The sequence below is a fragment of the Aeromonas salmonicida genome (assembly GCF_028355655.1).
In the GTDB taxonomy this organism is placed as follows: Bacteria; Pseudomonadota; Gammaproteobacteria; order Enterobacterales; family Aeromonadaceae; genus Aeromonas; species Aeromonas salmonicida.
On the sequence record NZ_CP110645.1, the window covers coordinates 2,718,255 to 2,833,597 of the forward strand.

Below are 115,343 nucleotides of genomic sequence, written 5' to 3' on the forward strand. Positions count from 1 at the left end.
TGCCACGATCGACCACGGCGCCCAGATAGAGCTCCTTGGCGATATCGGTGCAGGATTCCACCAGGATCTTGGTCACCGGCTGACCGTTGGCGTCAGTCTGATAGGTCACCAGATTCTTGCCGAGCCAGTTCTGGGCAAAGGCGCGGATCTCGTCCTTGCTCTTGGCCAGCTTGACGCCGCCCGCTTTACCGCGGCCACCAGCGTGGACCTGGCACTTGACGACCCAGGTGGTGCCGCCAATTTTATCGGCCGCTTCGGCCGCTTCCTGCGGGGTTGCACAGGCATAACCTTCGGAGACCGGCAGGCCATACTCGGCAAACAGCTTTTTTGCCTGATATTCATGCAGATTCATAGATGCTCTATCCGTGTTGTAGGTATTTCCGTCCGGGGCTCGTGTTTCTCAATCCCCTGTGAATGGGGGCCTGGGCGGCCCCTCGTTATCTTTCTAATTCGCTCAGAATTTTGCTGATTGCCTAGACATCCAGCAACAGACGGGTCGGGTCTTCCAGCAGCTCCTTGATGGAGACCAGGAAGCCCACCGACTCACGACCGTCGACGATGCGGTGATCATAAGAGAGGGCCAGGTACATCATCGGCAGGATCTCGACCTTGCCGTCCACCGCCATGGGTCTGTCCTGGATCTTGTGCATACCCAGGATGGCGCTCTGGGGCGGGTTGATGATGGGGGTGGACATCAGGGAGCCAAACACACCACCGTTGGTGATGGTGAAGTTGCCGCCAGTCAGTTCATCCACGGTCAGCTTGCCGTCACGGCCCTTGCCAGCCAAGTCTTTGATGGCCTTCTCGATGTCGGCCAGGCTCATGTTGTCGCAATCGCGCAGCACAGGGGTCACCAACCCGCGGGGGGTAGAAACGGCGATGCTGACGTCGAAATAGTTGTGGTAAACGATGTCGTCACCGTCCAGCCCGGCGTTCACTTCCGGGTAGCGTTTCAGGGACTCCACCACAGCCTTGACGTAGAAGGACATGAAGCCGAGCTTGATGCCGTGCTTCTTCTCGAAGATCTCGCCGTACTGCTTGCGCAGCTTCATGATGGGCGCCATGTTGATCTCGTTGAAAGTGGTCAGCATGGCAGTGGTGTTTTTGGCTTCCAGCAGACGCTCGGCAATGCGCTTGCGCAGACGAGTCATGGGCACGCGCTTCTCGGTGCGACCCACCAGTGGCGCTACAGCTGCCACAGGCGCAGCAGCGACCGGCGCGGCGGCAGGTTTGTTGCCACCCTTGATGAAGGCTTCCACGTCTTCCTTGGTGACGCGACCGCCCTTGCCGGTGCCGGTCAGTTTGGCAACGTCGATGGCGTGCTCGGCCACCAGACGGCGAACGGAGGGGCTCAAGCCATCTGCGCCGTCGTCGGCAACCGCTTCCACCGGCTTCTCTTTGGTCTCTTCACCGGCCACGGGAGCCGGCTTGAGCATGGCGATCAGCTGGCGGGACAACACGGTCGCCCCTTCCGCTTGCAGGATGTCACCCAGAATACCGGCTTCCGGCGCGGGGACTTCCAGCACGACTTTATCGGTTTCGATGTCAACCAGTACTTCGTCACGGGCAACCAGATCACCCGGTTTCTTGTGCCAGGTGGCGATGGTGGCGTCCGCCACTGATTCCGGCAGGTCCGGTACCTTGATCTCGATAGTCATGTAATCAGTTCCTTGTTACTTCTTGTTCAGGGCTTAGGCCAGAGTAAGGGCGTCTTCCACCAGAGCTTTCTGCTGCTTGGTATGGACCGACATATAACCGACGGCGGGTGAGGCCGAGGCCGGGCGACCGGCATAACGCAGACGGGCACCGCTTGGCAGCACGCCATCGTAGTGATGACGGGTGCAGTACCAGGCGCCCTGGTTCTGCGGCTCTTCCTGACACCAGACGAAATCGGTGACATGGGCGTAATCGGCCAGAATGGCGCGCACTTCCGCTTCAGGGAAGGGATAGAGCTGTTCGATACGCACCAGCGCCACGTCCTGCTGTTCGGCCTTGCGACGGGCATCGAGCAGGTCGTAGTAAACCTTGCCTGAGCAGAACACCACGCGCTTGACCCCTTTCGGATCCAGGGCATCGATCTCGCCGATGGCATTCTGGAAGGTGCCTTCGGCCAGCTCTTCGAGCTTGCTCACCGCCAGCGGATGGCGCAACAGGGATTTGGGCGACATCACGATCAGCGGACGGCGCATGGGGCGCACTACCTGACGACGCAGCATGTGGAATACCTGAGCCGGGTTGGACGGTACGCACACCTGCATGTTGTGCTCTGCGCACATCTGCAGATAACGTTCCAGCCGCGCGGAGGAGTGCTCAGGCCCCTGCCCCTCGTAACCGTGGGGCAGCAGCATGGTCAGACCGCACATACGGCCCCACTTCTGCTCACCGGAGGAGAGGAACTGGTCGATCACCACCTGGGCTCCGTTGGCAAAGTCGCCAAACTGGGCTTCCCAGATGGTGAGACCGGCCGGCTCGGCGCTGGCATAACCGTATTCAAAGGCCAGTACCGCCTCTTCGGACAAGACGGAGTCGAAGACTTCGAATGGACCCTGTTCATCGTGGATATTGCACAGCGGCGTGTAGGTGCTGGCGTCGTTCTGATTGTGCAGCACGGCGTGGCGGTGGAAGAAAGTACCACGGCCGGAATCCTGACCCGTGATGCGGATGCGGGAACCCTTGTCCACCAGGGTGGCGTAAGCCAGGGTCTCGGCAAAACCCCAATCCAGCAGCTTCTCGCCCGCAGCCATCAGACGGCGGTCTTCGTAAATCTTCTCGACCTGACGCTGCAGCGTGTGGGCAGCCGGATACTGGCTGATGCGCTCACCCAGTGACTTGAGGTGGTCCATCGCCACAGTGCTGTCATAGTGCATGGCCCAGTCGTGACCCAGATACGGGGTCCAGTCGACGGAATGCAGCTCCATCGGACGCCACTCCTTGACCACGCGCTCCCCCTTGTCCAGGGCATCGCGATAGTCGTTGACCTGGGTGGTGGCCAGCTCCTGGCTGATGCTGCCTTCGGCTACCAGCTGATCGGCGTAGATCTTGCGCGGAGTCGGGTGCTGCTTGATCTTCTGGTACATCAAGGGCTGGGTCGCGCTCGGCTCGTCCGCCTCGTTGTGACCGTGACGACGGTAGCAGACCAGCTCGATCACCACGTCGCGCTTGAAGGTATTGCGGTAATCCAGCGCAATCTGGGTCACCAGCACAACGGCTTCCGGATCATCCCCGTTGACGTGCAGCACGGGGGCCTGCACCGCCTTGGCGATGTCGGTGCAATATTCGGTGGAGCGCACGTCACGCATGTTGGAGGTGGTGAAACCCACCTGGTTGTTGATGACGATGCGCACAGTCCCGCCCACGCCATAGGCACGGGTCTGGGACATGTTGAAGGTCTCGGCAACCACACCCTGACCGGCGATGGCCGAATCACCGTGAATGGTGATGGGCAGGACGCTGGAGCCATCCTTGTCGCCACGTCTGTCCATCCGCGCACGGACGGAACCGATGACAACCGGGTTGACGATCTCGAGGTGAGACGGGTTGAAGGCGAGCGCCAGGTGAACGTTGCCGCCCGGGGTGGCGAAATCGGAGGAGAAGCCCATGTGGTACTTCACATCCCCTGTGCCCCAGGACTCGCCATGCTTGCCGGCGAACTCGTCGAACAGCTCTTGTGCCCGCTTGCCAAGCACGTTGATCAGCACGTTCAGGCGGCCACGGTGGGCCATGCCGATGACGGCCTCTTTGCAACCTTGCTCACCGGCGCGACGGATCAACTCCTTGAGCATGGGCACCATGGCATCGCCCCCTTCCAGGGAGAAACGCTTGGCACCAGGGAACTTGGCACCCAGGTATTTTTCCAGCCCTTCGGCAGCGGTCAGACTCTCGAGAAAACGGGTCTTCTCTTCGAGGCTGTAGTTGCCCTTGGCCTCGATGGATTCGAGTCTGTCCTGCAGCCAGCGCTTCTCCTCGGTAGAGGTGAGGTGCATGTAATCGGCACCTATGCTGCTGCAGTAGGTTTTCTTGAGCGAGGCGTAGAGATCGGAGAGCACCATGGTCTCGCGACCGATGGCATAGGAGCCGACATTGAAGGTGGCCTCCATGTCTGCGCCCTGCAGATTGTGGAAAGCAGGATCCAGTTCGGCAACGGTTTCACGGGTCCAGAGACCAAGGGGATCCAGATTGGCATTCTGGTGACCGCGGAAACGGAAGGCGTTGATCAGTTGCAGCACGCGCACCTGTTTCGCATCCACTTGCGGATCGGAGACGGGGGCACTGTAACGGGAGGGATCCTTGGCCAGACGACGGAAATAATCGCGGACTCGGGAGTGAGGTTGTTCAACCGCGTGGCCATTGACCTGGGGCAGCTCGCTAAACAGGCTGCGCCACTCTTCGGCTACGGATTCAGGGTCTTCCAGGAAGGATTCGTACAAATCCTCAATATAGCTTGCATTCGCACCAGCCAGGTGAGATGACTCCAACCAGGCCTTCATCACGCCGTTATGCATTTCTATCCCTTGTACATCTTGTTCACTGCAGCGCAGCTTGTAGGGTTTAAATAGCCATCCAGCCATGGGGTCGGATGGCTATCCAGAGGTCGGGCCTGGCGCGTGACGCCCGGGCCCTGATACTAAACAGCCCGATTGAGCAGCATCGACTTGATCTGACCGATGGCTTTGGTCGGGTTCAAGCCCTTGGGACAGACGTTCACGCAGTTCATGATGCCGTGGCAACGGAACACGCTGAAGGCGTCATCCAGGTTACCCAGTCGTTCGGTGGCGGCGGTGTCGCGGCTGTCAGCCAACCAGCGGTAGGCTGCGAGCAGACCGGCCGGGCCGATGAACTTGTCCGGGTTCCACCAGAAGGAGGGGCAAGAGGTGGAGCAGCAAGCACAGAGAATACACTCGTACAGGCCATCCAGCTTGGCGCGCTCTTCGGGGGATTGCAGGTGCTCACGCACGGGCGGCAACTTGTCATCGTTGATGAGGAAGGGTTTGACCTTCTCCCACTGGGTGTAGAACTGGGTCATGTCGATCACCAGATCGCGGATCACCGGCAGGCCAGGCAAGGGGCGGATAACGACGTTATTGCCCTTCTTCAGCAGATCGGAGAGCGGGGTGATGCAGGCAAGACCATTCTTGCCATTCATGTTGAGACCGTCTGATCCACAGACTCCTTCGCGGCATGAGCGGCGGAAGGCGAGAGTGGGATCCAGCTCTTTCAACTGGATCAGTGCATCGAGCACCATCATGTCGGAACCTTCAGGAATATCAAGACGATATTCCTTCATATAGGGGACGTTATCAACATCCGGATTGTATCTGTAGACAGAGAATGTGACGTTCATGTTGTTTGGCTCCGCAATCGTTAAGTCCGCACCTTGGAGAAGAGAGATGGGAATGCCTCCCACCTCTTCACAGACCGGCGAATGTAGCGATACGCCGATAATGTGCCCTTCATGGTGCTTGTCTCCACCATCGGTCAGTAAGTCCGCACCTTGGGTGGGAATGCCTCGCGTGTTTTCGGAGACATGTTGACAGCGCGACGGGTCATGGACTCGGTGTCCGGATGATAGAGGCTGTGGCACAGCCAACCCTCATCGTCGCGATCCGGGAAATCGAAGCGGCTGTGAGCACCACGACTCTCGGTACGGAAGTTGGCCGCCACCGCGGTGGCGAACGCCGTCTCCATCAGGTTGTCCAGCTCCAGGCACTCGATGCGCTGGGTGTTGAACTCCTTGGATGTGTCATCCAGACGGGCATTCTTCAGACGCTCGCGGATAAGCTTGAGCTCGGCCAGCCCTTCGGCCATGGCGTCACCTTCACGGAATACGGAGAAGTTGTTCTGCATGCAGGTCTGCAGGTCCTTGCGGATCTGGACCGGGTCTTCCCCATCGCGGGTGTTTTCCCAGCGATTGAAGCGGGCCATGGCCGCGTCGATGTCAGACTCGCTGGCATCGCGACCGTGGTCCATCTCGCCCAGGGTATTGACCAGGTGCATGCCGGCCGCGCGGCCAAACACCACCAGATCCAGCAGCGAGTTGCCGCCGAGGCGGTTGGCACCGTGCACGGAGACGCAGGCTATCTCCCCTACCGCAAACAAACCGACCACAGGAACGTCATTGCCGTCTTTATCCTGGGCCAGACACTGGCCGTTCACGTTGGTCGGCACGCCGCCCATCATGTAGTGGCAGGTCGGGATAATCGGGATGGGCTCTTTGACCGGATCCACGTGGGCGAAGGTGCGAGAGAGCTCGCAGATCCCTGGCAGACGGGATTCCAGCACCTCTTTGCCGAGGTGATCCAGCTTGAGCTTGATGTGCGGGCCCCAGGGACCATCGCAACCACGGCCTTCGCGGATTTCGATCATGATGGAACGAGCCACCACGTCGCGACCGGCCAGGTCCTTGGCGTTCGGCGCGTAACGCTCCATAAAGCGCTCGCCATCCTTGTTCAGCAGATAGCCACCTTCACCGCGACACCCTTCGGTCACCAGTACCCCTGCCCCGGCAATGCCGGTCGGGTGGAACTGCCAGAACTCCATGTCCTGTACGCCGACGCCAGCGCGCAGCGCCATGCCGACACCGTCACCGGTGTTGATGTGGGCATTGGTGGTGGACTGGTAGATACGACCGGCACCGCCGGTGGCAAGCACTGTGGCCTTGGCCTTGAAGTAGACGACTTCGCCGCTCTCCATGTCGATGGCGGTACAGCCAACGATGTGACCATCCTGGTTTTTCACCAGATCCAGCGCATACCACTCGGAGAAGACAGTGGTCTTGCTCTTGACGTTCTGTTGATAGAGGGTGTGCAGCAGGGCGTGACCGGTACGGTCAGCTGCCGCCGCGGTACGGGCTGCCTGCTCGCCACCAAAATTCTTGGACTGGCCACCAAACGGACGCTGGTAAACGGAGCCGTTGTCGAAACGGGAGAAGGGCAAGCCCATGTTCTCCAGCTCATAGATGGCCTCGGGGCCTGTCTTGCACATGTATTCGATCGCTTCCTGGTCACCGATGTAATCGGAGCCTTTGACGGTGTCATACATGTGCCATTGCCAGTTGTCATCGTGGGCATTGCCCAGCGCAACCGTGATCCCGCCCTGGGCGGAAACAGTATGAGAACGGGTCGGGAAGACCTTGGACAACAGAGCGCAGCTCTTGCCGGATTGGGCAATCTGCAGCGCGGCGCGCATACCGGCACCACCGGCACCAATCACGACCGCATCAAATTCACGAGTTGGAATAGTCACCTTACACACCCCACAGCACGACGAAACCAGTCATCAGATAGATAAACAGCACCACGACCAGCGCAAATTGCAGTGCGCCACGCAGTCCCACCGGCTTGATATAGTCAGTCAGCACCTGCCACAGACCAATCCAGGCGTGGATCAGTACGCACAGCAGGGTCAACAGGGTGAATACCTTGGTGAAAGTTTTGGCGAACAAGCCGGTCCATACCTCGTAGCTGATGTCATTGAAGGCGACAAAACCAACCAGATAGAGGACGTAAGCCGTCATGATGAGGGCGGTGGCGCGGATCAGGATGTAATCATGAACACCGCTGCGCCCGAATGTTGCAGAATTGGTTACCATACCAGTACCCCCGCCAATACCGCCAAAATCGCGGTGATCACGAAGGCCACACGGGCACTCTGATTACCGGATTCCAGCTCTTCCCAATAGCCCATGTCCATGACCAGATGACGCAGACCGCCCACAATGTGGTAAGCCAGCGCAGTCAGGATCCCCCACAACACGAATTTGACCAGGAAGTTGTCCATGATGGACACCACTGTTTCAAATCCTTCGGGAGAGGCGAGTGAAGTACCAAGCATCCACAGCAAGATAGAGAGCGCCACAAAGGTGATCACCCCTGAGACACGATGCAAGATGGAAGCGATGGCGGTGACAGGAAAGCTGATCGTCTGTAGGTCGAGGTTTACAGGTCTCTGTTTATTTTTCACGGCTTTGCCCACTCAGCTCCATTGAGCACGTTAGTTATTGTTTTTACACGCTTATGAGGGCACGGAGTGGCATTTGTTAGGTTTTTGTTACCAAAACAACTCGGGAAAGCCAAAAATAACATTTTCAATATCACATCCGGCTTTGCGAAAGCGTTTCAAACACCGACAGCCATCACCCACGAGGCGCAGTATATCGGCGGGCTTAACCAATGACAATCAATTAGCTACAAAGAAAACTCAAAACCGTAAACCAGATCTCACAACTCATTTAACAAATCATTAATGATCATCCAGCAAAATTGACAACGACCCTGAACTCTGTTTCAAATAAGGCGCTCCAGCCGCCCTGGTACGGGTCAGAACCTTTGCCAGCGTCATCAAACTCGTAATAAAGTAGAGCTGGAACCAATTATAAAAGAGCAAAGGAGACGTGCTATGGCTGATAAGATAGCCACCCTACATCTGCCCGGTAAAGACCCGGTAGAACTACCGATCCTGTCAGGGACTGTCGGACCCGACGTGATTGACGTCAGAAAATTGGGCGCGCAAGGGTACTTCACCTTTGACCCCGGATTTATGGCAACCGGTGCTTGTAAATCATCCATTACCTATATCGACGGAGATCAGGGTGTCTTGCTGCACCGTGGTTACCCCATCGCCCAGTTGGCCACCCAGGCCAGCTACCTCGAAGTCTGCTATATCCTGCTGTACGGCGAGGCGCCCACCAAGGCACAGTACACGGAATTCGATCGTCTGGTCACCCGCCATACCATGGTGCACGAACAGATCGCCTTCTTCTTCCGCGGCTTCCGTCGTGACTCCCACCCCATGGCCATCATGTGCGGCGTGGTCAGTGCGCTGTCTGCCTTCTATCACGATGCGCTCGACATCAACAATGAAGAGCATCGCGAGATCTGTGCCTTCCGTCTGCTCTCCAAGATGCCGACCCTGGCCGCCATGTGCTACAAGTACTCCATCGGTCAGCCGTTCATGCAGCCGCGTAACGCCCTCTCCTATGCTGGCAACTTCCTGCACATGATGTTTGGTGTACCGACCGAAGAGTACAAGGTCAATCCCATCGTCGAACGCGCCATGGACCGCATCTTTACCCTGCATGCGGATCACGAGCAAAACGCCTCCACCTCCACAGTGCGTCTGGCCGGCTCCTCCGGTGCCAACCCGTTTGCCTGTATTGCCGCCGGGATCGCCTCCCTGTGGGGGCCGGCCCACGGTGGTGCCAACGAAGCTTGCCTCAAGATGCTCGAAGAGATCGGCTCTGTGGAACGCATTCCCGAGTACATCGCCAAGGCCAAGGACAAGAACGATCCCTTCCGTCTGATGGGTTTCGGTCACCGTGTCTACAAGAACCACGATCCCCGTGCCCAGGTGATGCGTCAGACCTGTCACGAAGTGCTGGAAGAGCTGCAGATCAAGGATCCGCTGCTGGAAGTGGCCATGGAGCTGGAACGCATTGCGCTGTCCGACCCCTACTTCATCGAGAAGAAGCTCTACCCGAACGTGGACTTCTACTCCGGCATCATCATGAAGGCCATCGGCATCCCCATGTCCATGTTCACCGTGATCTTCGCCATCTCCCGTACCATAGGCTGGATTGCCCACTGGAACGAAATGCACTCGGATCCTGATCAGAAAATCGGTCGTCCGCGTCAGCTCTATACAGGGCAACCACTGCGGGAATTCACTCCTATCGATCAGCGCTGATGCCCTGAATCGACATGGTTTGTTACCAAGGCGGTCATTGACCGCCTTTTTATTTGCCGCTCTAATGCCCCTTTTCGATCAAAAGGAGTCCATCATGAGACCACTCTTCCTCAGTGCCGCCCTGCTGCTCACCGCCTGCCAGAACGCCCCCGCCCCGTCACAAGGGGAAACGCTCTACATCAACAGCCAGCTGATTGACTGCGTCGGTGTCGGCCCCATGCAGTGCATGCAGGTTCGCAACGATGAACAGCAAGCCTGGAGCCTCTTCTACCAACAGATTGAAGGATTTCAGTTTGAACCCGGCTACCGGTACCGCTTGACCGTCAGCAAGCAGGCTGCCCGCTAAAGGCTTGCCATCAAAGGCATCGTTTGGAAATGATTGTTCAGTTCCTGGCCGCATTCTGATAGGCTGGCAAACGCACACATTAATTAATCAGCGTACCCAGGCAGCGATGCCCTCTCACTATGATCACGATCCGTACCACCAGGGCCAACGACTGGCCCACTATCATGGCCATTCAGGACGAGTGCTATCAGCAGCTGGATCCTGAGCCCCTCGAGGTCATGAGCAACAAGGCCGACCTGGCTCCCGACTGCTGCTGGGTGGCCGAATATCAGGGCAAGGTGCTGGGTTACCTGCTCTGCCATCCCTGGCAAGCCCACCAGCCACCGTCCCTGTCGGTACGGATGCAGACCCTGGCGGGAAACGACGAGTTCTATCTGCACGATCTGGCCGTCTCAAAGCAGGCGCGCGGCAAGGGCGTTGGCCAGCTGCTGCTGGAGACCGCCCTTACCTTTGCCTGTGAGGAAGGTTATGAACATGTGGGTCTGGTAGCGGTACAGGGCGCGGCTCGCTTCTGGCACAAACAGGGCTTTGTCCCTGCCGCTACACCCAAACCACTGAACGAATATGGTGAAGGCGCCGTTTACATGCGGCGGCCCCTGCCCGATCCTGCTTGAGGGTCACCCCGCAGCCAATAAAAAAGGCGCCTTTCGGCGCCTTTTTTCACATCATCAATTCATCAAGCCTTGAACTTGCTGAATACCAGTGATGCGTTGGTACCGCCAAAGCCGAAGCTGTTGGACATGACGGTATTGAGATCGGCCGCTTCGTACTCGCGTACTATGGGCAGACCTTCGGCCTTCTCGTCCAGAGTCTCGATGTTGATGCTGGGGGCGATAAAGCCATGTTCCATCATCAGCAGGGAGTAGACAGCCTCGTGCACGCCGGCAGCGCCCAGCGCATGGCCAGTCATCGCCTTGGTGGCGGAGATCTTGGGGCCCTGGGTGCCAAACAGGGTCTGGATGGCTTCCAGCTCCTTGGTATCACCGACCGGGGTAGAGGTGCCGTGGGTGTTGATGTAATCCACCTTGCCAACACCCTGCATCGCCATCTTCATGCAACGCACGGCGCCTTCACCGCTCGGAGCAACCATGTCGTAGCCATCGGAGGTGGCACCGTAACCGGTCAGCTCGGCATAGATGTGAGCACCACGGGCCAGGGCGTGTTCCAGCTCCTCGACCACCAGAATGCCGCCGCCACCGGAGATGACGAAACCATCGCGGTCGGCGTCATAGGTACGGGATGCTTTTTCCGGGGTGTCGTTGTACTTGGTGGACAGGGCGCCCATGGCGTCGAACTGTATGGTGGAAGACCAATCCAGCTCTTCACCGCCGCCGGCGAAGACCACATCCTGCTTGCCCAGCTGGATCAGTTCCATGGCGTGACCGATGCAGTGCGCAGAGGTAGCACAGGCGGAACTGATGGAGTAGTTCACACCCTTGATCTTGAACGGAGTGGCCAGACAAGCGGAGGTGGTGGAAGACATGGTACGCGGCACCATGTAGGGACCCACCCGCTTGACGCCTTTTTCACGGGCGATATCGCAGGACTCAGAGGTGTTCTTGCCGGAGGCACCACCGGAACCGACCACCAGGCCGGTACGCTCGTTGGAGACCTGATCTTCCTGCAGACCGGCATCATCAATGGCCTGTTGCATGGAGAGATAGGCATAGGCCGCAGCGTCACCCATGAAACGCATGACTTTACGGTCGATCAGTTCAGACGGCTCGAGTTTGATGTTACCCCAGACACGGCTGCGCAGGTTGTGCTGCTCGAACTGCTCGGAATAGGTGATGCCGGATTTACCTGCTTTCAGGGAGGCCAGCACTTCTTCCTTGTTGTTGCCGATACTGGAGATGACGCCGATACCGGTGATCACTGCTCTTCTCATTAATTCATCTCGTCTGGAAAAACTGGCGCCAAGTCTACCCGCTTTCGGCTGCCAAACTGGTCTGCTTTCACGTAGAATGCCCACGTTCTTATGACGCGAGCAGAGGGAAACGTGAGTCAAACATCCTTACATCATGCCCGATTGGACTGGAATGAAGCGGGAACTCCAGTCTCCAGTGACTTCGGGGATGTGTACTTTTCCAATGATAACGGTCTAAGTGAAACCCGCTACGTCTTTTTGCAGCAAAATGGGTTGCCAGCGCGATTTTCGCACCACAATAGTGACAGTTTCGTGATAGGTGAAACAGGTTTCGGCACAGGCCTTAACTTTCTGGCGACAATGAAAGCCTTCCTGGAACAGGCACCCCAAACCGGCAACGGCGCCCGTCTGCACTTCATCAGTTTCGAAAAATTCCCCCTCACCCGTGACGATCTTCGCAAGGCACTGGCCGCCTGGCCCGAGCTTGCCCCCTTCAGCCAGGCACTCATAGCACAGTGGCCACTCCCCGTCCCTGGCTGCCATCGTCTGCACTTTGCGGGCGGCCGTATTCGACTCGATCTCTGGCTGGGGGACATCAAGGAGATGCTGCCGCAAGTACCTCATGGTGAACAGGGGCTGGTGGATACCTGGTATCTGGATGGATTCGCACCGGCAAAAAATCCCGAGATGTGGACGCAAGACTTGTTCGACGGCCTGGCCCGCCTTGCTCGTCCCGGTGCAACCCTCTCCACCTTTACCAGCGCCGGCTTCGTACGTCGTGGCCTGATTGCCGCCGGCTTTGCCATGAAGAAGGTCAAGGGCCATGGCAGCAAGTGGGCAATGCTGGCTGGCGAGCGGGTAGACAAGAAACCACAGCGCACCATTCTCCCCTGGTATGCCAGACCGGCGGGGCGAGACGGCGAGGTAGTGATCATCGGCGGCGGCATCGCCTCGGCCATGACGGCGCTCTCTCTGGTAGAGCGGGGCCGCAAGGTCACTCTGCTTTGCGAGGACAATGAACTGGCGACCGGAGCCTCCGGCAATCGACAGGGGGCACTCTATCCCCTGCTCAACGGCGAGCACGATGCCTTGTCACGCTTTTATTCACTGGCCTTCGGCTATGCACGCCAACGGCTGCTGACCCTGGCCGAGCGCCATCCCATCGCCTTTGATTTATGCGGTGTAGTGCAGCTTGGCTATGACGACAAATCCACCGCCAAGCTGGCAAAGATGCAACTGGGCCCCTTCCCGCCCGCGTTGATGCGCCCGCTGACGACCGTTGAAGCCGAACACGAATGTGGTCTGCCCTCGGGTCATGCCGGGGTCAGCTATCCGTTGGGGGGCTGGCTCTGTCCGGCCGACCTCACCCGCGCAGCAATAAAGGAGGCGCAGGCAAGCGGTCTGCTGCAAGTGGAGTACGATTGCCCAGTCACGGCTGTTCATGAGCAAGTGGATGGCTGGCTGGTTGCAAGTCGTGAGGCTCGTCAATGGCAGGCCCCCAATCTGGTAGTGGCTGCCGGTCATCAGTTGCCAGCCCTGCTCCCCTTTGCCGAGCTGCCGCTCTATCCGGTGCGCGGTCAGGTGAGCCATGTGCCGACCACCGCAACCCTGAGCCAGCTCAAGACGGTGCTCTGTTACGATGGCTATCTCACGCCAGCCCATGATGCAGAACACTGCATCGGCGCCAGCTATGGCCGCAACCAGAGCACACAGGCATTCAGCGCAGAAGAACAAGCTCAGAACCAGGCACGGCTGCAAGCCTGCCTGCCGGACCAGGCCTGGCCAGCAGAGGTGGATGTAAGCAGCAATGAGGCCAGGGTCGGCGTGCGCTGCGCCAGCCGGGATCACCTGCCGGTAGCAGGGCCTGTAGTCAGGTTGGCAGGGTTGGCGGATCACTACGCCCGGCTTCAGCGTGATCAACAAAACCCGGCGCCGCTGCCGCTTCATCCGGGCCTCTACGTGCTGGGGGCACTCGGTTCGCGGGGCCTGTGCTCGGCGCCTCTGTGCGGCGAACTGCTCGCCAGCGAGATCTGCGGCGCTCCCTTGCCACTGGCCACCGACCTGCTGGAAGCGCTTCATCCTGCCCGCTACTGGATACGCAAACTGCTCAAGGGCAAGCCCCTCAATTAACCCATTGGTGCAGCTGACGGCTTGAATACAATAAAAACGGGCTCCCCGATGGGAGCCCGTTTTATCGCTTGTCATGCATGTCGATGTGCTAGATGCCTTTGGGCCAGACCAGCCCAAGTTTGCGGCCATGATCGGTCTGCTGCTGCAACAGAGTGAAGCGCTCACGGGAGCTGGCAAGCACCTCCTGCCCCTGCTGCCAGGCCTGATATTGCAAGGCGGCGCAATCGCGCGCCACCGGCAGTTGTACCAGCTTGATGCCAAGCAGGCTGACGCTCTCCAGCAGTATGTCCTTGTGGCGGCTCTCGTAGTCGAACATGGCGCCCACCAGCGCGTCCCACTTTTGCCGCTCGGCGGCGGAAGCTCTGGCCTTGTCCATCCAGTTCGGCACCATCACCTTGATGCGGGTCATGACCCTGACCTGTTCCAGCTCGCAGCGGCTCACCCCGGGGCGGGTCTGCAGTTGCCAGGAAAGTTGGTAACTGGCCATGCCGATATGGCCTCTGGCCTGGGCAGGCCCCTGTTTTGCTATCTGCCGGGCCACACTGGCGACATCCTGCCCAAAAACCCGATAAAACTGGAAATCCACCTTGATATCCGGCTCCACCTTGATGCCGGCATAATGCGACGTTTCGGCCCCGACCGTAGCAGCATGGAGCAAGAGTGCCACCATGAAAACTTTGCTGACCATGCCCATTTATGCTGCCTTGACCTCGTTGATGACTGAAGTGTTATTTTAATTAATAATCAACGTATTAATAGACGAAACAAGAGATTAACCGCGTTCCCGTCGGCAGTCATCTACTCCCGTCACAAAGACTATGTGCCAGCCAGACAAGTCGCAACCCCGCGTCCCCATTGATTTGCAAGCGAGATCACAAGTGATGACCAACATCATGGTGAGTTACCCCTTATTAGATAATAATCGCCGAGTTTTCTGTTGATGCTTTCCGCAATTGACCAGATTAACCGCCAAGTTAACCCATGAAATGCATCCACCTTCATTTCGTACTCAGGAACTCACTCTATGATGGAACTCCTTATTGGTACCCTGGTCACCCTGACCGTGGGGCGCTACATCTTCAAGGGCTACTCGGCCACCGGGGTGCTGCTCAGCGGCGGTTTGCTGCTGCTGACCATTACCGCCCTGATGGGCAAGACGGTGCTGCCCGCCAGCGTCACCTCCACCGGCCATGTCGCCACCGATATCTTCGAATATGTGCGCTTCCTGCTGGTGGATCGTGGCGGCGGCCTGGGCATGCTGATCATGGTGCTGTGCGGTTTTGCCGGCTACATGAGCCACATCGGCGCCAACACCATTTTGGTGAAGCTGGCCAGCAAGCCGCTCGGCATCATCAAATCCCCCTACATACTGCTGGTGGCCGCCTATCTGGTCGCCTGTGCCATGTCGCTGGCGGTGAGCTCTGCCACCGGTCTGGGCGTACTATTGATGGCCACCCTGTTCCCGCTGATGGTCAACATGGGGATCTCCCGTGGCGCCGCAGCCGCTGTGTGTGCTTCTCCTGCCGCCATCATTCTGGCGCCCACCTCGGGTGACGTCGTGATGGCCGCCCAGGCCGCCAACATGGAGCTGCTCGACTTTGCCTTCAAGCTGACCCTGCCCATCTCGCTGGTGGCCATCGCCGCCATGGCGGTCGCCCACTTCTTCTGGCAGCGTTATCTGGACCAGAAATCGGGCGAGCACAACGAGCCTGTCGCACCGAGCGATCTCATCACGGATGCTCCCGGCTTCTACGCCATACTGCCGTTTACCCCCATCATCGGCGTGCTGCTGTTTGACGGCAAAGTGGGCCCCAAACTCGACATAGTGACCATCATCGTCATCTGTCTGGTGCTGACGGCCTTGCTGGAGCTGGTGCGCAAACGCAATGGCAAGGATCTGCTCGAGGGTCTGCAGGTATGCTGGCGCAGCATGGCTGACGCCTTCGCCGGCGTGGTCATGCTGCTGGTGGGTGCCGGTGTGTTTGCCCAGGGTCTGATGGGACTGGGCTTCATCGCGAACCTCCTGGATCTGGCCCAGAGCTTTGGCACCGGCGGTATCGTCATCATGCTGGTACTGGTGGTCATCACCACCCTGGCCGCCTTTACCACAGGATCCGGCAATGCTCCCTTCTACGCCTTCGTGGAGCTGATCCCGCACCTGGCCACCAGCCTCGGCGTCAATCCCGCCTATCTGGTCATCCCCATGCTGCAAGCCTCCAACCTGGGTCGCACCATCTCGCCTGTCTCCGGCGTGGTGGTTGCCTGTGCGGGCATGGGCAACCTCTCCCCGTTCGAGGTGGTCAAACGCACCTCGGTACCGGTCGCCGTCGGCCTGGTGGTGGTGATCCTCGCCACCCAGATCATGGTTCCCGCCTGAGATCTGCGTTGGACCAACGGGATTCCCTGAGCAGGCTCCCGCTTGGTCCTTCTCTTCCCTTACTAGCCCGGCGTCCTGCCGGGCTAGTATCTTCCCCCGTGGTTGGAGTAGACTCGGTGCTCTTTTTCTCTAAGGAGGACCGAGATGAGTATTACGGTTCAACTTGCCCATTTCAGTGACTGCCACTCCCATTTCGATGGCGCCCCCATGCGCTTCTTCCCTGTTGGCGAGTCAGAATGGCGCACCCCGTGTGGCGGCTATGCCCGCATTCTTACCAGACTCACCGCCCTGCGCCAGCAGGCTGATGCGGCGGGCCAGACCTGCCTGTTCCTGCACGGTGGCGATACCTTTCAGGGGTCACTCTATTTCAACCGCTTCAAGGGACGGGCCAATGCCGACTTGCTGAGCCTGTTGCGACCCGATGCCATGGTGATCGGCAATCACGAGTTCGATCTGGGCAACGGTCCTCTGGTGGAATTTTTGCGCCAGCTCGATTTTCCCGTGCTGGCCGCCAACCTCGACAGCAGCCAGGAGCCGGCCGATACCCCGCTGCGCCTGCAGGGCCTGCCCATGCTTCATGATGCCAGCCGTCCCTGGCACAAACGCATCATAGACGGCGTCCCCTTTGCACTGCTTGGCATCACGCTGCCGCAGATGGCCGCCATCGCCAATCCGGATCCCCATACCCGCTTCCATGGAATCGATGACACCCTGACCGCTGCGATCGGCGAGATCAAGGCTGCGGGCATCCACCACATTATTTTGCTTAGCCACCTGGGACTGGAGCAAGACAAGCGCCTTGCTGCCCGCTTTCCGGAACTGAGCCTCATCATTGGCGGCCACACCCACAGTCAACTGGGGGCTCTCGCGCCCTTGGGGCTCGAGAGCGATGGCAGTTATCCGTTGATGGTGAACGACGTAGCTATCCTCCATGCCGCCCACAGCGCGCTCTGCCTAGGGGTATGCGAGCTGGAGTTTGATGCCCGCGGACGTGTGAGTCGCAGTCAAGGCCAACTGGAATGGTTGCCCTGGCAACCCTGGCCGTTTGCCTCAGAGCCCCCTGCCGGGCTGTACTTCTGCGAGCCGGCCCCCGAGCTCGAGCAGCATCTGGCCAAACGCTACCGGCCCGAGCTCGAGACCATGACCCAGCGCATCGTGACCCATCTCGCCAGGCCGCTCCATCATCAGCGCCTGCCCGATGCCAATCTGCCCGCCGGCAGCCAGGTTGCCCCCCTGGTGGCCCACGCCATGCTGATCGGTGCCCGCGAACAGGTTGGTCAGGTAGATTTCGCCCTGCACAACGCAGGAGGGGTGCGCTGCTCCCTGGAGCCGGGCCCCTTGAGCGAAGCAGACATTGCAGGTCGCCTGCTCCCGTTTGCCATCCCCCTCACCCTCTACCGGGTGCATGGCCATGAGCTGGCTGAGGCGCTGGAAGGCGCCATCGACAACGCCACCAACAACGGCGTGACGGGCAATGGTAACGGCAGCTTCCCCTACACAGCCGGGATGCGCTTCTGTTATCAGGCTGATCGTCCCAAGGGGGCCAGGATCACCCGTCTGGAGTGGGAAAGCGCGCCAGGCTGCTGGCAGCCAGTCGAGGCAGACGCCATCTATCGGGGAGTATCCAGTGCCTATACCGCCTCCGGCAAAGAGGGCTACACGGCGTTGGCTCGCACCCTGACCCAGCACAATCAGGAGCTCGGCATTACGCTGGCGGATGCCTTCATCCGCTGGGCCCGTTATCTGCCCGAGCTCGCAACCCTGCCGGAGCTGGTGGAGTATCACGGCCCTCACGCCATGCCGTGAGTCAGCGGGTAAGGGACTCACGTTACCGCTTCTCCTTCCTGTGGCAGAAAAAGTGCCGCTTTCTTGCCGGGAAGCGGCACTTTTGCAAATTATTTCAAGCACATTACCCTCGCCCATTGCATAGCGCAGTCAGGCTCGGCAAGATAGGCCCGCTTTCGAGACTTCCCAGCAGGAACAGGTCACCCATGAATCATGCCATCCGTTTTACCGCTCCTCGTGTCAATCCGGGCCTAAGGCCGCTAGTCATCCTGCTCACCGGTCTGCTGGCATTGCTGTTTTGTCTGCGCAATCCGCTGTTTCATGGCATGGCCCCCGGTTTCGATGCCTCGTTGTTTGCGGTGATGGGCAAGATGTGGAGCGAGGGGGGCGTGCTCTACCGGGACATGATCGACATCAAGGGCCCCATGATCTTCGCCCTCGATGCGCTCGGTTATCATATGGGCGGTTTCTTCGGGATCTGGCTGCTGGAATGGGCGCTCTGCTGGCTCGGTCTGCTGGCCAGCTGGCAGGCATTCGCTCAGCTTGGCCTCTCCCTGCGCGCCCGCCTCGGCACCATGCTGGCAGTGCTGGCGCTCTACAGCACTCGCTATTACTACGGCAACATGACAGAGGACTGGACATTCCACCTGGCCCTCATCGCCCAGTGGGCCTTCATCACCATGCTGCTGGACAAACGCTTCAGCTGGGGCCCAGCCCTGGTGGCGGCGCTGACCTTTGCCATCGTGGCCTGGATGCGCACCAACAACGGTGCCTTCTGGGGCGCCTGGTATCTGGTACTGTTCTGCCATTGGTGCCTGCGCGAACAGTGGCGCTGCGCCCTCGCCCTGCTCTTTTCCAGCCTGCTGGGTCTAACCCTGATTGGCGGCCCCCTGTTCGCCTACTTCCAGCACCACAGCCTGCTGGCCGAATTCAAGTATTACGCTTTCGACATCTTCTTCGAGGGCAGCTACGGCACAGGCTTCTCGCCGGATGTGGGCAGCGTCGGCCTGCTGCGCACCGGCCTCATCATGCTGCTGCCCGCCTTCATCGTCCTGATGATGGGCCGGCGTCAGGAGTGGTATCTGCCCGCCCTGTGCGCCACCCTGTTTGGCGTGATCTTTACCCTGATTGCCAACTCTGTCTCCGGCCATGTGTTTGATCACTACGACGTTCTCTATCTGCCGCTGGCCCTGCTGCCGCTCGCCTGTCTGCTGGATCGCAGCGAACAGCAGGCCGATGGTCTCGGTCTGCTCTGCATCTCGCTGGTGGTGCTGACTGCCAGCTGGCTGCTGGCCCAGCAGCTCGGTTATGGCTGGAGCACCAAGGAGTGGTCGCTGGAACGAGTACGGGAAGTGCTCGGCAACAGCCTGCTGTGGGCCTTGCCCGTGCTGATCTTGGTGCCCCTGTGGCGCGCCTGGGATGTGCGCAGTGCCACCCCCTGGCTCGCCTCGCTGGCCATGCTGGCCCTTTTGCTCAACAACGCCTGGGAGGGCAGCCTGAAGGGCAAGCCGTTCAACCCGCCAGCCCAGGTGCGGGTCGACCGGATCAAGGCCGAAACCGGCCCGACCGACAAGATCTGGGTCGATGGCATTCAGCCGCAATACTATCTGTGGACCGATCGCCAACCAGCGTCGGCCTACCTCTTCTTTGCCAACGTCAATCCTCCCTACGATGTGCGTGAGCGGGTGCTGGCCGACATCAAGCGCCAGAGCCCCAAGTTCATCATCGCCAAACCGGAGCGGATTGCAGACGAGCTGAAAAAACCGACCACTCCATCCAGTCTCGCCTTCTATCAATATCTGGTGAGCCAGTATGAAGAGGTGGATCCGGGTCTCTATCGCAGGCGCTGATCCCGCTCCATCGCCGAAAAGGGCCGTCATTGCATGCAGTGACGGCCCTTTTGTTTGGGCGCACGACCCGTTTCGGGCAAGCGCAAGCTCTATCCAAGCCGACGCGGGATGACTACAATGACGCTCTTTTTTGATGTGACGAGTGACAAACCATGGTGGAACTGACCTATCTCGGGGGCTATCCAGACCCGCTCAAGGCCCAGGTACAACAGCTGATCGCGGCAGGCAAGCTTGGGGATATGCTGGAAAAACGCTACCCGGACAGTCACCTGATCCAGAGTGACAAGGCATTGCTGGGTTACACCATGGAGTTGAAAAATCGCTACCTCAAAAGCTCGGCGCCCCTTTCCAAGGTGATCTTCGACGGCAAGATCAACGTGATCAAGGATGCCCTCGGTCTGCACACCTACGTCAGCCGGGTGCAGGGCAACAAACTCAAGGCCAAGAACGAGATCCGCATCGCCGCCCTGTTCAAGGAGGCCCCTCCTGCCTTTTTGAAGATGATAGTGGTACACGAGCTGGCCCACCTGAAAGAGAAGGATCACAACAAGGCCTTCTACCAGCTCTGTCAGCACATGGAGCCGGACTATCATCAACTGGAGTTTGATCTCAGGCTCTGGCTTACCTGGCGTGACCTTGAGCGTGCCGCTCGCTGATCGATAGCCGTTTCAAGGAGGAAACATGATCCCATTTCGCCGCCCCCCGTTGCCGCGCCCCCGTTCCGTCATGTTCAAGGGATGGCTGACGGGAGTGTGGATCATGATGGCGCAGCTACTGGCGCAGCCCCTCACTGCCGCCGAGCGCTGGCAGAGCGATGCGTATCTCATCGACAGTTTTTTTGAAGTCGCCATGAAACGGGAGTATGGCGAGGAGCAGAACGTGCGATTTGCCCGCTGGCAACAGCCCATCCGCCTCAAGCTCATCAACGAGTTTGGCGACAAACCGCTGCAAACCGAAGTGGTCAAGATCCAGAGCCAGCATCTGGCTGGCATCATAGGCCACCCTATCATCTTGGTGAACGACAAACCCAACATCACGCTCATCATGACCGAACGTGCCCGGATGGCGAACTGGGCCAAACGGACCATGGGCCAGGGTGCGGCCATCACGACGGCGCTCAAGGAAGGGCTCTGTATGGCCAACTTTGCCATCAATGCCCGTTACGAGATAGCACGCGCCACCATCATCATTCCCGTGGATTACAGCCGCGCCAAGGGACGTTTTCTCGACTGTGTGGTGGAAGAGCTCACCCAGGTGATGGGGCTGCCCAATGACTCTGACAAGGTGTTCCCATCCATCTTCAATGACAACAGCATCGACAGCTTCCCCACCGGACTCGACTATGTGCTGCTCAAGCTCGCCTATCACCCTGCCCTGCACGCTGGCATGACGGCCGCCGAGGTGCGCGCCGCCCTGCCTGTCGCCATCAAGGCACTTCGCGCCAATGGCGAGATAACCCAGGCCGACCAGAAAGTGCAGGTCAACAGCCTCAAACGGTGGGCCGGATTGTAAGCGCATCTGTCTTCAGCAGAGGCTAAACAGTGCGAGGCGTAACATAGCCAGATACAGAAAACGCAGCCCAGGGCTGCGTTTCATTTGATCCGATAATCCGGTTTCAGGCCTGGCCAGCCTTATTTACGCTCACGCGGTAGCCATCGGGCTTCAGGAGGCGGCGCTTTCCGGCATCCAGCTGTCGGCGTTCTCCCACACCTCCTGCACCATGGCCTCCGCCAGCTCCTTGTCTTCCTTGCTGGCACGGCTGACTGTCATCGCCATGGCGCCGCCCGGTGCGACCCGCACATGCAGGTCGGGGAACTTCTCGCCCAACTGCTTGAGCAGCTCCTGACGCAGCGCCTCCATGGTAGTGGTGGGGATCTGATGTTTCTTGTCGATGATGATTTCCAGACGCATAGGATAAGTCTCCATGATTTATAACTGTATTTTTATACAGTAAAAATCAAAAGTAAAGGAGGGATTATCTGCTTCCCCAAGCAGGCCTTCAATCAAAGTTGCAGTGACGTCGCAGATAACCGGTTTTCCTGCTCCCGGGCGGCTCATACCCACCCGTTTTATGCTCCATGCCCCCTTCATCTACCCTGATAGCGCCCTAAAAAATAGTTGATATTCATTCTCAACAGGAGCATGATTTAATTGTTATAAGATAACATACCAATTCATAGAGCGAGTATCATGCGCCCCAACATTCACCCCGAATACCGTCAGGTCCTGTTTCACGATCTGACCGCCAATACCTATTTTCTGGTGGGTTCCACCCTCAAGACAGACCGCACCAAGCAGTGGGAGGATGGCAATACCTATCCCTATGTGACGCTGGATGTCTCCAGTGCCTCTCACCCCTTCTATACCGGCAAGCAGAAGCAGATCGGCAAGGAGGGCCAGGTCGCCCGCTTTGGTCAACGTTTCGGCCAATTCTTCAACAAAGGAAAAGACAAGTCATGAAAGTGCTCTCCTCCCTCAAATCAGCCAAGTCACGCCACCCGGATTGCCAGATTGTCCGTCGCCGCGGCAAGCTGTTCGTGATCTGCAAGAGCAATCCCAGATTTAAAGCCCGCCAGCGCTGAGCACGTCAATCCCTTCACTGACCCTCCGGTCGAAGGGCAATAGAGAAGACACCGGCTTGAGGCCGGCGTCTTCTTCACCATGGGTTTAACGCAGATCAGAGCAGGTGAACGGAGGCGGTGTTGGTGGTGCCGCTCGGTACCAGAGCACCGGAGACCATGACGACCACGTCACCCTTCAGACCCATGCCGCTTTCCAGCGCAGCTTCTTTGCCGATGCGATAGAAATCGTCGGTAGAGGCGATGCTGTCAACCACATGAGTCACCACACCCTTGGTCAGAACCAGTTGGGCTGCAGTTTTCTTGTTGGTGGTGATGGTCAGGATCCAGGCTTGCGGGAAGTACTTGCGAATGGCCTTGGCAGATTTGCCGCCTTCGGTGGCAACCACGATCAGCGGGGCGCCCAGCTTCTCGGAGGTCTCGACCGCGCCTTTACAAACGGCTTCGGTGATGCGCAGCTTGTTGCTGTCGTTGGCAGCAGACAGGTTGGACGGCATAACGGCATCGGTACGCTCGCAGATGGTGGCCATGATGGTCACGGCTTCCAGCGGGTACTTGCCCTTGGCGGACTCACCGGACAGCATGACTGCATCGGTACCGTCCAGAATGGCGTTGGCCACGTCGCCAGCTTCGGCGCGGGTCGGACGCGGGTTCTTGATCATGGAATCCAGCATCTGGGTGGCGGTGATAACCACTTTGCGTGCCTTGTTGCACTTGGTGATGATCATCTTCTGGGCGAAGATCACTTCTTCAACCGGAATTTCCACGCCCATGTCGCCACGTGCCACCATGATGCCGTCGGAGACAGCCAGGATCTCGTCGAAGTTGTCCAGGCCTTCCTGGTTTTCGATCTTGGAGATGATCTGGATGTTCTCGCCACCGTGGGCTCTCAGGTGCTCACGGATTTCCAGCACGTCTTCTTTCTTGCGAATGAAGGAAGCCGCAACGAAATCAACGCCTTGCTCGCAACCGAAGATGAGGTCGTGCTTGTCTTTCTCGGCCAGGGCCGGCAGCTTGATGGAGACGCCCGGCAGGTTGATGCCCTTGTTCTCGCCCAGATCACCGCTGTTCAGCACTTTACAGATGACTTCACGCTCGGTGATTTCGATCACGTCCATGCCGATCAGGCCGTCATCCACCAGGATGCGGTTGCCGACGCGCAGGTCGTTGGCGAAACCGGCATAGGTCACAGCGACTTTGTCTTTGTTGCCAATGACGGTCTGGTCGGTGGTGAAGGTGAAGGTCTGGCCAGCGACCAGGGCAACGTCGTTGCCGCCTTCCAGCTTGATGGTACGGATTTCCGGACCCTTGGTGTCGAGCAGGATAGCTGCGTGCTTGCCGGTTTCGGCCATGACAGCGCGCAGGTTGTTGATACGACCACCGTGCTCGGCGTAATCGCCGTGGGAGAAGTTCAGGCGCATGACGTTCATGCCGGCATCCAGCATTTTAGCCAGCATTTCTTTGGATTCGGTCTTGGGACCTATGGTGCAGACGATTTTGGTCTTTTTCATATTTACTGACATGTACAGTCCAATGATTGAGATGAGAAATTGGCAATGCGTTGTGGTTTATGCGCCCAGGACAAGCCATAACAGATCAATTCGTCATGGGCGAGTGACCAGATACGGCAGAACAGGCGAGTCAATCAGGCGTAGCCAGACTCGCTGACCAGCACTATCGCGCCGGATCACATTATTCAAACCAGGTTGCGAGATCCCGGCGCAGGTTGTCAGAACGCTTGCCGAAGATGGCCTGCACCTCCTGCCCTATGATGATGACGCCGATGGCGCCCAACTGCTGCAACGCTTCGCTGTTCACCGGCGAGAGCGCCTTGACCTTGACCCTGAGCCGGGTCAGACAGGCATCAAACGACTCGATGTTCTCTTTTCCACCAAATGCCGCCACCAGTTGCCGGATCCCCTCTTCATCCAGCCCGGACACAGCCTCTGGTTCCTGCCCTTTTTGCGATTTGTAGCCCAGTGCCAGACCAAACAGACGCTTGAAATCGTGCATGGATACCATGCTTGTCTCCCTTTTTTACCCGCAGCTCACGCACCGGGAAATAATCAAAAGAACCCGTCTACAAGACGGGCTCGGGGTTTACTGAACCGGACGGCTCAAGACACGGCAGCCATAAGCCTCCAGGGCAAGTTTCCCTGTCAGAGGCTGGCCGGTACTCATCTCCGTGTAAGCAGATGGCAGCAACACCGCTCTAGCCTCACAGGTGTAGTTCTGCAGGAAGATAAACTCCTGCTCACCATCGGTGCGGCGCTGGGCTGTGACCCCCGACGGCAGTTCGGTGGCTAGGGCCCGTGGCAAGCCCAGCTCTTCTATCAGCTTGCCGAAGAAGTCACGCTGGAACGCCAGATCGTTGCGCGAGGCGATGTAATAGGCTTGTCCTTTGCCATGGTCGTTGACCGTCACCGCCGGGCGGCCGGCATAGAAGTCGCTGTCGTAGCTGGCGAGAGCACGCGCCCCTTCCAACTGGATCAGATCGCACAATTGGGTCACCTCATAGGGTCCCTTCAGCCCCAGCTCATTGTCCGGCAGGCCACTGATAGCGTTGCGCTCATGGTCATAGAGACTATCGATCTCTTCTGCCCATATCCCGAGCACTGGCCGCAATGGCCCCGGGAAACCGCCGAGATGACAGAGATCCGTCTCGTTGACGATGCCGGACCAGTAGGTGGTCACGAAGCGCCCCCCCGCCTGGACAAAACCGTCGACCCGTTCGGCAAAGCCGTCGCGAACCATATAGAGCATGGGGGCAATGACCAGCGCATAAGGGCTCAGATCGCAATCTGCATTGATCACATCCACCGCGACACCCTGCTCCCAGAAGGCACGATAGTGCTCGGCCACCGTCTTCTCATAGAAGAGACCGGCATTACGGGGACCCTGGGCGTTGTCCATGGCCCAGCGGCTCTCCCAGTCAAAAATAATGGCGACTCTGGCTTCCACCTTGCTGCCGGCCACGGCAGAGATCTTGCTCAGAGTTTCTCCCAGCGCCTGCACTTCGCGGCCAACCCGGGTATCGATATGGCCGACATGATCGACCACGGCGCCATGGAATTTTTCCACCGAGCCACGGCTCTTTCGCCACTGGAAGTACTGCACCGAATCGGAGCCATGAGCCACCGCCTGCAGGGAAGAGAGGATATGCATGCCCGGCTTTTTAAGTTTGCTGATGGGCTGCCAATTGGTCAGGCTGGGGGTTGACTCCATCAGATAGAAAGGTTTCCCCCCTTTTAGGGTGCGCATGAGGTCATGGTACATGGCGGTATATGCCGCCAGGGTGCAATCATCCTCGGCATTGTGCCAGAGGGGGTAACTGTCCCAGGAGATGAAGTCGATCACCTTGGCCAGCTGCCAGTAGTCATAGTCGTAGAAGTACTCCATGAAGTTGGTCGTCGCGGGCAGTGCCGGGTTTTCCGCCTTCAGGGGGGCTATTTCGGCGGCACAGAAGTCGCTGACCTGGGCCGTGTTAAAGCGCTTCCAGTCCAGATTCAGACCATGGATGGTGCTTTCGCCAATGGGCGATGGGGACTCTATCTGCTGCCAATCGGTGAAGGTGTGGCTCCAGAAGGTACTCCACCACGCCTTGTTCAGTGCATCCAGAGTGCCGTAACGGGCTTTGAGCCAATCGCGGAACTGATGCTGGCACAACTCGCAATGACACTCGCCACCATATTCGTTGGAGATGTGCCAGGCGATGACACCGGGATGGTTGGCGTAGCGTTTGGCCAGGGCACCGTTGATCTGGCGCACCTTGTCACGATAGACGGGTGAGCTCATGCAGTGATTGTGGCGACCACCGTGCAGTGCCTTGACCCGGTTTTTGTCGGTGCGCAGCACCTCGGGATAGGCCTTTGACAACCAGGCGGGACGTGCCCCGCTCGGGGTGGCCAGGAAGGTATAGATGCCGTTGGCGTAGAGCGTATCGAGCACTCGATCCAGCCATCCAAATTCATAACGCCCCTCTTCGGGCTCCAGACCCGACCAGCTGAAGATGCCGACCGACATCACGTTGCTGTTGGTCTGCTTCATCATCTCTATGTCTTTGGCCAGCACGGCAGGATCATCGAGCCATTGATCAGGGTTGTAATCGGCACCGTGCAACAGGACAGGCACCTTGCTGCTCAGGGGGGGAAACTTGAACATGCACTATCTCCATATAATGGACATCATCGCCGACGGGCACACAGGCCCGCCGATCATGGGTGACTAGTTGAACGCCTTGATGGAAGGCAACACCTTGCCCTGGCAATCGAACAGCGACTGATTCTCGCGGGCATTGCCCTCTTTCCAGTCATCACTGTTGTATTTCATGCCGGCCTTGGTGGCCCAGGTGGCGCCCTGTGTCGGCAACCAGGCCGGCTCCCAGTAGAAGACCCCCTTGCCGCGCCCTTCCGGCACCTTGGTGACTACCTGTAACAGATCATGGAGATAATTGGCCTGCCCCTGCACCGTGGCGGGATACCCGGCGTCATCCGCCTCTTTCGAGGTGAAGTTGTTTTCGGCGTTATCGCAGTTGGCTGTGGTATAGCCGTAAGCCGCCTCGACCACGATCAGATCCTTGTCATAGCGCTTGCTGATGTCATCCATGTTGTACTGGAGGGCATTCATGGGGCCGTTCCAGTAGATGTAGTAAGAGAGACCTATGATATCGAACGGCACCTTGCGCTTGGTTATCTCGTCAAACCACCAGATGAAGGTGTCATTCTTGGTCCCCTCCGCCAGGTGAAGCATGATTTTTATCTGATCCCCATGCTCTTTGACTGCCTTGATCCCCGCATTCAGCAGACCCGCCAGACGGTCGAATTCTCCCCCATTCTGGCCCCAGCTCTTGCCTTCCGGCCACAGCATGCCACCGTTGATCTCGTTGCCCACCTGCACCATATCCGGCAACACACCGGCTTTGGCAAAGGCATCCATGGTGGTTTTGGTGTGTTGATAGACAGCCTCGGTCAGCTGGTCGATATTCATGCTGGCCCATGCCTTGGGCTTGTTCTGCCGGGCCGGATCCGTCCAGAAATCGCTGTAGTGATAATCCAGCAGGAACTTCATGCCATTGGCCTTGGCCCGCTTGGCAAGCTCTATGGTGGTCGCCAGATCATTGTTGCCGCCACCATAACGCTTGCCATCAGCATCCTTGGGGTCGACCCATAACCGCAGGCGGATATAGTTGAAGCCATTCTCCTTCAGGATGGCCATGGCATCCTGCGGATTGCCATGCTCATCAAAGAACTTGCCACCGTGCTTTTCCACCTCGGCCAACATGGAGACATCCGCACCCTTGATAAAGTCAGCCGCCACCTTGACCGGCTGGATCTGCACCGTTTCAGCCGCCAGAACCGAGGGGGCCATCATGGTCAATCCAGTGGCCAGCATGGCCGCCACCAACAAACTGTTTTTTAATTTCATCGTTGAGGTCCTGTGTGATTAGCCCTTGGTTCCGCCTGCGGTCAGGCCGGAAACAAAGTACTTCTGCAGTGAGAGATAAAGAATGGCGACGGGCACGGCGATGAGCACGGCACCGGCCGCATAGGTGGTGTAACTGGCCCCCATCTTCTGGGCGACCAGGTTATAGAGCCCGATGGGCAGGGTGAATTGATCCGGGGTACGCAAGATGGTACTGGCCAGGATGAAATCACCGAGCGGGCCGGTAAAAGAGAAGAGGGCCACCACCGCTATGATGGGTTTGGAGAGGGGCATGATGATCTCGATGAAGATCCGGAAGTTGCCCGCACCATCCATCCGTGCAGATTCATCCAGATCTTTTGGGATGGCATCCAGATAGCCTTTCATCAGATAGGTGTTCATGGGGATCATGCCCCCCACATAAACCAGCACCAGCGCCAGATGGCTGTTGATCAGACCCAGCATCTGCGCCAGTACGAAGATGGCGATCAGGGCCGAGAACTGGGGCACCATCTGCAGCAACAGAAACAGCATCAGTCCATTCTGGCGACCGCGAAAGCGGAAGCGGGAGAATGCATAGGCGGTAAAGCTGACGCTGATCAAGGTGAGCACCATGGTCAGGAAGCTGATCTTCATGGAGTTCCAATACCAGGCGGCATAATCAATCCGGCCATCAAACAGCTCCTGGTAATGCAGGAACGACAGATTGTCAGGCATGATCGAGGTATTGAGCAGGCTGCTGCCCGGATTAAGGGAAGCCCCCACAGTCCAGATAAGTGGATAGATGATGATCACCGCGACCATCAACAGCAGCACATAACTGATGCCCAGCCGAATAAAGTTACTCTTTTTAACACTGTGTTTGACACTCATATTCCAGCTTTCCTTAGGCCATATCATCTTGCTTGAAGGAGTTGGTTGCACGGAATTGCCACAGTGCGATACCAACTACGAAGATGGACAGCAAAATCGTAATGCTGGCCGCGATGGAATATTGAGAGGAGGACATGGTCAATTTGTAAATCCAGGAGACCAGAATATCCGTACCACCCGCATTGGATCCAATTACAGCCGGGCCACCGTTATTGAACAGATAAATAATGTTGAAGTTATTAAAATTGAAGGTGTATTGGGTAATCAGGATCGGCGCAATCGAATATAGTACCAACGGCAAGGTAATCGTGGTCAATTTGTGCCATGTGCTGGCACCGTCTATGGTAGCCGCTTCATACAAATCGTCCGGAATAGCCTGCAATACGCCAGTGGTCATGGCGAAAACAAACGGGAAACCCAACCAGGTTTGCATCAGGATCAATGCCGTTTTAGTCCAGAAAGGATCCGTCATCCACTGCTTGGGCTCAATACCTAATGACGCCAGAATGCCATTATTGATCACACCAAAGGTTTCATTGAACATGCCGGCAAAAACCAGAATGGTGACAAAACCGGGCACTGCCCATGGTAATATCAAAATGGTGCGAATGAGCGCTTTAAACCTGAGGTCTTTCTGATTGACCAGGATCGCCAACAGGACACCAACCGAACATTGCAATGTGGTCGCAATCAGGGTCCAAATCACTGTCCACTGCAATACGTCCAGCAAGGTGGAACGCCACAAATCCAGACGAAATATATTAAAGAAGTTTTTCAGCCCAACCCAGTCAACCAGCTTGGCCGGTGGCGTGTGATACAAATCGTAGTTGGTAAAGGCAATAGAAAAACCAAAAATAATAGGAAAGACCACCACGAACACCAGCAGAATAAAACCCGGGGTGATCATCAGATAAGGGAAACCTTCACTCAACAAAAGCTGATATTGTTTTCTGATACCAGATAATGCATAGCCCTGATCCCGCTTTTCACCACAGAGATAAGCATCGCGGAGCCCCCAGTAATAGATACCGACACCAAACGTCGCGATCAAGACACTGATCACCCCTTTAGCCAGCAGAAACACCGAGTTATCTCTTGGCAACTCGGTCCCCAGCGTAAATAGCCCCCAAAATCCTTGTTGTAAAAAGTCATTGAATACGCCAAGGAAACAAGACATGACGATAAAAAACAGCGCACCTTTGATAAACTGCTTGTTATAAAACTGACCAAAGCCCGGGATCAGCGATAATAATGCCGCAATCTTGGCGTGCTGGGTTTTTAAACCAACCTGTGCGATTTCGCTGGAATCGACAACCACAATATACCTCCTATCCTTAAAGAAACATGGGTAGCATCAAGCAGCTTAATACTACCCATGCAGGCAAGGCGTAACGCCTGCGTATCGTTAATCCCGGTTTGCGTGGTTTGCCTCAATCTGCATATTGATGGTTTTAACGGCACCATTCAGGGCAGCCTTGACATCTTGCTTGCCGGTCACGCTCAATTGCAGAGCGCTATTGGAGGGCGTCCATACTTCTTGCATTTCCGGTACACTTGGCATGGGAACGGCATAACCTGCCTGGATGGCAACGGCCCTTGCTTTCTCATCCCCCTTGATAACCGGATCATCAATCAGTGACTTGACGGGTGGAATCTCACCTGTCTTCTCAAAACGAATTTTGGCGTATTCAGGCTGGTTGATAAATTCGATGAATTGTTGAGCCAACTCCTTCTGAATGGAATAAGTAGAGACGCTGTATCCCTTTACCCCAAGGAAAGATCGCATGTGCTCGCCATTTGGCAGAGTGGGCAGTGGTGCCACCCCATAATTCACGCCGGCGTCCTGGTAAGGTTTGAATGCCCAGGGGCCTGTAATAACGGCAGCAGCTTTTTTCTCGGTAAACAGCGAGTCGATGGCATTGGCACCTGTCTCACCGACGATCCCTGCCGGGAACAAGCCATCCGCGTAGAACGATTTGAGGAAGGTGACCGCATCAATCGTCCCCTGATTGGCCAGCCCGATATCGTTCACATTCAGGGAACCATTGGCATTCTGGCCGAAAATATATCCCCCCATACCGGCAACGACGCCATATGAGTAATAAATCTCGTCAAATTTGGCTAGCAGACCATATTTATTGGCGGCGCGCTGCTCTTTGGAAACTTTGATCAAGTCATCGAAGGTTTCCGGTGCTTTTGGCAGTATGTCCTTGTTATACACCAGCACTATGGTCTCGACCGCTTTAGGAATACCGTACAACTTGCCTTCATAGGTCTGCGCGTCCACGGCGGGCTTGGTAAAGCTGTCCATGTACTTGGCATCCACCTTGAGTTCGGACAGCAGCCCCTGCACCACGGCACCACCGACCTGATCATGGGGAATGACCAGTACATCGGGACCTATGCCTGCCGGGCCATCCAGCCGCAGCTTCTCGATTTGCTGCGCATATGGCATCTCCTGGATCTTCACTTTCACCTTGTACTGGGCTTCGAATGCCTTGATCGCATCTTCAATGCCATTGGACTTCTTGATGTCTTCCCACACCAGCAGCTCACCCTCTGCCGCCATCACCCCATGGCTCAACAGGCTGCCCGCCCCCAATGACAACATAATCACTGCTGTTAACTTATTGATTTTCATCTTTTATCCTTGTCCCTGTTCAAGCGAAAATGATTGTTCCGTCGTGTTTTTTGCCGTGCATCAAACCAATGTGTGTAATAATTTCACTCTTTCCAATCACACGGGTATGACTCTCTGTCTACCAAGCCACTACACAATCTCAGCAAGGGTTGCAGGCTGCGTTGCCAAAAAACGCGACAAATTACATAACTAATTGATTAATAATCCACTTTCAGTTCTTTACCATGAGATCCGGTATGCTTTCCCGGTACACCTCACCAGGCCATTCCTCCATGAACTCACCCGAGAGGGCCGCCACAAGGGTAACGGTTACACCGAATGTAATTACGGTAAGCGGAGCACGTCATATCTACCAGCAGCATATGCAAAGGTTGTGATCTCATACACAAAAGAAACAGCATTTTGTGCAAGCGGTTACACTCCACTGTTATATTCCCGCCACAAGTGATGTATGCAGTCGTCGCGAAGCGGGTTTCCGGCTGTTTATGTCTGGTTCCTGATGTGTTCCCCGTGTCACAAACGACATCGAGCATCATGACAGATTGGATTTATAATCAAGGAGTTAGCAGTATGGCGAGTATCAGTCTGAACAGTGTTGTCAAGCGTTTCGGCACCAACGTGACACTGCACAATGTGGATCTGGAGGTAGAAGATGGTGAATTCACCGTTTTTGTCGGCCCCTCAGGTTGTGGCAAATCAACCTTGCTGAGAATGATCGCCGGTCTGGAAGAGATCTCCGACGGCCATATCGCCATCGGGGGCACTGTGGTCAACGATGTTGCCCCTGCCCACCGTGGCGTCGCCATGGTATTCCAGTCCTATGCCCTCTATCCCCACATGACTGTGGCTGAAAACATGGGTTATGGATTGAAGGTGAACGGAGTGCCCAAGGATCAGATCCAGCATCAGGTCGGCATGGTTGCCAAGACGCTGCAACTCTCCCATCTTCTTGACCGCAAACCAAAACAGCTCTCGGGGGGACAACGGCAGCGGGTTGCCATTGGTCGTGCCATAGTGCGCAACCCCAAGGTGTTCCTGTTTGATGAGCCCCTCTCCAACCTGGATGCCGAACTGAGGGTCGAGATGCGCCTGCATATCGCCAAGCTGCACCAGGAGCTGAAAACCACCATGATTTATGTCACTCATGACCAGATCGAGGCCATGACACTGGCAGACAAGATAGTCGTGATGAACTACGGCAAGGTGGAGCAAGTCGGCTCACCCATGGATCTCTATTACAAACCAGTCAATCAGTTTGTGGCCGGCTTTATCGGTTCACCCAAGATGAATTTCCTGCCAGCCCAGGTCATTAGCTGGTCTCCCAGCCAGTTGGAGCTCGCACTGTCAGAGCAAAGAACCATCACCCTGCCCATCATCACCAACGAGCTGGCAGCTGGCAGTACTATCACATTGGGCCTGAGGCCAGAGCACCTGGTTCCTGGCGGTGATGGCATCCATCTCTCCTTCACCTGTGAAGTGGTTGAGCGCCTTGGCAACAGTACTTATCTGTTCGGCCAATGCTGTGGCATCGACGGCTTCAAGCTGCTGCTGCCCGGTGACAATGCCTTCAAACCGTACCAGCAGCTCGATGTTTTCTTCTCACCTGAGCACTGCCTTGTCTTTGCCGCCGATGGCACCCGGATCAGCCGCTAACCCCTCTGCCTTCTCTACACCCGCTTTTATCCATGCCAGATTTGCCCCCGCCAATACCGGGGGCTTTTTTCTTCCCTGATCCCATGCCCTGCCGCTCACCCTTAACCTCAGACCCAAAGCACTCCCTTCCTGCAGCACAAAATACCAGCGAAATGAGAGCCGGCTCTCAACCCTGTTTAAATCCTATTTGGTTGAGCACCATGGCGGTGTAACAATAACCACAAATAGTGAAACATTACACAAAATCAGTGAATTTTAGTACAAAGACACGCCTCTATAAAGCGTCGTGAAGTATGACTCACACTCACCAACCTCCTGATAAAGCTGGCTAAGAATACCATATTGGTGATCCTCATCGACGGTCAGCCATGTCACTCTCAGTATGTAAGCGATACCAATGAAAATACCAATACCACAGATATCCATCATCCAGCGCCTGATATTGGGCTTTGGTCTGATCATCACTCTGCTGGTTCTAGCCGTAATGGTCTCGTTACGAGCAGGCAACCAGCTGGCCATGCAGGTCGACATCCTGACTGGCGAGGTTGCTCCCACTCTGGTTCAAAGTCGCTCGGTGACCAAAGACTTGTTTATGCAAGACAAGGCGCTGCGTGGCCTGCTCACCCTGCAGGCGAGCGATGACGTCAGCAAGGGACGAGCCGAGCTTGCACGCTGGCAGCAGGCGTTTGAACAGGACTTGGCACTGCTTGGCAACAAGGCCTCGCACCACCCGGCCATGATCAGCCGCATCCATGCCCTCACCGAGCAGCAGACGACCTATTGGCAGCTTGCAACCCAGATTGTTGACAGCTGTGCCGCCAACCTGAAGAGCCAGCAGATCCTGACAGAAGACACCTCCCTGACCCGTGACAACAAGCGCCTGCAGGGAGATCTCGCCATGCTGGTTGAAACACTGGGCGCCCACTACACAGCCGGACTCAAGAATGCGCTGGTCAACCAGCTGGAGCTGTTATTCACCAATACACAGGCGGCGATGAAGCTGCAGGATGCGGCCCGTATTGCGGGGCAACTGACCAGCAACCAGACACTCAGCAAGGCTATCCAGCGCCAACGCCAGACACTGGCGGCAGAACTGCTCAAGCAGGAGAGCGCCTTTGGCGGCAAGATCGATCTGGAGCAGTCGGTGGGCACCCTGTTTGACCGGGTTGTACAACAGAGCGCAGGCAACGCAGGTTTGCTGGCAACCCACCTTCGCCTGGCACAAGAGAGCGATCAACTGCGCAACCAGAGCACTCAGGCCACCCGTATCATCGACTCGGTGCTGGGTGAGCTGGCGGAGATCGACAACAGTATCGATACCCAGCTTGCCAAGCGAGTACAGAGCAGCAAACAGATCCTGAGCCAGCTGCAATCCCTGCTGTTTGTCGGTCTGCTGCTGTCGCTGGCCGTCAGCGCACTGGTGCTCTGGCGCATCATTCACTCCATCCGAACCCCCATCAAGCAGACCCTGACGGTGCTCGAAGCCCTGAGTCGGGGTGATATGACAAGGCGCATCAGCCATCGGCAACAGGATGAATTCGGTCAACTGGCCAAGGGGATCAATGCCCTCGCCCAGGAGATGAGCAACATGCTGGGGCAAATTGTGATGGCCGCCAGCTCGCTGGGGGAGATGGCCAACCAGAACCAGTGTGCCCAGCTCAATGCGCAGCGGCAACTGGAGCAGCAGCGCAGTGAAACGGCCAGTGTTGCCAGCGCCATGCTCGAGATGGAGCACACGGTACGCGATGTGGCAGAGAGCGCCGGACATGCCCAGCAAACGATCAAGGAGGTGTCGACGCAAGCCCGTTCCGCCAGCACCATGAGTGAAAACACCCTGACGCGCATGACCCAGCTCTCCCATCGTCTGGCGGATTCGCGCCGCATCGTCGAGGAGGTCCACGGGCTGGGCAACAACATAGGCAGCATTCTGGAATTCATCAGCCGGATTGCGGAACAGACCAACCTGCTGGCACTCAACGCCGCCATTGAGGCAGCAAGAGCCGGAGAACAGGGCAGAGGCTTTGCCGTAGTGGCAGACGAGGTACGCCAGCTGGCCAAGCACACCACAGAATCCACCACCACCATTCAGGCGATGATCACGGCGCTACAGCAGAGCGTGCACAGGGCCGTCACCACCATAAGTGGCTGCACCGATGTGATGGCACTTTGCGCCGATGACAGCGAACAATCCCGTCACACCTTCATCCACCTCGCCAGCTCGCTGCAACAGGTGGCGGATCTCAGCATCCAGATCGCCATTGCTGCCCAGCAACAGCAGAACACCAGTCAAGAAATTGCCAGCAACATGAACAATATCAACAGCATCTCCGACGATAACCAGGAGATGCTGACCCGCGTTGCCCACACCAGCAGTCAGTTGCAACAGCTCTCACAACAGCAGCTCACGCTGGTACAACGATTCAGCCTGTAACCTATTGCCGGTCGACACCGGCCGGCGCCACTGAGACACAACACAAGGAAACGACAATGCTCAAACACACGCTCCTGGCCGCTACCCTGCTTGGTTGCCTTCATCCAGTCTGGGCCGCCGAGGCCGATACGGCGCAGACTCGTCCTCTCTTCCTGCGCGGGGAGATGAACAACTGGGAGGCCCCGGCCGCCCAGCAACTGGTCCAGAGTCAACCTGATCTGCTCACCGTCACCACCAGCCTGCAAGCCAGCCACGGCGCCTACAAATTCAAGATTGCCGATGAGAAGTGGAAGAGTGATACCACCTACGGCCAGTTCGACCCCGCCAGCAAGGTGGAAGCCGGCAAGCCAGTCATCGTCAAGGCCGGTTACCAGTGGAGCGACATGAAGTTCACCCCCCTCGAGGATGGGGCCTACCTCTTTACCCTGGATCGCCGCGATCCCGCCAGCATCCAGCTGACGGTGAGCAAGGCGCAGTAACGCTCCCATGGGCCGTCTCCGGCCCATATTACGTTTGCCCAGCACCTGCCTGGATGTGCCATGGCCATGGCGCATCCAGGCAGGCGATTGCCCTACAACCTTCCCCCCTGCCCCGGGTTCAGCCATGAGCCCGACCCCTTTTCAATTACGGAGAAATAAGGATGAAACTGAGCTTGATCAGTGCTCTGGTGCTTGGCGCCAGCATGCTCTACCCGTCAGAAAGTACTGCCATGGTCAAGGGAGCTGACGTCAGCTGGCTAACCCAGATGGAGCAGTCCGGCTACAGGTTTTACAACGACAGTGGCAAGCAGCAAGATTTGTTGCTCACCCTGAAGCAGCACGGCATCAACGCCATCCGGCTGCGGGTCTGGGTCAATCCGGCCGGAGGCTGGAATAGCCTCAACGATGTCATCGCCAAAGCCAAACGGGCCAAGGCGGCGGGCCTCGATATCATGATCGACTTTCACTACAGCGACAGCTGGGCCGACCCGGGTAAACAGACCAAACCGGCCACCTGGCAGGGCTATACCTTCGAGCAGTTGATGTCCAACGTCTACTGGCATACCTACAACTCGCTCGTCGCCCTGAAGCAGGCCGGCATCACGCCAAAATGGGTACAAGTTGGCAACGAGACCAACAATGGCATGCTGTGGGATGACGGCAAGGCATCGGCCAACATGCGCAATTTTGCCTGGCTGATCAACAGTGGTTATGACGCCGTCAAGGCCGTCAACAAGTCGACCAAGGTGATAGTCCATCTCGCCAACTGCGAGAACAATGCCCTTTACCGCTGGATGTTTGACGGCCTCAAGGCCAATGGCGCCAAGTGGGATGTGATCGGCGCATCCATCTACCCCACCCAGACCGGCAATGGCGATTGGTTCTCCATGAACAACCGTTGCTATGACAACCTTGCCGATATGGTCAGCCGCCATGGCAAGGAGGTAATGATAGTGGAGGTGGGCATGCCCTGGGATGATCCGAAAAACAGCTACGACACCCTGGTCGACCTGCTCAACAAGATGAAATGGATCCCGGACAACAAGGGATTGGGCGTCTTCTACTGGGAACCCCAGAGCCATAACGGCTGGCAGAATTACTCGCTCGGCCTGATGGATCAAGGTGGCAAACCCACCTATGCCATGGATGCGTTCCTGCAAAACTGATCGCAACATCACCACTGATAGCAGGGGGATCTCTTGGCATCCCCCTGCGCTTCAAACAAGCCTTACTCTTTTTTCGTCACCGATCTCACCGCCAGAGCCAAGGATCTGAGCGCCGGTAAAGCTCGGCCATCGGCATCAAACAGGGTCACATTATCCCACTCATTCCCCGCCCCCCGCTTCCAACCAGCCCCCGCTACCGCAATGAACTCGGGCTCCCAGTAGAAGAAACCTAACCCTCGCCCCTGCGGTACACCATGGATCTCGCGCAGCAACTGCCACAGGAAGTCGCGCTGCCCCACCGGGGTCATCGGATAGGTCTCTGGTCCGGTATGGGTGTAGATGTTTTGCTGCTGATCCCCATTGCCCTGTGTCCAGGGGTAAGCCGTTTCAACCACGATAACAGGACGGGAAAAACGGCTGCTAAGGTCAACCATGTTGCGAGCCAAATCCCTCATGGCGCCATGCCACACCGGGTAATAAGAGAGTCCCATCACATCGAAGGGAACCTTGCGGACGAGGATCTCTTCGAACCAGTGACGACAACGCACGTTATCGCCACCCGCATCCAGATGCAGTATGACTTGGCTCGAGGGTGACACTGCCTTGACGGCGCGAGCGCCTGCGGTAAGAAACAGGGCCAGATTATCCCAGTGAGGCAAACGCCCCAGCGGCCACATCATGCCATTGGAGATCTCATTGCCCACCTGAACCCAGGCCGGGGTGATCCCCTCCCTTTGCAAACGGCTCATCAGCTGGTGAGTAAATTGATAGAGCCGCTCGCTGACCACAGCCACGGACTTGTCACGCCAGGCAACCGGCATATGCTGCTTGCCTGGATCGGCCCACCAGTCGCTGTAGTGGAAGTCCAGCATGATCCTGAATCCCATCCGATGGGCCCGCCTGGCCAGAGCAATCACATGATCCGGGTTGTTATACCCCTCAACCCCGCTCTGATCCGCCGGGAAGCGATCATGCTCGCCGGGCTCATTCCAGACCTTGATACGAATGGCATTTATCCCATGACGCTTGAGGATAACCAGCAAGTCTTCTGGCCGCGCACCATCATAAAAACGGGCACCGGCCGCTTCCAGCTGCGGTAAATGGGAGACATCCGCCCCGATAATCATGGGTTCCCCCTCCTTGCTCATGGACGATGCACTCATCAGCAACATGGCTCCCAACAACGGTTGCCACCCCTTCCAACCCATCGGCGATCTCCTTGTCCGGGACAAAAAAGGGAGCCAATGGCTCCCTGATTGTTCAACCTGTGTGGCGCTTACCACCAGGCTTCGGCCTGTACCCCGAAGTTCCAGGTGCTGTCATCTTCCCCCCCATTGAATGACTCGCCTTCACCATCTTTCAGGTAGCTGGCAAACACACGGATCTCTGGGCGGGCAAACATGCTGGGGCCGGCAGACCAGGCCTGCGCCAGGGTGTATTTTTGACCACTGGACTTGTCTTCAGAACCACTGGTCCAGGTCTTGGTGCTTTCATATGTACCGGCTTCAACCAGCGTCTTCATGATATCGGTCCAGGCATAACCGCCACGAGCCACTGCACTGAACAACTCAGTGTTGTCGTGCCATTCCTGCAGTTTTTCACCCTTACCATAGGTAAAGACATGGTTGACAGAGAACTTGTCACCCAGGGGAATATCACCGGTCAGGATCACCCGGTAACCCTTGGCGTCATCAGTGAGTTGCCAAACGTCATACCAACCGCCCCCTTGGGAGATCATGTTCTGGGCAAGCCCCTTGTTCGCATACTGCAGCACCAGCTTCTCGTTGATGCCGCTGCCAGCAAAATACTGACTCATTTCTGCCGTCAACATGACACCGTTCTCGGGATCGTACTTGCCACCTGTGGCTTTCTGCTCATCGGTCGGATTGGGCATGGCATAGCTGACGCCCGCCTCAGTCCAGGCCCCTTCCCAGGGTGCCCAGCCGGCATACCGCAGATCCAGGAAGTTGACGTTCAGATCATTGTCGACAATCGAGTTATCGATATCGTTGCCATCAGAGCGGATCCACGCCAGCGAGAATGCACCCGGACCCGCCTTGAGGTTTTCAATACCGGCACCTGCACCCGAGATATTCCAGTATTTGGTATCGATGATGTGAAGATCGTGGCGCTGATAGAAGCGCTTGCCCGCCCAGACCACAGCATCGGGGGCAGCAGAGATCAGCCCCTTGGCTTTCACATTGAATTGACGCAGGGCAAATGTCGCATCTTCACTGCACTGCTTTTTATCAAAGTCACAGACAGTTGCCGTGCTTTCATAATCATTGGAACCATTGCTCTGCATGCTGAACATGCTGTCAACGTAGAAAACCTTGCCGTCCTTGTTGTAAACCTCCTGACCAATACCAATTTCGGTATAGGTATCACTTTCGTTACCCAGGCGTCCGACAAGGCTCTGATTGCCGGTTTGCATATCCCCATCTTGGGACACACCTACGCCGGATCGAAAATAACCAGAAAAATCAACAGCATTAGAACTAAATGCTGTCATTGACAGTGCCAGGGCAACGGATGTAGTCAGTAGCTTCACTTTCATAGTCATTCCTTTATTCCACTGTTGCATTGTTATCTTGATGAACGCTCACCAATCCAGAGGGAAAGCGCTTTCACTAGCCGGGGTGGATTATAGAAAGATTCAAGCCAGCACTGACATGATGCAACTCACATAATTGTAATTATTACATAAACAAAGCATTTAATTACTAAACAAACAATAATGAACTCTATTTAAGTTTATGATTATTAAGGAATAAAAAACATAAATTAAGGTGTTATCGATTACACTTTTTATGCATTCAGAAAATCAACGGCGATGACGACATACGGAGATTGCAACGGGTCCATCAAAAATGTGAGCAGCATCACCTGGTGCAAGACATGGATGGATGATGGCGCTGTTGCATCTGGACAGCCATACGCAGCAACAAGAGGAAGAGTACACAGACAAGGAAGAGACAAAAAAGGCAAGGCGCCTTGACGGCCTTGCCTGATGACTTATCAACAGCGGGGGATCAGGGGAATGTCAGTCAATACTCCGGACCGAATGACGGCGAACCAGAGTAGGGCTAAACATATGGGTCGTCTGGGGCAGGGGTCCCCCTTTTGACAAGGCGATCGCCAGCTCGGCAGCCTGGGTGGCCATGGCGATGATGGGATAACGCACCGTCGTCAAGCGAGGGCGCAAATAACGAGAAATCAGGACATCATCAAATCCGACCAGTGATAGCTCCTGCGGTACCTCGATACCATTGTCGCTCAGCACGGACAATGCCCCTGCTGCCATTGAGTCGTTATAGCAGACCACTGCCGTCATATGCTGGCCTCGGCTCAGCAGTTCAGTCATCGCCGCCTCACCGCCCAGTTCATCCGGACTGCCACGGGAGATCAGGCGCTCATCGACGGCTATCTCGTGCTCTTGCAACGCATCAAGGTAACCCTGCAAGCGATCTTGTGAGTCAGAGATCTGATGATTGGAGCAGAGAAACCCTATCTTCTTGTGCCCTTCCTGGATCAGATGACGAGTTGCCAACCAGGAGCCATAACGATCGTCCAGCGCCACACAGCGGGACTCGTACCCGGGGACGATGCGATTGATCAGCACCATGCCAGGGACATAACTCATCATCTGGATCAACTCTTCATCCGGCAGCATTTTGGCGTGCACAACCAGCCCCGAACAGCGATGGCCAATTAATTGCTCTATCACATGCTTTTCTTTGACGGCATCGTGATAGCCATTCCCGATGAGCAGGAAGTTGCCCGTCGACTGTGCCACTTGTTCTACGGCTTTCACCATGGTGCCGAAGAAGGGGTCGGACACATCTGCAACAACCAGCCCCAGTGTCTCGTTGCTTTGATGGGCCAAGGCCCGCGCATTGGCGTTGGGATGGTAGTTGAGTTCATTCATCGCCTTGAAGACAGCATCACGGGATGCCTGACTCGCCTTGGGAGAATTATTGATGACACGTGAGACTGTGGCGACAGATACGCCAGACAGGAGTGCTACATCTTTGATTGTTGCCATGGATTAGCTTTTCCGGTGAACGGTACAAATAAAAACCATTATTTCATGGGTTCAAGATACTACCGGCATTTCCCATGCCTGACACGGCTTTCATCTAAAAAGCGGGAGCATCCTATCAATACATGTCGGCGGCAGTGTAACTCGCTTACATACACAAAATCCCGACAAGCCAGCTTTCCGAAGACCATTTGTGACAAAAATCACATTAAATGCACAGTCATCTTCCCTCCCCTTCCCGGCAAGAGCACAATAAGGGAAAGCGGTTACACAACAAAAACACCAACAGGAATGAGCACCAAGGAGCGCCACATGTTGAAAATCCTTGTCACCGGTGGAACTGGTTACATAGGAAGTCATACCTGTCTGCAGCTTATCGCTGCCGGTATGACCCCCATACTGTTAGATAACCTCGCCAACAGCAAAGAAAGTGTTCTCGAACGTATCCAAACTCTCAGTGGACAGCGCCCAGTGCTCTATCGGGGGGATGTGCGTGACGCCAGCTTGCTGGATCGGGTGTTCGCGGAACAGCAGATTGATGCCGTGATCCATTTCGCCGGACTCAAGGCCGTCGGGGAATCAGTGCAAAAACCCCTTGAGTACTATGACAATAATGTCAGCGGCACTCTGGTTTTGTTGCAGGCGATGCAGCGTGCCGGGGTCAAGACGTTGTTGTTCAGCTCATCGGCCACCGTCTACGGCGAGCCGGATGCCATGCCTGTCCGAGAGGAGAGCCCAACCCTGCAAGCCACCAATCCTTATGGCCAGAGCAAGCTGATGGTTGAGCGCCTCATCAAGGACTTTGCCAATGCGGCGCCCGATTGGTCATTGACCCTGCTGCGTTATTTCAATCCGGTGGGCGCTCATCCCAGTGGCTTGATGGGTGAGGACCCACAGGGGATCCCCAACAATCTGATGCCCTATATTGCCCAGGTGGCGGTAGGACGCCGTGACAAACTCGCCATTTTTGGGGATGACTATCCCACCCCGGATGGCACTGGCGTGCGCGATTACATTCATGTGATGGATCTGGCCGACGGGCATGTGGCGGCCTTGCAGACCAAGCTCGGGCAGTCGGGCGTTCATGTCTACAACCTGGGAACAGGACATGGCTACAGCGTTCTCGACATACATGCCGCCTTCTCCCGGGCCTGTGGCCGTGACCTGCCTTATGAAATAGTGCCACGGCGCACGGGAGATATCGCCCAATGCTGGGCAGATCCCAGCCGGGCCCTCACCGAGCTGGGCTGGCAAGCTCATCGTACCCTTGATGACATGACCGCCGATACCTGGCGCTGGCAATCACAAAATCCGAACGGCTATCCGACCCTATGAGTGGCCAGCACGAGGAGCATTTATCCATGCAATTTGAACCAACCGATCACCCGCATCGTCGTTATAACCCGCTGATCCAGCAGTGGGTACTCGTCTCGCCCCACAGGGCGAAACGCCCCTGGCAGGGTCAGCAGGATGAGCCGGATCGTACCCTGCGAGCCCCCCACGACCCTGGCTGTTTCCTCTGCGCAGGCAATACCCGTGTCACCGGTGACAAGAATCCGGATTATCAGGAGACCTTCGTCTTTACCAACGACTTTGCCGCCCTGATGACAGACACACCGGCAGCACCGGCCAGTGACGATCCCCTGTTCCAGCTGGAGAGTGCCCGTGGTACCAGCCGGGTGATCTGCTTCTCACCGGATCACAGCAAGACACTGCCCGAGCTGCCGCTCCCGGCACTCACCGCCGTGGTCAATACCTGGTGCGAGCAGACCGCAGAGCTGGGACATGATTATCCCTGGATCCAGGTATTCGAAAATAAGGGCAGCATGATGGGTTGCTCCAATCCACATCCCCACGGACAGATCTGGGCCAACGGCTTCTTGCCCAACGAAGCCGTGAAAGAAGACAACGCCCAGCGGGAATACCTTGCCAAACATGGCCGCGCCATGTTGCTCGATTATGTCGAGCGCGAGCGAGCCGATGGCCGTCGCACCGTGGTTGAAACGGAGCACTGGTTGGCGGTCGTGCCCTATTGGGCCGCCTGGCCGTTCGAGACCTTGCTGCTGCCCAAGTTTTCGGTGGCGCACCTGCCCGCATTGAACCCGCAACAGCGGGCAGACCTGGCGCTCGCGATCAAGAAACTGACCAGCCGTTATGACAACTTGTTCCAGTGCTCTTTCCCCTATTCCATGGGTTGGCATGGCGCCCCCTTCAATGGCGCAGAGAATGACCACTGGCAGTTGCACGCCCACTTCTACCCGCCCCTGCTGCGCTCTGCGAGCGTGCGCAAGTTTATGGTCGGCTATGAAATGCTGGCAGAAACACAGCGTGATCTAACGGCAGAGCAAGCGGCCGAACGACTGCGTGCTGTCAGTGATGTCCATTTTCGCGAACAGGTTTGAGGTTGAGTTATGAGTATTGAATCACCACGCAGCGTGACTGATACCACGTTTTACACCCAATACGGTTACCATCCGACCCTCGCCATCCAGGCGCCAGGTCGCGTCAATCTGATCGGTGAACACACGGATTACAACGACGGTTTTGTGCTCCCCTGTGCCATTGACTATCAGACAGTGATCAGTGCGGCTCCTCGTCAGGACAGCCTGGTGCGAGTCATCGCCGCTGACTACAACAATCAGCAGGATGAGTTTGATTTGAGCCGTCCCATAGCGTCACGCCCTGAATACATGTGGGCCAACTATGTACGGGGAGTCATCAAGTACCTGCTGCTGCGGGGCTGCGAACTGACCGGTGCCGATCTGGTGCTCAGTGGCAATGTCCCGCAGGGCGCTGGCCTGAGCTCCTCCGCCTCTCTGGAAGTGGCCGTGGGGCAGATATTTAAGGAGATGAATCACCTCGACATCAGTCAGGCCGATATCGCCCTCAATGGGCAACTGGCAGAGAACATGTTCGTCGGCTGCAACTGCGGCATCATGGATCAGTTCATCTCGGCTCTGGGTCAGCAGGATCACGCCCTGCTGATCGACTGCCGCAGCCTGAGGACTCGCCCCGTCCGTATTCCGGCTGGCATCGATGTTGTCATCATCAACTCCAATGTTCGCCGCGGACTGGTCGACAGTGAATACAATGCCCGCCGGGCACAATGTGAAGAGGCGGCCCGCCATTTTGGCGTCAAGGCGCTGCGCGATCTGACCATGACGCAGTTTGTCTCCCGAGCCGATGAGCTGGATCCCGTCGTCGCCCGCCGCGCACGGCATGTCATCTCCGAGAATGAACGGACCCTGGCCGCAGCCGATGCCCTGGCCAATGAAGACATGCTCATGATGGCAGAGCTGATGGCGCTCTCCCATGCCTCGATGCGGGATGATTTTGCCATTACCGTGCCCGCCATTGATGCCCTGGTCGACATCATCAAGGAGATCATCGGCAGTCGCGGCGGTGTGAGAATGACGGGTGGCGGCTTCGGTGGCTGCGTTGTGGCGCTGGTGCCACATTCACTGACCTCGATAGTCTGTGAACAGGTCAATGCCCGCTATCCCCAGGTCAGCGGGTTGCAACCCAGCATCTATATCAGTAAACCCTCGGCAGGCGCCGGTATCCTCTGATGTCCCTGACGATGTCGCTATCGGGCACTCTTCGTAGCCATCACGAATAGTGACATCGTCGGGAGAGAACTGACGCCGGTTTGAACGCGTTGCACCCTAGCCAGGCTCTGGCAGCAAAGACATGGGCAAACATGGCACCGTCATCTCTCCCATCCTCTTCAACACCAGCAGGTCAATCGGCAAACAGGGACGTCAGTGACGTCCCTGTTTGCGGCCAATACCCGGTGCTTTGATGCAACTCGCCCGTGCTTTGCTTCACCTGTCTGCAATCCCCCTGTCAGAGCGGGGTGGCGCATTTGCGATATTCGGTCGGGCTGACACCGACCCGTTTCTTGAACACTCGTGAGAAGTAGAGCTGATCGTCATAGCCTACCTGCTGGCCAATGGCGGCGACCGACATGGGCGTGGTCTGCAACAGGAGCTTGGCCCGCATGATCCGTTGATCTTCGCGCCAACGCACTATGCTCACCCCCACTTGCTCGCGAAACAGGTGGGCCAGCCGCGAAGGAGACAAAAACACCTTCTCGGCCAGCGCCTCGACCGATATCTCAGCCGAAAGCGAGTCGCTCAGGATCTGGCACGCTTCGTGAACCCTGTGATCAATGGCGGGATATTCCATCAGGGAGGACGCCTCGTAACAGCGGATGAGCAGCCGCTCCAGCAGGTTCATCGCCAGTTGCTCCGACATGGGCCTCAGCTGTTTGTGGGTCTCTTCGATATCGAGAAACAGCGCATCAAACTCCTCTAGCAACTGGCCGTCTGCCAGATTCAGGCGCCCCACATTGGCGACCGCCCGCGGCCACTTGAGCCAGTCGGCCCAATAGGCTCTTGGCCGAAAATAGACCCAGCGGTGATACCACTCCCGGGCATCCGGTGCCCGGCCGTAATAGTGCACGGCCGCGGGCGGGAAGAGCAGCAAGTCGCCTGGCTCCACCGTGAACGCCTGATCACCCTGAAAGATCTGCCCCTTGCCCTTGATGGTCAAGTTGACGATGAACCCCTTCATGCCATCAGGTCGGTCGATGATGAAGTCGAGCGGGCTGTGTTGCTCGATAGGTGTCATGCCAGAGACGAGGAAGACATCGAAGGCATATCCGGGCAACAGGGGATTGAGTTGTTTTGGCTTCTCTTTTTGCATTGATGACATGGCACAAAAAAGCGCTTGGGTAAAAAAATCGGCATGGGCCATTGTAGAGACTCGCTTTGGGAACACGCTATCTGACGGCCAGCGCAGTGTGAATTTATTGAACTGGCTCACAGTCGGGTCTGCTGCGCGCAGGGGGAGGACCAGACAACAAGGCCAGCGAGATGCTGGCCTGAGATGGCGTGAGAAAACCAGGGTCAGACTCGTGCCTTGCGCACCTGCTTGTAGCGGTCGAACAGGACGGCGGCGAGCAGGATCAAGCCACGCACCACGTACTGGGCGAACGGGGATATGTTGAGCAAGTTCATCGCATTTTCCATCAAGCCCAGGATCAACACACCGGCGATGATGTAGGAGATCTTGCCAATGCCCCCCTTCATGGAGACCCCTCCCAGCACGCAGGCGGAGATGACCACCAGCTCGAAGCCGATGGAGGTCATGGGCTGCCCGGAGGTCATGCGGGAGGCGAGAATGATCCCTGCAATCGAGGCGATCAGCCCCGTCATGGTGAAGATGATGATCTTGGTGCGCACCACGTTGACCCCCGCCAGCCGGGCGGCCTCTTCATTGCCCCCCATCGCCAGGGTATTGCGGCCAAAGGTGGTCTTGTTGAGCAGCAGGCCAAACAGCACGAAGCACAGCGCCGTCAGCCAGATAGGCGTCGGGATCCCCAGCAGGGCTGAGCTGCCAAGTTCGAAGAAGCCCTCCTCCACTATGCCGACCGCCTTGCCGTCCGAGATGATGTAGCCCACCCCGCGCGCCATCTGCATGGTTGCCAGCGTGGTGATCAGGGCATTGATCTTGAACTTGGCCACCACTATGCCGTTGATGAGGCCAAACAGGACGCCGACCGACATGCCGGCCAGGATGCCGACCGTGATGCTCTCGGTGGCGTTGATCCCCACGGCGCAGGCCACGCCGGAACAGGCGACGACCGAGCCGACCGACATGTCGAATTCACCAGAGGCGAGGCAGAACAGCATACCGCAGGCCACCATGCCGGACATGGAGACCGCAAGGCCCAAGCCACGCATGTTGATCAGGCTGGCAAAGTTGGGGATCAGCACGCAGGCCAGCAGGAACAGGATGGCGAAGATCACCAGCATCCCGTATTGATCCCACACTCGAGCCAGTTGCACTCTGGTGCCGGTGGCCGCCGAGACAGTCGCGGCCTGACCGACAGAAGTCGTTGTTGTCATGGTATTTCTCCTGATTATTCCGGATGCTGTTACATCGCTGTCATGGGTTATCAACGGGCCGGCATGGCCAGGTTTAGCGCCTTGATTTCATTGGCGTCATGGTGGGAAAGCTCCCCTGCGATCACCCCTTCCCGCATGACCATGATCCGATCCGCAATGCCCAGTACCTCCGGCAATTCGCTCGAGACCACCACGACAGCAATACCTACCTTGGCCAGATCGTAAATCACGTTGTAGATTTCATTTTTTGCCCCGACGTCGATGCCGCGGGTCGGCTCGTCGAGCAAGATGACCTTCATGTCTTCGGAGAGCCAGCGGCCCAGAATGGCCTTCTGCTGGTTGCCGCCGGAGAGGTTCATGATGGCTTGATGAGGAGACGGTGTCTTGACGCGCATGTCGCGGATCCGCAGCCTCGCGTTCTCGTCTTCCCATTTCTGATTGATCCAGAAGCCTCCCCACGCCTTGTGGCGCCGGGCGCTGATATTGATGTTTTCCTGCACAGAGTGGATGGGGATGATGCCGAGCGCCTTTCTGTCCTCGGTACAGAGCATGATGCCGCTGTGAATCGCATCGATGGGATTGCGGATGGGCACCGGCTTGCCGAACACCGAAATCTCGCCGGACACCATCTTGTCAGCACCAAAAATCAGCTTCATCAGCTCGCTGCGACCCGCGCCCACCAGACCGAAAATGCCGAGGATCTCTCCCCGTTTCACTTCAAACGAAATGGGTGCCTTCAGGCCGGGTCCCATCAGGTTGCTGACCTGCAAGCCAACTTCCCCCAATGGACGAGGGCTGTAGCCATAGATATCCGTCAGCTCGCGCCCCACCATGGTCTTGACCAGCAGATCCCGGCTGACCTCCGCCATAGCGTCAAAGGTGCGTACAAACTGGCCATCCTTGAAAACGGTGATGGCATCACACAACTCGAAGATCTCGTCCATACGATGGGAGACATACAAGATGACCTTGCCCTCATCGCGCAGCTGGCGAATGACCCGAAACAGCTGCTCTATCTCGCGGGACGACAAGCTGCTGGTCGGCTCGTCAAAGGCGATGATATGCGCATCCCGGGTCAGGGCCTTGGCGATCTCCACCATCTGCCACTGGCCCAGCGACAAGTATTTGAGGGGCGTCTCGGGCGACACATCCATGCCGAGGCGCGCCAGCTGTCTGGTCGCATCCCGGTACAGTTTTTCCCGATCGATGACACCGTGACGAGTGGGCAGCTGGCCCAGATAGATGTTCTCGGCGATGGTCATCTCGGGGACCAGATGCAACTCTTGGTAAATGATGGCGATCCCGCTCTCCAGCGCATCGACCGTGTTTTGAAACACCCTCTCCTGGCCATCCAGCTTCACCACCCCTGTGGTGGGGGCCTGAAAGCCGCTCAGTATCTTGAGCAGGGTGGATTTGCCTGCGCCGTTTTCGCCCATCAGCGCATGCACTGTGCCCCGGTGACAGGAAAAGGAGACGTTTTGCAGCGCCTTGACGCCAGGAAACTCCTTGCTGATGCCGCAAAACTCCAGATAAGGAACTGACTGATCCATGTGTTTACTCCAGGTAACAGGCATGGGCGGTTTTGCGCCATGCCTGTAGAGATGTCAGGGGTTAAACCGCGCCTGTCACAGACCTTTTTTCTGCAGCTCGACCTTGAAGTTGTCGCGGGTAATGAGCACAACGTCGGTCACTTCGGTGAACTTGGCCGGCTCTACGTCATTGACCACCCAGTCATGGAGCATCTGGATGCTCTTGTAGCCGTGCACATCCGGGCTTGGCAGCAGAGAGCCGAGGAAACCGGTGGCGCTGGACTTGGACAGCTCGTTCACCGCATCCACCCCATTGATACCGATACCGATGACGTTCCCGGCCTTGAAGCCCTGCCCTTCGGTAGCGCGTACGCCGCCGAGCACAGTGTTGTCATTCATGCCGACGATGAGCCAGTTCTTCACCTCGGGATGCTGCACCAGCATGGAGTTGGCGGCGTCCAGTGCCCCCGGAATGTCATTGGCCTTGGTCGGCGCACGATAGATCTGGGCATCGGGGAAACCGGCGGCCTTGAGCGCGCTCAGAGAACCCTCAACCCGGCGACGGGCGGTATCCAGTTCATCGGCCGTGATGGCAAGCACCCCTGTCGCCTTCACGTCCCACTGGCGTTTTTGCATCTCCTTGTAGAGCTCCTGCCCCTGGCGTTCCCCTATCTTGGTGGCGGCCATCATCACCAGCGGCACATTGTCCATGGGCTTGCCCTTGGCGTTGACGAACTGATCGTCCACCGTGATGACTTTCAGCCCCATGCTGTTGGCCTTGGCCATAATGGCCGAGCCCAGCTTGGGATCAGGGGTGCAGATGACAAAGCCCTTGGCGCCGTTGGCCGCCAGGCTGTCGATGGCATTGAGGGTCTTCTCGCCATCGGGCACGGCAATCTTGATGACATCAAAACCGAGATCCTTGCCGGCCTTGTCGGCAAAGGTCCATTCGGTCTGGAACCAGGGTTCCTCCGGCTGCTTGACCAGGTAGCCCAACTTCAATGCCTCAGCAGAGAAAGCAGAATTTGCTATACCGAGGGCAAACCCTACTGCCATCATGCTTTTAACTATTTTGTTCATGCGAGTGTCTCCAACTGTTCTATCAATCCATGTATCAACGAAGTGCGGCTGCTCAGTTGATTCACTCCGTAGCCGCATAAAAGCACGTTCAAACATGACGTTATTGTTGTCGCTAGATGAGCGAACCAAGTTGTAATCGTTTTCACATGAAAAAATGGAGAGCAGGATCACGCCATGAAATTGCAGCCATTTTGTCTATATATTTAGCAAAATAGTCACATATCAAATTCCAGAGGGTCGTCACCCTCTTGCACTGACAGCGTTTAAATCCATATTTCCAGCAGCCAATGGCTAACCGTCCGCTCTGTGCATCCCCTATGGTTCCTCCCTGTTACCCCTTCATTGATGGTCAGGAGCACATATGTCTGAGCACCCCAGGTCCGAGCACATCGTCATCGGACTCGACTTCGGCAGCGATTCGGTCAGGGCACTTGCCGTGCGTTGCCACGACGGCGCTGAACTCGCGACCCATGTCGTCTACTACCCGCGCTGGCAAGCCGGCCACTACTGCCAGCCAGTCACCAACCAGTTCCGCCACCACCCCCTCGACTATCTGGAGTCCATGGAACAGGCGGTGGTGCAGGTGGTGGGCCAGCTCTCCCCCGCCCAGCGCGCCGCCGTGCACGGCATAGGGGTAGACAGTACGGGCTCGACGCCCGCCCCCATTGATGAAGAGGGCCGGGTGCTGGCCCTGCGCCCGGAATTTGCAGACAACCCGAACGCCATGTTCGTGCTGTGGAAAGATCACACCGCCATCGAGGAAGCAGAAGCCATCACTGCGCTCTGCCACGGCGGCCAGTTCCCCGACTACAGCCGCTATATCGGCGGTGTCTACTCCTCCGAGTGGTTCTGGGCCAAGATACTGCACGTCTCCCGCAGCGATGCTGCGGTGCGCGCCGCCGCCTGCAACTGGGTCGAGTTGTGCGACTGGGTACCCGCCATCCTGAGCGGCACCCAGGCCCCTGCCAATATCAAGCGCGGGCGCTGCTCCGCCGGCCACAAGTCCCTCTGGCACCCGAGCTGGGGCGGCCTGCCAGCTGCCGATTTTCTCAATGCGCTGGATCCGCTGCTGACCCAGGATCTCGACTTCCCGCTCTTTACCGACAGCTGGACCGCCGATCTGCCGGTCGGTACCCTGACGCCCGAATGGGCAGAGCGGCTGCACCTCTCCTGCGAGGTGGTGATAGCGGGCGGCGCCTTTGATTGCCACATGGGCGCGGTCGGGGCCGGAGCCGGCAACAATGCGCTGGTCAAGGTGATAGGCACCTCCACCTGCGACATCCTGATCGCGGACGAAGCCACCATAGGCGGGCGTGCCATTGCCGGGATCTGCGGCCAAGTGGACGGCAGCGTGGTGCCGGGGATGGTGGGGCTGGAGGCGGGACAATCGGCGTTCGGCGACATCTACGCCTGGTATCAGCGCCAGTTGAGCTGGCCGCTGGACCGGTTCGCCGCTCAGTATCCGGAGCTCTATACCGCCATCGAGGCCCACAAGCAGCAGCTGTTGCCAAGCCTGGCCGCCGCTTGGGATCAGCAACGCGATCTGGCCCACCTGCCGGTGGTGCTCGACTGGTTCAACGGACGCCGCACCCCTTACGCTAACCAGCGCCTGCAGGGCACTGTCACCGGCCTCAACCTGGGCACGGATGCGCCCGACTTGTTCGGCGCCCTGGTGGCCTCCACCGCCTTCGGTGCCCGCAGCATCATGGAGTGCATGACTAGCCAACAGGTGCCGGTGGACCAGGTGATCGCGCTCGGCGGCATCGCCCGCAAGTCGACCACAGTGATGCAGACCTGCGCCGACGTGATGAATCGCCCCATCCAGGTGGTGGCATCGGATCAGTGCTGCGCCCTGGGCGCGGCCATCTTTGCCGCCGTGGCGGCCGGTATCTACGCGGATGTGGCTGATGCCCAGCGGGACATGGCGAGCGCCGTGGAGCGCACCCACCAGCCACAACCTGAACGGGTCGCCGAATATGAGCGGCTCTATCAGCGTTACCTTCAATGGAGCCATGCCGCCGAGCCCCTCTACAACCAGGGAGCACTGGCATGAATCTCAAATCTCTCAAAGAGCAGGTGCTGACCGCCAACCTGGATCTGCCGCGCCATCATCTGGTGACCTTCACCTGGGGCAACGTGAGCGGCATCGACAGGGAGCGGGGTCTGGTGGTCATCAAACCGAGCGGCGTCAGTTACAACAAGATGCAGCTTGAGGACCTGGTGGTGCTGGATCTCGCCGGCAGACAGGTGGAGGGGGCCCTGCGCCCCTCCTCCGATACCGCCACTCACCTGGTGCTCTATCGCACCTACCCTGAACTCGGCGGCGTGGTGCATACCCACTCCACCCACGCCACCGCCTGGGCCCAGGCGTGCCGCGCCATCCCGATTTTTGGCACCACCCAGGCCGACTATTTCAACGGCGAGATCCCCTGCTCCCGTCTGCTCACCCCAAGGGAGGTCGAAGAGGATTACGAGGGGCTGACCGGTCATCTCATCGTCGAGACCCTCAAACAGACCCCCATTCTCACCATGCCGGGGGTGCTGGTGGCCAACCACGGCCCCTTCAGCTGGGGCAAGGATGCGGATGAGGCGGTGCACAACGCCGTTGTGCTGGAAGAGGTGGCGCGCATGGCGTGGCTCACCGGCCAGATAAACCCCCAGGCGCACGCCCTGCCAGACTACCTGCTGGAGAAACACTACCAGCGCAAACATGGCAAGCACGCCTATTACGGCCAGACCGAGACTTAATCAATCAAGAGGACAAGATCATGGAATTTATGAAACAGCTGGAAGTGTGGTTTCTGGTCGGCAGCCAGCACCTGTATGGCGCGACCACCTTGAAGCAGGTCGCCGATCATGCCCATACCATGACCAGCCAGCTCAACGAGGGGGCCGGGCTGCCCATCAAGATAGTGCTCAAGCCCACCGGCACTACCCTCGATGAAATAAGCAGCGTCGCTCGCGATGCCAACCACAACGAGCAATGCGTTGGGCTCATGGTGTGGATGCACACCTTCTCCCCCGCCAAGATGTGGATCCCGGCCCTGAGTCAGCTGCAAAAGCCTCTGCTGCAATTTCACACCCAGTTCAACCGGGATCTGCCCTGGCGCGAGATCGACATGGACTTCATGAACCTGAACCAGACCGCCCACGGCGGGCGCGAGTTCGGTTTCATGGGGGCCCGCCTGCGACTGCCACGCACAGTGGTGGTCGGCCACTGGCAGGATGAGGAAGCCAGGAGCAAGATCGGCAACTGGATGCGCATCGCCGCCGCCATTCACGACAGTCGCCACCTGAAGATTGCCCGCTTTGGCGACAACATGCGTAACGTGGCCGTCACCGAAGGCGACAAGATTGAAGCCCAGATCCAGTTCGGCTATCAGGTCAACTACCACCCGGTCGGCGACCTGGTAAAGGTCATCGACGCCGTGCCCGCCGCCGATATCGAGGCGCTGCTGGCCGAGTACGAACAGAGCTATACCCTGACCGAGGCGGTGCAGGCAGGTGGGCCGCTGCGCGCGTCCCTCTACGAGGCGGCCCGCCAGGAGTTGGGGATGAAGAAATTCCTCACCGAGGGCGGTTTTGGCGCCTTCACCACCACCTTCGAGGATCTCTACGGCCTGCACCAGCTGCCGGGGCTGGCCTGCCAGCGCCTGATGCAGCAAGGCTTCGGCTTCGGGGCCGAAGGGGACTGGAAGACCGCGGCCCTGCTGCGCACCATCAAGGTGATGGGGACAGGCCTTGCGGGTGGCACCTCCTTCATGGAGGACTACACCTACCACCTGGAGGCGGGCAACAACCTGGTACTGGGATCCCACATGCTGGAGGTGTGCCCCTCCATCGCCGCCGACAAACCCGTTCTGGATGCCCAGCATCTGGGGATCGGCAAGAAGGCCGACCCTGCCCGCCTGCTGTTCGCTGCGCCAGCCGGCAAGGCGGTCAACGCCAGCCTCATCGACATGGGCAATCGCTTCCGGCTGGTGGTCAATCAGCTGGAAGTGGTGGACCTGCCAGAAGCCATGCCGAAATTACCGGTGGCGAGCGCCCTGTGGAAGCCCCTGCCTAGCCTTCAGACCAGCGCCGAGGCCTGGATCCTGGCGGGCGCCGCCCACCACTCTGTGTTCACCCAGTCGGTAGACATAGCGCAGCTGCGCACCTTCGCCGACATCATGGGCATAGAGTTCGTGGTGATTGACGAGCACACCCGCATCCCCGAACTCAAAGAGACGCTTCGCTGGAATGAGGTCTACTACAAGATCTGCAACTGACTCACTTCTTCGGCCAGCAGCCACCAGCATGACAGCAGCCCCGCCAGCGGGGCTGTTTTTATGAGGAAGCAGCGCAATGCTCGGGCCGATTTCGCCCCGTCAGGCGAGGCACTGACGGGGATCAGGGATGGTCGCGGCTTTCCAGCAACCAGTGACAGGTGCGGGCCACCCCCTGGCGCTGGCTGTCGGGACGGGCGAGCAGGGCATATTCGTGGTCCGTCTCCAGTACGGGGGAAAAGGGGGCAACCAAGGCACCGCTCTCCAGCTCCTCGGCCACTATGGTGGGATCCCCGAGGGAGAGGCCGAATCCCTGCAAGGCGGCATTCATCGCCAGATCCAGGGTATCGAACAGCTGGCCTCCCTGGGACTGCCAGGGGGTGGCGATGAAGGCGGCAAACCAGTTGCGCCAATCCCGCCGATCCGCGCTGGCATGAAGCAGGGGCAGCAGGGGCAACTCCTCAATGGTGCGCTCGAACAAACGGTGCTTGGCGGCAAAGGCGGGGGCACAGACGGGGGTCAGCTGCTCTTGAAACAGGGGCTGGCTGTGGGGGTATCTGGCCTGACAGGATTGATAGACGATGGCGAGATCGAAGGACTCGCGGGAAAAGTCGATACCATGGCTGTGGCTGCCGCGCACTTCGACTGCCTCCCCCTCGAAGTCCTGCAACCGTCGCAGCAACCAGCGGCTGGCGCAGGAAGGGACCTTGATGCTGATGGCCTGCTCGTGGGGCAGGGTTTGCAGGGCGCAGAGCCCCTCCCCTATGCGGGCCAACCCCTCACGGACGAAAGGCAGCAGCCGCTCGGCGGCAGGGGTCAGGGCCAGGCAGCGGGTGCCGCGCACGAAGAGCAGGTGGCCGAGGCGCGCCTCCAGCTGGGCAATCTGCTTGCTCACCGCCCCCTGACTCACGCACAGCTCGTCAGCGGCCAGGGTGAAACTCAGATGGCGGGCAGAACACTCGAAAACCTGCAAGCCATACAGGGGCAATTGGCTGCGGGGTTGGGTGGACAACATACAAGCCTCCATGCTTGAGAAAAACTCATGCATAACATGCCGAATAATCCGTTGTCCGGCAAGAGAGCGAGTACTAAAAAGGGACATCTTTCAAACACTCAGGTGACGACGTCATGTCTTCCCCCCGCATTGTCAGCAAACTGCCCCAAGTGGGCACCACCATCTTCAGCGTGATCGGGGATCTGGCCGCCCGCCATCCCAGCATCAACCTCTCCCAGGGGGCGCCGAGCTTCCCCTGCGATCCCGAGCTCATCCGGGTAACCCACGAGGCCATGCTGGCCGGGGAGAACCAGTATGCCCCCATGACGGGGCTGCCCACCCTGCGCGAGCAACTGGCGGCCAAGATAGCGACCAGCTATGGCCACCACTATGATGCCGGCGAGGAAGTCACCATCACCGCCAGCGCCAGCGAGGCCCTGTTCTGCGCCATCACCGCCCTGGTGCACCCCGGGGACGAGGTGATCATGTTCGAGCCGGCATTTGACAGCTACCGCCCCATGATCCAGCTGCAAGGCGCCACCCCTGTGGTGATCGCCCTCAAGGCGCCCCATTTCGCCATCCCCTGGGATGAAGTGGCGGCCCGCATCACCCCCCGCACCCGCATGATAGTGCTCAACACCCCCCACAACCCCACCGGCACCGTCTGGCAGGCAGGGGATCAGGAACACCTAGCCCGCCTGGTGCGCGGCACCGACATCCTGATCCTCTCGGACGAGGTGTACGAGCACGTGGTGTTCGACGGCGCCCTGCACCAGAGCGTGATCCGCTATCCGGATCTGGTAGAACGCTCCGTTGCGGTCTTCTCCTTCGGTAAGACCTTCCACGTCACCGGCTGGCGGGTGGGCTACTGCGTGGCGCCCCGCCCCCTGATGGAGGAGATCCGCAAGGTGCACCAGTTCGCCATGTTCGCCGCCGACACCCCCATGCAGTACGGCTTCGCCCACCTGTTGCAGCAACCGGCCCACTACCAGGGGCTGGCGGCCTTCTACCAGCACAAGCGGGACCTGCTGGTCTCAGCCCTAGGGGATTCGCGCTTTACCCTGCTCCCCTCGGCGGGCAGCTTCTTCATGCTGGCGAGCTACGAGCGGGTAAGCGACGAGCCCGACAGCCTCTTCGTGCAGCGGCTCATCCGCGACCACGGGGTCGCCACCATTCCAGTCTCCGCCTTCTATCACGACGGCACGGATCAACGGGTCATCCGCCTCTCCTTCTCCAAGGATGAGGACACCCTGCTGGCGGGCGCCGAGCGCCTGTGCGGCGTCTAGGAGGCACCATGGATTCAGTGCGCGTTGCCGTCCTGCAGATGGTCTCCGGGGATGATCTGGACCACAACCTGACACAAGCCGAGGCCCTGCTGCGTCAGGCCGCGGCCGAGGGGGCCGAGTTTGCCCTGCTGCCCGAATACTTCTACCTGATGCCTGCCGACGAGCGAGCACGGGTTACCCTGGCCGCCCCCGTCACGGCTCACCTCCTGCTGGCCTGGGCCCAGGGGCTGGCCCGGGAGCTCGGGATCTGGCTGCTGGCAGGCACCCTGCCCCTTGAAAGCAATGAGCCCGGCAAGATGCACAACAGCAGCCTGCTCATCGACCCGCAAGGGGAGCTCGTGAGTCGTTATGACAAGCTGCACCTGTTTGGCTTTTGCACCGGGCAGGAGCAGTATGACGAGGCCGCGACCATGAGCCCGGGCCGGGAGGTGGTGAGCCATCCCCTGCCCTGGGGCGTGCTGCGCGTCGGGATCTGCTACGACCTGCGCTTTCCCGAGCTATTTCGCCTGAGCCCTGCCCCCGATTTCATCGCCCTGCCCGCGGCCTTCACCCACACCACCGGGCTGGCGCACTGGGAGCTGCTGCTGCGGGCCCGGGCGGTGGAGAATCTGGCCTTCGTGCTGGCCTCAGCCCAAGGAGGTGAGCACCCCGGCGGGCGCCGTACCTTCGGCCACAGCATGATCATCGATCCCTGGGGCCAGGTGCTGGCCCAAGTAGAGGAGGGTCAGGGCATGGCCATCGCCACCCTGGAGCTGGCGGCCCAGCGCAAGGTACGCAGCCAGCTGCCGGCCCTCACCCATCGCAAGATAGCCGTCGGCCCTTGAGGCAGGCATCCTTCACGACCATCGGCATGACGCCACAAACGCAAGGGACTGACCATGAAACTCAACACACTGATGATGCTGGTGGCCCTGGCCACCGCAGGCCAGGCCGCCGCCAAACCCCTGGTGATCGCCACCGACGCCACCTACCCTCCCTTCGAAATGGTCGACAGCAGCGGCAAGCTCGGAGGCTTCGAAGTGGATCTGGCCTATGCCCTGTGCGAGGCCATGAAGACGGAGTGCGAGGTGATCAACCAGCCCTGGGATGCCCTGCTCCCCGGCCTGCAGGTGCGCAAGTACGACGCCATCATGTCCTCCATGAACATCACGGACGAGCGGCGTCAGAAGGTCGCTTTCAGCCAGGTCTACTACATGATGCAGAACCGCTTCGTGGGGCGCAGCGACAAGGCGGCCGACTTTGCCGACACCCCTGAGCACTTCAAGGGCAAGGTGATCGCGGTGCAGGAGGGCACACCTCAGGACAACTTCATCACGGCCCGCTACGGCGACGTGGCCAAGATCAAGCGCTACGTCAACGCCCAGTCCCCCATGCTGGATCTGCAGTCCAGCCGCGCCGACTACACCTTCGGCAACATGGTGCAGTTGAAGGTCGGTTTCCTCGACAAGGAGATGGGCAAGCAGTTCGCCTTCGTAGGCCCACAGTTCAACGGCACCCAGGACAAGATCCTCGGGGAAGGGGTAGCGGTCGCCCTGCGTAAAAACGATAACAAGCTCAAGAGCCAATTCGATGCCGCCATCGAGAGCGTCAAGGCCGATGGCACCTTCGATCAGCTGCTCAAGAAGTACCAGCTCGACGATCTGCTCTGATCCCGACGCCAGGCATCCATCAGATCATACCTGCCATGCCAGTCAGCTCCGACTGGCATTCTTTTACCCGGGTTCTGCTGGCAACGCGGCAAACTGCCCTCCTTTATGCAGGCCGCCTGTCACCTCGACGCGGGAGAGCCTCCCCCACCTGCCTCTACTATGACGAGACAGAGCATGCCATGCTGCACTTATCCACGAGCCCCGGATCCCCCATCGGCCATCTGGTGGCGCCGCGAGCCGGTCACACCAGACAAGGAGGCAAGCCATGAACCCATCCCCGCTGATCAGACGCTTCTCCCGCAATCCTCTGGGGCGGGATCTCGCCGTCGGCGATATCCACGGCTACTTTTCACGGCTGCAAGGGGCGCTGGACCAGGCTGGATTCGACCCCGCTCGGGATCGCCTCTTCTCCGTGGGGGATCTGACGGATCGCGGCCCCGACTGTCCCCAGGTGCTCGAGTGGCTGGCCAAGCCCTGGTTTCACCCTGTCTGTGGCAATCACGACGACTACGTCTGCCGCTACGAGAGCTGCGATCGGGCAAACTGGATCCAGAACGGCGGCGGCTGGTTTCAGCAACTGACCCCGGGCGAGCAGGCGGCGTTCGCCGCCCACTACCGCACCCTGCCCATCGCCATCGAGGTGGCCACTCCGGCCGGCCCGATCGGGCTGCTCCACGCCGATTGCCCCTTCTCCTCCTGGCAGGAGCTGCTGGACAAACTGGATGCGAGGGTGAGCGGCGGGAGGCTTAGGGCCATCAAGAACGTCTGCCTCTGGTCACGACGCCGCATCGAGCGGCTGGACGAGAGCGGTGTCGATGATCTCGTCGCCCTGGTGGTGGGCCACACCCCGCTGAGCATCCCGCTCAGCCTTGGCAATGTGTACTACATAGACACCGGCGGCTGGTATCCCGATGAAGGCGGTTACTTCACCCTGCTGGATCTGCATACCCTGATGCCGGTCGCCCTGGGACATCCCGATGAGCCACCTGAGCATGCGATGTTTCACCATGCAATCCGCGATCATGCCGGCCCCTTGATCCGACGCCCTTGAGCGTTCATTAAACCAGCAGCCAGACGAGCTGCCCTTCGCTCTGCCTGCACTATGGTTTACCATGCAGGCAATTGTGGTGCAGGGCACCGCTCACTCAGGTGCTTTGGCGCCGTCGCCATCCCGGACACCCTATCTCGGAACTTATGAGCAAAACAGCACAATCCGGCATTGAGCCCACCTTCTACTTCCACGTTTTGCAATATGTCTTTTTTAATAGACTGATTTATATGGGTTTATGTATCTGATGCAGATGCGCGTGGTACACAATGGGGACATGATGAAATTTGAGGGCCATTGCTACAGATAGCAACGGTTTTCATTTGAGCAACTTAACCGTCAGGACTTCATCCGCTTTTACCGTAATAGAGCCAAGCCAGACCCGTCCAGCTGTTTCATATGTGAAACACAACATGCAGAAGTTCGTGGTCATAAACTGCAGAAGTTCAATTTACATTTACATTTCAATGCTTTGAAATAACATTCAAACTCGCTGATTCCGCGCTCTACACAGCAAAGTCATCCGGCCGTAACTGCATCAGACTGGCTGAGCCACCCAGCCTCCCGCTCCCAACCTGCCCATAAGCCTCCCCCATAGTAGGAGTGAGCTTCTTATCATCCCTGCAATGGATCGGGATCGTTCCGGGCTAACCATTCACTGAACGGCTCAATGCATCCCATCGCAACAGCTCTTCCCACTGTTCCAGCGTGCTTTGGTAGGTATCCGCCGCGCTGTAATGGGCCTTGGCATGTAATCGAGCATGGTGGCCAAGTCTCATAGCCACATCGGGCATGGCATTGAGGCTTGCCAGCACCCGTGCCAGATCGCCAGGATCGTTCGGTTGATATTTGCGGCAATCCACGCCATCAGTGAGGTGTCGATCCCACCAAGCACCATCGGCCGGGATCAGCACGCATAATCCCGCGGCCATTGCCTCCAGAATGGATAGCCCGAAAGGTTCCTGGTGGCTGGTTGAGACAAAAATACCGCATTGAGACCTTATCTCGTCAAGGTTCTGCGGGTTTGGATACCAGTAGGTGTCTGGTAGGTGTGGCTGGGGCTGGCTACTGGGTTGCAAAGTGCCTTTGGGTTGCAGATAACAAACCATTAATGTCGGGCGAGCGTCAGAGATCATTTGATGGGCTGCCAGCATGGTTTCCAACCCCTTCCACCGCAGCAAAGATGCCGCCCATAAAATACGGGAGCCACCCAAAGTGGCGGTGGGCCAATCAATCTCGCTCAAGCCGTTGGTAAATGGCTTCCAATGTGATGGGAAATCGGTCTCTCCAAGCCGCACTAATAAAGCCGCCAAAGAGCTGCGCGCAGACTCCAGATAAAACACAAAACTCGCGCGTTGCAGTGCTCTGGCAGAGAGCCCCGAGCAACCCACCGGCCCATGGATCAGCTGCACCACCCGGCACCGAAACCAGCGTGCGGCCCAGTAACAGCAAAGATCCACCCCGGGTCCTGACGCGGCCAGCAAGCACTTGACAGCCCCCAAACGCCACGCCAGCAACACTATGGCCATGGTCTGCCATCCCTGTTTGAGGAGATAGCCGATGCCGGATTCCCGCCCCTTCAATATCCGGGGTAGCCAAAGAGGGTGATGCTGGCAACGGGGCCAGGAGTCGGGATCTTGCGTCAACACATGACATGTCAGCTCAGGCATCCTCTTGCTCAGCTCATCAAGCAGCACTTCGGTCGCCACCTTGGATCCCCCGCGAAAGGGGATGGGATCCACCACCAGGATCTTGCCGCTCACTGCTTTCATCTCTGCTGTCATCTGGTGGTGCTCCTTACTCTGGTAACTTGCTTCGGCCGAACCCCGCCTGCACTTTTTCCACCACCTTTGCCAACCCTCTAGTCAGCATGCGGCGCCCTTGGGCGACAAGCCGCTGCCACGCCCAGCGGACAATGGACGCATAAGGCGTGCCATAGGATGATTGAGATGTGCTGCGCCAGCGGCCAGCCAGGGCATCACCCCATACTGCCGTTATCTTTTCGACATAGCGATCTACAGTGAACAGTTGTGCGGCACGCTGCTGACCGGCCCGTCCCATCGCACATCGGGTTTGCGGATTGCTCAATTGCCGCCAGTGGTCAGCCATCTCGACCCAGTCCCCCGGCGTCGCAAGCAAACCGCTCACGCCCTCCGCCACTACTTCGGGAATACCGCCCACCCGATAGGCACTGACCGCGAGCCCCAACATGCCCGCCTCCGCCAGCGTCAGACCAAACACCTCCTCACGGGCACCGGAGACCAGCAGATCCACCCCGCCACGCAATATATCAGCGCTGTCTGGCCGCTCGCCGAGAAAGTGCACCCGCTCGGCCACCCCAAGTTCGCTGGCCAACGCCATCAGCGCCTCCCGCTCCGGGCCGCTGCCAATCACTAGCAAGCGGGCCCCTTCCCCCGACTCAGTCAAGGCAGCCAGCGAGCGGATCAGCAGATCAATCCCCTTGCGCTTGATCAGGGAACCGACGGTGGCAATGATCAACTCCTCCGGGGACAAGCCCAGCATGTCGACGACAGGCCAGTGAACTCCTGCATTCAGTCTGGCGGCATCCACCCCGTTGGGTACCCGGATCAACCGATCGGCCGCGCATCCATCCTGGCGCCAACCGGTCAACACCGGCTCGCTCACCCCAATCAGCACGCTTGCCTGATGCACCCGCAGGCTGAATCTATCTCTGGGCTGGTAACGGGCATGGAGGTGGCACACCAGCGGCACCTGCAACGCCCGACAGACCCCCGCCAGCCACTGACAAGGGGCCGCGCTGTTGGCGTGCACCAGCCCAATCTGCCGTCCGGTCATCAGCGCGCTGGCCCGCTGACACAGGCGCCGATGGGCGGCAAAATCAAAACGGGGCACCTGCCATCCTAACAGCAGGCTAAAAGGCTCAACCAGGGTTTCGACCCCGAGGGTGGCCGCCTCTGCCGCCAGACTCGGGCTATTGCACCAGAGCAACGGCGTAAACCGGCTGCGATCGAGGTGGGCCAGCAGATCCAGCAGGCAACGTTCGCTGCCGCGGATCCAGTCTTCACCGTAGTGAACCAGCAAAACAGGGGTTGTACTCATCCTCTTGCTCCCTTGGGTGGCACTGCCGGCAACAGGGTTACCTCTTGGTGATCACCTGCGGCAAAATTTGCTTGTACAGCCGCCTGTTGCACGTATTTGATGGTGGCGACGGCCAGCGCCAGCTCCAGATAGATGGGCCAGGTAAAGCCCTGGGTCAGGAAGGAGCCCGAAATCACAAACCCCACCATGCTGGCCATCACCCCCTGCATCGCCGTAATCACTGCAGGAGGCATGCCAGCAAGCTGACAACGCCAGCAACTGCGCAGGGTCACCGTCACCATGCCGATAAACAGCACAAGACCGACAAAGCCGGTTTCAGCCAGCACCCCGAACCAGGTGGAGTGCACCGCATGATTCAGTCCATCCCAATGGGGGCTGTAGAAGAAGTAGTTGTAATAGAAATTGGACAAGCCAACCCCCACCAGCGGATGGCCAAGCGCCATGCCCCAGGCCGCTTGCCAGGCGTAGATCCGCCCCATGGCCGAGGCATCGACCCCGCTCTCGGCGGCGCCGCCAGATGCCCGGTCGCTGATCCCGGCAGCCACAAACAACACGCTGAGCGCCAACCCGCCTACCATCATCAGCAAGGCTTTGGACTTTACCCGCTGCCAGGCAAACAGGCCGCTGACCGCACACACTCCCAGCAAGCCACCCCGACTCTGGGTGGCGATAATAGCGGCGGCGGTCAACGCAAAGCCGAGCCCACCCAACAAGCGCCCCCCCACCCCATTGCCCTGATTGAGCAGCAAGCTGAGGGAAAAACCGGCAGGAAAGAGCAGCACCAGCGCCAGGTCATTGGGATCCCCCAGCACTGAACCCAGCTCGCGCCCTATGGTCACCCGGGTTTCCTCCACCAGCCCGATCCCGCTTGCCTTGTTGTAGAGGGCCACCAGCGCCACCAGACAGCCCGCCACCACAAACACCCGCACCGCCAGGGCAAAATCCCCCGGGGTGCGCACCAGCCAGGCGGTGGCCAGGGTCATCAGATAGATCTTGCTGTAACTGCCGGTCCAGGTGGCGATCGCCTCGCCCCGGTTGCTGGCAAACAGCACGCCGATGGAGACCATCACAAAGAAGGCCGTCAACCAGCTCAGGGGTTGGCTCCAGTAAGGCTTGATCCGGCCGGTCAGCAAAATGTGCCAGACCAGCGCGCCGATGGCGGCCAGCGAAAAGAGCAGCGGGATCTTGAGGGGATAGAGCTGGGGGAACACCTCATGTATCCGAAAGAAGGAGAAGGTGACAAACCCCAGCACCATCAGGAAGGGCCAGCGCAGGGCAAACCAGATGGCGGGAATGGCAAGGCCAACCACCGGCAGCAGCAAGGGATGGGGCAGCCGCCACCAGAGCAGCGCCAATACCAGACAAATGGCGCTTGCCCAAAGGGCCGGGGTCAGACGAGCCATGATCCTGCCCACCATTGACCGAGCCAGACCATCGCCAGTGCCCCGAGGGAGCTGGCCCAAAGGGTCGAGAGACGATAGGGCAGCGGCAGCAACCGCTGGCTCACCAAATAAAAGGCCAGGGCCCGTACCAGATAGACCAGCAGCAGGGTCCAGATCACCCCGGCGACCCCAAAGAGCGGAATGGCGAACAGAAAGCCCGCCACGCCGAGGGCGCCGCAGCCCAGATTGATCACCATCTGGGCATTGCTTTTCTCGCCGCTAAAGCAGCCGACATTGAGCAAATCCGAGACGTTGCGTACCGCCATCCCCAGCACCAGCAGCGGAATATAGGCGATCGCCCCGTGATAGCTCTCCGGGGTCAGCCAGCGAATGAGCAAGGGGGCGGTAAGCCCGACAATACCTGCGGTGACAAACCCCAGTACCGACCCAAGCACGCTGTAGTGGGCATTGAGGCGCAGTCCATCCGGCTCGCGCAACAGCATGAAACGGCGGGGATACCACCAGAGGGCAAAGGGCTGCAGCAACAGTCCCACCGCCAGCGCCAGCTTGCCCGCCACCGCGTAGTAGGCGAGCAATGCCTCCCCCACCACATCGGCCAGCAGCAGGCGATCCAGCCCGCTCAGGGCAAACCCCGCCAGCCCGCTCACTACCAGTGGCAGCCCATAGCGCAGCAGCGGCCGATAGTGTTGCCAGTCAAAGCGGATCCCGCTATCTCGCCACTGCCACAGGCTGAGCAGCAGAGCCAATGCAACGCAGGTCAGGGTGCCGGAGGCCAGCACCCCGCTCACTCCCCACCCCAGCCAGAGCCACCAGCCGGTCAGCAGGGACTGGATCATCGCCTTGCCTGCGGTCGCGGCAAAGAAGAGGCGCGCCTGATTGCGCATCCGCAGCCACGCCAGCGGCACGCCGATCACCCCTTCAAATGGCAGGGCGCAGAGCACCCAGCGCACATCCGAGAGGCAGGTTTCTACCGGCAGCCAGGCTTGTACCACCGGCGCCAGCACCCAGAGCAGCACCAGACTGGCGAGAGCGATCAACCAGACCAGACCAAACATGCGGGCCACCACCTGCTGGCGCTCCTGCTCATCTTTCGCCAGTCCGGCAAAGCGGTAGAGCGCATCCACCAGCCCGAAGCCCAAAACGAGGGATCCCAGATTGATAAGGGTCAGCAGCACCTCCAACTGACCGTACTCGCGTGGCAGCAGCTGATGGGTCAGCACCGGCAGCATCAGCAGGGAGATCCCCTTCATAAGCAGCAAGCCGACGGCGTAATAGAGCATGGCTATCTGGTTCACACCAAGTTTCATAGGGCCTCCCAGCCACCAGGAGCATCCTGCTCCGGGTCAGCTACCGCTAATGCAAAGCCCACGCCACTCGCTCCCGCCCTGAAGCGATAGCCCCTCTGTGTGGCTTAACCGCATTGGCAAGGCCAGAACAAGCCCAGAATGAGACTGACATTTGCGTTTTGCACAACATCGGCTGCAAATTGCACCGACCAGCTCAATTTGGCCCCCTCTTAGCCCCGCTTAGCCTGCTCCCGCTGGGGCCATCCTGTTGGCCCGATCCCTGCTTATTGCTGAGTGAGCAACGGACAACGGACTGCACCAGAGGGAGAGGTCACCATGAACACCATCAAGCTGCACAGGATGAAAATTTGGGCCAAAGAGGGGGAGACGCCACTGGCTCGCAGGGTGTGGCGGCTGGCCAAAAGCGCACGCCAATGGTCGTTTCCCTTGATACCCCCCCTGCACCGACTGCTTTATCGGCTCTATCTGCTGGGTAGCCAGAGCGTGGCGACCCTGACCCGCACCCTCTGGTGGACCCCCTTGTTTCAATCTCGCTTGACGGCCCCCGCCCCGCGCCTCTATCTCTATGGCGGTATCCCCTATATCAGCGGCCCGGTCGCCATCGAAATCGGTGCCGACTGCCGCCTCAGCGCCGCCATGACCATCAGCGGCCGGGCATCGAGCCAGACACCACGGCTGGTGATAGGCCGCAATGTCGGAATTGGCTGGCAGACCACCCTGGCGGTGGGCAGCAAGATAGTGCTGGGGGATAACGTCAGGATTGCAGGGCGCGCCTTTCTGGCGGGCTACCCTGGGCACCCGATCAATGCCCGTGATCGCGCCCAGGGCCTGCCGGATCTCGATGAGCAGGTGGGGGCCATTGTGCTGGAGCAGGATGTCTGGCTCGGCACCGGCGTGATGGTGATGGCCGGCGTCACCATCGGCGCTGGTACCATTGTCGCCGCAGGTAGCATCGTCACCCGGGATCTGCCAGCAGGCGTGCTGGCGGCAGGAGTGCCTGCCACCGTGCTACGCCCCTTGCAACCACAGGATCACAGCGACCCCGCACACGCCCCGGAGACCTTTGCATGAAAACACACTCACTGCCGCAACTGGTGGTGCTGGGCGAGGATTGGGGCCAGCACCCTTCCAGCACCCAGCACCTGATCAAACGTCTGTTGCCCGATTATCAGGTGCTCTGGGTCAACTCCATCGGCATGCGCTGCCCCCGCTTTACCCTCCATGACCTGACCCGCATCGGCCGCAAACTGGGAGCGGTATTAGGCGGTGCGCGCCATTCGGGCTGCCAGTTGGTTTCGCAATCCGAAGCCAGCAGCCCCCGGGTACTGCCGCCGCTGGCCTTGCCACTGCCAGGCAGTCGGCTGGCGGGCAAGATCAATGGCCACTGGCTGGCAGCGCAGATCCGGCGCCAGTTGCCCGAGCTGGATCGCCCCTTGCTCTGGATCTCCCTGCCCAGCGCCGTCGATCTTATCGGCAAGCTGGAGGAACGGGCGGTGATCTACTACTGCGGCGATGACTTCTCGGCGCTGGCGGGGGTGGATCATCAGGCCATCGCCCACTGCGAGGCCAGACTGGTGGAAAAAGCCGATCTCATCCTGGCCGCCAGCCCCGCTCTGGCCAGCCGCTTTCCGCCCCATAAAACCCGGCTTCTCAGCCACGGAGTGGATCTCGACCTGTTTATGCCCCCCAGGGAGCGCCCGGCGGATCTCCCCTCCGGGCGCCCCATCGCCGGATTTTACGGCAGCCTCAGCGACTGGATTGATATCCCCCTGCTGGCAGAGACGGCCGCCGCCCTGCCCCACTGGGATCTGGTGCTGATTGGTCCGGTCCAGACCGATATCTCCCCCCTCAAGGGGATCCCCAATATCCATCTGCTGGGGCCCCGTCCCCACCACACCCTGGCGGCCTATGCCCAGCACTGGCAGGTGAGCCTGCTGCCCTTTGTCGACAACGCCCAGATCCGCGCCTGCAATCCGTTGAAATTGCGCGAATATCTGGCCGCAGGGCGACCCATCGTCAGCACCGATTTTCCGGCGCTCGATGGTTATCGGGATCAGATCCAGCTGCCCCGCAGTGGGGAGAGCCTGGCCGAGGCCATCAACCGGGCCGCCTTTGATCAACCCAATCCGGGCTGGTTTCAGGAGAACGGCTGGGAGGGGCTCACCCGCAGCGAAGGGCGCCACACTCGCCAGCAGCAGGTGGCCCTTCAGAGCTGGGATCACAGGGCTGCCGAACTGAGTAACTGGTTGAAAGGGCTGCTCGGATGAGCAGAGGGATCTGGCTGGTTATCCTGCTCTGCAGCAGTGCAGCGATGGCCACCACCCGGCTGGAGGGGACGCTCCCGCTGCCCCTGACAGGCAACCAGACACCCCAGCGGCTCGATCTGAGTGGCCACAGCTGGTCGGTGGGCAGCGACGATGAATTGGTGATCGAGGGCGATAACCCCAGCTCCCGCCCGCAAACCCTGATCCTGCGTATCGATGATGACGCGTCGGTCAACTACCGCAGCCGGGTCAATCTTGAGCGGATTGTCGCCCCCGGCCCCTTCACCCAACGCTTTGCCTTGAGCGAGTGGCGCACCAGCCAGCCCAGAGCGCTGGCGCTGGAAAAGCTCACCAAGCTCTATCTCTTTATGGCCGATAACGCCCCCCCACTGACCATTCACCGCTGGCACTGGGAGCCCGGTTTGACCCTGCCCGAGGGCACCATTGCACTGGATCTGGGAGCGGCCGCCGCTCCCCGCTTTACCGGCTTTGAGGCCCTGAACCCGGGGGATCCCCGGCTGATTGGTCACCCCACCCCCATCTTGCGCCCCTCTGGTGATGCCCTTGTTCGCGATGGCCTGCGCAATCTCGACGGGGTGCGGCTGGCGGTGGCCAAGGGGCGCTATCAGCTCACCCTCTGGCTCGATGATCCCGGCGAGTGGGAGTATCTGCCCCACCCCTTCGAGCGCAGCGTGCTGGTCAATGGCGAACCCATCTGGGCCGAGCAGTGGCAACCGCAGGAGTGGCTAACGCAGCGCTATCTGGCGGGGCAATCCCGCGAGGCGCTGCCAAACCCGGATCCCTGGCAGCTGTTCGGGGCACGTCAGGGGGGCCCAGTCCATGTCATCCTGAACCACCCCGGCGGCCCGCTCACCCTTACCCTGATTGGCCACTCACCGGATGCCAAATACTTGGCTGGCCTGCTGCTTGCCCCCTATCCGGAGCCCACTAGCAAAGAGGCTCTCCCGAATGGTGGAAAAGGTCGCGCCATAATGGCCGATGCCACCGCCCGGGTGCTGACCAAGCAGCGCCAGCTGTTTTCGGAAAAGTGGACCCTGGCCCCCTATTCCCCGGCGCCTGTTCCGGCGCAGCTCAGCCTCACGCCGATTGCGGATGCCGCCCCGACCCTGCAGATCGCACCGGCATCCGCCGCCGATGCATTGCAGCACGCTTCCCTGCCTGTACTGGCCGCCCGTGGCAGCCAGCTGCTGCTGGAGTTTGCCATCCACGCCGCAACCGACGATCCGGCCCCCTTGCTGGTGATCCAGCCCCCCGAGCGCGCAGGCTCGCCGCTGACGCTGACCCCCTATTACGGTCAGTGGCATCTTGTTCGCCCACAGGCGAGCGGCACCTTATTAGCCCCCTCGGATCAGGAGCTGGTCGAAGGGATCGCCGGGCTCACCCTGCAGGCGGGGGTGCCACGGCGTCTGGTGCTGCATGTGACCATCCCCCGCGACGCCCCGGCGGGGCTCTATCTGGGCAATATTCAGCTGCTCAGCCAGCAACAACTGGTGCAGTTGCCGCTGACTATCGAGGTGCTGCCGCTGACTCTGCCCGCGGCCAGCAAGCCGATCGGCATCTATGTCGAAGCGCCCCCTTATCTGAATTGGCTGAGCCCCAACCCCGAGGCGCTGCAACAGCAGCTTGCCGCGGCGAGCAGTTGCGATCTGCAGCGGCTCGCCAAGCTCGGCATAAGCGGTCTCTCGCCCGCCCTGCCACAAGATGAAGCGGGGATGCAGGAGATCATGGGAGAAGCGGCCGGGCTCGGGTTTGTGCCGCCTCTACTGGCCTATACACCGCTCAAACGCTGGGGGGGCGACCCTGCCAGCCAGCTCGAACAGTGGCAGGCACGGCAACAGGCGCTGACCGCCAGCGGCTTGCCCCCACTGGCATGGAGCCTGTTTGATGAGCCCGATCTCGCCACCCTGCCCGCCATCACCAGCTTGGCGCGGGAGATGAAACGGCGGGATCCGGCGGTGATCCGCGCGGGCCACTTCAACCACCCGGGTCAGGTTGGTCTGTTGGCAGAGGTGGAGATTGCCCTGATCAACGCAGGCTTTGGCGCCGACAAGACCGATGTGGAGCGGGTGCGCCAGCACAAGGTCACCCCCTGGTTTTACAACTTGGGTACCCCGAGAGCCGCCGGGTTTTACCTGTGGCAAAGCGGCGCCGAGGGCTATTTGCAGTGGCATGGCCGCATGCCCACCGCCCTGCCCTACGACCCCACCGACGGACGGGAGAGCGACTTTATGCTGCTCGGCCCGCAAGCCTGCGAGGCGCACCGCCTCTCTCACGACCTGTTGTTGCTGCAGCAAGCTATAGAGGATCTGCGCTGGCTCGCCTGGCTGGAGCAGGAGGCCCGCTATCAGGTAGAAGCCGCCCTGCTGCTGGAACGCCTGCACGAACAGCTGCCGACCCGCTGGCAGGTGGCAGAACAATTGCCCTCTGCCACCTGGATCCAGTGGCGCCGCGAGATTGAACAACTGGCCAAGCGATTGAAAACATTGCAAACTGGTGCCAACTCCTCCTCCTGAAGTGACTGCGTATGGCCAACCAGACTCCCCACTCCACAGCCAAAGACAGCGCTCTGCGCCGCCTGTTGCCCTTTATGCTGCCGCTGCTGATCCTCACCGGTTGCGCCCGTCAGGAGCCGGTCAATGAGACCCTGCCGATCCTCAACCAATTACGGGATCAGCAGCTGGCCGAACAGCCCCAGCTGCAACTGCAATACCAGCAAGAGGAGACGCAACTTGCGGCCGATCAGGAGCAGCAGCTGCATCAGTTTTTGGGACGCAAGGACCCGGCCCGGATTGCGCTGGTGAGCGGCCCCGGACTGCAAACAGACATGCTTGAGAGTGCGCGGATGGCGAGCATACGGCTGACGGCCCTGACCCGCTTGCTGGGGTCTCGCGCCATTGAGCTGGAGCCCCGCTATGACCCCATGCTGGTCCCCAATACCTTGCTGATCCGCATTCTGCCAAGCGGAGCACAGTCACCTGTCACCCCATCGGCGGCGCAATAAGGCCAAGGCATGAGGTCGGCAAGGCCACCCGATAGAGCGGATAAGGAGCCAGTCCCCACAATTTGCGCCAACCCTGGGTGAGGCGGTAAGAGAGCAGCGGCGGGCGCTGGTGCAGCTCGCCTAAAAACATCACCCCCTGACTCATCCCGGCACCCGCTAGAGTCACTGACATCGCCTCGCTATCAGGTGCCACCAGCATGGCCTGCAACAGGCCATCACAGCGGGGATGGGCCAGCTGATAGCTGACATAGGTGCCGCCCAATACCGGCGTGGGCACCCGCAAGCGCCAACCCAGTTGGACCAGCTCCATCAGCATGGGCTTGGCACCCTCATTGACCACCCGGTTCTGATAACGCCAGCCCATGGCGACAGCACTGAGCAGCGCCACCAGCAACAGCAGCAGATATCCCCTGGAGAGTTGCATCATGGCGCCCCCTGATAAACCGCATTGTCATCATTACCAGCTGCCGGTTCTGATAGCGCCAGCAGCAGGTATCTCCTAGAGAGCTGCATCATGGCGCCCCCTGATAAACAGGATGCTCATCACCAGCAGCATGATGAACCATTGATAGAGCTGGGCCAGCGTGCCGGTGTGCAGCCAGCCATACCAGCGCAGATCCAGGCTCATCAACACCAACCGCAACTGATTGGCTCCGATATAGAGCAGGCAGACCAGCAGCAACATGAGCCACTGCCGCTGCAGGGGGCGCTCCGGTGCCAGCCAGCAGCAGGAGACCAGCCAGGAGAGCACCACCAGATAGAGTTGGGAGAAAGAGGAGCACCCCTTGAGCACGATCAGCGCATGGCCCCCCAACCGCTCGATGCGATTGCCATCAAGCCGGATGTCCCAGCCCAGCAACCGCAACCACTGGCCAACCCCCCAGGCATCGAGCGTCAGCACAGGGCCGGAGAGCAATGCAAACACCTGCTGCCCCCACAACACCGCCACGGTGAAGGCGAGCACAATCTGCAACACCGCCCGCTCATCACTACCCTGGCCGCGGCGCCACAGCGAGGCCACCAACAGCAGACAGGCCAGCGCCTTGCAACTGGCACTGGGGATCAGGATCAGCAGGATAAACAGGGTGAGCGCCAGCGGATGCGGGCGCCAGCTTGGCGCAACCCGCGATGCAATTTGCCACCAGATAGCAATCAGCAACACCACCAGCAGGTTGAAGTGGCCCATATTGAGCCACACCATACCCCACTGATTGGCCAAACCAAGCAGCAGCCAGTTGGGTGCCCACTGCCAGGGACGTATCTGCATCGCGACTCCTGCCGGTTATCAGCTCTCTTGACCGCTGTCGCAAGTTTCATGCCTGACCGGCCTCACACTGATCAAGCCAAGTCAGAGGATTCAACAAAGCTGGCACGGTTTATTCATTCACCCTGTTGGCACTACAGCCAAGGAAAGGAGTGAGCGATGAAACTCAAACCGCTGGCAGGGCTGCTGGGGATGCTATTGGTAACCTCCCCCGCATACGCCTTGACCCAAGTCGATACCGAACTGCAACTGCTGATGGATGTGTCGGGCAGCGTCAGTTCATCGGAATTCAATTTGCAGTTACAGGGCTATGTGGACGCCTTTTATAACCAGGAGGTGCAGAGCGCCATCCTCGATACCAGCAGCGGCAAGCTGGGGTCCATCGCCGTGCAGATGGTGATGTGGAGCAGCAGCAATCAGCAAAGTTTGATGACCGACTGGTTCCACCTCTATGACATGACCTCCATCAACAACTTCGCCGCCACGCTGGACAACCTGGTACGCCCCTACGCGGGGATGACGGCCCCCGGTTCGGCCATGGCCTTTGGTGCCCAACAGTTTGATACCAACAACTACACCGCCGCCCGCCAGGTGATGGATGTGTCGGGTGACGGCATCCAGAACAACGGGCTGGATACCGCTACCGTGCGAGACCAACAGCTCGCCTCCGGCATCGACACCATCAACGGCATCACCATAGGTCAGGACTATCCCGATGGGGTGCTGCAAGAGTGGTATGTGGAGAATGTGGCGGGCGGTCAGGATGCGTTTGTTATCAACGCCACCACCTTCGCCGATTTTGGCAATGCGCTGCAGCTCAAACTGGCGGCCGAAATTGAGGGAGGAATTATCCCGGAAGGTGCGCTGGCCGCCCCCCTCGAGGAGATCCCGTTGGCCGCCCAGCTGCTGCTCGGTATGCCGCTACTACTGGCCTGGCGCTATCAGCGCCGAACTCAAGGCCGACCGCAGCAAGCCAACTGGCAGCAGACCCCCGCCATCGGCTAGTTAATCACCCCGTGTGTTGCGATTAGGGAGCCATGGCTCCCTGATTTTTTGTGGCGGCGATGACCTGAATGCTCGATTTAACCGGCAGGCAGCAAGTCCGAATACAAACGAATATACCGGCCATGCTGAATTGGAATTAGGTGTTATTTTACCTGTAATTCATCATTGTACAGTTGCTTAGCCAGCGACCAGATTTCACCAAGTATTTTTTGTAACATTCTGTTTGTTTTATCTACGGTAGAGTCTTGCACCTCATGTCCGTTAATAGGATGAATAACGAGATCATTTATGCTTCCCATACCACCGAAGGCTGAGAGTAAATGCTCAATGCCTCGAAAATCCTGCTTTTCTATAAGCGCAGCATCATAAGCAAGCCATGTGATCCAATGTTTTTCTTTTACAGATTGAAGCAACTCGATAGCTTCATTCATGTATTTCAACAGTTTTACTATATCAGAATGCATAAAAACCTAACGTTTGAATTAACCCGCCGCAGGGCTGTAGGCTCGATTAACGAAGCGTAATCGGACGTTAGCGGCCTTTCAATAATATGCCTATTTAACTCGCCAAAACCCTCCCATCTTGCCATCTCTCCGCCTCCCGAAACTCACTCTCGAACTGGCACCGGTCGGGACGTACTTGCTAAATTAGCGGGGGAATATCACTGCGAGCGTCCGATTACGCCTACCGGCTAATCGAACCTACGAGCTCACGAATCGAGCCTGAGCGGTAATAATCAGATTTTTCCGTCAGCGAACCTTTAACCAACTAAAATTCCTGTGCCTCAAGGTAAGCTTTTTCTCTTTGAAATCGATTTGGAGCAAAAGCTGTGGCCGGTGAAGACGATGAGAAAAATCCAATTTCGTCTCCAATACTTAATGCTTTGGCATATAAAACTTACCGCTATTCTCCATAATTTGAATAAGCAAAATAACGCTTCAAGAAATGGTGCCGCTTTTTGGCGCCCCTTTTACTTGACTTGTTATATTTACATTCTTGGGCCAGAAGGTCTAGGTGGCTCTGGTTCTTGCGGTAAAACTGTCTTGAGGAAATCTTGGGCCTCTTTCAACGAGCCGAATCGCCCAATAACATCTCCATCCGGATCTACGACCTCATAGGAAGCGCTTACAATATTTCCATTTTCATCTAATTCATCTACTTGAACCAAGCTAAACCCCGATTTGGTTCCGAGTGTTTTTCTATTTTGCATTTACTACTCCTGTTGCAAATAACTTTGTAAATATAACGCCCTCTTAACTTGCTGCCAACTGCACCGAACTCAAACAGGCCACCGTAATCACTAAAGCCAAACCGAACCAAAAATGCCACAGGTTGGCAGTCAGGTTGAAGCGTTTGTTATGCGCACTTAACCCAACAAGCTTCGCTCTAGGCTTTCTTTCGTTGGAACCGAGTTTTGTTCAAACATTTTCTCCACAGATTTGTAAAGAAGCTCATATGTTTGTAGCAAGGTCTCCTGCTTTACTGAATTGTCACCATGTGCAGCCTTTGAACGTTCGTTATACAGTTTTGCGACCTTTTTATATAACAGATAAGCTTTATCACCATCATCAGGCTCTAGGTAAGATGCGACCATTACAGAAACTCGAAAACGTAATTCTGCTTTGTCTTTTGTGAAAATAGCCTCTAAAGCCCCCCACAACAATACGAGACTCATTGGAAGAGATTGTTGAAAATGAACTTCATCCAATGAACTTACCGCTAATTTAAGCTCATGATTTTTATAAATAAGACCCATGCACCTTTCTAAGTTTTCAGCGATCCAACCGAACGTATGTTGAGAAAGTTCATCATTTGCACCTTTAAGGACTAATACTCGGTTAGTCTCCCACAAAGAAACTTCTGGATCGCAATCATTGAACTCGGCTTTTGATGCAAATGAAACCGATGAGATTAAAAAACAATGTAATTGTGGTGATAACCCCAAGCGTAAAAGACTAACAATAGTCTTTACATAATCATATGCCTCAACCCCTTCCGGCTTTTGAGTTAAATCGACTTCAAGCTCCCAATAGATAATTTTGTCACTTGAACCTCTTGCCGTTTTCCACAGAGAAGGAGCTAGTTTCTCTCTAGTTGGCGATTCAAGCGCAACCATATGAGGTGACATAAAGTGAGCATACGCACGTCTAGCAATGACACCTTTAGGTAAAACTAACTCATTAAAACCGATTTTGACACCCGACATTCCCAGGTAAACTTTACTATTATCAAACATCTTCATCATCGTTTTTCGCCTGTGCGCATAATGCCCAATTAAGGTGTGAGGCACGTAATACCGATGCTGCCGCATGCCACCTTAACCGCTTAAGCCAATGCAAACCAAAAAAAGCTACGCGTTCCCAATCACTCTTAAACAGTTTTCTATGTTTCTTTTCGTTTTGCCTCTAAATATAGTCTATATGGCTTATTCATACGTGATAATAACCATGAGTAGCCGGGAAGAGGGATTTTCTCAATTATTCCAAAAAACAATTCCATATGTACATCTGGTATGCCACTTATTGACTCTTGGCGAACTTGTACATCAAGCCCAAGCTGCCTTACTGATATTTCTGGAGATCCCGTACCACCAACCCGGTAGTTAAACACCGCTCGATCTTTTGGGTTAAGGTAACGAATAATCACTTTGTACCGACCGTCAGTGTCTTTTTCAATGCCAATAAAATCATCTTCTGCTGAAAAATTTAACGATGAAACATCAAAATCAAGCACTGGTGATGCGATGTTAGGTATAACATTTATCTCAATATTCTCTAGGGGTTTCGTACCAGTATTTTGAGCTGCAAACTCTCCTGCTGATAGATCTGAAATTATTGTGTTACGATAAGTAATTTGTACATCGGATTTTGCAAGATCTCCAACATCTAGTAACTTTGAGCAGGGTGAAACTAGCAATGTGATTCTTTGTTTCTCTTTGTTAACTCGAGCTATTATCCAAGAGCCAAGCACACCAATCAATGCACCACCTAAAGCAAAAAAACCATTTATTATTTCCGGTTTCACGCCAAACCCCGTTCTGAAACATAACAGTAATTAGATGGAAGGCTACTATTAATTTGTTAGTAACGCATTCCATCTAACACCCAACCACTCATCATCACAACCAATAAATCATTTAAAAGTCAATGCATTAACAACAAAATTATGATTTATCAGTGTATTATCAACGCTTTAAGCCAGCTCCACTTGTATCACTGGGTAAAATCACAGTCAAGAAACGGAAATAGAAAATGCTGTCGCTATCCTCTTTTATGGGCCTGCCGCGATTTTTACCCAGCCATCTGCACGATATAAAAAAGGCCTTATCACAAGGCCTTTTCAGAAATATTCAGGTTCAGGGCGGTAGCCAGCTTTTGCGGCGATCAACCCGGCTCAGGTGCCAGGGGCAGCACCTGCCCATCCAGCGCCTGATCACTGTGGGATGGATAGTCCGGCACCGGCTCGCAGTAGGGAATACGGCTTAGCACCGGTGCCTTGACCAGGGCGGCCAGTTGATCGGAGCGGCGCAGGCTGGCATCCGCCAGTTCGGCCACCAGCGCCAGACCGCAGCCGAGCCCCAGTCCGCCAACAATGCCCGCCAGCAGAAACAGCCAGAGCGGGTAGTTGCTCGGTTTGCTGGGGGCAAAGGGTTTGTCGATCACCTTGATCCGCTCCCCTTGCTCAAAATTGCCCAGATCGCCAGTCACTTTGGCCTTCTCATAACGCAGCAGCAAGTCCTGATAGAGGGTGCGCTTGACTGCTAGATCCCGCTCCAGTTCGGCGAGCTGGCGTTCGGTATCACCCTGGGAATCGACCACCTTGTCCAGTCCATCCAGCTGGGTCTTCAAGCCGACGGCGTTTTGCTCTGCGTCGGTCAGTTGCGTCTGGGCCAGCTGCCACTCGGGCCCCCGCGCCATATCCGGTTGGGATTTGAGCTGCTCGAACTCCTGCTGCAACTGGTCTATCTGATAGCGCAGACTCTGCACCTTGCTGTGCTCTTCGCTGTAACGGGCCCGCAGCAACACCAGTTCGGTGCGCATCAGCTGCAGCTTCTCATCCAGTTGGCGGGCGAGCTGACTCTCCTGCCCCAGCGATAACTGATCGACCCGGGCCCTGGCCTGCTGCAAGGTGAGCAGGCTCTCGGCATACCGCTCTTGCAAGCCATAGAGCCGGGCGACGTTGGTACTCTGTTGCTGGGGCAATGCACTGGCATGCTCCCGTTTGAAATCGGCGAGCTGCTGCTCTGCCCCTTGCAGTTCACTGCGGCGACTGTCGAGCTGGCTTTGCAAAAAACGCTCTGACGATTCCGCCGACTGGCGCCCCTTGCTGAGCAGATTGAAGAAAAAGCGCCGTGAAATGGCTTCTAGCAAACCGGCACTGTTGGCTGCCGAATCGGCCCTGACCTTGATTTCAATTACCTCGTCCCCGATCAGGCGCAGGGAGACGGCACCTGAGAGCCAGTCCATGATGGCATCACGCTTGGCCGGTGGTGTTTCGTCATTGACCAGACCGCGATCCCGCGCTACCCCATCGAGCACGTAGCGGCTGCGCAGCAAGGCTTCGAGCACCGCAAAGCGATCTTTGAGGCTCTCTTGCGTGATCAGATCCTTGAGGGTCGGGGTCTGGTTGGCATCTTGCGGCACCATAAAGGTGGTACGGCTCTCGAACTCCTTGGGGGTGAGCAGACCGACCGTCACCCCTACCAGCGGCATCACCAGCACCGGGATCACCAGCAGATAGCGACGGCGCCAGGCGGCAAAGAGAATGATGTAGAGGTTGTAATAGAACTGGACAGGCATGGCATCACTCCCGGAAAAAGGCCCTCCCCCGGTACGATGCAAAGGCAGTGCCACTACAGGGGCTGATCGCGTCTGTGAGCAGATCGCAAGAGTGGTACAAGATTCGCATTCTCCCGCTATCCGGGGTGCCACCCCTTCCCTTGCCGGAGCACGAACCATGTTGTCATCAACCCCGTCGCACAGACCCCATCCCAGCAGGGGCACCATCGCCCAGCCCATCGTTCAACCTGTCGTGCAAATCGTACAGCACCTGCAGCCCGGCGGACTGGAAACCATGGTGCTCAACCTCACTCAGGCGAGCCCTGCCGATCAGCCGGTGCACATCATCTCCCTCGAAGGGCGCAAAGAGGATGTGCTGAGGGCGTGGCCTGCCCTGCATCCCTTCGCAGGCAACATTCACTGCCTTGAAAAACCCGCAGGCTGGTCGCTGGCGACCCTCTGGCGGCTCACACGGCTGCTGTACCAGCTCAAGCCAAACGCAGTGCATACCCACCATCTGGGGCCCATGCTCTATGGCGGCCTGGCCAGTCGGCTGGCTCGGGTGCCCACCCTGGTGCACACCGAGCACGATGCCTGGTACCTCGATGATCCCCATCAGCGCATGCTGGCCCTGTTGGGGCTGCGCGTCTTCAAGCCGATTCTGGTGGCCGATGCCACCCCGGTGGCCAACCAGCTGCTGGCCAGGCTGGGCAAGCTGTCGCCAACCGTGATCCCCAACGGCATCGATGAGCAGCGCTTTGCCCCGGGCGCCGCCGCCCTCGCCCGCCAGGAGATGGGACTGCCGCACGAGGTCAAATTGATTGGGTGCGCCGCTCGCCTTGAGTCTGTCAAGGGGCATACCTTGCTGCTGGAGGCGATCCGTGCCTTGCCGGAGGAGGTGCATCTTGCGTTGGCAGGGGTCGGTAGTTTGCAAAATGCGTTGCAACAACAGTGTCAGCAACTGGGGATCGCCCATCGCGTTCATTTTCTGGGGCTGGTAGAGAATATGCCTCGCTTCTATCAGGGACTGGATCTCTTCTGCCTGCCCTCGCTGGCAGAAGGCATGCCGCTGTGCGTGCTGGAAGCCCAAGCCTGCGGGGTGCCGGTGGTGATGAGCGATGTGGGCGCGGCCAGAGAAATTGTCTGCCAAGCCAGTGGCCACATCTTGTCTGAGCGGGATCCAGCTCGCCTCGCCCAGCTTCTGGCACAAGGGTTGCTGCATTGCCATAGCCTGCGAGCCGTCACCCGTGAATTTGTGTGCCAGCAAAGCAGCTTGAGCCAGATGGCTCAAGCCTATCAACAGCTTTACAGCCGTTGATATAACGACCCAGTGACCAGAGGAGTATCCCATGGAGTGGACCATTATCGTGTTCTGGCTATGTGCTGTACTGGTGGTCTACCACCATGTCGGTTATCCCCTGCTGCTCAAATTCGGTGGACGGCGGGCTCGCAAGGTGGTCAATCACCCCAGCCCCATGGATCGGGGATTCAAAGCCGAAGCGGGCGATGAGGCGCTGCCGACCATTACTCTGCTGATGCCGGTTTACAACGAGGCGGCAACCCTGGCGGCCAAGTTGCAAAACCTCGCCAGTCTCGATTACCCCGCCGACAAGCTGTGGGTTCACGTGCACTTCGACGGCTGTCGCGACAACAGCTATCCCATTGCACTCAGCCAACTCGGTGATCCTGCCTTGCAACAGCTGCAGATCCGCCTGTTCGATCACAGTCACAATCGCGGCAAGGTCGCCGTGCTCAACGAGGCCATGACACAGGTTCACAGTGATCTGGTTGCACTTACCGATGTCTCGGCATTGCTCCCCATCGACAGTCTGCTGCTGGCGGTCGCCCATTTTGCCGATCCCAAAGTGGGCGTAGTCGGGGAAGCATACCGGTTCTGGCAACCCGGCTCCCAGGGCGAGGAGAGTTACTGGCAATATCAAAGCCAGATCAAGCTCTGTGAATCAGCCCTTGGTGGCATGCTGGGTGCCCACGGAGCGTTTTACATGATGCGCCGGGAGTGCCTCACCCCGCTGGCTGCAGATACCATCAACGACGACTTTATCTTGCCGATGCAGGCCATCGCGAAGGGTTATCGGGCGGTCTATGACAATCGCTGCGCCGCACTGGAGCTGGAAATTTCGGATGCCGCGCTGGAAGCAACACGGCGCAAGCGGATCGGGGCTGGCAACACCCAGCAGTTGCTGCGCTTACTGCCCCTGCTACACCCCAAATTCGGCTGGGTTGCCTTCAACTTTGCCAGCGGCAAGGGGCTGCGCGTGTTGATGCCGCTCTGCCTGGCCCTGCTGTGGCTCTGTGCCATCCCGCTGGCAACGCAATCCCTGCTGTTTCAGCTGCTGCTGGCGCTGCAACTGCTGGGATATCTGCTGGTCATGTTGATCCAGCTGACCCCCATGTCCCCCTGGCCCAACCTGTTTCGCAAAATCCACTATCTGGTACTCGGACACTGGTACAACGGCATTGGCACCCTGCGCTACTGCCTGCGAGCCCCCATACGCTTCCTGTCACAGGAGAAAGCAGCATGAGACACCCTATTCCAAGATTGACCCTGGTGGTAAAACGCAGCATGGATCTTCTCGGTGCCAGCCTTGGCCTGCTGCTGACGCTGCCGCTGTGGCCCTTGATCATGCTGGCTATCCGGCTCGATAGCCCGGGGCCTGTGTTCTTTCGTCAGTTGCGGATCGGGCGCAGCCACGCCAGCCATACCGAGCTGTTTTTCATGATCAAGTTTCGCACCATGCGCGCCGACGCCGAAGCGAGTACGGGGCCGGTCTGGTGCGGCAAAGGGGACAGCCGGATCACCCGAAGCGGCGACTTTCTGCGCAAAACCCGACTCGATGAGCTGCCGCAGTTTATCAATGTGCTCAAGGGGGAGATGTCGCTGATCGGCCCCCGTCCGGAGCGACCTGGGATCGCCAACCGGCTGGAAGATGCGGTGCCTTTCTTTATCGAACGCACCTATGAGGTCGCGCCAGGTATCACAGGTCTGGCTCAGGTCAATCAGGGCTACGACGAGTCACTCGATGATGTGCGCAGCAAGCTGGCGTTTGACCTTGCCTACTCGGTCGCGCTGCTCCACCCCTGGCGCTGGCTGGTGCAGGATGTGCATATCATAGGCAAGACGATCGCCATCATGGTTGGCAAGAAGGGACGCTAATCCCGCCGCTGACGTCAGCAACATCTCAACTACTATCCGGTCATTGCCACTGCAATGGCCTTTTTTATAGGGCATCCACAGTGATCAAGCACGAGGCGACGGCGTGATCGCCATCATGTGGGCGATCAATCCGCAGGCATTGATGCCATCTTGACCAACCGCAGAAACCCAAGCATCACATGATCACAGATCCCCCCTGCCCCGGCACATAAAAAACGAGTGGCCAGCGGCCACTCGTTTTAGCGGGTATCCCCCGTTATTCAGGCCCCGTAGACGGCCAGAATATCGGTCACTCTGTTGTTTACGCTGTAACCTCTGGCGATGGTGTTGCGCGCCGCCAGGCTCATTCTGCTGCGCGTCGTTTCATCGCTGCGCAGCCAGTAATTGACCAGTTCCGCCATGTCGCGAACATGGCCGGGCTCTACCAGCCAACCATTTGATTTGTGATAAATCAGGTTGACCAACCCCCCCACCGCAAAGGTACAAACTGGGATGCCATGTGCCATCGCCTCAAGGGCAACCAGAGGCAGTCCTTCAAAGCGTGAGGTAATACAGAGCAGGTCTATGTTGTGCCACTCATTGGCCATGGTTCGAAAGCCATGAAGCTGCACGCGATCGCCATACTGCTGCCACAAAGCGCTCTTCAAGGGGCCATCCCCGTAAAGATGAAATTCCCCGTCCGGACAGAAGGCGGCCAGCTGACAGAACGCCTCCGGCCCCTTTTCTGGCGAGAGGCGGCCGACAAACGCAATCCGGTTACCTGCAACTGATGCCGGCGTCGCAGGCATCGGCACAAAGTTGCTGATCACCGTACTCGGCACTGGCAATCTGCGAGCAATCGGCTCACTGACTGCAATACACTTCGCAAAACGCGCTGTGATACGATCCAGCCAGCTGTACAACTTCAGCAATCCTTCTCCCTCGTCACCACTGTGAAACGTGGACACCACCGATTTTCCGGTACACCAGGCTGTCAGACGCCCCAAGATCCCGGCTTTATAGCCATGGGTGTGGAGCAATACTGAGGCAGGCTGGCGGGCCAGACGGCGCATAAAGTCGCGACTGTTGTGGCATACCTCATACGGCAGACCCTGCTGTTTGAGCAGGATCGTAAAGGGGGTTATACCATGGTTGCTCACCAGCACTACGGTGGGGAACAGCCCTCTTGCCAGCAGATCGTTGGCCAGATGGATGATGTGAACTTCGATCCCGCCGACCTGACGCGCATCAATGGCAAGCCAGATCTGATGTGTAGGTAACATAAGCCCCCTCCTCCCGTGGCACCATGCCACTTGAGACTGAACACTGCATAGAGCGGGCCAGTCAGTTAGGCAAAGAGGGTAAAAATCAGGATCCTGAACAGGCAACCAGCAAGAGGGTCATGTCGTCGAGGGCGGCATCATTGATGCGCTCATCAAACCAGCGGGCGATACGATGAGCCAGCTGCTCAAGACCGGGACCCGAGGTGAGGCAGATCTCCTTGAGCTGCGACTCCCAGCGCTGACGCTCCACGGCATCACGGCTATCGAGCAAGCCGTCAGTCCAGAACAACAGTATCTCGCCGGGCTTGAGCTGACGTTGATTGGTCACGAAATGGGGGTCTGGGCGCAAACCGGGCAAGGGGCCGGTCACGCCGACCTGACGAATGGAGCCGGGCCCGACCAGCCAGGGCGCAGGGTGGCCCGCACTGGCCCACTGCACCCGCCCCTCGTTCCCGAGCTCGATGCAGAGGGTGGTGAGCAGGGTGGCTCCCAATAGCGGATCACTGTGGACAGCATTGGACAAGATGGTCAGCAAGCGTGCGGGGGCACGCTCCAGATCGTGTGCAGTCAACAAGCCACGCAGATAACCGGCATAGGCATGGGCAAAAAACTTGGCTTCCGCATCGTGGCCCATCACATCCCCGAGCCACAACACCCGATCTTTGACCAGCAGGAAGTCCCCGCCCCCCACGGTGGCCGCGCGGGTTTGCAACGCCAGCTGGAACTCCCCTATCGAGGTGGCGGGCAATAACGGGCGCAGCGCCGAGGTCATCCGCTGATCCAGCTGCTCACCCCATTGCGACCTGAGCTGTATCGAGCGTTGCAGCACCCGTGAAACTGCCAACAACAGATCCTGTTTGGTGATGGGTTTGACCAGAAAATCATCGATCCCCAAAGCCCCCGCCCGACTCTGGGTCCACTGATCCTGATGACCGGTCAGGAAGATAAAGGGCACCCCCTTCATCTTGGGATCCTTCATCAACTGCTGGCGTAGCCCAAAGCCATCGATCCCTTCCATCTCTATGTCGGAGAGCACCAGTGCGGGGGGCTGCTTCCCCAGCGCCAACAGGGCCGCATGGGAGTCGGCATAACTTTCAACCCGGTAGTGCTCATGGAGATAGGCCGTGAGCAGTGCTCGCATCACCTTGTCATCGTCTATCACCGCAATAACCGGCAATTGATTGACCGTGCCGTGTTGGCGAAGAGTCACGCGATTGCGCGCCCCCTCGCGGGAAAAGTGGACCTCGGCAAACAGCTGATGCACCAACGCCAGCCCGTATCCCCCCTCCTGTAGCTCATCGGGCAAAGGGGCACTGGCAAGACCGGGTTGAGGGCCGCCATCATCCTCCAGCAATAAACTCAACCCCGTTTCATCTGCTTTCAGGGTGAGCCAGAGGTGGGTAGCGGGAGGGTCTGTGTGCTTGACGCTATTGGTAGCCAGTTCACTGAAACAGAGCAGCCAGTTGGCTTGATCCTGCGTGGAGACCTGAAACAGGGACAGCCCCTGTGCCAGCCGGTTGCGCAGTTCGCGCACCGCCTGCAGGGTTGCCGGAGCAGATCGCAACCAGTCATCCATATCATGCCTCCATCAGCGGGCGATCAGATCCGGAAATTGAGCAAGGCACTGCGCCGACACCAGCGCTTGAGCCATTCGGTCACCCGGTTACTGGGCAGCCGGTTGAGTTCACGCAGGAGCTCGCTGGCCAGCCCCGGGTTGAGCTTGTCGTTATAGACAGCGCCAATCAGATTGGCTTCGGCACGAGTCAGTTTATCTACTGCACTTTGCACCACTGTCGTCGGGGTCACCCCGGCCAGTACCACCAGCAGCGCCCCTTCACAGGCACCACAGACCTGATCGGCCGGAATATTGCCCCGATTGAGGGCAGTGAGTGGCGAGGTGTCGAAGATGACCACATCGTAATGTTCCAGCCAGCGAACCAGCAGCTGGCGCAAAGTATCCTTGTTGCGAAAGGCCATCAGATCCTTGCCCGGCGCCGGGAGCAGCGACAAGGAGCGGCCATTGGCTACAGGCTCAGGCACATCATTGGGCCCCCAGGCAACCGCCGGGGCGCGGCCGGGGTGATAGAGATTGAGATCCACCAGCAGGGTGCGCAGCCCATCCGCCTCCGAGCGCCTTGCCAGCGCATCGCAGATGGAGCTCACCCCCTCTCCCCCTTCCGACGAGGTGACTGCCAACGAGCGGATCCCCCGGGCGACCGTCGCCGCGTAGAGGGATTCGAGCTCCAGATATTGAATGGGGATGCTCATATCAAAGCGTCCCGACCAGGGCCACCACCGAAATCGTGGTCAGAATGTCGCGCATACCATCCATGAAAATGGCCCAGTTGCTGCTCTTGCTGTCAGGGATAAAGACGGTGTCACCCGCGCGCAGCACCGGCAACTGGCTAAAATCAGGCTCTTTGGCAAAGCCATCGAGATCGAAGCTGCGGGCCTGATCCCCCTGACCACTGGTGGCCATGTTGATCACCACAATCTTCTTGATATAGGCGGTGTTGGTCGGGCCTCCCGCCTCAGCCAACAGATCCAGCAGGGTCATGGAGGAGTCAAAGCGGTAGCGACCAGGGCGAGCTATCGCCCCCAGCACCCGAATGGTGTTCTCCTTGGGCTCATCGAGCCAGGGACGATTCTTTTCCGGCAGGTAGATGGAGTCACCTGGCAGTACCTTGGGCAACAAGGTTTCATCCCCGGTTTCAAAGTACATGGCAAGGTCGAGCTTGCTGACCCGGGCCGTACTGCCATTGCGATGGGCGATGCGCACATTGCGTAAATCCGCCGCCGCCGTCGGGCCATCGGCTGCCGACAGAATGTCGATAAAGCCCATCTGCTCGTTGAACGCATAGCGACCTGGCGCCCCGACCTGACCGAAGATGTAGATGGAGCTGTCCGGCGACTGGCGCACCCACTGGGACTTGTTGTCACTGGGATCGGTGGGCAGCTCGGGGATCATGATGGTGAATCCGGCACGGATCTTCGGCAGGCTGGCCAGCGCCCCCCCCTGATGGAGGAACTTGTCGAGATCAAACAGCGTCGGCGTGGCCTGCCCCCCTTCAGCGGTCAGGATCTGCACCTTGGCGATATCGGCTCGCTCGTTGGGGCCACCGGCGTGGGCGATCAGATCCAGCAGCGACATCTCGTCAGACCATTCATAACGGCCCGGGATCCGCACCGCGCCCATCACCATCACCGCCCGACCGGGCGCCACCTTCAACCAGGACTTCTCGTTGATATCGGTCTTTTCCGGCACAAAGATGGCGTCACCAGGTTTGACTTGGGGCAGCGCCTTTTTCATGCCTTCGGTGTAAGCCTGCAGATCGATGGGCTCAACCGTGCCATCGGTGCGCAACAAACGGATCTGGCGACTCTCGGCATAGCGGGTCGGGCCACCTGCATTGGCCAGAATATCGAGGAAGGAGTCACCTTCCCGCCCCTCATAGGCACCGGGTTTGAACACCTCGCCCATGATATAGATAGTGCGCGCCCCCCGTTTTATCTGCTCTTCATCCTTAGGCACGAAGATGGTGGCGCCCGGCGCCAGATTGGGCAGCAGCTTGTTGTTGCCGGAGTCTAGGTAGGCTTTGAGATCGAACAGTTCGGGGGCATCACCATTGATCACCCGGATCCGCTCCACCCCGGCAAAGCGGGTCACACCGCCAGCCCGCATCAGTAGATCCACGATGGAGTTGCCACTCTTGAAGCTGAAGGCGCCGGGGCTGTTGACCTCCCCAAACACCTTGATCGCCTTGCCGGTATCGCCATCGCCCCCTGCTGCCAGCGTCGCGGCATCAAAATCGATCTGCACGTTGCCGATCAACGGAGAAGCTGGCACGAACACCACATCGAGGGATTGCAATGGCGGCAGGACGCTGGCATCGCCGGTATCGAGATAACGCTTGTAGTCAAAGCTCGAGACCGTGTTGCCGCGCCGCACCTGCATATTGTTGAGCTGGGCACCGGGCACCAGCCCGCCAGCGGCATCGAGGGCCATCTGCACGTTGCCATCGGGCGCAAGATCATAACTGCCGGGTTTTTTGACATAGCCCATCACGCTGATCAGCAGCCGCTTCTCCAGCAAGGTGACAGTCAATTGAGAGAGGTTGTTGTAAACAGGTTTGAGGGCGGTGCGGATCAGCTCATCCGCCTGTGGTAGGGTCTTCCCCCCCACCACGACGTTGCCGACTTCAGGCAGTACAATCTCACCCTGCTTGTTGATCTGGAAAGGCTTATCAAAAGCAGGCTCACCGGGTTGCACGATGGCCAACCGATCGCCGGGAGCCAACAAGGTGGAGGCCAGTAACGGGCAGGTGAACAACAGCAAGAGAACACAGATCAATCCTTCGAGAGCGCCCCGTTTCATAGACATCCTTTTCGTCTGTTACGTCTGCCCCCATTGGCGTAAGGGGAGCCCTGACCAATCAGCACGACAGCCATCCGCTGTTGTCTGTTGCAGCCGCAAACGTACTTGTTGTAGTGATTGTGCCAACACGGTCTGACGCCAGGCTACATCTTCCCAGAGCCGTCCGTGCATATCCCGTTCGATATCAATACGTTGAGATTGTAGTCGTTTCAACTCGGCAGGCATACACCCCTGCAGACTCGCTTGCTTTAATTGCGTCAGCTGCAAGTCGAGTTCCTTCTGACGCTCATCATAACGAGACCAGACCCGCCGTTCATCCTCATTGACCGGAATACGGGTGGGTCTTGCCTCTGACATGCCACCATACCCCTCCGGCGGCCATTGCACGCAACCCGACAGGACAATGGAAGAGAACAGGAGACCCCACCGCTTCATGACGCAACTGCCATCATGCCACGGGAGCGCATATAGGCTTTGACGCTCTCATGGCAGGGGATCACCCTGTCGATATGCAGCATTTCAAGAAGGTCATGGGGTTGGCCAGGGCCACACACAAGCGCCATCTGATGCCCGTTCATAATCAATCTTTTATACAGAAATACCAAGGCTCCGATACCTGACGAGTCGATAAAATGGACATCGCTGATATCAGCCAGGATATCTCCTGGGTGGGTCGAGAGGGTTTCAAACAACGGGCGGAGCTCACTGACGGCCATCGCGTCAAACTCGTTTTCCAGTACCACAACTTGGGTATCATTAAGGGTGTAAGTCATGCTTTCCATCGCTAGCTCCTTGTCGATTCTAAGACTCTGCGCTGTTACTGCATCCACCACGCTGCAAATGTTATGCCGAGAAGCACCACTGTGCTTGTTCTCCAAATGATACTCTTTGCGCCTTGTTTACCTACCCCAACACCTCATTTTTGTTGCCAAATTGCAAATAAAACATGCCAAATGTTGCAAACTGCAACTCACCTTATCCGAAGTAACCAGGTAACCGGCTAAAAAGCGGATAATTAGCGATCATTGCACCGGGCCCGATTATTGCTTGTCTCTGGAAACACCTCACAAGCCAACGTTCGCTCGGCACGCATGCCGCTTTATTCCAGGAAGGAGACATCATGAAAGCAGGCCTTTATATTGCACCGCTGCTGGCAGCCCTTTGTGGTGCAGCACACGCAGCACCTTCGCCTGACAGCGCAGTATTGAAGGTAGAAGGCGCCATCAGCAGCCCCACACATCAGGCCCTGGCCCTGTGGGACAGCGCCATGCTGGATCAATTGCCGGTACACGAAATCAAAACCCATACCCCCTGGTATGACGAAGCCAAAACCTTTCGCGGCCCCCTGCTGCAAGATGTGTTGGCCAAAGTCGGGGCAACCGGCAAACAGCTCACCATTACCGCGCTGAATGACTATTCGGTACAGGTGCCGGCAAGCGATGCCGAGCAGTATCAGGTCATCCTAGCCCGCACGATGAATGGCAAGCCACTGTCAGTGCGCGACAAAGGCCCCCTGTTCCTTGTCTATCCGTTCGATCAATATCCCGAACTGCAAAACAAGCTCTATTACGGCCGGGCTATCTGGCAGATCAGTGCGATAAAAGTGGAGTAGATCTCATCATGCGTTCCATGGCGGCCAGTCAACGTTTCTTGTTTGTGGTGCTCTGCGTACTGCTCCTGGCCTTTGCCGGTATTGGTACCATCCAGTACCGGCAATTTCAGGATCTGCAACGCAGCACCAGCCAGGGCGAAGACAACGTGATGTGGAACTATTTCCAGCTCTATAACGAAGCGTTACGCTTTCAAAGCTCGTTGCTCCATGAGTCACAACCAGCGTTTCAGCTGAGATACGATATCCTGGTCAGTCGCATGGATCTGGTGCTGGAGAGCAAGGATCGCAGCCTGCTTCAGCAAACAGAGATCTACCAGCAGGCAAGCAAAGCCATTCGCTCCTACATCTCTCTGGCTGATATCTGGCTCGGCCCCAATGCCACCAAGCCGCTGGACACGCTGGCCCATCAAGAGCTGCGCCAACAGCTCGCTTCGCTGCTCCCCCTGCTACATCAGCTGACCCTGGAGGTCAACCAGCAGGCAACCTTGTTTGATGTGGCCCGCCGCGACAGCGTAAGAGAGCAGATCATCACGACGACACTCATCGCGACCTTGCAATTTGCCCTGCTCTTTGTGCTCGCCCTGCTGATCTGGCGGCAAATGAATATCTCGTTTCTACAACACAAACTGATGCAGCAACTCAATGACAAACTGCTCAGAGCAAACCAGGCGGCAGAGGCTGGCACAAGAGCAAAAAGCAGCTTTTTGGCCAACATGAGCCATGAGATTCGCACCCCCATGAATGGCATTCTCGGCATGCTCTCACTGCTGGCCGACAGGGATATGGATCCGAGGGAGCGAGACTACCTAGAGACGGCACGCGAATCGGCTAACCATCTATTAGGCCTGCTCAACGACATTCTGGATGTATCAAAACTGGAAGAGGGCAAGATCGAGCTGCAACTGATCCCCCATCACTTGCCCCAGCTGTTGGAGGATATTCGGGCCCTGATGCAGAGCAACTGCGATGCAAAAGGGATCAAGCTGACCCTGACCGTTGCCCCCGATACGCCGGGGTGGTTGATGATCGACCCGCTGAGAGTGCGCCAGATCCTCTTCAATCTGGTGAGCAACGCCATCAAGTTTACCCATCAGGGTGAAGTCAAGATCCACGTTGATAGCACCCTGTTAGAGCAGGATCGCCACTCGGTACGCATCTCGATTCAAGACACCGGGATCGGCATGAGCAAAAATCAGCTGAAGAACCTGTTTCAACGTTTCGCCCAGGCGGATGTGTCTATCACCCGCCAATATGGTGGGTCGGGCTTGGGTCTTGAAATATCACGTAACCTAGCGCGCTTGATGGGCGGTGATATCTCGGTAGAAAGCAACGAAGGGCATGGCAGTACCTTTACCTATATCTGGCCCACCAGAGCCACGACCCCATCGATTGTTTGCCTGCCATACAAACCGATGGATCAGGAAAGCTATCGCATCTTGCTGGTTGATGACAATGCCACCAACCGCAAGGTGATCGGCGCCATGCTCGATTCCGTGGGCCATCACGTCACACTGGCCGTTCAGGGTGAAGAGGCGCTGGAAAAACTGGGTCACACAGCCTTTGATCTGGTCTTGATGGATGTCCAGATGCCAGTGATGGATGGACTGGTGGCAACCACCCGGATCCGCACCTCTCAGATGCAGTGGGCACATATTCCCATCATTGCACTGACGGCTGATGCGATGCCCGAATCCAAGCAATACTATCTGTCCCATGGTATGAATGGATATATCACCAAACCTATAAATAAAGAAACGCTTGTCAATGAAATAAATAAAAGCATGTCTAACGAGTTAATAAGACATAACTACGTGAGTTCAGATAATAAGTGCAATGCCCATGGTACATAGGCGAGATGAGGTCAACTGCCTATTTTTGTACGCTTCTTCTTGCCAAAGAAAAACTGATACATAATAAAATACCAGCAGTTGACCAAGGGGTTATGATACCGTCCTGGGCAAACAAGGCATAGGCACCATCGTCAATTTGGTAGAGCGTAAAAGCAGGTTCCATCTGATGATATATGTTCACAACAAGACGGCCAATGCGGTGGCTGACGCCATTATCAGCATGTTCATACGATTACTGTCGACAATGGAACCGAGGTTGTTGAACACGAGCAGGTGTCCGCAGAGCTGATGGTACAGATCTATTTTGCCCCCCCCTATTGTTCATGAGAGCGAGGCAAAAATGAGAACAGTTATGGCTTGCTGCGGCAGTATGTGCCCAAAGATAATTATTTGAGATTGGTGACAAAGAAGGTACTTTCAGGATTCGAAAAAAGGCTTAACACAAAGCTCCGTAAATGTCTGGAGTTCAGACAACCTCAGATCGTTTTTGAGAAATTGTTCGAAGATACCTGATTTTTAATCTGGCATTGAACTTCAGAGCTTAATCCACAGCTTAGCCGCCGAACTCACTACTATTTATTTGGCAAGTTAAGATACAACGAATGCTGAGCGCTTACTATTACCCTCTGTGTTCCCATGCAGTTTTAAATTATTTAGATGCAATATTATGAATGAGATCTTCCGTGACGTTAACTTATCCTCGCAGCAGTTAAAAACTATTAAGTTACACATGGCAATCCCCACCAAAAACATTGAAAAAGACAGAGTTGCCACGCTCTGAGTTGCTTTTTCTTTCGCCATTATCAGTAAAGAAACTCGCTCTAAATAAATAGCAAATCGATTGCTATCTAACTCCCAAGCGACCTTAGACCCATTATTAAAATAAAAGTTGTTATCTCTCGTTTTCGTAGAATTTCTCTCTTAAAAATTAACACAATGCAGACGCATAAAAAAATCTATATCACGCCCTGTTTCAACAAACTGTTGTGCAGCAAGCGACATCAACAAACCAAGCTACCACCATTAAAACACCATCCTCCATGCAAGTTAATGACAAGCCTTGCTTGATGGCATATAGCGAGGCCATTGCCATATTATGGCAATTTTTATCGGAGACTTTTCCAGATTTTTGCATGCAAATCGCTATGGTTTTATCATGTACACAAACCCTAACCATTAAATAATATTTCTTTAAAAAACAAAGCATTAAGCTAGCAAAACTACTATCTCAATGTCAAAAATCCGTGCCACTATATGGCAATGAACATTTGGCGCTGCCATATGGTGGCAGACACTTCTACACAACGCCTTGCTGAACCGGCTTGCTACACAGACAATTCACGAAACCCATTAAAAATGAGATTTTAGTGGATGTTTATGCAAAATAAGCCACTCCAACACTCACCTCCAAGCATTGTTCAACGATAGTACAATGGGATACCATTAATTATAACCAGGACACCTTGCTGAGCCTCAAACGAACCCTTTATCGTGGATGCTTTTTTATGCATATTATGAAGTCTTCGACGCTACCTTGATCGATGCTCAAAAAAACATCTTTTCATCCTGATCTTCATTTACATCTGTATCTGTATCTGTATCTGTATCTGTATCTGTATCTGTATCTGTATCTGTATCTGTATCTGTATCTCAGGATGAAAATTACCCATTTAGAGAACCATATTGAAAATATTAAGTGATGGTTCAGATCTCTTTATTTATCATCACCCTGTAGCTAACTATTTTAGTTAGCTATCAGATTAATACTTATAGTAGGTATCAAAATAACACTGTTGATAACATATAAATGCGGCCTCTATTTTAATCTTGAATTAAAATATGAAGAAAACAGAATATGAGTATCGAAAATAGACACAGCACTCATCAATGCTGAATTCCCGTGAACACACTATCTAGACCTGTTCAACTTGGCGAACTCTGGCGCAAAACTGCCAAGAGGTGTGAACACAGGCGGCACAGATCAAACACATGGTCGTTTTTTCAGGGAGCCGCAGCTTCTCACCAATCCAACCTTCAACTCAGCCTTGAGTCATAACCCTGAAAAATTTCCATTTTTTGTCCCCTGTCAGATGGCTTCTATTTTCATACATTGTCGCTATCCAGTAAGTCCACTGGAGATAACAGGGAGATCTATGATGAGCAATAAAAAAACAATGATCCCAGAAGCCGTATTTCGTATCCATAGTGCTGAAGCGCGGAGTAACAGAAGCATGGTGAGTAAAGATAGCTTCACCGCTCGTGCACAAAAAGCCATTGCAGCCCCCCCCCATTATCTACATTTTGCAATATGCCTATTTTTAATAGACTGATTTATATTAGCTTATGCAGATGGGTGTGGTACACAATGGGGACAATATGAAATTTGAGGGCTATTGCTACAAATAGCAACGATGTTCGTTTGAGTAACTTGACCGTCAGAACTTCATCCACTTTTGCCGTAATAGATCCAAGCCAGACCCGTCCAGCTATTTCATATGTGAAACACAGCATGCAGAAGTTCGTGGTCACAAACTGCAGAAGTTCATTTTTGTTTTATATTTCAATCGCTTGCTGCAGCATTGAAACAACCTTATCCGAGTCTGAAGGACTCATCCATGTAGAAAGCACCAACTAACAGACCATAGACCAATCGCACTCGCTCATCCCGGCCCAACAGTACGCCGAGCAATACTTCACCGCTGGCAAGTGAGTCACCATGCCAAAAGCACCAGAGGGCGGATTCTACCACATCCAACCAGCTGGCATGGCCCAGCTGATTGCGTGACTTGCGCCGCCAGCTGCCACGCACCACAGCGCCGCTATTCGGAGATGTGGCTGCCAGCACCGCTGCTCCATGACGCTTATCGTGAGACTATCCAATTGCCTGACGACTGCCACGCCCTCCCCGCTGTAACTTGTCGAGCAGTAACGCCAACAGGCGAAATGCATCCTGATCTTCAAAGCTGGCATCCTCCCCCAGCAAATCAGCAGCACCCTCCATCAGTTGCTCACGCCCTTGGTAGATAGGTTGTGAAGTACGATCCAGCCGATGTTGCTCAACATGGAGAGCCAATGCCGTCACAACCGCCAGCGGTGAAGTCTCACCCTGTTGGTGAAATACATCTTTGGCTAATAAAGTGGTCAGCGCCGTTACTCGCTCGGCTGACAGCAGGCAACAGCTTCCCCAGGGCCACCAGATCCGATCCCGGCGTCAATGTCATGACACTCCAATGATGATTGATAATGAAGCAAGGTTGGCTCACCGAGATGCATGGAAACTGCAAGAGAGCTCGGCGATAAAGCGCGTCACGCCACCTGGGGGAAAACCGCGCTTGTCACTTTCCCATCGCTGCAAAAACAAGCGGGTCAATCAGGCAATCTTAACACCCGGGACAACCAGCAAGGCTACGGACTTGTCATCGCCGGTATTTCAGTCGCTATAACTCACCTTGACTCAAGCACTCATAGAGCTCACGTCCGGTTACCTTCTAACCCACTGATCCAGCATGGGGGCAAACCGACTCTGTGCGTTGCTATAAAGTCGCTCGGCAGCACCGTCACACATCGCGACTGTAGTGGTCTAACCATCACTGAAACCACTGTGGCCGTAGCTACCCCTTCTTCTTTGCTCATCACCCCCCCAGAAATGACAAAGCCCGCACGAGGCGGGCTAGAAACAAAAAGGCTAGGGTCGGTAAGACTCTGGCCATCATTGAAAGATGGCTAACGCTCCAAAGACAAACTTTCAACAAGCGTAGGGGGTGACAATTAAAATCAGCAACGCCGACCATAAAAGATGGAGATTTTGCTTATAGCCACCCTTAAAACAAAGGCGACAAACAAGGCAGCCAGATACGATACAAGCAATAGAGTCGCCCACAGTGGATTATCTCTAAATACATAACAACTGAAAATGAAAAGCATGCTAAAAAAAGGTATTCCAATTTTATTTCAGTTTTAAAATGCAGCTCAACATTATACCAACTGGTGCTAATTACATACTGAACAGCCAAATCGCATAGTACAATTCACGCCCCCCAGATGTAGGTGTGAAAAGCGTCATGTAAATAATGCGCCCAACTTCTTCTACCAAGAGAAATGACAGTGCTGACGCTACGCCTACAAATAGTATAGGGATAACATTGTTTTTCCCATAGAACATGTTTCTCGCCTTAGTTTGGTGTATTGAATCTACGCATCAGCTCTCTAAATCTTTGAACTATAGCGTGATTCATGTGGCCATGACCTACACTGATTGATGGCTAACAATGAACTCTCGCCACTCAGGTTCTAGGTCTAAGGCCGATTGCTCGTCTTGGCTCAACAACTCCCAGAATGGTAACCAAAAATGATCCCACCAGTATTCGATGTCCCCTTGTAGAGCACCCATGGTTTCAGGATCAATCCAGGGGAAGGAGTCTCCAGGAAGGGGCGGATATAGTTTTGTTGTTTGCAGCAACTCCAATACTTCTAGGTCGTCACTTGCAATCGAAACTACTGTTCCAGAGAAAGACTGATGTAGAAATAACATCAACTTTTGACCTGTCTCATCCGCAGAACGCCTCACGACTTGAGTAGGTATCTCAAGGACTTCATAGCTTAAACCAGCAAGCAACTGCATCAGGGTGTCTCTGTAGTCCTCTGATACAAGAAACCGAATGATGTAAGCTTCAGTCTCCGGATCTGCTGGCAATGGTTTGGGGTATCGACTGTATGCTTGGTCTGGAGCCATCGTGAATCCAGAACCTCTAAATACGTCCCGTATCTGAGGGGGATGTGACGTCTGGCTTCGCCACAAAAGCCGCATAAAAAAATCCATTATTTTCGTTTTCATACATCTAGCCCATTAGCAACTCATCCCCTTGTATGAAATGGAGATAGGATCATGCTCCACCATTTTTTTTGCTTGGTGCTTATATTTAACTTACCATTATATTCGTCATCAAAAACAACGAAGCTGTCAATATCAGATGTAAACTCTTCCCCTGGAAATCGATATGGAACATCTCGCCATTCTCCGTAGCATACAAAGGGGGATGATTGACCTACATATTCTCCCTTTGCATCATATAATTCAAAAAATATTGGCGATTCTGTAGTGAGCTGACAATATATACCAGTGGGATTCACTGGGTATACTGCTTTTAAAAACACTTTGTACTTTCCATTTTTTGACACCACACTAACAGATGGAGTCTTGTCAAAGATGTCCCATGATACGTGTGCTAGCAGTAACCAATATGCCACAAATATCACCGTCAAAAACATAGCAAGCTTCTTCATAAATATATAATCCTCTGATTTGGGAGAGGATGTAACCAAAGCACATCTGAAAATACTATAAAATCTCCTCCCGAATGATGTTTATCTTGCCAATCGCGAAAATCGCGATTAAATATAGGAACAAACCCGCTCCATTTCCGAGCTAACATCCCATATAAACCAGCACCATAAGATGATAAGTAGGTAGCACTTTCAGCTTTAGTTAACACACGATTTTCACTCCATATTCCCAATGGCTCAGTTGTTATCTTATTGCCATCAACAAAATCATTGTACAGATCTAGTTATCACCTGACACCGGCCTCAAACCGGTGTCTTGTTTACGCTACTTTAGTGCGCACTTCCTTCGGTATCAATTTCAGACCCTTCTTGAACATGCTGTAGGGGGTCTGACCCTCCATCATCCTGCCCTGATGTGGCCGCTGGGTGTTGTAGTGTTCCAGGTAGCTATCCAGGTCTGTCTGCATCTGCTCTACCGACTCATACCAGATCGTTCTCCCCTTGATACGAAAGTGTTCATCCAGCAAGGTTCGATGCAGTCGCTCGATAAAGCCGTTGCTCTGCGGCCTGCGTACCTTGGTGGTCCGGTGCTCAATCCCCTCCAGTTGCAGGAACAGCTCGTAGGGATGGTAGTCAGGGCGCCCACAGAACTCGCGCCCGTTGTCCGACAGGATGGTATAGACCCGTGCCTCATGGGCTTCAAAGACCGGCAGCACCGTTTCGTTGAGTACATGGACCGAGGTCACCGGCAGCTTGCTGGTGTAGAGCCGTCCCCAGGCGTGGCGGCTGTAGCAATCCAGCACAGTTTGCAGATAAACCTTGCCAACCCCTTTGAGCGCGCCGACGAAGAAGGTGTCGACCGCCACCAGTTCCCCTGTGTAGTGAACCTCAATCTGGCGTTCGCGGAACTCGGGACTGAAACGTTCTAACAGGCGAATTTGCTCGTCATTGAGCTCAATGGTCTGCTCCCTGTGGGTTTTCTCGAGGCGCAACAAGCGGTCGTGTTTGGAGAGCAAGTCGTGACGTTGCCACACGCCACGAACCCCACCAGCACTGACGTTGATACCTTGCAGAGCCAGTTCTTGCGCGACCCGCAGCGGGCCATGGGTTGGTCTGGTGAGGGAGTAATCGAGGATGGCCTGCTCAATCTCGGGCGCAACCCGGTTGGGATGAGCGCCTTTACAGCCGGGCAATTTGTCGAACAAGCCCTCGGCGCCATAGGTCTGGTAGTTGCGCCGGATTTCGTAGAACTGCTGACGACTGTAGCCGATGAGCTTGCAGGCTTTGCTGACGTTATTGAGCTCTTTGGCGAGCTCTAGCAGGCTGAGTTTGCGACGTGCTACTTTCTAGTTGGTGGTCATATGATGACTCCAGATAACACGGTAGGGGTACCGTTTTGTTATCCGGTTTGAAGCCGTATGACCACTCCCTTTTGTGGGCAACTGTCAGGTGAATACCATCTCCATACACCAAAATTGTTATTGAAATTTACATGTCATAACCATAAGCCAAATTGTTCCATAGCCATTTTCATTGCTTTTATAATACACAAAAACAATTATTAAATTGATTTTTACAGTATGAAGGCGGTGGTTTGTTTTTATATATCATAAAAGCAAGCCGTCTAAAAATATGGCAAATTGACACATGTGCCAATCATGTTTAACCTCCTAAAAAACAGGAGGATATATGAACAACAATGAACCAGCACTAATAAAAACCAAAATACTATTAAAAATACTTGGCATATCTAGATCAACGCTGTATAGATGGATTAAAGAAGACAAATTCCCACCACCTCTCAATAAAGGCTTTTATTCGACCGCTGCGGTAAATAGCTGGATATCAAGTGAAAAGCACTCATCTTAGATGATGAATTACACCATTTTATGGTTCGGTTATATTTTTAGTTCCTGCAAGGATTTTACAGCTTCCATTAATTTTTTATCCCATAACTCATATGCCTCACGTTGCTCATTGGTCCAATCATGAAGATTGTAAATAGCCATCACACCCGCCATTCGGTGGCCAAGCATTTTCTCGGTTACCTGAGGCATGACGCGTTCTTCCGATAAACGCGTACTCAGCGTCCGACGCATGTCATGCATACGCCAATACGGCAGATCCAGTTTATCTCTCACCCGCTCTGCTAGCTGGATGAGAGATGCACTACTTAATGGCATCTTTGGATTCACCGGTGAGCGACATACAGGGCCGCCCTTGAGCCGAGATTTCGCCGCCGCTTCTTGAAGCAAGATCATCACCCGGGTAGGAATAGGTCGACGTATTGGCGCCCCACTTTTGGCACGAGCAGCGGGAACCGTCCAAATTTGCTCCTCCATATTGAACTCACTCCACTGCGCACCCAATGCCTCACCACTGCGACAGCCAAGCAGGATCACCAGTTTGGCGGCCAATTTTAATCCGCGGCTGGCCCTACTCTGTTCAAATGCAATCCAAATCTGAGCGAGTTCACGCATGGTCAGTACGCGAGTGCCTCTCTCTGGTTGAGAGCCCACGTCTTCGGTGCGTAATTGCAACACCGGGGAGCCGCCAATGAGATTACGTCGAATACAAAAGCTAAGAATGGACTTTAATCTGCGCAATAAATGACCCGCATTTTTGGGCTTTTTCTTGCCAATCTTATCAAACCACTCCAGCCAGCTCGAAAACGGGATCTGTTCCACCGGAATACCAATAAACAGAGGTTCGAAATAGCGCTGCATGGTATGCTCATAAAGCATGACCGTACGAGGCCGCAGCTTGGGCAGATGGTGCTCACGAAAATGCTCGCAGCACTGTTTAAGTGTGACATCATGCTTCTGGTGGAGCTTATCCCAGAAAACTCTGGGGTGTTCGTTACGCTCCAGTGCACCACGGATAGCAGGGATCAATGCCCTGGCATCAGCGAGTTTAAGGTCGGGATAGCGTCCAATTTTGAGTCTCGCCGCCTTTCCTTGCCAGCGATAGCGATATTGCCATGAAATGGTGCCACGCTCGGTGACCCGAGCTGACAATCCATCACGATCTGACAATTCCGTCTTGCCAAAGTAGGGCTTACCATAGAGGGCCCGTAGCTTCGCATCAGTAAGTGGCATATGACTCTCCTGTGATTGGTCATCTGATTTTTCACTGACACATTAACGCGTCCTGACCTGTACACAGATACGTACCAAACTGGTCTGAAACGGACTGAATCAAGATCGGACAAAGTGAGACAATCTGAGATGACGCACCGTATAACGACTTGTTTTTCAAGCATATAAACACAATTCAGAACCACGAAATGAGCCAGCAGACAAATCCTACTTTCTATTTCCACGATTACGAGACCTTCGGGATCAGTCCGGCGAAGGACAGGCCGTCGCAGTTTGCCGGTATTCGCACCGATGCGGATTTCAACATCATCGGCGAGCCACTGGTCATCTATTGCAAGCCGCCGGCGGATTATCTGCCGGATCCGGAAGCCTGCCTCATCACTGGCATCACGCCGCAAAAGGCGATGAAAGACGGACTGTGCGAGGCGGATTTCATCCGCCAGATCCACGAGCAGTTCGCTACACCGAATACCTGCGTGCTGGGCTACAACAGTATCCGCTTCGATGATGAGGTGACCCGTTACACCCTCTATCGCAACTTCTATGACCCTTACGCCTACGCTTGGCAAAACGGCAACTCCCGCTGGGATATCCTCGACATGCTGCGGGCCTGCTATGCCCTGCGCCCGGAGGGGATCGAATGGGCCTTTGATGAGGAGGGCAAGCCGAGTTTCAGGCTGGAGAAGCTGACGGTGGCCAACGGTGTGGCCCACGCCAATGCCCACGATGCGCTCTCGGACGTGCTGGCCACCATAGAGATGACCAAGCTGGTGAAAAAGGCCCAGCCCAAGCTGTTTGAGTACCTGTTTGCCCTGCGCAACAAGAACAATGTCAAGGCGCTCATCGATGTGGTGACCATGAAGCCGCTGGTCCACGTCTCCGGCATGTTCTCCCCCTGGCAGGGGTGCGTGAGCTGGGTATCGCCACTCGCCTGGCACCCCACCAACCAGAATGCGGTGATCATGGTGGATTTGACCCGCGACCCGACCCCGCTCATCGAGCTTTCCAGCGAGGAGATCCGCGAGCGGCTCTATACCCGCAAGGACGAGCTGGGGGATCTGGCCGCCATTCCGGTGAAACTGGTGCACATCAACAAATGCCCTGTGCTGGCGCCAGCCGCCACCCTGACACCGGAACGTGCCGATGAGCTCACCATCGACCGGGAGCAGTGCCGCAAGAGCCTGAACCTGCTGCGCGCTCACCCCGAGGTGCGTGAAAAACTGGTGGAGGTGTTCAATCAGGAGTTCGCGGGCAGCAATGACCCGGACCCCGATACCCAGCTCTACGCCGGTTTCTTCGGCCACGGCGACAAGTCCACCATGGATCTGGTACGGGCCACCCCGGCCGACCTGCTGGGTGAGCGTGAGTTTGCCTTCACAGATGCGCGACTGCCAGAGATGCTGTTTCGCTACCGCGCCCGCAACTGGCCCCATACCCTGAGTGAGGCGGAGCAAAAACGCTGGCGTCTGCACTGCAGCGACTATTTCAGCCGCCGCCTGCCGGACTATGCCCCTCGTCTCGAGGCACTGGCGGAGCAGAATCAGGGGAACGAACGGAACTTTGCGATTCTCAAGAGTCTCTATCGCTACCTCGAAGATCTATGAGATGTGATCGGTTTCACAGTTAAATGACTGTATGCTCCCCTCACCCCATTCATAATGGGCAGGGGAGTAAAGACTCCCGAAATTTCAACTATTTGTGCACTAACATTGCATTGACTGTGTTTGGCTATCGACCCTTGGAGATGCTTCATCTGATGCGCTCAGGATTGCCCGGTTTCGGTTTGTTCGTCTGCTCCCTGCTGCCATCGGCCAGCATGGCGGCAGTACGTTTTGATGTCCCCGACTACCTGTTGCGGTTGCCGCAGCAAACCTATCAACTGATCGAAAGCAACTTCAACCACCTCTACCAGCAGACCGACTTCACCCCCCAGATCACCAACAGCTATTTCAACCGCTCCGATCTCTACAACTTTGTGGGGGTGCCGCTGGCCATTACCCCCCAGGCCGGTTTCCAGCTCGAGGTTTTTGGTCAGCTCTATAACCAAAGTTCACAAAGCTATGTGCACATGAGCAAGGATCTGTCGCTCTATCGCATGATCCGGGCCGACGTGATTGGCAACCCCAATGATGAGGTCGCCATCGGCCTGGGGCTCGGTATCCCGCTCAGCGCCCGGCTCACTTTCAAGGCGCTGCTCTCCAGCAACGAGATCCCCGGCTATGGCGCCGCCAACTACGCCATCGGCTTCGAGTGGCGTTACTGACCTCACGCGGTCAGCATATTGACAGGATTTACCAACAATTCAGGCTCCCGATGGGAGCCTGAATTGTTTATGGCAGCAAAGGATCAGAGGTAGCGGATCACCCGCCCCTCGCCCCCTTGCAGAGTAAGCGAGGTACCGATGGCGCCCTCGTCCCAGAAATCCTGCCCACCTTCCGGCAACAGGCACTCCTGGGGTTGCGCTTCCCAGTTGAACAGGCAAAGCAGGCTGCCCCCTTCAGGCAACACCACTTCGCCGCAGACAAACTCCATCGACTCGAAACGGGCAGACGGGGCACGGACTGCACACAAGGCCAGCAGCTTTTGCAGTTGCCCCCCTTGCTCACCATCAAGCGCTTGCAGTCTGTCTCCCGCCAGCATCATGCCGCCGCTTGCCACCAGCGCCGCCAGATGGAAGCTGTAATCCGCAGGGCTGGCCTGCTGACTCGGCAGATCCCGCAGGCAGATGCAGTCAGGATCGAGCGCCCATAGTCTGTCGTTCTGCCAGGCACGGCAGAAGACCTCGCGGGCGATCTGGCGAAAACGGTGGCCATTGCGCTCCACGTCGTCGCTCACCCGCATGCCATGTACCAGTCCCAGGCTCGGCCAGATGGGCGCGTTGCAGCCAAGCAGGAAAGCCCCCTCACCCGCCCCGCGCAAGATAGCCGCCATCCCACGACGATAGGCTTCCACCCGGGTGGCGGAGGTATCGTGGAAGCGGCCGCCATGGATGGCGCCCCAGAAGTTGGCATCCAGCTTGAAGTAGTGAATGCCCCACTGCTCGCGTAGAGTGCGGAACACGCCCTCGAGGTGAGCCTGCACCTCGGGGTGGGTGCCATCGAGTACGTACCAGGGGGTGCAGCGCCAGCCGCCATAGGTGACTCGCTCGGAGGGCAACGGCAGGCCATCTTCCCCCTTCACGAACCAGTCGGGATGATCCTGAAACACCTGTGAACCTGGCTCGGCAATAAAGGGGGCAACCCAGAGTGCGGGCTCGCATCCGGCGGCGTGGATCTCGGCCGCCAGCGCAGCCACCCCTTGCTCGAACTTGGGCGAAGGAGTAAGCCAGTCCCCCATTTTGGCCTGATAGCCATCATCGATCTGCACGTAGCGCAGGGCCGGGAAACGCTCGGCACGCACCGCCAGATTCTCGCGAATGTCATCGGCGCTGACGTCAGCATAATAGTGATACCAGGAGCACCAACCATTGGGGCGCTCGCCCACCTGACCGATCAGCGAGCCGTGTTCGGCGGCGATCCGCTCCGCCAGTTCAGCCAACAGCGCCTCCCTGTCCGCCCCTTCCAGGCAGATCAGCGCCTCGCTTTGCCAGTGCTGGCCGGCAGACAACAGGCGCTCTTCGCAGTTCATCAGGATCTGCAAGCGGCCATCCGGATAGAGGCGAAACTCGCCGCCAAAACGGTGACAACTGGCAAAGGCGAGCAGCAGCCAACCCTTGTCATGCTCCACCAGCAACAGGTTATGAACTGTGTGATAGCCATCATCGTCCGTGATGCGATAGACGCTTGAATCGGGGCAACGGCCAACCGGTTGCGGGGATTGCCAGCTGCCCATGGTCTGGGCCAGCATCTGGAACCCTTCGCCATAGAGAGGGGTGTCGAGCGGGAGGCCGAGCTTGCCATCAAACAGTACCCAGCGAGCGACCCGGGTATCGTCACTGCCCGTGTTGTCGAGCCGGACCCGGCACAGGGACCCGTCCCACTGACGGGTCTGCAACAACTGAGGGGGCAGATCACTATCGGCCGCCAGTTGACGCACGCGGGACAAGAGGGATGTCATGGCTACTCCTTGTAATTGTAAAATATGTGTTCAGCACGCCATGGTCTTGAAAACCCATGGTTCAGAAAGGTCTGCTATCAAAGAATCTTCAATGAAATCAGCCATCATCGAACTAATTTCAGCTGTTATTGTTTTAATGCCGCGCCCCTGCCTCTCTGGTAAACTGCCCATTCATTCACAGTTTCCAAGTTGAGGCTCAGGTGATTGCGCAACGTGCCTTGCTCTACCTTCGCGACTTCATGGTCATAGTCGCCTGCCTGCTGGTGGGTAAAACCCTGGCCGCCATACTGCCTTTTGCCTTCCCCGGCAGCATCATCGGCATGCTGCTGCTGTTCGTGCTGCTCTCCTTGCAGCTGGTGAAGCTGCACTGGGTCGAGCTCGGTGCTGGCCTGCTGCTGCGGCATATGGGCGTCCTCTTCGTGCCGGTGGCCGTCGGCCTGGTCGCCTGGCTTGAGCCCCTGCGCCAGTCCTTCGGTCTCATCATGCTCTGCATAGTGCTCGGGATAGTCTTGATCCTGGGCACTGTCGGGCGCCTGTACCAGAGGATGAACAAATGATCTTCTGGCTTGCCATTCCCCTGACCCTGGCACTCTATTTTGCCACCCGGGCCCTCTATCGCCGCCTGCCCTGGCCCATCATCAATCCCGTGCTGGTACCCACCGCCGTCATCATAGGCCTGCTGCTCTGGCTGGATCTGCCCCTTGAGCAGTACGAGAGTGGCACCCTCCCCATCACGGCCCTGCTGGAACCCGCCGTGGTGGCACTGGCACTGCCGCTGTATCAGCAGGCCCGCCAGATCCAGGCCAGGCTCAAGCCCATCCTGGTCTGTACTCTGGCCTCCGTCTTGATCTCAGTCTGTACTACTTTGGTTGTCGGTCATTTTATGGGCGCCGACCCGGCGTTGCTGGCATCGCTCGCCACCAAGTCCATCACAACCCCGCTTGCCATGAGCGTCAGCCAGTCCATCGGCGGTATACCTGCCATAGCGGCGGCCGTGGTGGTGGTGGTCGGGATCGTCGGCGCTCTGATAGGGTACCCGCTGCTCAAACTGATGCGGGTGACAGACCCCGAGGCCCAGGGACTGGCCATGGGAGCCTGCGCCCACGCCATCGGTACCGCCACCTCTGCCGAGAAGGGCATTACCCAGGGCGCCTTCTCGTCGCTGGCCATGGTGGTGTGCGGCATCCTCACCGCCGCCGTCGCCCCCCTGCTGTTTGCTCTTTATCACTGGTTGACCTGAGGGTCACCCATTTGCTGGCGCTGCGGGCCTGTTGGCCCGCCACTGTGCGAGCTGACGCACAATTTGCGCAAGACAAACGTTTCCTTTATCCTCCTCCTCCTTTTGCCCGTCAGGGCGTGAGCGCGCTCACACATTTTGCCGAGCTTGCTCCCTACAATGGCCCCCCAATTGGCCTTTGAGGACACACTATGCATCCCCGTTTTGCCAAGCCACTCGATACCCTGTCCGCCCCGCTCAAAGCGGCGCTGCTGCCCATGCTGGACAACGATTTCCAGGCCTGTTTCACGCCACAGCAGGTGGCGACCCTGAAAGCCGCCACAGGGCTGGAAGATCGCGCCCTGCGTCTGGCGCTGCTGCCACTGGCCGCCGCCTGCTCGGTGGCGCCCATCTCCAAGTTCTTCGTCGGTGCCATTGCCTGCGGCCTGAGCGGAACCTGGTATTTCGGCGCCAACATGGAATTTGCCGGACAAGGGCTGTTCCACTCGGTCCATGCGGAGCAATCCGCCATCTCCAACGCCTGGCTGGGCGGTGAGACAGGGATCAGCGAGATCACGGTCAACTACACCCCCTGCGGCCATTGCCGCCAGTTCATGAACGAGCTGAGCACGGCCAAAACGCTGCAAGTCTCCCTGCCTGACGACTTGAGCGCGCTGCAATCCTTCCTGCCCCACTCCTTTGGCCCGGCCGATCTCGACATCACCGATGCCCTGATGAGCCCGCAAGCCCATGACGAGCTGGTGCTCGAGAGCGAGGATCCGATCTGGCGAGCGGCACTGGCGGCTGCCCGTCAAAGCTACGCTCCCTACAGTCAGGGCTATGCCGCCGTGGCGCTGCTGTTTGCCGATGGCCGCCTCTTCTGTGGTCGCTACGCTGAAAACGCGGCGTTCAATCCCAGCCTGCCGCCGATGCAGATGGCCTGCGCCCACGCTGTGCTGTGCGGCGAAGATCTCGCCAGCATCCGTCGCGCCGTGCTGCTGGAGAGCAAAAACGGCCAGATCAGCCAGCGGGATTCCGCCCAGTCCACCCTCAAGGCGCTGGGCTCGGTCGAGCTGGAATACCAGGCCGTCTGAGGTACATGACGCCCAACAACAAGGGGAGCCATTGGCTCCCCTTGTTGTTGCTGTTGATCGCTGAGTCACGTCAGTCCGTCAGGATTCCCAGATGATGCTCTGGGAGGAGGACCACTGCTCGCCGATGTTTGCGTATTTTTGCTCCAGCAGGTGGCGCTTGATCTTCATGGTGGGGGTGAGTACACCGTTTTCAATGTTCCAGGGCGTCTTCACCACCAAGATGCCGCGAATTCTGGCGTGAGATTCCAGTTGATCGTTGACCCGGTTGCGCGCCGCCTCCAGCTGGGCATTGATAGTTTCCCGATTACCCTTCATGGCACTCTCGGCCAGCTGCACCAGCGCAATGGGCTGGGGCATGCCGTAACCAATCACACACAGCTGCTCTATGATGGGTTCTTGTCCCAGCAAGCCTTCAATGGGCACAGGTGCCACATACTTGCCCTTGGCGGTTTTGAACACATCCTTCATGCGGCCTGTGATGGTGAGGTAGCCCTCTCTGTCCAGCTTGCCCATGTCGCCGGTATGGAGCCAGCCGTCGGCGTCGATGGCTTCGCTGCTGTGCTCGGGGTCCTTGTAGTACCCCAGCATCATGCCGTCACAGCGACAGAGGATCTCCCCCTCATCGGAAATCTTGATGGTCACCCCGGGCCCCGCCTTGCCGACCGTGCCTATCTTGTCGGCGCGGAAGGGGTAGTTGAGGGTGGAAAAAGCGTGGTTCTCCGTCATGCCCCAGGCTTCGGTTATCTTGATGCCGATGCTGTTGTACCACTGCAGCAGGGCCGGTGACACTGGCGCCGAGCCGCAACCCAGCACCCGCGCCTGATCCAGCCCCAGCCCTTTTTGCAACTTGCCCTTGATGAGACCCGAGACAAACGGGATCTTGAGCAACAGTTCCAGCTTCTTCTGGGGCAGCTTTTCGTGGATCTTGATGCGGAACATGGCCCACAGCCGGGGCACAGAGATAAAGACGGTGGGACGGCAACGCTTGACGTCATCAATGAAGGTGTCGAGCGACTCGGGGAAAGCGATGGTGGCGCCGCTGAACAGGCTGCCTCCATAGATGTAAACCCGCTCTGTGATATGGGCGAGCGGCAGATAGGAAAAACCGCGATCGGTGGCGGTCAGCTCCACCGCTTCCACCAGCTTTTCACAGGACCAGGCATAACGCTCGACGCTCAACATGGCACCCTTGGGCTTGCCGGTACTGCCTGAGGTGTAGACCAGGCTCAGCAGCGCATCCGGCACCTGCTCCGGGCTGTCGGGGATAGGTTCGTGCGCCTCCAGCAGATCGTCCCACTGATGGCTGGCGGGCATGGTCTCATAGGGCATGGCGATGCGCAGAAGGGAGGCAGGCACACCCGCCTCCTGGCTCTTCCAGTCATCCAGCTTGCCGACGAAGATCGCCTTGGCTTCGCTGTGACGCAGCACATATTCGATGGTATCGACGTTGGCGGTCGGATAGATGGGCACGCTCACGTACTGCCCCATCTGCATGGCCAGATCAGCGATAAACCACTGGGCGCAGTTCTTGGAGAGCAGGGCCACCTTGTCACCGGGCACCAGCCCCAGATGACGCAGCGCCGTCACCATGCGCCGCGCTTCGTCAGCCACTTCACCCCAGGTAAAGTCGACGTATTCGCGGTTGATGGTTTGACGAAGATAGACTCGGTCAGGACACTGCCGCTCCCAATGGTAGAGCATCTCGAGCGGCAGTTTATTGGCAATACGTGAAGAGGAAGCCATAGTTTAATCCCTGAAACAAAAGGCGAAACTTATTATTAACCTTTCACTAACTTCAGGGAAGCGTCAACTAAAACTTCTGTTTGAAATGTGTATTCGATCAAGCTTCCGCTTGCTGCTGCAAGCCCTTCCACATGGCTTGTACCAGTTCTTCATCCTGCTCGGAGAGCTCCCCCTCCAGGATGGCCTCATTCAGGCTACGCAGTACATAACTCTTTACATCCCGCACCAGTGTCTTGCCTTCCAGCTCGGCACGCGCCACCGCCAGCGAAATGTGACCGCGCAGATACCCCCCCGCAAACAGCTCATCTTCAGTCGCCGTGGCCACCATGGCGTCTATCAGTCCCAACAACTTGTGCTCAAATTCATGAATCGTCATGTAACGCAGCCTCATTTTCAGAGTGGCTGGCAAAAAATTGCCGGCAAAATAATTCGGGAGAGTGGAACCGCGATCCGGTTGATCGCGGCTCTCTGGCGCAAGGCCAGCCGCATCCTTGATGTCCTATTCCGGGTTGGCCACCGGGTAGATGACCTTATCCTTGTATCCCGTGGTTATGCGCAGATAACCACTTAACGACCGGTTCAGTGCCGGATCATCGGTATCCACCAGCAGCGGCCTGCCCCCGAGGGCAGCCAGCTTGGCTTTGGTAGCCAGGACCTGGATCTGGTCCCGCCCGACAGCCCGGATCACCTCTGGACTCAGTTGCTGATTTCCGCGCCCGAACAGATGTCCCTGACCGCCGATCAGGGTAATGATCAGACGACAGTGACGACCGCGAATCCGGGTCAGGATCTCGGCGGCGGACAGATCCTGCCCGATAAGCCGGCCATTTTCCACCAGATCCACGCCGAGCAAGGTATTTTCCAGCCCCAGCGCCGCCATGCAGGCAGCGACTGTGCTGCCGGAGCCCATCAGGTAGAGGGTATCTGGCTCCATCTGCTCCACCACACCCGCGGCAAGATCTGCCAGTACCAGCTCTTCGGACTCCCGCCCCCCCTGCTTGACCGCCTGCACGTAGCGCAGATCTCCCGGTACCAGCAGTTGGCCATAGTGGCGGGCTCGCACCTTGCCCAGGCGAAATGCCTCTTCGTCGATGTCCATCACATCGGCATCCACCAGACTCAGCAATTCGCCGGCGATCATGCGGGCTGCCACACGACCACTGGCGGCGGGGGTGACGCCGTATACGCCGGAGTGGATCTTGCAGCCCGCCGGAATACCGAGCACATGGCAGGATTCCCCGACAGCGGCGCAAATGTCCCGTGCCGTACCATCGCCGCCGGCAAACAGCAAGAGATCGACGCCGGCCGTACGCATCAAGTCGGCGGCGGCGCGAGTGTCGGCCGCCGTGGTAGCACCAGAGACGGGCTGATAGACGATGCGACAAGGCAACTGAAGAGACGCCGCGAGATCGGCCCCCATCTCGCCCGCGACCGTCAACAGCTCAAATGGGGTGGCAAGATCGCACAGGGGCAACAAGGCTTGTCGTGCCCGCTCCTGCGCCTTGGGCACGGCCCCTCGAGCCAGCGCTTCAGCCACCACGCCGTCACTGCCCTTGAGACCAACCGCGCCACCAATGCCGGCGACCGGGTTAATGATGAGCCCTAAACGAAACATAGATTTCTCCCTCTGGTCAGCCGCCATTTTATCTTTTCAAGGCATGGGGACAAGCCATGTTGCGCCTGCTAGAATCCGCTTCCTCTCATTTTGTTAACCAAGGTTCAGTCATGCTGGAATGGGCTCTTGACCCCTCTGCCTGGGTTGCGCTCGCAACCCTTACCCTGCTCGAAATCGTGCTGGGTATCGATAACATCATTTTTATCTCCATCCTGGTTGCCCGCCTGCCCGAGGCGCAACGTCAGAAGGCGCGGATCCTGGGATTGGGGCTGGCCATGGGTACCCGTATCCTGCTGCTGCTGTCGCTTGCCTGGGTCATGCGCCTGACCGAGCCGTTGTTCACCATACTGGGTGAGGCCATCTCGGGGCGCGATCTCATCCTGCTGCTGGGAGGCCTGTTCCTCATCGGCAAGAGTGCCCACGAGATCCACGCTACCCTGGAAGGCGCCGCCGAGCCGGAGGGCTCCATGGCGGTCGCCTCCGGTTTCGTCAGCACCCTGATCCAGATCGCCATCCTCGATATCGTGTTCAGCCTGGATTCGGTCATCACGGCAGTCGGCATGGCAGATCACGTGCCCGTCATGGTGCTGGCCATCATGATCGCCGTCTTCATCATGATGTTCGCCGCCAAGTCCATCGGGGACTTTGTCGACAACCACCCCACCATCAAGATGCTGGCACTCTCCTTCCTGACCCTGGTTGGTTTCGCGCTGATGGCCGAGGGGATGGATCTGCACATTCCGAAGGGTTACATCTACTTCGCCATGGCTTTCTCGCTGACGGTGGAGATGATCAACATCCGTCTGCGCAGTCACCACGACAGCAAGAAGCTCGAACAGTAAGCGGACAAGCCACAAAAAAGAGCGCCATCAGGCGCTCTTTTTTTATCCACACAACCGGCTTATTCGTTGCTGATGATGATGCCAACGCGGCGGTTCTCTGCCCGACCGGCAGCCGTCTTGTTGTCTGCCACCGGATCCCGTTCACCGCGACCACGGATATCCAGGTTGGCTGGCTGCATGCCGACCGACACCAGCACATCGGCCACCGATTTCGCCCGCTTCAGAGAGAGCTGATCGTTATAAGCCTCAGGTCCGTTGGAATCGGTGTGACCATCGATCCGCGCCTTGTTCAAGCCAACCCCCAGCAAGGTCATGCCCAGCTTTTCCACCAGGACACGGGTGTCAGGGTTAAGGGTTTCCGAATCGTTGGCAAACAGCACCCGGTTGGAGAAGTCCAGAGTCCAACCCTCGTCGGTCAGGCGAAAGCCCTGCTCCTTGAGTACGCCGATCTGCTCCGCCGTCAGACCGCGAGGGGCACTTTGACAGCCCGCCAACACGCTCAACAGCAGGCCTATCAGGCCGGTTTTCATCAGGACAGTGATCTTCATTGTTATTTTTCCTCAGCAGAAACATCAAATTCCAGCTGGTCATGAAGTGCAAGCTCCCGACGCAGCCGTTTGGATTGGTACATGGCATTGTCAGCCTGCTGCAACAATTCACCGGCAGTGAGTCCCTCATCCGGATACACGGCGAGGCCTATGCTGATGGCGGCCACCAGCTGACGACCATCCCCCAGTACCACGGGGTCAGCCATCGCCTGCTGGATGCGGGACACCACATCCTGCGCTTCGCTCTCTTGCAACAGAGGCGTCAGCAAGATGGCGAATTCGTCGCCGCCCAGCCGACATACCAGATCCATCGGCCGAAGCTGATGTTGTACCCGTCTGGCCAAGGCGATCAGCACGTCATCCCCGGCGGCATGGCCCAGGGTGTCGTTGATCTGTTTGAAGCGATCACAGTCGAGGTAGAGCAGCGCAAACCGCTCCTCTTGCAAACGGCCCGTGGTCACAGCTTGATCCAGACGAGCCTCAAAAAGAGCACGATTGGGCAGACCGGTCAAGGCATCATGAGTGGCCTGATGCAGCAGACTGGCGTTCTCCCGCCGTTGGTGGGCCTGCCAGGCCTCCAGTTCATCGAGCAGGGAGTTGAAATCCTGGCCGAGTTCGTGCAACTCGGCGATGTCGGCCTCGGGCACCCGCATGGCAAGGGTACGTTGACGACTGACACTGTGGGCCACCTGAGCCAGCTTCTTGAGCGGCACAGTGATGGAGTTTTGCATCCAGCGCGCCACATAGATAGATCCCATGGCACTGAGGATGAGGCAGACCAGCATGGCCATCAGGGTTTGCAGCAGAAACAGCAGCAGGTACTGACCGTGGCCGACCAGATGGACGCGGGCTATCTCGACGCCGCCCCGCATGATGGGCTGCTCGATGGGGCCGGGCAGGATGATCTGTGCAAGATACTGCTCAAGACCCGACCAGGGGGTGGTCATGGCCCGGCTCCAGCTTGCCAGCGGCCTGCCACTGGGCAGCTGAATACTGGCCTGGGCCACATCCTCGCGGGTGACAATGGCCTGCAGCGCCTCCTTGGCGGCCTCTTCGTCATGGAATACCACGGCCGCTTCACTGGTGTAACTGATGGCACGCGCCACCAGCTCCAGATTGTGGTCCGCATAGATACGCAGGGCCAGCAAAGCGATACCGGTCAACAGCAGACCGGCCATACAAACAGCGGTCAGGGACGTCACCATGTGGGTGCGTCCCAAGCTCTGTCGCAAGGTGAGCCGCTGCGCCTGTGAACGAAAAAACGCCTTCATGGTGTCTCCTCATCCGCTCTGGCCAGCTTCAGCACGGCGGGGTGGACCCGCACTCCGCTCCTGGCGAGGGCATCCAGATTGACCCGAAAGCGAATACGCTCCGACCCTATCTGCAAGCAGAATACGGCGTCGGCGGTACACTCGGCGCTCTGCTCGCTGATGCTGAGAATCGCATGGCCGCGCAGCCGCTGGAACAATGGCAGGCGCCGCTCCGGCGCCAGCACTCCCAGATAAAGCACATCGCACTGCCGCCCCAGCATCTCATCCTCGACATCATAACGGCGCACACTGACCGGCCGGCCATTGGCCTGCTGCTTGATGGCAAACAGCGCTGTGGCATATTCCGTCGGCGCGGCGATGCATAAGCGCAATTCCTCTGGCTCGGTGGGCCAGCGGGTGTAGCTGAGTATGTCGAGCACCGTCTGTCGCACCTGCTCTGAGCGCAGCTCGGCAGAGGTCAAAGGAAGGTGCTCGCGGGCCAGCGCCAGCGAGCAGAACAGGAGCGTCAACCACGCCAGGGACCGGGTCAGAGAAAAAAAGTGCATCATGCCTGCGCTTATTGAACATGCGGTCTATTTGAAGGGCTGATGCCCGTTCAGGGAGATCCGGATGAATGTAGTATTGAACTTGTCAGCAGCATGACAAGGCAACATCGACAGAGCAAGGGGGTGCGCCAGCAATTGTCGCGATAAGAAAAGGGGCCCACGCTGGCGTGAGCCCCGATATATCACTTGAATTCATTCGCTTACTTCTTGCTGATCCCGTATTCACGCAATTTGTTGGCGATGGCGGTGTGCGACACGCCGAGGCGCTTGGCCAACTGACGAGTGGAAGGAAACGCTGGATAGAGCCGTTCAAGCAGCCGGCTCTCGAAGCGTTTCACCGCCTCGTCCAGGCCCCCTTCGAACCACTCGTCAATGAGCGGCATGGCATCGGCGGCCACCGGCAAGTCCACGTGTTCCGGGCCGATTTCGTCCCCTTCCAGCAACGTCATGGCGCGGTAGAGGCAGTTGCGCAGCTGACGCACGTTGCCGGGCCAGCGGTAGGCCGTCAGGTACTCGGCCATGTTGCGGGTAAAGCGCGGTCTTGGCCGTTGCAACTCGCTGGCGAAGCGGGAAACAAACTGCTGGGCCAGCGCCATGATGTCCGCCTTGCGCTCGCGCAGAGGGGGCAGCGCCAGACTCAACACGTTGAGGCGATAGTAGAGATCTTCCCGGAACTTGCCGTCGTGCACCAGATCCAGCAACTGCTTCTGGGTGGTACAGATGAAGCGCACATTGACCTTCACCTCCTGCTCGTCACCGACCCGGCGAAACACCCCGTCCTGCAGCACCCGCAGGAACTTGGTCTGCAGATGGGCAGACATGTCGCCGATCTCGTCCAGCATCAGGGTACCGCCGCTGGCCAGCTCCAGCACGCCGCGCTTGCCTTCGGTGTTGTTGCCAAACGCCCCGGGGGCGTAACCAAACAGTTCGCTCTCGGCCACGTTGTCCGGCATGGCGGCGCAGTTGAGGGCCATGAAGGGGTGGCTGGAACGCAGGCTGGCACCGTGGCAGGCGCGGGCCAGCAGTTCCTTGCCGGTGCCAGTCTCGCCGACGATGAGCAGCGGCGCATCCTGCATCGCCAGCTTGCTCGCCTCTACCAGTACCTGCTTCATCTTCTGGCTCTCGGCCTGCAGGTGCTCGAAGCCCCCCACTTCCACCGCGTGCAAGGCACTGAAGTGCATGCCGACCCGGCGGGCAGATTTGAGCACCACGACGGCGCCGGCCAGGGCCTGGCGGCCCTTCTCTTCGGCCACGAACAGCGGCATCAGATCCGCCAGATACTCTTCGCCGTTGAAGCTGAGCTTGCAGGTCTGCGGCTTGATTTCGCTCGCCTCCAGCCAGCGGCTGAAGGAGAACCCCTTGACCAGAGAACCAAGGGCCATGCCACGTATCTCTTCCACCGGCAGGGCCAGGGTCGTCAGAGCAGACTGGTTGGCCTGGGTCACCTTGCCCTTGGCGTCGAGAGAGAACACCAGATCCGGCAGCGCCTTGAGCAGGGCCTCAATCTCGTGGTGTTCACGCTCTGATGGCATGTAGGGGATGGTCTTGACGTCATAGACGCCGGGAATGCGGCGGATCTCCGGCATCAGGTGCTGAAAATCGCGAAACTCCAGCTCGGGAAAGTTGAGATAGATGATGCCTGAGGTATCGATTTCGATGCCGCGCAGATCGATGTTGTGCTCCACCAGACGGTCGAGCAGTTCCCGGGTCAGGCCCAGGCGGTCTTCACAGCTGACTTCAAGACGCATTCGGGACACACTTCCTAGCTAACTCTATGAATGACCGGATAATACAGACTCGATCCCGCCAGTGCGAGCGCTGGCCCATAAAAATGCGGGCCCGCCCCGCTTTCGCCGGGCAGGCCCGAGTCACTGGAGGAGGCTTATTTGTGCAGCGGATCGCTGAGCAACTGGTCGGTACGCGCCGCCATGATGAAGTCGTTGCGGTGTAATCCGCCTATCTTGTGGGTCCACCAGCTGACGGTCACCCTGCCCCATTCGGTCAGGATCGCAGGGTGATGAAACTCAGCCTCCGCCAGTTCACCCAGACGGTTGGTAAACGCCAGCGCCTCCTTGAAGTTGCGAAAAGTAAATTCCCGCCTCAGTTGCAGCTCTCCTTTCACCACCAGCGGCTGCCAGTCGGGAATGAGGTGCATCAGTTCGCTCAGCTCCTGCTCGCTCACCTTGGGGGCATCGGCGCGGCACGCTTCACACTGCTGGCTGGCCAGTTCGGACATGGGTCTCTCCTTGTTCATCAATGGGAATGAGATAACGAAAAATCGTGGTGAGTTCAGCTCGCCTGCTTGCCGGCCGCCGGCTCAAAGCGTGGCGGGCGCAGGCCGAGGCGCCTCGCCTCCCCCACCATGGTCATGATGTCCTGCTCCGCCAAACGGTAGAGCGCCGCCAGCTCAGGCAGCACAAAATAGGTGGGCTGCATGATGTCGATACGGTATGGGGTGCGCAGCACTTCTATGGGATCGAAGGGTTGCAGCACAGGCTGGCCACCGAGGGCATAGGTGGTCTCGCCGATGGAGGAGAGAATGCCGCCACCGTAAATTCTCAGCCCGGCAGGGGTATTGAGCAGACCGAACTCCACCGTGAACCAGTAGAGCCGGGCCAGAAAGACCCGATCCTCCTTGCTCGCCTGCAGGCCAAGCTGGCCATAGACATGGGTGAAGTGGGCGAAGGCGGGATTGGTCAGCATGGCGCAGTGGCCGAAGATCTCGTGGAAGATGTCGGGCTCTTGCAAATAGTCGAGTTCATCCCGGCGCCGGATAAAGGTAGCCACCGGAAACTGGCGATTGGCCAGCAGGGCAAAGAAGCGGTCGAACGAGATAAGCGCGGGCACGGCAGCCACCGACCAGCCGGTGGCGGGTTGCAGCACGGCATTGATATCCATCAGCTGGGGGATGCGATCACGGGGTAACGTCAGGCATTCCAGCCCCGCCAGATAGTCGTCACAAGCCTTGCCGGCAAGGGCTGCGAGCTGGCGCTCGATCAGGATTTGCCAGGTCCCATGCTCCTCATTCGAGTAATGGACAAGACCCAGGGAATCTGGCTGGTGTGCTGTGTAGAGACTTGCCATGAGCGGTTCCATCCTGTGCGCACGCCCGGACATCCAAGCATCGGCGACTCATCGTTGACTGACAGGATCACTGTAACGGTTTGCCCCTCAAAAAAGCAGCCGACCCCGGGGTCGACTATCGACGCAAATTGTAAACAATTTGTGACAACCACAGTCGAGGCCCGGGCCGTCACCCCCTGTTGAGATACCCCGCCAGCTGACCGATGAGCCGCTTGCGCAGCTCACCGAGCTTGGGTTTCTCGTCACCACACCAAGGCAACGGGCGGCACGCCTCTATGGTACGCAGGCCAAGGCGGGCAGTGAGCAGACCCGCGCCCACCCCTTGCGCGGCGCGGGCGGAGAGCTTGGCGGCAAGCTCGGCTCCCAGCAAGTCCATCCCCACCTCGGTCACCAACTCGGTGGCACCGGCATAGAGCATGTTGCGAAATACCTGACGAATGAGGCGGATGCGGCTCCAGTAACCGAGCTCAATGGCATAGACGTCGGCGATGTCCTCGATCATCCGCAGGTTGCGCCACAGCATCAGCATCATGTCGACGGTGGCAAGGGGGCTCAGGGCCACCAGCACGGCGGCCTCCCCCGACCATTTGGCCACCCGGGCCTGGGCCAGCTTGTCTCGCTCGGTGAGCACCAATTGGCTATAGAGGGTCAGCACTTCCCGATCGCTGTGGCTCTCGTCGAGCTGGCTCAGCCAGCTTTGGTACCCCTCGCGCCCCTTGTCGCCACTCTTCTCGGCGAGCGCCTCGCAAAAAGCCTGCCCCTGCCCGACGCCCTGACGGGCCAGCAGATCGTCGGCGCGCGAGCGCACATCCTGGCGCCGCTTGAGGGTGCGCAGCCGCAACCACTCGCGCCCCACTACGCCGGCCGTACCCACGGCCACCAGACCGGAGGCCAGCAACCAGGCGCTGCCCCAAAGCGGGGTGGTGAGCAACTGGTCATAAAGAAAGACGCCATATTGCCCCAAAGAGAGCAGGCCAACCGCCCCCAGCCCCCAGGCGAGCAGCCGATGGCGACGACGCGGCTTGATGGTGAGGGCGGGCTCCACGTCGGTGAAATCATCGAGCTCGTCGAGGCGCTCGAAGCTAGCCTCTTCCAGCTGCTGGGCCGGAGCCGGCGGCCGCTCTTCGCTCGCCACCGACAAGCTGGGCTCGAGGATCACCTTGCCCTGCAACGGCGCAGTCTCATTGGCCCTGTGTTTTGTCTGATCGTTCATCTTTTTGCTTGTTCCTCCACGCGGCTGTGCAGCCATGCCTGATCTGTATCCATTGCCACAGAGCCTGGGTTATTCGAGGTGATCCCCGAGCAGAAACTCCAGCGCCGCATCGAGCCGGATATGGGGCAGCGCCTGATGGGCGCTCATCGCCAAGGGGCGAAATGCCTGAAAATCAAAGCCCTGATTGTTCCACCACTGTGCGGGCGGGATATGGGCAGGCACCTCCCCCGGGAAGAGCAATAACGGCTCCCCC

General features: G+C 57.5%; 102 protein-coding genes and 3 pseudogenes (2 of these 105 cut by a window edge). 44 read left to right on the forward strand and 61 right to left on the reverse strand.

All coding sequences use genetic code 11. The annotated features are described in order from the left end of the window. The 7 genes from sucC to sdhC form a co-directional block, all read right to left on the reverse strand. On the reverse strand, positions 1–352 hold the 5' portion of the coding sequence (sucC, locus tag ONZ54_RS12875) for an ADP-forming succinate--CoA ligase subunit beta (protein ID WP_021140443.1). It extends 815 nt beyond the left edge of the window; the window shows 352 of its 1,167 coding nt (coding positions 1–352); its start codon is at positions 350–352; its stop codon lies off the left edge, out of view. 121 nt (positions 353–473) lie between these two features. After that, a complete protein-coding gene (odhB, locus tag ONZ54_RS12880) occupies positions 474–1,658 on the reverse strand; it encodes a 2-oxoglutarate dehydrogenase complex dihydrolipoyllysine-residue succinyltransferase (protein WP_059167560.1) in 1,185 nt (394 codons plus the stop codon). Between the two features lie 33 nt (positions 1,659–1,691). Next, complete coding sequence (sucA, locus tag ONZ54_RS12885) at positions 1,692–4,502, reverse strand: 2-oxoglutarate dehydrogenase E1 component (protein WP_162626218.1); 2,811 nt, start codon at positions 4,500–4,502, stop codon at positions 1,692–1,694. A 122-nt stretch (positions 4,503–4,624) separates the two neighbouring features. Beyond that, positions 4,625–5,341 (reverse strand): succinate dehydrogenase iron-sulfur subunit, encoded by a 717-nt coding sequence (locus ONZ54_RS12890; protein WP_271786350.1) that lies wholly within the window; start codon positions 5,339–5,341, stop codon positions 4,625–4,627. 134 nt (positions 5,342–5,475) lie between these two features. After that, the gene (sdhA, locus tag ONZ54_RS12895) at positions 5,476–7,242 is read right to left on the reverse strand and encodes a succinate dehydrogenase flavoprotein subunit (protein ID WP_034524204.1); all 1,767 of its coding nucleotides are present in this window, start codon (positions 7,240–7,242) and stop codon (positions 5,476–5,478) included. 1 nt (position 7,243) lies between these two features. Next, entirely contained in the window at positions 7,244–7,588 is a 345-nt protein-coding gene (gene sdhD / locus ONZ54_RS12900) for a succinate dehydrogenase, hydrophobic membrane anchor protein (protein WP_271786351.1), read from the reverse strand. After that, positions 7,582–7,971: a succinate dehydrogenase cytochrome b556 subunit gene (gene sdhC / locus ONZ54_RS12905; protein WP_005300207.1), complete on the reverse strand. Its 390-nt coding sequence runs from the start codon at positions 7,969–7,971 to the stop codon at positions 7,582–7,584. The genes sdhD and sdhC overlap by 7 nt, the downstream gene beginning before the upstream one ends. Positions 7,972–8,394: 423 nt before the next feature. Between sdhC and ONZ54_RS12910 the strand changes: the two genes are divergently transcribed. The 3 genes and pseudogenes from ONZ54_RS12910 to ONZ54_RS12920 all read left to right on the forward strand — a co-directional run bounded on the left by ONZ54_RS12910 (position 8,395) and on the right by ONZ54_RS12920 (position 10,641). Beyond that, positions 8,395–9,681 (forward strand): citrate synthase, encoded by a 1,287-nt coding sequence (locus ONZ54_RS12910; protein ID WP_021140441.1) that lies wholly within the window; start codon positions 8,395–8,397, stop codon positions 9,679–9,681. Positions 9,682–9,775: 94 nt separating this feature from the next. Continuing rightward, a pseudogene (locus tag ONZ54_RS12915) lies at positions 9,776–10,015 on the forward strand (DUF4377 domain-containing protein); the annotation flags it as partial. A gap of 131 nt (positions 10,016–10,146) precedes the next feature. Then, positions 10,147–10,641, forward strand: coding sequence for a GNAT family N-acetyltransferase (locus tag ONZ54_RS12920; RefSeq protein ID WP_271786352.1), 495 nt, complete (start codon positions 10,147–10,149; stop codon positions 10,639–10,641). A 62-nt stretch (positions 10,642–10,703) separates the two neighbouring features. On the opposite strand, the gene fabB is transcribed toward ONZ54_RS12920, so the two are convergent. Beyond that, entirely contained in the window at positions 10,704–11,915 is a 1,212-nt protein-coding gene (fabB, locus tag ONZ54_RS12925) for a beta-ketoacyl-ACP synthase I (protein ID WP_058394627.1), read from the reverse strand. A gap of 90 nt (positions 11,916–12,005) precedes the next feature. On the opposite strand from fabB, the gene mnmC reads away from it, so the two are divergent. Further along, entirely contained in the window at positions 12,006–14,024 is a 2,019-nt protein-coding gene (gene mnmC, locus ONZ54_RS12930; protein ID WP_271786353.1) for a bifunctional tRNA (5-methylaminomethyl-2-thiouridine)(34)-methyltransferase MnmC2/FAD-dependent 5-carboxymethylaminomethyl-2-thiouridine(34) oxidoreductase MnmC1, read from the forward strand. Positions 14,025–14,112: 88 nt separating this feature from the next. Here the strand turns inward: mnmC and ONZ54_RS12935 are convergent, their stop codons facing one another. Then, positions 14,113–14,712, reverse strand: a complete 600-nt coding sequence (locus tag ONZ54_RS12935) for a DUF922 domain-containing Zn-dependent protease (protein WP_170321032.1) — start codon at positions 14,710–14,712, stop codon at positions 14,113–14,115. Between the two features lie 336 nt (positions 14,713–15,048). Between ONZ54_RS12935 and dcuC the strand changes: the two genes are divergently transcribed. From dcuC to ONZ54_RS12960, 5 genes are all read left to right on the forward strand, one after another. Beyond that, on the forward strand, positions 15,049–16,401 hold the full coding sequence (gene dcuC / locus ONZ54_RS12940; protein ID WP_271786354.1) for an anaerobic C4-dicarboxylate transporter DcuC: 1,353 nt from the start codon (positions 15,049–15,051) through the stop codon (positions 16,399–16,401). Between the two features lie 144 nt (positions 16,402–16,545). Continuing rightward, entirely contained in the window at positions 16,546–18,207 is a 1,662-nt protein-coding gene (locus tag ONZ54_RS12945) for a bifunctional metallophosphatase/5'-nucleotidase (RefSeq protein WP_271786355.1), read from the forward strand. Between the two features lie 185 nt (positions 18,208–18,392). Beyond that, positions 18,393–20,036 carry a hypothetical protein gene (locus tag ONZ54_RS12950; protein ID WP_271786356.1) on the forward strand — a complete coding sequence of 548 codons (1,644 nt, stop codon included), beginning with the start codon at positions 18,393–18,395 and terminating at the stop codon, positions 20,034–20,036. A 152-nt stretch (positions 20,037–20,188) separates the two neighbouring features. After that, positions 20,189–20,692 carry a M48 family metallopeptidase gene (locus ONZ54_RS12955; protein ID WP_271786357.1) on the forward strand — a complete coding sequence of 168 codons (504 nt, stop codon included), beginning with the start codon at positions 20,189–20,191 and terminating at the stop codon, positions 20,690–20,692. Positions 20,693–20,717: 25 nt separating this feature from the next. Further along, entirely contained in the window at positions 20,718–21,548 is an 831-nt protein-coding gene (locus ONZ54_RS12960; RefSeq protein ID WP_271786358.1) for a DUF2927 domain-containing protein, read from the forward strand. Positions 21,549–21,698: 150 nt separating this feature from the next. On the opposite strand, the gene ONZ54_RS12965 is transcribed toward ONZ54_RS12960, so the two are convergent. Then, the gene (locus tag ONZ54_RS12965) at positions 21,699–21,947 is read right to left on the reverse strand and encodes a DinI family protein (protein WP_212540954.1); all 249 of its coding nucleotides are present in this window, start codon (positions 21,945–21,947) and stop codon (positions 21,699–21,701) included. Positions 21,948–22,226: 279 nt separating this feature from the next. Here ONZ54_RS12965 and ONZ54_RS12970 point away from each other — a divergent pair, with 279 nt between their 5' ends. Both ONZ54_RS12970 and ykgO read left to right on the forward strand, forming a co-directional pair. Next, entirely contained in the window at positions 22,227–22,496 is a 270-nt protein-coding gene (locus ONZ54_RS12970; RefSeq protein ID WP_005310870.1) for a type B 50S ribosomal protein L31, read from the forward strand. Further along, on the forward strand, positions 22,493–22,618 hold the full coding sequence (ykgO, locus tag ONZ54_RS12975) for a type B 50S ribosomal protein L36 (protein ID WP_005300174.1): 126 nt from the start codon (positions 22,493–22,495) through the stop codon (positions 22,616–22,618). The genes ONZ54_RS12970 and ykgO overlap by 4 nt, the downstream gene beginning before the upstream one ends. 95 nt (positions 22,619–22,713) lie before the next feature. On the opposite strand, the gene pykF is transcribed toward ykgO, so the two are convergent. The 7 genes from pykF to ONZ54_RS13010 all read right to left on the reverse strand — a co-directional run bounded on the left by pykF (position 22,714) and on the right by ONZ54_RS13010 (position 31,550). Next, entirely contained in the window at positions 22,714–24,126 is a 1,413-nt protein-coding gene (gene pykF, locus ONZ54_RS12980; RefSeq protein WP_271786359.1) for a pyruvate kinase PykF, read from the reverse strand. A gap of 181 nt (positions 24,127–24,307) precedes the next feature. Next, a complete protein-coding gene (locus tag ONZ54_RS12985; RefSeq protein WP_271786360.1) occupies positions 24,308–24,637 on the reverse strand; it encodes a PTS sugar transporter subunit IIB in 330 nt (109 codons plus the stop codon). A gap of 78 nt (positions 24,638–24,715) precedes the next feature. Continuing rightward, complete coding sequence (locus tag ONZ54_RS12990) at positions 24,716–26,776, reverse strand: beta-galactosidase (RefSeq protein WP_271786361.1); 2,061 nt, start codon at positions 26,774–26,776, stop codon at positions 24,716–24,718. 63 nt (positions 26,777–26,839) lie between these two features. Then, positions 26,840–28,039, reverse strand: a complete 1,200-nt coding sequence (locus ONZ54_RS12995) for a glycoside hydrolase family 53 protein (protein WP_271786362.1) — start codon at positions 28,037–28,039, stop codon at positions 26,840–26,842. A gap of 18 nt (positions 28,040–28,057) precedes the next feature. Next, the gene (locus ONZ54_RS13000) at positions 28,058–28,909 is read right to left on the reverse strand and encodes a sugar ABC transporter permease (protein WP_059112374.1); all 852 of its coding nucleotides are present in this window, start codon (positions 28,907–28,909) and stop codon (positions 28,058–28,060) included. A 13-nt stretch (positions 28,910–28,922) separates the two neighbouring features. Next, positions 28,923–30,227, reverse strand: a complete 1,305-nt coding sequence (locus ONZ54_RS13005) for a carbohydrate ABC transporter permease (RefSeq protein WP_059112375.1) — start codon at positions 30,225–30,227, stop codon at positions 28,923–28,925. An 87-nt stretch (positions 30,228–30,314) separates the two neighbouring features. Next, a complete protein-coding gene (locus ONZ54_RS13010) occupies positions 30,315–31,550 on the reverse strand; it encodes an extracellular solute-binding protein (protein WP_271786363.1) in 1,236 nt (411 codons plus the stop codon). 570 nt (positions 31,551–32,120) lie between these two features. Here ONZ54_RS13010 and ONZ54_RS13015 point away from each other — a divergent pair. The 4 genes from ONZ54_RS13015 (at position 32,121) to ONZ54_RS13030 (ending at position 37,279) form a co-directional block, all read left to right on the forward strand. Continuing rightward, positions 32,121–33,203 carry an ABC transporter ATP-binding protein gene (locus tag ONZ54_RS13015; RefSeq protein WP_017412380.1) on the forward strand — a complete coding sequence of 361 codons (1,083 nt, stop codon included), beginning with the start codon at positions 32,121–32,123 and terminating at the stop codon, positions 33,201–33,203. 397 nt (positions 33,204–33,600) lie between these two features. Next, positions 33,601–35,634 carry a methyl-accepting chemotaxis protein gene (locus ONZ54_RS13020; RefSeq protein WP_271786364.1) on the forward strand — a complete coding sequence of 678 codons (2,034 nt, stop codon included), beginning with the start codon at positions 33,601–33,603 and terminating at the stop codon, positions 35,632–35,634. A 56-nt stretch (positions 35,635–35,690) separates the two neighbouring features. After that, the gene (locus ONZ54_RS13025; RefSeq protein WP_059112380.1) at positions 35,691–36,113 is read left to right on the forward strand and encodes an early set domain-containing protein; all 423 of its coding nucleotides are present in this window, start codon (positions 35,691–35,693) and stop codon (positions 36,111–36,113) included. Positions 36,114–36,274: 161 nt separating this feature from the next. Next, positions 36,275–37,279 carry a glycoside hydrolase family 53 protein gene (locus tag ONZ54_RS13030; RefSeq protein ID WP_271786365.1) on the forward strand — a complete coding sequence of 335 codons (1,005 nt, stop codon included), beginning with the start codon at positions 36,275–36,277 and terminating at the stop codon, positions 37,277–37,279. 62 nt (positions 37,280–37,341) lie between these two features. Here ONZ54_RS13030 and ONZ54_RS13035 read toward each other — a convergent pair whose 3' ends face one another. The 3 genes from ONZ54_RS13035 to galR all read right to left on the reverse strand — a co-directional run bounded on the left by ONZ54_RS13035 (position 37,342) and on the right by galR (position 41,324). Further along, positions 37,342–38,487 carry a glycoside hydrolase family 53 protein gene (locus ONZ54_RS13035; RefSeq protein WP_005310842.1) on the reverse strand — a complete coding sequence of 382 codons (1,146 nt, stop codon included), beginning with the start codon at positions 38,485–38,487 and terminating at the stop codon, positions 37,342–37,344. Positions 38,488–38,555: 68 nt separating this feature from the next. Next, the gene (locus tag ONZ54_RS13040) at positions 38,556–39,842 is read right to left on the reverse strand and encodes a maltoporin (RefSeq protein WP_096118574.1); all 1,287 of its coding nucleotides are present in this window, start codon (positions 39,840–39,842) and stop codon (positions 38,556–38,558) included. A gap of 480 nt (positions 39,843–40,322) precedes the next feature. Then, on the reverse strand, positions 40,323–41,324 hold the full coding sequence (gene galR, locus ONZ54_RS13045; RefSeq protein WP_005310836.1) for an HTH-type transcriptional regulator GalR: 1,002 nt from the start codon (positions 41,322–41,324) through the stop codon (positions 40,323–40,325). A gap of 312 nt (positions 41,325–41,636) precedes the next feature. Between galR and galE the strand changes: the two genes are divergently transcribed. Genes galE through galK form a run of 3 tightly spaced genes read left to right on the forward strand, consistent with a single transcriptional unit; the run spans position 41,637 to position 44,890 of the window. Further along, a complete protein-coding gene (gene galE, locus ONZ54_RS13050) occupies positions 41,637–42,656 on the forward strand; it encodes a UDP-glucose 4-epimerase GalE (protein ID WP_219592454.1) in 1,020 nt (339 codons plus the stop codon). Between the two features lie 26 nt (positions 42,657–42,682). Next, positions 42,683–43,723, forward strand: coding sequence for a galactose-1-phosphate uridylyltransferase (galT, locus tag ONZ54_RS13055; protein WP_271786366.1), 1,041 nt, complete (start codon positions 42,683–42,685; stop codon positions 43,721–43,723). Between the two features lie 9 nt (positions 43,724–43,732). Then, a complete protein-coding gene (galK, locus tag ONZ54_RS13060) occupies positions 43,733–44,890 on the forward strand; it encodes a galactokinase (RefSeq protein WP_096118571.1) in 1,158 nt (385 codons plus the stop codon). Positions 44,891–45,167: 277 nt separating this feature from the next. On the opposite strand, the gene araC is transcribed toward galK, so the two are convergent. The 4 genes from araC to ONZ54_RS13080 form a co-directional block, all read right to left on the reverse strand. Continuing rightward, entirely contained in the window at positions 45,168–46,079 is a 912-nt protein-coding gene (gene araC / locus ONZ54_RS13065; RefSeq protein ID WP_271786367.1) for an arabinose operon transcriptional regulator AraC, read from the reverse strand. Positions 46,080–46,231: 152 nt separating this feature from the next. After that, the gene (gene araH, locus ONZ54_RS13070; protein ID WP_017412388.1) at positions 46,232–47,233 is read right to left on the reverse strand and encodes an L-arabinose ABC transporter permease AraH; all 1,002 of its coding nucleotides are present in this window, start codon (positions 47,231–47,233) and stop codon (positions 46,232–46,234) included. Between the two features lie 50 nt (positions 47,234–47,283). Next, on the reverse strand, positions 47,284–48,783 hold the full coding sequence (gene araG, locus ONZ54_RS13075; RefSeq protein ID WP_271786368.1) for an L-arabinose ABC transporter ATP-binding protein AraG: 1,500 nt from the start codon (positions 48,781–48,783) through the stop codon (positions 47,284–47,286). Between the two features lie 75 nt (positions 48,784–48,858). After that, on the reverse strand, positions 48,859–49,842 hold the full coding sequence (locus ONZ54_RS13080) for an arabinose ABC transporter substrate-binding protein (protein ID WP_113721790.1): 984 nt from the start codon (positions 49,840–49,842) through the stop codon (positions 48,859–48,861). 361 nt (positions 49,843–50,203) lie between these two features. Between ONZ54_RS13080 and ONZ54_RS13085 the strand changes: the two genes are divergently transcribed. The 3 genes from ONZ54_RS13085 to araA are packed head-to-tail and all read left to right on the forward strand — an operon-like array spanning position 50,204 to position 54,110. Next, positions 50,204–51,895, forward strand: coding sequence for a ribulokinase (locus ONZ54_RS13085; protein WP_271786369.1), 1,692 nt, complete (start codon positions 50,204–50,206; stop codon positions 51,893–51,895). Beyond that, entirely contained in the window at positions 51,892–52,590 is a 699-nt protein-coding gene (locus ONZ54_RS13090; protein WP_271786370.1) for an L-ribulose-5-phosphate 4-epimerase, read from the forward strand. The genes ONZ54_RS13085 and ONZ54_RS13090 overlap by 4 nt, the downstream gene beginning before the upstream one ends. Before the next feature lie 20 nt (positions 52,591–52,610). Continuing rightward, positions 52,611–54,110, forward strand: a complete 1,500-nt coding sequence (gene araA / locus ONZ54_RS13095; RefSeq protein WP_271786371.1) for an L-arabinose isomerase — start codon at positions 52,611–52,613, stop codon at positions 54,108–54,110. A 121-nt stretch (positions 54,111–54,231) separates the two neighbouring features. On the opposite strand, the gene ONZ54_RS13100 is transcribed toward araA, so the two are convergent. After that, positions 54,232–55,122: a LysR family transcriptional regulator gene (locus ONZ54_RS13100; RefSeq protein WP_271786372.1), complete on the reverse strand. Its 891-nt coding sequence runs from the start codon at positions 55,120–55,122 to the stop codon at positions 54,232–54,234. 113 nt (positions 55,123–55,235) lie between these two features. Here ONZ54_RS13100 and ONZ54_RS13105 point away from each other — a divergent pair, with 113 nt between their 5' ends. From ONZ54_RS13105 to ONZ54_RS13120, 4 genes are all read left to right on the forward strand, one after another. Continuing rightward, a complete protein-coding gene (locus tag ONZ54_RS13105) occupies positions 55,236–56,387 on the forward strand; it encodes a methionine aminotransferase (protein WP_125729509.1) in 1,152 nt (383 codons plus the stop codon). Positions 56,388–56,395: 8 nt separating this feature from the next. Further along, entirely contained in the window at positions 56,396–57,211 is an 816-nt protein-coding gene (locus tag ONZ54_RS13110) for a carbon-nitrogen hydrolase family protein (RefSeq protein ID WP_271786373.1), read from the forward strand. Positions 57,212–57,265: 54 nt separating this feature from the next. Beyond that, positions 57,266–58,036, forward strand: coding sequence for an ABC transporter substrate-binding protein (locus ONZ54_RS13115; RefSeq protein WP_271786374.1), 771 nt, complete (start codon positions 57,266–57,268; stop codon positions 58,034–58,036). A gap of 265 nt (positions 58,037–58,301) precedes the next feature. Continuing rightward, positions 58,302–59,087, forward strand: coding sequence for a metallophosphoesterase (locus tag ONZ54_RS13120; RefSeq protein WP_271786375.1), 786 nt, complete (start codon positions 58,302–58,304; stop codon positions 59,085–59,087). Between the two features lie 644 nt (positions 59,088–59,731). Here the strand turns inward: ONZ54_RS13120 and ONZ54_RS13125 are convergent. The 4 genes from ONZ54_RS13125 to ONZ54_RS13140 are packed head-to-tail and all read right to left on the reverse strand — an operon-like array spanning position 59,732 to position 64,875. Beyond that, positions 59,732–60,868 (reverse strand): glycosyltransferase family 4 protein, encoded by a 1,137-nt coding sequence (locus ONZ54_RS13125; RefSeq protein ID WP_271786376.1) that lies wholly within the window; start codon positions 60,866–60,868, stop codon positions 59,732–59,734. A 13-nt stretch (positions 60,869–60,881) separates the two neighbouring features. After that, a complete protein-coding gene (locus tag ONZ54_RS13130; RefSeq protein WP_271786377.1) occupies positions 60,882–62,165 on the reverse strand; it encodes a glycosyltransferase family 4 protein in 1,284 nt (427 codons plus the stop codon). Further along, on the reverse strand, positions 62,162–63,568 hold the full coding sequence (locus ONZ54_RS13135) for an O-antigen ligase family protein (protein WP_271786378.1): 1,407 nt from the start codon (positions 63,566–63,568) through the stop codon (positions 62,162–62,164). Before ONZ54_RS13135 ends, ONZ54_RS13130 begins: the two co-directional genes overlap by 4 nt. Beyond that, positions 63,556–64,875, reverse strand: coding sequence for a lipopolysaccharide biosynthesis protein (locus ONZ54_RS13140; RefSeq protein ID WP_271786379.1), 1,320 nt, complete (start codon positions 64,873–64,875; stop codon positions 63,556–63,558). Before ONZ54_RS13140 ends, ONZ54_RS13135 begins: the two co-directional genes overlap by 13 nt. A 315-nt stretch (positions 64,876–65,190) precedes the next feature. Between ONZ54_RS13140 and ONZ54_RS13145 the strand changes: the two genes are divergently transcribed. Genes ONZ54_RS13145 through ONZ54_RS13160 form a run of 4 tightly spaced genes read left to right on the forward strand, consistent with a single transcriptional unit; the run spans position 65,191 to position 70,161 of the window. Beyond that, positions 65,191–65,946, forward strand: a complete 756-nt coding sequence (locus ONZ54_RS13145; RefSeq protein ID WP_271786380.1) for an acyltransferase — start codon at positions 65,191–65,193, stop codon at positions 65,944–65,946. Further along, complete coding sequence (locus tag ONZ54_RS13150; protein WP_271786381.1) at positions 65,943–67,142, forward strand: glycosyltransferase; 1,200 nt, start codon at positions 65,943–65,945, stop codon at positions 67,140–67,142. The genes ONZ54_RS13145 and ONZ54_RS13150 overlap by 4 nt, the downstream gene beginning before the upstream one ends. Next, positions 67,139–69,673, forward strand: a complete 2,535-nt coding sequence (locus ONZ54_RS13155; protein WP_271786382.1) for a hypothetical protein — start codon at positions 67,139–67,141, stop codon at positions 69,671–69,673. The genes ONZ54_RS13150 and ONZ54_RS13155 overlap by 4 nt, the downstream gene beginning before the upstream one ends. An 11-nt stretch (positions 69,674–69,684) precedes the next feature. Continuing rightward, complete coding sequence (locus ONZ54_RS13160; RefSeq protein WP_271786383.1) at positions 69,685–70,161, forward strand: hypothetical protein; 477 nt, start codon at positions 69,685–69,687, stop codon at positions 70,159–70,161. Here ONZ54_RS13160 and ONZ54_RS13165 read toward each other — a convergent pair. Next, complete coding sequence (locus ONZ54_RS13165) at positions 70,139–70,588, reverse strand: hypothetical protein (protein ID WP_416995517.1); 450 nt, start codon at positions 70,586–70,588, stop codon at positions 70,139–70,141. The genes ONZ54_RS13160 and ONZ54_RS13165 overlap by 23 nt on opposite strands. Positions 70,589–70,660: 72 nt before the next feature. Beyond that, entirely contained in the window at positions 70,661–71,428 is a 768-nt protein-coding gene (locus ONZ54_RS13170; protein ID WP_271786384.1) for a hypothetical protein, read from the reverse strand. A 156-nt stretch (positions 71,429–71,584) separates the two neighbouring features. Between ONZ54_RS13170 and ONZ54_RS13175 the strand changes: the two genes are divergently transcribed. Next, positions 71,585–72,430 (forward strand): DUF1194 domain-containing protein, encoded by an 846-nt coding sequence (locus ONZ54_RS13175; RefSeq protein ID WP_271786385.1) that lies wholly within the window; start codon positions 71,585–71,587, stop codon positions 72,428–72,430. Between the two features lie 143 nt (positions 72,431–72,573). On the opposite strand, the gene ONZ54_RS13180 is transcribed toward ONZ54_RS13175, so the two are convergent. The 5 genes from ONZ54_RS13180 to ONZ54_RS13200 all read right to left on the reverse strand — a co-directional run bounded on the left by ONZ54_RS13180 (position 72,574) and on the right by ONZ54_RS13200 (position 77,229). Continuing rightward, entirely contained in the window at positions 72,574–72,861 is a 288-nt protein-coding gene (locus ONZ54_RS13180) for a DUF6966 domain-containing protein (protein WP_271786386.1), read from the reverse strand. Between the two features lie 557 nt (positions 72,862–73,418). Next, positions 73,419–73,640, reverse strand: a complete 222-nt coding sequence (locus tag ONZ54_RS13185; protein WP_271786387.1) for a hypothetical protein — start codon at positions 73,638–73,640, stop codon at positions 73,419–73,421. Between the two features lie 156 nt (positions 73,641–73,796). Continuing rightward, positions 73,797–74,675 carry a HEPN domain-containing protein gene (locus ONZ54_RS13190; protein ID WP_271786388.1) on the reverse strand — a complete coding sequence of 293 codons (879 nt, stop codon included), beginning with the start codon at positions 74,673–74,675 and terminating at the stop codon, positions 73,797–73,799. Positions 74,676–74,812: 137 nt separating this feature from the next. Beyond that, complete coding sequence (locus ONZ54_RS13195) at positions 74,813–75,454, reverse strand: hypothetical protein (protein ID WP_271786389.1); 642 nt, start codon at positions 75,452–75,454, stop codon at positions 74,813–74,815. A 359-nt stretch (positions 75,455–75,813) separates the two neighbouring features. After that, positions 75,814–77,229: a GumC family protein gene (locus tag ONZ54_RS13200; protein ID WP_271786390.1), complete on the reverse strand. Its 1,416-nt coding sequence runs from the start codon at positions 77,227–77,229 to the stop codon at positions 75,814–75,816. Between the two features lie 157 nt (positions 77,230–77,386). On the opposite strand from ONZ54_RS13200, the gene ONZ54_RS13205 reads away from it, so the two are divergent. Genes ONZ54_RS13205 through ONZ54_RS13215 form a run of 3 tightly spaced genes read left to right on the forward strand, consistent with a single transcriptional unit; the run spans position 77,387 to position 80,383 of the window. Beyond that, positions 77,387–78,526, forward strand: coding sequence for a glycosyltransferase (locus ONZ54_RS13205; protein ID WP_271786391.1), 1,140 nt, complete (start codon positions 77,387–77,389; stop codon positions 78,524–78,526). A 31-nt stretch (positions 78,527–78,557) separates the two neighbouring features. Then, positions 78,558–79,751 (forward strand): glycosyltransferase family 2 protein, encoded by a 1,194-nt coding sequence (locus tag ONZ54_RS13210; RefSeq protein WP_271786392.1) that lies wholly within the window; start codon positions 78,558–78,560, stop codon positions 79,749–79,751. Beyond that, positions 79,748–80,383, forward strand: a complete 636-nt coding sequence (locus ONZ54_RS13215) for a sugar transferase (RefSeq protein ID WP_159166226.1) — start codon at positions 79,748–79,750, stop codon at positions 80,381–80,383. Before ONZ54_RS13210 ends, ONZ54_RS13215 begins: the two co-directional genes overlap by 4 nt. Before the next feature lie 260 nt (positions 80,384–80,643). Here ONZ54_RS13215 and ONZ54_RS13220 read toward each other — a convergent pair whose 3' ends face one another. The 6 genes from ONZ54_RS13220 to ONZ54_RS13245 all read right to left on the reverse strand — a co-directional run bounded on the left by ONZ54_RS13220 (position 80,644) and on the right by ONZ54_RS13245 (position 86,802). Continuing rightward, positions 80,644–81,645, reverse strand: coding sequence for a glycosyltransferase family 4 protein (locus tag ONZ54_RS13220; RefSeq protein WP_271786393.1), 1,002 nt, complete (start codon positions 81,643–81,645; stop codon positions 80,644–80,646). A gap of 85 nt (positions 81,646–81,730) precedes the next feature. Then, a complete protein-coding gene (locus ONZ54_RS13225) occupies positions 81,731–83,221 on the reverse strand; it encodes a SpoIIE family protein phosphatase (RefSeq protein ID WP_271786394.1) in 1,491 nt (496 codons plus the stop codon). Between the two features lie 23 nt (positions 83,222–83,244). Next, positions 83,245–83,913, reverse strand: coding sequence for a P-loop NTPase family protein (locus tag ONZ54_RS13230; RefSeq protein ID WP_271786395.1), 669 nt, complete (start codon positions 83,911–83,913; stop codon positions 83,245–83,247). Between the two features lies 1 nt (position 83,914). Beyond that, positions 83,915–86,020, reverse strand: a complete 2,106-nt coding sequence (locus ONZ54_RS13235) for an SLBB domain-containing protein (RefSeq protein WP_271786396.1) — start codon at positions 86,018–86,020, stop codon at positions 83,915–83,917. Between the two features lie 18 nt (positions 86,021–86,038). Beyond that, positions 86,039–86,377 (reverse strand): hypothetical protein, encoded by a 339-nt coding sequence (locus tag ONZ54_RS13240; RefSeq protein ID WP_271786397.1) that lies wholly within the window; start codon positions 86,375–86,377, stop codon positions 86,039–86,041. 74 nt (positions 86,378–86,451) lie between these two features. Next, entirely contained in the window at positions 86,452–86,802 is a 351-nt protein-coding gene (locus ONZ54_RS13245; RefSeq protein WP_159166222.1) for an STAS domain-containing protein, read from the reverse strand. 338 nt (positions 86,803–87,140) lie between these two features. Between ONZ54_RS13245 and ONZ54_RS13250 the strand changes: the two genes are divergently transcribed. From ONZ54_RS13250 to ONZ54_RS13265, 4 genes and pseudogenes are all read left to right on the forward strand, one after another. After that, positions 87,141–87,632 carry a putative pterin-binding protein gene (locus ONZ54_RS13250; protein ID WP_265461425.1) on the forward strand — a complete coding sequence of 164 codons (492 nt, stop codon included), beginning with the start codon at positions 87,141–87,143 and terminating at the stop codon, positions 87,630–87,632. 8 nt (positions 87,633–87,640) lie between these two features. Next, a complete protein-coding gene (locus ONZ54_RS13255; protein ID WP_334312706.1) occupies positions 87,641–89,482 on the forward strand; it encodes an ATP-binding protein in 1,842 nt (613 codons plus the stop codon). A gap of 94 nt (positions 89,483–89,576) precedes the next feature. Next, positions 89,577–89,995: pseudogene (locus tag ONZ54_RS13260) on the forward strand (IS30 family transposase); the annotation flags it as partial. 1,640 nt (positions 89,996–91,635) lie between these two features. Beyond that, positions 91,636–91,812 carry a hypothetical protein gene (locus tag ONZ54_RS13265; RefSeq protein ID WP_271786399.1) on the forward strand — a complete coding sequence of 59 codons (177 nt, stop codon included), beginning with the start codon at positions 91,636–91,638 and terminating at the stop codon, positions 91,810–91,812. Positions 91,813–92,072: 260 nt separating this feature from the next. Here ONZ54_RS13265 and ONZ54_RS13270 read toward each other — a convergent pair whose 3' ends face one another. The 6 genes and pseudogenes from ONZ54_RS13270 to ONZ54_RS13290 form a co-directional block, all read right to left on the reverse strand. Then, positions 92,073–92,327 carry an ADP-ribosylglycohydrolase gene (locus ONZ54_RS13270; RefSeq protein WP_265461423.1) on the reverse strand — a complete coding sequence of 85 codons (255 nt, stop codon included), beginning with the start codon at positions 92,325–92,327 and terminating at the stop codon, positions 92,073–92,075. 27 nt (positions 92,328–92,354) lie between these two features. After that, complete coding sequence (locus ONZ54_RS13275; protein WP_265461422.1) at positions 92,355–92,483, reverse strand: hypothetical protein; 129 nt, start codon at positions 92,481–92,483, stop codon at positions 92,355–92,357. Positions 92,484–93,728: 1,245 nt separating this feature from the next. Next, entirely contained in the window at positions 93,729–94,214 is a 486-nt protein-coding gene (locus ONZ54_RS13280) for a hypothetical protein (protein WP_271786400.1), read from the reverse strand. Between the two features lie 122 nt (positions 94,215–94,336). Then, complete coding sequence (locus tag ONZ54_RS13285; protein ID WP_265448502.1) at positions 94,337–94,765, reverse strand: DUF6201 family protein; 429 nt, start codon at positions 94,763–94,765, stop codon at positions 94,337–94,339. Continuing rightward, a complete protein-coding gene (locus ONZ54_RS23280; RefSeq protein ID WP_409241474.1) occupies positions 94,762–95,043 on the reverse strand; it encodes a DUF6402 family protein in 282 nt (93 codons plus the stop codon). Before ONZ54_RS23280 ends, ONZ54_RS13285 begins: the two co-directional genes overlap by 4 nt. 42 nt (positions 95,044–95,085) lie before the next feature. Beyond that, positions 95,086–96,126 (reverse strand): annotated as a pseudogene (locus ONZ54_RS13290) (IS481 family transposase). 328 nt (positions 96,127–96,454) lie between these two features. Between ONZ54_RS13290 and ONZ54_RS13295 the strand changes: the two are divergent. After that, complete coding sequence (locus ONZ54_RS13295) at positions 96,455–96,634, forward strand: helix-turn-helix transcriptional regulator (protein ID WP_265461420.1); 180 nt, start codon at positions 96,455–96,457, stop codon at positions 96,632–96,634. A gap of 29 nt (positions 96,635–96,663) precedes the next feature. Here ONZ54_RS13295 and ONZ54_RS13300 read toward each other — a convergent pair whose 3' ends face one another. Then, the gene (locus ONZ54_RS13300) at positions 96,664–97,863 is read right to left on the reverse strand and encodes a tyrosine-type recombinase/integrase (protein ID WP_265434015.1); all 1,200 of its coding nucleotides are present in this window, start codon (positions 97,861–97,863) and stop codon (positions 96,664–96,666) included. A gap of 188 nt (positions 97,864–98,051) precedes the next feature. On the opposite strand from ONZ54_RS13300, the gene sbcB reads away from it, so the two are divergent. Both sbcB and ONZ54_RS13310 read left to right on the forward strand, forming a co-directional pair. Further along, the gene (sbcB, locus tag ONZ54_RS13305; protein ID WP_271786401.1) at positions 98,052–99,467 is read left to right on the forward strand and encodes an exodeoxyribonuclease I; all 1,416 of its coding nucleotides are present in this window, start codon (positions 98,052–98,054) and stop codon (positions 99,465–99,467) included. 152 nt (positions 99,468–99,619) lie between these two features. Beyond that, positions 99,620–100,126, forward strand: a complete 507-nt coding sequence (locus tag ONZ54_RS13310; protein ID WP_005310800.1) for a hypothetical protein — start codon at positions 99,620–99,622, stop codon at positions 100,124–100,126. Between the two features lie 83 nt (positions 100,127–100,209). On the opposite strand, the gene ONZ54_RS13315 is transcribed toward ONZ54_RS13310, so the two are convergent. Further along, a complete protein-coding gene (locus ONZ54_RS13315) occupies positions 100,210–101,919 on the reverse strand; it encodes a glycoside hydrolase family 36 protein (protein WP_271786402.1) in 1,710 nt (569 codons plus the stop codon). Positions 101,920–102,119: 200 nt separating this feature from the next. Between ONZ54_RS13315 and ONZ54_RS13320 the strand changes: the two genes are divergently transcribed. The 3 genes from ONZ54_RS13320 (at position 102,120) to cdd (ending at position 104,229) form a co-directional block, all read left to right on the forward strand. Beyond that, a complete protein-coding gene (locus tag ONZ54_RS13320; RefSeq protein WP_005310798.1) occupies positions 102,120–102,476 on the forward strand; it encodes a CidA/LrgA family protein in 357 nt (118 codons plus the stop codon). Next, positions 102,473–103,159 carry an LrgB family protein gene (locus tag ONZ54_RS13325; protein ID WP_169046276.1) on the forward strand — a complete coding sequence of 229 codons (687 nt, stop codon included), beginning with the start codon at positions 102,473–102,475 and terminating at the stop codon, positions 103,157–103,159. The genes ONZ54_RS13320 and ONZ54_RS13325 overlap by 4 nt, the downstream gene beginning before the upstream one ends. A gap of 188 nt (positions 103,160–103,347) precedes the next feature. Then, positions 103,348–104,229, forward strand: coding sequence for a cytidine deaminase (gene cdd, locus ONZ54_RS13330; RefSeq protein ID WP_271786403.1), 882 nt, complete (start codon positions 103,348–103,350; stop codon positions 104,227–104,229). A 78-nt stretch (positions 104,230–104,307) separates the two neighbouring features. Here the strand turns inward: cdd and ONZ54_RS13335 are convergent, their stop codons facing one another. From ONZ54_RS13335 to ONZ54_RS13345, 3 genes are all read right to left on the reverse strand, one after another. Next, the gene (locus tag ONZ54_RS13335) at positions 104,308–105,972 is read right to left on the reverse strand and encodes an AMP-binding protein (RefSeq protein WP_058394647.1); all 1,665 of its coding nucleotides are present in this window, start codon (positions 105,970–105,972) and stop codon (positions 104,308–104,310) included. Positions 105,973–106,069: 97 nt separating this feature from the next. Next, the gene (locus tag ONZ54_RS13340; protein ID WP_271786404.1) at positions 106,070–106,348 is read right to left on the reverse strand and encodes a YfcL family protein; all 279 of its coding nucleotides are present in this window, start codon (positions 106,346–106,348) and stop codon (positions 106,070–106,072) included. Positions 106,349–106,471: 123 nt separating this feature from the next. Then, a complete protein-coding gene (locus ONZ54_RS13345; protein ID WP_271786405.1) occupies positions 106,472–107,587 on the reverse strand; it encodes an ATP-NAD kinase family protein in 1,116 nt (371 codons plus the stop codon). A gap of 110 nt (positions 107,588–107,697) precedes the next feature. On the opposite strand from ONZ54_RS13345, the gene ONZ54_RS13350 reads away from it, so the two are divergent. Beyond that, positions 107,698–108,429 (forward strand): TerC family protein, encoded by a 732-nt coding sequence (locus ONZ54_RS13350; RefSeq protein WP_131730514.1) that lies wholly within the window; start codon positions 107,698–107,700, stop codon positions 108,427–108,429. A 59-nt stretch (positions 108,430–108,488) separates the two neighbouring features. Here ONZ54_RS13350 and yfiB read toward each other — a convergent pair whose 3' ends face one another. From yfiB to ONZ54_RS13390, 8 genes are all read right to left on the reverse strand, one after another. After that, on the reverse strand, positions 108,489–108,977 hold the full coding sequence (gene yfiB, locus ONZ54_RS13355) for an outer membrane lipoprotein YfiB (protein WP_021139593.1): 489 nt from the start codon (positions 108,975–108,977) through the stop codon (positions 108,489–108,491). 2 nt (positions 108,978–108,979) lie between these two features. Continuing rightward, complete coding sequence (gene dgcN, locus ONZ54_RS13360; protein WP_125609326.1) at positions 108,980–110,248, reverse strand: diguanylate cyclase DgcN/YfiN; 1,269 nt, start codon at positions 110,246–110,248, stop codon at positions 108,980–108,982. Beyond that, complete coding sequence (yfiR, locus tag ONZ54_RS13365; RefSeq protein WP_005310778.1) at positions 110,245–110,796, reverse strand: regulatory sequestration protein YfiR; 552 nt, start codon at positions 110,794–110,796, stop codon at positions 110,245–110,247. The genes dgcN and yfiR overlap by 4 nt, the downstream gene beginning before the upstream one ends. Before the next feature lie 197 nt (positions 110,797–110,993). Then, positions 110,994–112,541: a transcriptional regulator TyrR gene (gene tyrR, locus ONZ54_RS13370; protein ID WP_021139596.1), complete on the reverse strand. Its 1,548-nt coding sequence runs from the start codon at positions 112,539–112,541 to the stop codon at positions 110,994–110,996. A 134-nt stretch (positions 112,542–112,675) separates the two neighbouring features. Next, positions 112,676–113,029, reverse strand: a complete 354-nt coding sequence (locus tag ONZ54_RS13375; RefSeq protein WP_271786406.1) for a 4a-hydroxytetrahydrobiopterin dehydratase — start codon at positions 113,027–113,029, stop codon at positions 112,676–112,678. A gap of 53 nt (positions 113,030–113,082) precedes the next feature. Then, complete coding sequence (gene phhA / locus ONZ54_RS13380; protein WP_271786407.1) at positions 113,083–113,877, reverse strand: phenylalanine 4-monooxygenase; 795 nt, start codon at positions 113,875–113,877, stop codon at positions 113,083–113,085. A 169-nt stretch (positions 113,878–114,046) separates the two neighbouring features. Continuing rightward, on the reverse strand, positions 114,047–115,090 hold the full coding sequence (locus tag ONZ54_RS13385; RefSeq protein WP_271786408.1) for a YcjF family protein: 1,044 nt from the start codon (positions 115,088–115,090) through the stop codon (positions 114,047–114,049). A 69-nt stretch (positions 115,091–115,159) separates the two neighbouring features. After that, positions 115,160–115,343, reverse strand: the 3' end of a protein-coding gene (locus ONZ54_RS13390) for a YcjX family GTP-binding protein (RefSeq protein WP_265431797.1). Its footprint extends 1,223 nt past the window's final position; 184 of the gene's 1,407 nt are visible here — the last part of the coding sequence; its start codon lies off the right edge, out of view — the gene reads right to left on this strand; it ends in the stop codon at positions 115,160–115,162.

What these genes read in the sequence shown, in the direction of transcription:
- odhB (WP_059167560.1), bottom strand. Translation starts at nt 1,658, where the DNA reads ATGACTATCGAGATCAAGGTACCGGACCTGCCGGAATCAGTGGCGGAC.
- sucA (WP_162626218.1), bottom strand. Translation starts at nt 4,502, where the DNA reads ATGCATAACGGCGTGATGAAGGCCTGGTTGGAGTCATCTCACCTGGCT.
- ONZ54_RS12890 (WP_271786350.1), bottom strand. Translation starts at nt 5,341, where the DNA reads ATGAACGTCACATTCTCTGTCTACAGATACAATCCGGATGTTGATAAC.
- sdhD (WP_271786351.1), bottom strand. Translation starts at nt 7,588, where the DNA reads ATGGTAACCAATTCTGCAACATTCGGGCGCAGCGGTGTTCATGATTAC.
- ONZ54_RS12910 (WP_021140441.1), top strand. Translation starts at nt 8,395, where the DNA reads ATGGCTGATAAGATAGCCACCCTACATCTGCCCGGTAAAGACCCGGTA.
- ONZ54_RS12920 (WP_271786352.1), top strand. Translation starts at nt 10,147, where the DNA reads ATGATCACGATCCGTACCACCAGGGCCAACGACTGGCCCACTATCATG.
- fabB (WP_058394627.1), bottom strand. Translation starts at nt 11,915, where the DNA reads ATGAGAAGAGCAGTGATCACCGGTATCGGCGTCATCTCCAGTATCGGC.
- mnmC (WP_271786353.1), top strand. Translation starts at nt 12,006, where the DNA reads ATGACGCGAGCAGAGGGAAACGTGAGTCAAACATCCTTACATCATGCC.
- ONZ54_RS12935 (WP_170321032.1), bottom strand. Translation starts at nt 14,712, where the DNA reads ATGGTCAGCAAAGTTTTCATGGTGGCACTCTTGCTCCATGCTGCTACG.
- dcuC (WP_271786354.1), top strand. Translation starts at nt 15,049, where the DNA reads ATGATGGAACTCCTTATTGGTACCCTGGTCACCCTGACCGTGGGGCGC.
- ONZ54_RS12945 (WP_271786355.1), top strand. Translation starts at nt 16,546, where the DNA reads ATGAGTATTACGGTTCAACTTGCCCATTTCAGTGACTGCCACTCCCAT.
- ONZ54_RS12950 (WP_271786356.1), top strand. Translation starts at nt 18,393, where the DNA reads ATGAATCATGCCATCCGTTTTACCGCTCCTCGTGTCAATCCGGGCCTA.
- ONZ54_RS12955 (WP_271786357.1), top strand. Translation starts at nt 20,189, where the DNA reads ATGGTGGAACTGACCTATCTCGGGGGCTATCCAGACCCGCTCAAGGCC.
- ONZ54_RS12960 (WP_271786358.1), top strand. Translation starts at nt 20,718, where the DNA reads ATGATCCCATTTCGCCGCCCCCCGTTGCCGCGCCCCCGTTCCGTCATG.
- ONZ54_RS12965 (WP_212540954.1), bottom strand. Translation starts at nt 21,947, where the DNA reads ATGCGTCTGGAAATCATCATCGACAAGAAACATCAGATCCCCACCACT.
- ONZ54_RS12970 (WP_005310870.1), top strand. Translation starts at nt 22,227, where the DNA reads ATGCGCCCCAACATTCACCCCGAATACCGTCAGGTCCTGTTTCACGAT.
- ykgO (WP_005300174.1), top strand. Translation starts at nt 22,493, where the DNA reads ATGAAAGTGCTCTCCTCCCTCAAATCAGCCAAGTCACGCCACCCGGAT.
- pykF (WP_271786359.1), bottom strand. Translation starts at nt 24,126, where the DNA reads ATGAAAAAGACCAAAATCGTCTGCACCATAGGTCCCAAGACCGAATCC.
- ONZ54_RS12985 (WP_271786360.1), bottom strand. Translation starts at nt 24,637, where the DNA reads ATGGTATCCATGCACGATTTCAAGCGTCTGTTTGGTCTGGCACTGGGC.
- ONZ54_RS12990 (WP_271786361.1), bottom strand. Translation starts at nt 26,776, where the DNA reads ATGTTCAAGTTTCCCCCCCTGAGCAGCAAGGTGCCTGTCCTGTTGCAC.
- ONZ54_RS12995 (WP_271786362.1), bottom strand. Translation starts at nt 28,039, where the DNA reads ATGAAATTAAAAAACAGTTTGTTGGTGGCGGCCATGCTGGCCACTGGA.
- ONZ54_RS13000 (WP_059112374.1), bottom strand. Translation starts at nt 28,909, where the DNA reads ATGAGTGTCAAACACAGTGTTAAAAAGAGTAACTTTATTCGGCTGGGC.
- ONZ54_RS13010 (WP_271786363.1), bottom strand. Translation starts at nt 31,550, where the DNA reads ATGAAAATCAATAAGTTAACAGCAGTGATTATGTTGTCATTGGGGGCG.
- ONZ54_RS13015 (WP_017412380.1), top strand. Translation starts at nt 32,121, where the DNA reads ATGGCGAGTATCAGTCTGAACAGTGTTGTCAAGCGTTTCGGCACCAAC.
- ONZ54_RS13020 (WP_271786364.1), top strand. Translation starts at nt 33,601, where the DNA reads ATGAAAATACCAATACCACAGATATCCATCATCCAGCGCCTGATATTG.
- ONZ54_RS13025 (WP_059112380.1), top strand. Translation starts at nt 35,691, where the DNA reads ATGCTCAAACACACGCTCCTGGCCGCTACCCTGCTTGGTTGCCTTCAT.
- ONZ54_RS13030 (WP_271786365.1), top strand. Translation starts at nt 36,275, where the DNA reads ATGAAACTGAGCTTGATCAGTGCTCTGGTGCTTGGCGCCAGCATGCTC.
- ONZ54_RS13035 (WP_005310842.1), bottom strand. Translation starts at nt 38,487, where the DNA reads ATGGGTTGGAAGGGGTGGCAACCGTTGTTGGGAGCCATGTTGCTGATG.
- ONZ54_RS13040 (WP_096118574.1), bottom strand. Translation starts at nt 39,842, where the DNA reads ATGACTATGAAAGTGAAGCTACTGACTACATCCGTTGCCCTGGCACTG.
- galR (WP_005310836.1), bottom strand. Translation starts at nt 41,324, where the DNA reads ATGGCAACAATCAAAGATGTAGCACTCCTGTCTGGCGTATCTGTCGCC.
- galT (WP_271786366.1), top strand. Translation starts at nt 42,683, where the DNA reads ATGCAATTTGAACCAACCGATCACCCGCATCGTCGTTATAACCCGCTG.
- galK (WP_096118571.1), top strand. Translation starts at nt 43,733, where the DNA reads ATGAGTATTGAATCACCACGCAGCGTGACTGATACCACGTTTTACACC.
- araC (WP_271786367.1), bottom strand. Translation starts at nt 46,079, where the DNA reads ATGGCCCATGCCGATTTTTTTACCCAAGCGCTTTTTTGTGCCATGTCA.
- araH (WP_017412388.1), bottom strand. Translation starts at nt 47,233, where the DNA reads ATGACAACAACGACTTCTGTCGGTCAGGCCGCGACTGTCTCGGCGGCC.
- araG (WP_271786368.1), bottom strand. Translation starts at nt 48,783, where the DNA reads ATGGATCAGTCAGTTCCTTATCTGGAGTTTTGCGGCATCAGCAAGGAG.
- ONZ54_RS13080 (WP_113721790.1), bottom strand. Translation starts at nt 49,842, where the DNA reads ATGAACAAAATAGTTAAAAGCATGATGGCAGTAGGGTTTGCCCTCGGT.
- ONZ54_RS13085 (WP_271786369.1), top strand. Translation starts at nt 50,204, where the DNA reads ATGTCTGAGCACCCCAGGTCCGAGCACATCGTCATCGGACTCGACTTC.
- ONZ54_RS13090 (WP_271786370.1), top strand. Translation starts at nt 51,892, where the DNA reads ATGAATCTCAAATCTCTCAAAGAGCAGGTGCTGACCGCCAACCTGGAT.
- araA (WP_271786371.1), top strand. Translation starts at nt 52,611, where the DNA reads ATGGAATTTATGAAACAGCTGGAAGTGTGGTTTCTGGTCGGCAGCCAG.
- ONZ54_RS13100 (WP_271786372.1), bottom strand. Translation starts at nt 55,122, where the DNA reads ATGTTGTCCACCCAACCCCGCAGCCAATTGCCCCTGTATGGCTTGCAG.
- ONZ54_RS13105 (WP_125729509.1), top strand. Translation starts at nt 55,236, where the DNA reads ATGTCTTCCCCCCGCATTGTCAGCAAACTGCCCCAAGTGGGCACCACC.
- ONZ54_RS13110 (WP_271786373.1), top strand. Translation starts at nt 56,396, where the DNA reads ATGGATTCAGTGCGCGTTGCCGTCCTGCAGATGGTCTCCGGGGATGAT.
- ONZ54_RS13115 (WP_271786374.1), top strand. Translation starts at nt 57,266, where the DNA reads ATGAAACTCAACACACTGATGATGCTGGTGGCCCTGGCCACCGCAGGC.
- ONZ54_RS13120 (WP_271786375.1), top strand. Translation starts at nt 58,302, where the DNA reads ATGAACCCATCCCCGCTGATCAGACGCTTCTCCCGCAATCCTCTGGGG.
- ONZ54_RS13125 (WP_271786376.1), bottom strand. Translation starts at nt 60,868, where the DNA reads ATGACAGCAGAGATGAAAGCAGTGAGCGGCAAGATCCTGGTGGTGGAT.
- ONZ54_RS13130 (WP_271786377.1), bottom strand. Translation starts at nt 62,165, where the DNA reads ATGAGTACAACCCCTGTTTTGCTGGTTCACTACGGTGAAGACTGGATC.
- ONZ54_RS13135 (WP_271786378.1), bottom strand. Translation starts at nt 63,568, where the DNA reads ATGGCTCGTCTGACCCCGGCCCTTTGGGCAAGCGCCATTTGTCTGGTA.
- ONZ54_RS13140 (WP_271786379.1), bottom strand. Translation starts at nt 64,875, where the DNA reads ATGAAACTTGGTGTGAACCAGATAGCCATGCTCTATTACGCCGTCGGC.
- ONZ54_RS13145 (WP_271786380.1), top strand. Translation starts at nt 65,191, where the DNA reads ATGAACACCATCAAGCTGCACAGGATGAAAATTTGGGCCAAAGAGGGG.
- ONZ54_RS13150 (WP_271786381.1), top strand. Translation starts at nt 65,943, where the DNA reads ATGAAAACACACTCACTGCCGCAACTGGTGGTGCTGGGCGAGGATTGG.
- ONZ54_RS13155 (WP_271786382.1), top strand. Translation starts at nt 67,139, where the DNA reads ATGAGCAGAGGGATCTGGCTGGTTATCCTGCTCTGCAGCAGTGCAGCG.
- ONZ54_RS13160 (WP_271786383.1), top strand. Translation starts at nt 69,685, where the DNA reads ATGGCCAACCAGACTCCCCACTCCACAGCCAAAGACAGCGCTCTGCGC.
- ONZ54_RS13165 (WP_416995517.1), bottom strand. Translation starts at nt 70,588, where the DNA reads ATGATGCAACTCTCCAGGGGATATCTGCTGCTGTTGCTGGTGGCGCTG.
- ONZ54_RS13170 (WP_271786384.1), bottom strand. Translation starts at nt 71,428, where the DNA reads ATGCAGATACGTCCCTGGCAGTGGGCACCCAACTGGCTGCTGCTTGGT.
- ONZ54_RS13175 (WP_271786385.1), top strand. Translation starts at nt 71,585, where the DNA reads ATGAAACTCAAACCGCTGGCAGGGCTGCTGGGGATGCTATTGGTAACC.
- ONZ54_RS13180 (WP_271786386.1), bottom strand. Translation starts at nt 72,861, where the DNA reads ATGAATGAAGCTATCGAGTTGCTTCAATCTGTAAAAGAAAAACATTGG.
- ONZ54_RS13185 (WP_271786387.1), bottom strand. Translation starts at nt 73,640, where the DNA reads ATGCAAAATAGAAAAACACTCGGAACCAAATCGGGGTTTAGCTTGGTT.
- ONZ54_RS13190 (WP_271786388.1), bottom strand. Translation starts at nt 74,675, where the DNA reads ATGATGAAGATGTTTGATAATAGTAAAGTTTACCTGGGAATGTCGGGT.
- ONZ54_RS13200 (WP_271786390.1), bottom strand. Translation starts at nt 77,229, where the DNA reads ATGCCTGTCCAGTTCTATTACAACCTCTACATCATTCTCTTTGCCGCC.
- ONZ54_RS13205 (WP_271786391.1), top strand. Translation starts at nt 77,387, where the DNA reads ATGTTGTCATCAACCCCGTCGCACAGACCCCATCCCAGCAGGGGCACC.
- ONZ54_RS13210 (WP_271786392.1), top strand. Translation starts at nt 78,558, where the DNA reads ATGGAGTGGACCATTATCGTGTTCTGGCTATGTGCTGTACTGGTGGTC.
- ONZ54_RS13215 (WP_159166226.1), top strand. Translation starts at nt 79,748, where the DNA reads ATGAGACACCCTATTCCAAGATTGACCCTGGTGGTAAAACGCAGCATG.
- ONZ54_RS13220 (WP_271786393.1), bottom strand. Translation starts at nt 81,645, where the DNA reads ATGTTACCTACACATCAGATCTGGCTTGCCATTGATGCGCGTCAGGTC.
- ONZ54_RS13225 (WP_271786394.1), bottom strand. Translation starts at nt 83,221, where the DNA reads ATGGATGACTGGTTGCGATCTGCTCCGGCAACCCTGCAGGCGGTGCGC.
- ONZ54_RS13230 (WP_271786395.1), bottom strand. Translation starts at nt 83,913, where the DNA reads ATGAGCATCCCCATTCAATATCTGGAGCTCGAATCCCTCTACGCGGCG.
- ONZ54_RS13235 (WP_271786396.1), bottom strand. Translation starts at nt 86,020, where the DNA reads ATGAAACGGGGCGCTCTCGAAGGATTGATCTGTGTTCTCTTGCTGTTG.
- ONZ54_RS13240 (WP_271786397.1), bottom strand. Translation starts at nt 86,377, where the DNA reads ATGTCAGAGGCAAGACCCACCCGTATTCCGGTCAATGAGGATGAACGG.
- ONZ54_RS13245 (WP_159166222.1), bottom strand. Translation starts at nt 86,802, where the DNA reads ATGGAAAGCATGACTTACACCCTTAATGATACCCAAGTTGTGGTACTG.
- ONZ54_RS13250 (WP_265461425.1), top strand. Translation starts at nt 87,141, where the DNA reads ATGAAAGCAGGCCTTTATATTGCACCGCTGCTGGCAGCCCTTTGTGGT.
- ONZ54_RS13255 (WP_334312706.1), top strand. Translation starts at nt 87,641, where the DNA reads ATGCGTTCCATGGCGGCCAGTCAACGTTTCTTGTTTGTGGTGCTCTGC.
- ONZ54_RS13265 (WP_271786399.1), top strand. Translation starts at nt 91,636, where the DNA reads ATGATGAGCAATAAAAAAACAATGATCCCAGAAGCCGTATTTCGTATC.
- ONZ54_RS13275 (WP_265461422.1), bottom strand. Translation starts at nt 92,483, where the DNA reads ATGGAGGGTGCTGCTGATTTGCTGGGGGAGGATGCCAGCTTTGAAGAT.
- ONZ54_RS13280 (WP_271786400.1), bottom strand. Translation starts at nt 94,214, where the DNA reads ATGGCTCCAGACCAAGCATACAGTCGATACCCCAAACCATTGCCAGCA.
- ONZ54_RS13285 (WP_265448502.1), bottom strand. Translation starts at nt 94,765, where the DNA reads ATGAAGAAGCTTGCTATGTTTTTGACGGTGATATTTGTGGCATATTGG.
- ONZ54_RS13295 (WP_265461420.1), top strand. Translation starts at nt 96,455, where the DNA reads ATGAACAACAATGAACCAGCACTAATAAAAACCAAAATACTATTAAAA.
- ONZ54_RS13300 (WP_265434015.1), bottom strand. Translation starts at nt 97,863, where the DNA reads ATGCCACTTACTGATGCGAAGCTACGGGCCCTCTATGGTAAGCCCTAC.
- sbcB (WP_271786401.1), top strand. Translation starts at nt 98,052, where the DNA reads ATGAGCCAGCAGACAAATCCTACTTTCTATTTCCACGATTACGAGACC.
- ONZ54_RS13310 (WP_005310800.1), top strand. Translation starts at nt 99,620, where the DNA reads ATGCGCTCAGGATTGCCCGGTTTCGGTTTGTTCGTCTGCTCCCTGCTG.
- ONZ54_RS13315 (WP_271786402.1), bottom strand. Translation starts at nt 101,919, where the DNA reads ATGACATCCCTCTTGTCCCGCGTGCGTCAACTGGCGGCCGATAGTGAT.
- ONZ54_RS13325 (WP_169046276.1), top strand. Translation starts at nt 102,473, where the DNA reads ATGATCTTCTGGCTTGCCATTCCCCTGACCCTGGCACTCTATTTTGCC.
- cdd (WP_271786403.1), top strand. Translation starts at nt 103,348, where the DNA reads ATGCATCCCCGTTTTGCCAAGCCACTCGATACCCTGTCCGCCCCGCTC.
- ONZ54_RS13335 (WP_058394647.1), bottom strand. Translation starts at nt 105,972, where the DNA reads ATGGCTTCCTCTTCACGTATTGCCAATAAACTGCCGCTCGAGATGCTC.
- ONZ54_RS13340 (WP_271786404.1), bottom strand. Translation starts at nt 106,348, where the DNA reads ATGACGATTCATGAATTTGAGCACAAGTTGTTGGGACTGATAGACGCC.
- ONZ54_RS13345 (WP_271786405.1), bottom strand. Translation starts at nt 107,587, where the DNA reads ATGTTTCGTTTAGGGCTCATCATTAACCCGGTCGCCGGCATTGGTGGC.
- ONZ54_RS13350 (WP_131730514.1), top strand. Translation starts at nt 107,698, where the DNA reads ATGCTGGAATGGGCTCTTGACCCCTCTGCCTGGGTTGCGCTCGCAACC.
- yfiB (WP_021139593.1), bottom strand. Translation starts at nt 108,977, where the DNA reads ATGAAGATCACTGTCCTGATGAAAACCGGCCTGATAGGCCTGCTGTTG.
- dgcN (WP_125609326.1), bottom strand. Translation starts at nt 110,248, where the DNA reads ATGAAGGCGTTTTTTCGTTCACAGGCGCAGCGGCTCACCTTGCGACAG.
- yfiR (WP_005310778.1), bottom strand. Translation starts at nt 110,796, where the DNA reads ATGATGCACTTTTTTTCTCTGACCCGGTCCCTGGCGTGGTTGACGCTC.
- tyrR (WP_021139596.1), bottom strand. Translation starts at nt 112,541, where the DNA reads ATGCGTCTTGAAGTCAGCTGTGAAGACCGCCTGGGCCTGACCCGGGAA.
- ONZ54_RS13375 (WP_271786406.1), bottom strand. Translation starts at nt 113,029, where the DNA reads ATGTCCGAACTGGCCAGCCAGCAGTGTGAAGCGTGCCGCGCCGATGCC.
- phhA (WP_271786407.1), bottom strand. Translation starts at nt 113,877, where the DNA reads ATGGCAAGTCTCTACACAGCACACCAGCCAGATTCCCTGGGTCTTGTC.
- ONZ54_RS13385 (WP_271786408.1), bottom strand. Translation starts at nt 115,090, where the DNA reads ATGAACGATCAGACAAAACACAGGGCCAATGAGACTGCGCCGTTGCAG.